Here is a 115,343-nt window from a genome sequence, read left to right on the forward strand (position 1 = left end):
GTGCGACAGGAGGGAACTTTAAATACGACACATAGGAACCTTAAGTGCGACAGGAGGGAACTTTAAATACGACACATGGGAACCTTAAATGTGACAGGATAGAATTTTAAATAATATACTTTAAAACTTTAAATGCGACAGGAGGGAACTCTAAGTACGACACATAGGAACTTTAAATGTGACAGGAGAAAAAGTTGATTAAATAATTGAAAATAGTCATGTTAGTATTTAATTTAGTTTAAATACGACATATGGGAAATATTAAAACGCATATTTTAAAAAATTGACGTAATTTATTTTTTGTATTAAATTATAATAGGAATGATATGAATTATTGGGTGGAGGATAATGATGAATATAAATGAAAAAAATATAGTTATGAAAAACAACATAATTATAAAAGCTAAGTATAACATCTCTACGCTAGAGAATAGAATATTTTTAATGCTTTTATATAAATTACAGAGAAACAATGATGATGTAATTAAATGTGAAATATCTCATGAAGAATTTAAAACTATAATAAAGAAAAAACAAACTAGCTCTGTTGACTCAATCTCTAATTTATTGGTTAACTTAAGAAAACAAAGTATTTACTTTAGAGATGAAGAGGGTTGGGGGGAATATGGATTTATAAATGGTTTTAAATATATAAAATCTAGAAAAACTTTTAAAATTGAAGCATCTAAAGAAATTCATAATTACATAAGAAACTATCTAGATACAGGGTATACACCTATAAACTTAGCTATATTTTTTGGATTAATAAACCCAAATGCTCAAAGGTTTTATGATTTATTAAGATTATGGAGTGGGACAAAATCAATTATAAATTATAAGGTGGACGAACTTAAAGAGCTTTTAATGATTGAAGGAAAGTATGATAGATACAATGACTTTAAAAGAAGAATTATAGTTCCAGCTATAAAAGAGCTTAACAATACAGGGTGCTTTGAAATAGATTTTAAAGAAAATAAAGTAGGTAGAAGAGTAGATTCTATTGATTTTATAGTTAAAGATTTGGATAAAAGAAAGTATTTTGCTAAAGATATGATCAATGATGATAATCAAGAGCAAATTTTATTAGATGAATGTTCTGCTGATGTTGAAGTTCTAGATATGAAAGATTTAAAAGATATAGAAAAGAATACTAATAAGGATGATTCAAAGGTCGTTGTAAGCAATACATATATCCCTGATGAAAGTTTATTTACAAAGGGAACTTTAAGAAGGGTTAAAATGGATTTTAAAGAGATTAACTTTAAAAATGAATATATGGAAAAGGCATTTGAGGATGCAGTTATGATAACTTTAGATAAAGATGATGTTGAAAAAATAAAAGCTGGATCTTATAAGTTTTTTAAAGGTACATTGGAAAATAAAATTACTGAATACAAGGTAGAAGAAGAAGGAGATATGATCCATCAGCAAGAAATGGATTTATTCTGGTAAAATGTAAAAACTAATAAATTTTAAATACGGCAGATGGGAACTTTTTAAATTTAATTTATAAGTTATATAGGTTTAAAAAGTTTTAAATAGTTAGAAGTAATAGATTATAAAATTTTACTTTAGTTATTATTAATTAAAACTTTAGTATTATGGAAACCGCATTGAGATTTAGTAATACAGCCAAAAAAATAAATAAATAAGTTAAATATAGAAAACAACATAAAAATAACTGTATAAAAACTAAGTTTTTATACAGTTATTTTTATGTTGTTTTCTAGCGGAATATCTTATATTAAAATGAACAATTTAATATAAGACTTCTGATATAATAAATTGTATAAATAAAAAACGGAGGAATGTAAAATGCATCTGCAAGATTAAGCCCCTATTAGTTAAAAATTATATAACTAGGGGGCAATTCAATGAAACGAAATTTAAAATTAATGTATTTAATAGCATTCCTACAGGGACTAGTATTTTATGGTCCTGTAAGTTTAATATATAGAACACAAAGAGGCTTATCGATAAGTGAATTTTTCTTTTTAGAATTTATATTACTATTTATAATAGTGCTGACAGAAATTCCATGGGGATATTTTGCAGATAAATATGGATATAAAAAGACACTAACAATATCCTATATAATATTCTTTTTAGCAAGATTTAGCTTATTATTTTGTAATACTTTTATGGGATTTTTATTTCAAACAATATTAACTGCTGTTGGAGTATCAGGTACCTCTGGATGTGATATAGCATTTCTATATAAATCATGCAATTCAGAAGAAAGTGAGAAGGTTTTTGGTAGATATAGAGCCTTTAATAGCCTAGCATTTTTTATTTCATCAATAACATCATTCTTTTTCATAAATATATCCATAGAATCAGCTATAGTTGCAACAGTTGTTGCATGTGGTTTAAGTATTATTACTATTTGTTTTACAAAAGATGTAGATATAGAGATTTCTAATAATAAAAATGAATCCATAATTAAATATAGTTTTAAAAATATAAAGAATGTAAAGCTAATGTTTATATTTGTTATATCTACAGCTATAATATCTGAAATATCCTATGGAATAAGTGTAAATTTAGGGCAATTACACTTTGAAAGTATAGGGGTGGATATAAGATTTCTGGGGTATATAACGGCACTTTCAGAACTTATAGCAATGTTATCTTTTAAAACCCATGTAATTAGCAAAAAATTTGGGCAAGTGAAAACTTTAAAAACAATGGTAAGTATGATGCTTTTATGTGTGTTAGTATTGGTATTTACCAAAAACATATTTATAAGTATTATTGCAGTATGCTCTTTAAGTGGATTAATATCAATGATTTCACCAATTGTATTAGATATTAAAAATAAATCTATAAGTAAGAATAGAGCTACTATTTTATCTGTTTACTCAATGATAGGCAGTTTATTCTCTGCTTTTATAAACATTGTTATAGGATTTTGTGCAGATATATATTTGAAATATGCATTTTTAGCGTGTTTTATAATAATGGCTATAGGAGTATTCGGAGTTAATTTATATATGAAGAAAGATAGAATCTATAAGAAAAACGTAGAGGATTTAGGATAGAGATAAAACTGAAAAGATGTAAGTAGGGAACTAGTAGAAATGAATTTTCTACTAGTTTTTTCTTTTTAATAAAAGATTAGATATCTATAATAAAGTTAAGTTTAATTTTTAGACATAAAATGCAAATTAAATTGATAGTAAAATTCAATTTGAAATACGACACATGGGAACCCTAAATACGACATGAGGGAACTTTTAAAAATTCTATGTAAGTAAAAAATTTAATATTAAATAAAGTTAAAAAAGCATTAAATGATATAATTAAGTATAGATATTATAAAGTGAATTCATATACAGGATTAAAAAAGAAGAACCTCTTAAAGTAAATACGTTTCTTCTTTTCCACGTAAAATATTTAATTTTATGCCTATTAAATATAGCAACTTTAAAGGTTTAATAGATGTATTTTTAGCTATTTAATAAAGGGGTACAGTATGAAAGAAATAGAATTTTTTAAACTTGGATTATATGAAGGTGAGATAGGAAGCGATGCTTTAGCTAGAAAAAAAGAGTTTGGACATATAATGACTCAAACAAGAAAAAGAGCTAAAGGAGATAGATGTTTACATTGCAATGAAAAGAAGTCTAGTTTCTGTAATTCACACTCAGTACCAGCATTTTGTTTGAGAAACATATCAACTAATGGATATTTATATTATTCAAATACATTAATAAATATACCGTTATTAGATGAGGAGAAAGGTGTTAAAAATGCAGGAACATTTCAAATAATATGTAAAGAGTGTGATAGTACAATTTTTCAAGAGTATGAAAATCCAGATAACTATGAAAATGAGGCAACGCCTAAAATGTTAGCACAGATAGCTATGAAAAACTTTCTAAGGCATATAGGAAATAGAACCAATGATCATGCATTATATGAAATAATAGGTGAAAAAAATCCTTTTGCATTAGATTTCATTCGAAATATGCACAGTATTCAGGATGTTGAAATAGATGAATACAAGCGAAATTATGATAAAGCAAAGAGATTAAGTAAATTAAATTGTAATGGAGAATACTATCAATTTTATCATCAGAAGTTAGACTATGTTGTCCCTCTGGCATTTCAAGGAAGTATAGCTCTTGTAACAGATTTGGATGGAGAAATTGTAAATGATATATATTTTAAAGAACGAAAATATAGCATACAAAACTTACATATCTGTATCTTTCCACTAAAGGATACGAGCATAGTTATGATGTTCATAGATTCAAGTGATGATAGGTATGAACATTTTTGTAGTAAATTCAATGAATTACCTAATGATGATAAGTTATCGTTAATCAATTATATAATTTTCTTATATTCGGAAGATGTATTTTTATCAAAGGAAATACCTGAAAATATATTAAAAGATAAAAAATTAGTTGAGGTTTCTCAGTTAAGTTCAATTGCATTTTTAAATTTCTCAAATTCAATTGACGATGTAAAAAAAATATATGATTTAAGTAAGTATAGAGAAATACCGAATTTATTAAGTGAAAGATATAAGTTAAGATAAAATAAATTATATTTGTAATACTTATGTTTAAACTAAGTTGTTAACTTGAATTGAGCATATTCTTAAGGGATAAATTAGTTAAATGTTAAAAATAACTATATAAAAACTAAGTTTTTATATAGTTATTTTATTGTTATAATAAAGTTAAAATATTAATTAAAAGCATTGACGTTGCTCTATTCCATTTGATTTAAAAACTTCATCTATTAAATTTATTTGTGAAGAACTAACTTTTATAAGCTGACTACGAAATGAATACTTGTATGATGAAGGTTTCTTTTTAAATTTCAATTCAATAGAATAAATAGCTTTATTTTTAGAATGTTCTTTAACCCATCTATATCCTAAAATTTTATTCCAAGGGATAAAAGATTCAAATGTAAGAATACCCTCAGGATATATAATATTATTTTGAGACTTAGGACTTGCAGTATAAAACACAACAATCATTATTATATCCATAGCTAAAATTGTTATTGTATTTAAATACTCAAATGGTATTCCGTTTTTAGGTAATAAATCAAAACTATTAAAATCAGGAATTAAATTTATTACAAATGAAAATATAAATAGCCATTTTATAGGTTTTAACATATTTTCATACCAAGTAGATGTTTTATATGATTGAATGTAAAAAACGGGATTACTTTTATTTAGTTTCTTACTTTTTGTATGAGTTTTAAGAAGTAGAACAACAATTGGAATATTAAAAATAAGAAAAACTAGATTCATAAAAATATCTGAAAACGTATAAAGATTATTTATATAACCATACATATTAACGGATGCAATTATAAGCATAAATGAAACGGTTAATGACGCTATAAATATTCTTTTATTATTAGAAATATTTTCTTTAAAATTATTGCTTAAAGAATAGGGATCTCCCATCTGCTTTAATGCTTTTGATGTTGCATCTTCGATATTCAGACCATCATGTGTATATTCATCAATATAACTATTAATATGATCCCTAAGTTCATCTTTTATATCTTGTGCACGTTCTTCAGTAGAAACAAATCTACAGACAGATTGCAAAAAATTATCTACATTGATTTTTTCTTCAGCCATGTTACCCTCCTAGTACAAAATCCATTGTTTTGCTAAATATTTTCCATTCATTTTCTCGTTTCTTTAATTCCTTAAGACCCTTAGTTGTAATCTTGTAGTATTTTCTACGTCTACCATTTTCTACATTCCAAAATGATTCTATAAATTTATTCTTTTCAAGGTCATGTAAAATAGGATATAGGGTACCCTCCTTAAATAGAAATACTCCTTGGGACTTATTTTCAATCTCTTTAATCATTCCATATCCATAAAGAGGCTCTTTTTTTAGAGCATTTAAGATTACTGTAACAGTACTGCCTTTTATAAGTTCTTTATTTATAACTAACACCTCGGATTCCTATGTATTATAAATAAAGGATACTACCATTTAATAGAAAAATCAAGGGGCATTTAAATTGGTATGTATGATTCTATTTAAATTCTTAATTGAAAACTATAAAAAATAACTACTATAGACTTAGTTAAGGGGTGTTGTTGCTTAAAAAATGTTATAATATAAAAAATTATAGTATTTATTCAGGAGGGGAAAATGGAGCTAAAAGAAATAATACATAGACAATATAATCAGAAATTGTATTACTGCAATGATGAAAAATTAGTACAAGAACAATTAAAATGCTTAGATTTACTATATGATTTTAATCAGACACGTCCATTAGAACAAGAAAAGAGAAGAGAACTATTAAAAGAAATGTTCGCTGAAATAGGTGAAGATTGCTATATAGAACCTCCACTTAGAGCAAATTGGGGTGGTAAAAATGTCCACTTTGGTAATGGGGTATATGCTAATTTCAATCTTACTTTAGTTGATGATGGAGACATATTTGTAGGGAACAATGTTATGTTTGCTCCTAATGTAGTTATCGCAAGTGCAACACATCCTATACATCCAGAGTTAAGAAGAAAACAAGCTCAATATAATTTACCTATACATATAGGAACTAATGTTTGGATTGGAGCAGGTGCAGTAGTGCTTCCAGGTGTAAAAATTGGAGATAATACAGTAATAGGTGCAGGTAGCGTAGTGACTAAGGATATTCCTTCAAATGTAGTGGCTATTGGTAATCCTTGCAGGGTTTTAAGAGAAATTAATGAAAATGATATGAAGTATTATTACAAAGATATGAAAATAGATATTGAGTAGTTTCTACAGGGGATTTATTAGTTAAGTATGTATTGGCTTAAATGTTGATGCATACTTTTTTATTGCATACTTAATAAAATAATAAATTAGATACCCTCGGAGTGATTGATAAATTACTATTATAGGAAGGCAATAAAAACTAACAAATAGCAATAAAGTTTAATAAATAGCAATAAAATGCATTTACAATTCAAAAAAAGTATAATATAATGTGCTTATAAACTAGATAAGAGAGGATTGATTTTAATGGAAGAAAAATTTTATACAATTGATCAAATTGCAGAAATATTAGGTATGCATCATAAAACTATAAGAAAATTTATAACAGAAGGCAAGCTTAGGGCAAACAAAGTTGGAAAGCAGTGGAGAATATCAGGTCATGATTTAAGCCTATTCATGGAAAATAACAATGTTAACGTTAGAAATAAAAACGAAGTAGAAAATGAAAAAATAGAATTTTCTACTGGTAGTGTAGGTGGCAACAACATAAGTAATCAGATAAACGTATCTACTGTTATAGATATAAATGAAATAGGCTCAGATGAATATAGAAGAATATCAAATATGCTTTTAGCGGCAATGAACAGCAAAGATTCCAAAATGAGTAATTCAACTATTAATATGAAACATTATCAGAATGAAAGAAATTTAAAAGTAATGTTGTGGGGAGATACTGAATTCACTAAAGAAATGTTGGATTATATATCTATACTTACGAAAAGCAATGATATTTAAATAAAAGATAGGTGACGAAATGAATTATAAAATAATAGAAAAATCAAATAAAAAATATATTGAAAGTAAACAGAAACTTACCAGTGAATCAGATGTTTTAGATATTATTGGAATTTGTATATCAAATGACATTAAATTACTAGTTCTCACAGAAGAAGTGTTTACTGAAAACTTTATAAATCTTAAGTTAGGGTTAGCAGGTATAGCTTTACAAAAATTTATGAATTATCATATAAAAGTTTCGGCTGTTATAGAAGATAAGAGCAAAATACAAGGAAGATTTAAAGAATTAATTATTGAGTTAAATAAAGCAAATGATTTTAGAGTATTTGACAATAGTATAGATGCTGAAAATTGGATATTAAATGATAAGGAGGTGTAATAATGAAAACAAGCGTTAGTAAAATAAACAATAGAAAAGGACAAGTGGCCTTCAGATCGGAAGAAGGAAAAAATGAAATTTTAAATTACTATGACTCATTAGTTAAAAAGTGTAATGATGAACATGAAGAACTTTATGTAGATACAAGTTATGGAAAAACATTTATTATGGCTAGAGGAGAAAAGAAATTACCACCACTTATATTGCTTCATGGTAGCGGAATGAACTCGGTTATGTGGATGAATGAAATGAAGGAGTATTCAAAAAATCACAGAGTATATGCGGTAGATATGCCTGGAGAACCAGGTAAAAGTAGCGAAAATCAGATATCACTGTATGGGGATGATTTTGCAAATTGGCTTAATGATGTTTTTGATGCACTATTAATAGATAAAGCAAGTATAGTTGGAATTTCATTGGGGGCATGGCTAGGGGCAAAGTTTTCGATCGAATATTTAGAAAAGGTAAATAAACTTGTTCTAATTTGTCCAGCAGGTATAGGGCCTCAGAAAAAGTCTTTTATTTTTAAATCTATATTTTACATGTTATTAGGAGAAAAAGGTATTGATAAACTGTATTATAAAATAAATGGGAATAAGCCGATACCGAAGGAAATGTTAATTTATCAAAAGCTAATTGCAAAACATTTTAACTTTAGAAAAGTAACTATTCCTATATTTTCAGATGATGAATTAAAAAAATTGACAATACCAGTTTCCTTATTTGTAGGAGGCAAAGATGTAATGTTACATTCTCAAAAAACAGCAAAGCGTTTGAAATCGTTATTAGCACATGCTGAAATAAACTTTTTTAATGAAGAAGGGCATTCTCTTGTTAATAAAGGAAATGAAATAAGAGATTTTTTATCCTAATAGTATTAGATAAAAATTAAATTTCAATTTTAAGATGTAAAGTACTAATCTTAATCAGATGAGTACTTTTTTATTTGTTTTTAATTATATAATACTTATTTAATAAAACAAAAGATTGACAATATATATGAGTTAATTTACACTAAAAGGTAACTAGTTACGCATTTGAGGTGATAATAAAATGGTGGAAAAAAAAGCATATATATTTGGAGCAATATTTTTTCTTTCTAACAGAATTCAAAATAAAGGAGACAAAGTTTTTAGTGAAATTACAACTAAGCAATGGTTTTTATTAATTTCAATAATAAGAAGTGGAGTGAAGAGTCCTACTCTTACAGAAGTTTCAAAAATAATTGGATATAGTAGACAAAATGTAAAAAAACTTTCTGTTAGTTTGGAAAAAGCTGGTCTTGTAGAGTTACAAAAAGACGTTAATGATAGCAGAGCTCTAAGAATATCGCTGACAGATAATTGCTATCAATATTTTATAAATAGACAAGAGAAAGAAGACGAATTTATAGAAAGGTTATATCATGGAATAACAGAAGATGAATTAGATAATATGTTGTTGGTTATGAAAAAGCTAGAAAAAAATATATTAAGTTTGGATTAGGGAGATAAATTAATATGAAAAAGGGGAGAAAAATAGTGATTGGAGTAATTTTTATTTTACTTGTAGTTATTATTATTTACTTAATGATTCCATATTCTCCGGTAAAAAAAGAATATAGCAGTATTGTCGGAGAACTTTCTGAGGCAAATAAAATGCCTAAGAGTATAATCACTGAGGACGATTTAAAAGTTCTTCCGGAAGTTATACAAAAGTATTTTATTAAAAATGGATACGTAGGAATTGAAAGTGCGAGTATAATTAAATTTGATTTTAAGGATGTAGAATTTTCTATGGGGGTTAATAAGCCTAATATAAAAATTGATTATACAGTATATGATTTTGTAAAAGAGCCTACGAGAGTAGCATTAATTGATTCAAAAATGTTTGGAATACCATTTCAAGGTATAGATATTTGCAAAGATGGAAAGGCAAAAATGAAAGGTACACTTGCAAAGAACATAACACTTTTTAATACTAAGTTTGATATTATTGACTCTTCATATTTATCAGAATGTATGATGCATCCAAGTCTTGCTCTTCAAGAAAATATTACGTATAAACAAATTGATGATTATAGTGTTGAGGCAACAATAAGAAAAAATGGAAGAAAAACTACAGGGATTTTTTACTTCAATGAAAACTATGAAATGACTCACTTTATAGATGAGAAGAGGCTATCTTCAGATACTAACACTTATGAAAAATGGTCTGCTGTTACAAGTGATTATAAGGTAGTTAATGGAGTAAATAGGCCGACTAAATTTCAAGCTGTTTGGAACTTTAGTGAAGGAGATTTAGTTTACTTTGACAGTAAAAATATGAAAATTAGATATGAGTAGTATAAGTATAAAATATAGATATTATGGGAATATAATCTAGAGCCGTATCACAATAATGTGATGCGGTTTTTCTTATTATAAGTATTATAATGTAATATGTGTAAGGTATATTAGAAAAAAATGGTAATTAATATAATGGAGAATTTGGAGGGCGACATGAAAAAAAGTATATTAATGATAACTCCTGAAAATAAGGAGATTAATAGATTTAGAAAAAGGCAGATAAATAACTTTATACAAATAACAATGCCGTATTTAGCAGGATTTATAGATGAAAGCAAATATGAAATTAAACTAATAGATGAGTATAATCAAAAGATACCTTTTGAAAAAGATTTTGATTTAGTTGTGATTACGGTTAATACTGCAAATGCACCTCATTGTTATAATATCTCAAAAAAGTTTAGAAATAAAGGGAGTAAGGTTGCTTTTGGAGGGCCTCATGCAACTTTATTACCATATGAGGCACAAGAACATTGTGATGTACTGATTATAGGGGAGGCCGAAGAAAGTTGGCCAGTATTTTTAGAAGAATTTTATAATGGAAACTATAAAAGGGAATATAAGTGTTTAAATACTCCATCGTTAGAAGGAATTCCAATACCAAGAAGAGACTTAATAAAAAGAAGGCGTTTTACCAAAGGTGCAGTTTTTGCAACAAGAGGATGTCCATATAGCTGCTCTTACTGTAATCTAAAACAAATATACAAAGATTCATTTAGAAAAAGGCCTGTAAATGAGGTAATAGACGATATTAAAAATATAAAAAGTAGGTTTTTCGTATTTTGGGATGATAATTTCTTTGGAGATATTGAATATGCAAAAGAATTATTAAAAGAACTTAGCAAGTTAAATAAAAAGTGGGCAGCACAGGTAACACTAGAAAGATGCAATAATGAGGAATTATTGAAGTTAGCTAAAAAAGCAGGATGTATTTACTTTTTTGTAGGATTAGAATCTTTTTCAAAAGAAACTTTAAATAGTGTAAATAAAGGATTGAACAATGTAGATAAATATAAAGATTTAATAGACTCTATTCATAAATATGGAATTTGCATACAAGCAGGAATTATATTTGGCTTTGATACTGATAAAACTGAAGTATTTAAAACAACTTTAGATATGTGTAATTTTTTAGGGATTGATGGTGTTACAGTTAGTATATTAACGCCACTTCCAAAGACTCCATTATATTATCAATTAAAAGAAGAGGATAGGTTATTAACTGAGGATTGGTCATATTACAATGGAAAGACAAAAGTAGCATTTAAACCTAAGAATATGAGCAAAGATGAATTGTTTGAAGGATATATGTGGTTTAGAAGAAACTTTTATTCTTTAAAATCAATAGCTATTAGATTAAGAAAATCAAAAGCTAATATTTTATACAACTTAATAGTTAACTTAGGATATAAGATTTCAATAAGAAAAACATCTTAATTAATAAAATTTGCGTAGGAGAACATAAATTATGAGCGAATTGAAAAAATACATAGTCAATAAATATGAAAACTTAAAACTATATAAGCCGTTTTGTAGACTCAATAAAAATGTGTTAGAATTAGATTTAAAAACTAAAATGGAAGAATCAATTTTTGAAGATAGTAAAGCCTTAGAAAGAGTATATATAAGAGCATTGCATATTTTTAAAGACCTATTTAATGATAATGATAATATATTATTTGTAATAAATAAGTATGATGAATATCAATGGGAGATTATACAAAATGAAGATGGTGAATATGAACGCAAAGATTTATACTGTGAACCTACATATACTCAATCAAATTTAAGAATAAATCCATATACACTCAATAAAATTGTATTAAAAAATCTAAACTGCATAGTTACAGATCTAGGAGAATCAAATGAAGTAGGAATTCAAAAAGTGCACAACTTTTATACTAGTTGTAAGGTTAAAGATATAAGATACAAGAAATTAATAAGGGAATTAATTGAGGAAGAAGTAGTGAATAGTTTAAAAGGAATGGCTGATTACTATATAGTACACAAGGAAAAAGGATACGTATACCATTTATGTAATGATGAGTGGGTGGACTTAGCATTTAAGAAGGATGATGATTTTGAGTTTTTTAAAGAGAAGTACAGTAAGTATATGTTTAAAATAGAAAATTAGTTTAGTTTGAATATTTAACTTTGAATCATATAATAATCAATGGTAAAAATAATATATAATTGATAAAGAAAATAAAAAAATACTAGTAAGCAATAAAATACAGATAGGGAGGACGCATGAAAAAAACATTGTATGAATATGAAGAAGTTATAAAAAAACTTCCTATAAAAGATAAATATGGAAAAGATGAATTATTGATAGATGATCTTCTTATAGAGAAAGAAGGGAATATAGAAATATATTATGCTCCACATAATGAATATTTAAACTCAAAAGCTAATGTATTTATTATTGGAATAACACCTGGGTTCCAGCAAATGAGTACGGCTATTTCAACTGCTAGAAAAGAGTTAGAACTAGGAACAGATATTGAAGAAATACAATATAAATGCAAAGTTGCTGGTAGGTTTAGTGGAGGACTTAGAAAAAATATAATTAGTATGTTAGATGATATAAGACTTAATGAGGCGCTAAAACTAAATAGCTGTTCATCCTTGTTTGAAGATAAGGATTATTTACTACATACTATATCACTTATACCTTACCCTGTATTTGTAAAAAAACAGAATTACTCAGGACATACACCTAAATTATTGAGAAGTGAGCTCCTAATGAAATATGTATATAATAATTTTATTAAAGAACTTAATAACATTGAAAATTTTAAAGATATATTGATAATACCTTTAGGAAGGGCAGTTGAAGAGGTATTGGATAAATTATTAGAAGAAGGAATTATTTGTGAAAAACAAATTCTTAAAGGATTTCCACATCCATCGGGAGCTAATGTAAATAGACTAGTTCAATTAGAAGAAAATAAGAGTAATTTAATAAGACAAATTAAAGAAAATACAGGTCTACAATTGTATAAAGAAAGGATCTATAGAGAATCTTAACATATTTTTAAGGTGTAGTTACGTTAAAAAAATACAACATTTATTGTATGACATGCCAAATAAATGTTGCCATATTAAACAATAAACTAATAGAATTTAGTTATGGAAATCGTTCCAAAAGAACTATTGAACCCATGGAGATCGTCTATAAGGGGAAAAGTTGGTATTTGTACGGATTTTGTAAATTTATACGATAAATAAAGGTCATAAGGGTGAATTAAATTTTAGGAGGGTTAATATGGATACAATAAAGGCTATAGAAGAACGAAGAAGTATAAGGAAGTTTCAAAATAAAATAGTACCAAAAGAAACAATAGAAAGATTGTTAGAATTAGCGACTAAAGCACCTTCAGGTAAAAATCGTCAACCATGGAGATTTGTCGTTCTTCAAAATAGTAAGAAAGATGAGTTAGTAGATATTATGAATAGTACATCAAATCTATATAAGAAGCAAAACAAGTCTATTGGAAGTTTAGATTTAAGTACCAATTCAATTAATGAAGCATCTGCAGTAGTTTTAGTATTTAATGCATTTTCTAACTTTGAAGGAGATTATAACCACAATAGATTACTTACTGATACTCAATCAATAGGTGCTGCTATACAAAACATGATTTTAGGTGCACAGAATTGTGGGCTAGGGACTCTTTGGATTTGTGATATTTTTTATTGTAGCAATGAAATATGTTCTTGGTTAAACCGTAAAGATGAACTTGTAGCAGCAGTAGCAATAGGGTATCCAAACCAATCACCATATTCAAGACCACGAAAGTTACTACAAGAAGTTACAGAATGGATGTATTAAGATTTATACAGCTATTTCGTATAAGATAAAATTATAGAAATTACACTCTGTAGATTAGTCTACAGACAATAGAATCGTACTAAGAGATTATGTTTATAAGGTTTTGATAATTAATGAATTAAAAATGGTCATTTTATTGATGTATAACATGACCATTTTTAAATTAGTAGATAAGCCTACTTTATTTTTTATTCCATATAAATTGTAATTTTGTAAGAAGATTTCCATTGTTACTTTTAATATTATGAATTGTAGTAATATTGCTATCCTCATTATAAATTACTTCAGATGAAATATGTAATGTATCTCCATCAGTTGTTTCCTTTTTAAATAGGACTTTAATATTAAATAATTTATATTCATTTAAAATAGATCTTGGTAAAGTATCTATTGCCATTTCCATATACTTTACATTATTAACATGTCCATTAGAATCTATATCACTATATCTAACTGGATAGTTTTTTATATAATCTTCTTTTTGAATTTTAGGAATATCATCTAAAATAGGTACTTCATCTAATTCTCCATTAAGTCCATATATTTCGCTTTGGGTAGATGATATCCTCATAGGACGTCTTTTTTCAAAATCTATTAATATAGCTGTTGAAAAAACTTCTCCTATAACTTTACCTTCAGAGTTTTTTATAGTATTTTGTCTATATCCATAGAATTTTTTTGAACCTAACACCTTCGTATCGACAGTTATTGTATCTCCAAATTTAGGGTATTCATATATAGTTATATCATACTTTAAAAGTACCCAAATATATTGATTATGGACAAATCCTTCTTTAGTTTCCCCTAAATAATCAGATTGGGATATAATTACATCCCAAAAGAAATCTACTAAAGATGAAAATTTACATTTATGTTCAGAATCAACATTAAAAATATTTATTTTGTATTCTTTTTTAAAAATATCATTCAATTATAGTTCCCCCTTTTACAAAGTTAATATGGACTTTATATTAAATATTGTATCATAATTTTAAAATTTCTATCTTATGTATAGGAAATATAAAGCTTACATTCTAAAGTTTTATAATTAGTATTACTTTTATTCTACATTTAATAGTTTTATGGCTAGTTGATGCGATATTATAAAATATTATATTATAATATTACTATAAGGATTGAGGAAATGAATATACTTAAAGATACGAAAAATATTAGAAAGAATGAAAGTGTAAGGAATAGTTGATGAAGCAAGAAAAATAGTTGGATATAAAATCAACAATAAATCATTATGTATAAATACGAGTTTTACAAGTTAAAAAAATGGAGGGGGATACATATGTCTCAAATGACTAAAAAATCATTTGCTTCATCGCTTAAAAAAATGCTATCACAAAAACCATTGGAAAAAATAAAAGTCATAGATATAACAGAAGATTGCGAAGTAAATAGGCAGACATTCTATTATCATTTCAAGGATATTTATGATTTACTAGAGTGGATTTATACAAATGAAGCAACACGAGCTTTAGACGGGAAAAAGACATATAATACTTGGCAACAGGGGTTTGCACAGATATTTGACTACATATTAGAGAATAAATCTTTTGTATTAAATACATTTAACTCTGTAAGTAGAGAATATCTAGAACGTTATTTATACAATGAAACACAATTACTTCTTATGGGAGTAGTAGAAGAAAAGGCAAAAGACATGTCGGTTAGGGAAAAAGATAAGGAATTTATTGCAGATTTTTATAAGTATGCATTTATAGGTCTTCTGATTGACTGGATTAAAAAGGGAATGAAAGAAAATCCTGTAGATATTATTAATAGATTGAATAAATTGGTTTGTGGTAACATTGAAGAGGCTTTAGAGCGATATAGGACAGATAAATAAGTAGTATAAAAGTAAATAGAAAATATGAACTAGACAAATATTATTATTTGTCTAGTTTTTTTACAAATTTATATTTATGCTTAAAATCTTTACATAAATCCAATTTTGTCTATATAAGAAAATATTAAATCGGAATATTATATAATAAAGCTTTTATAATAGCTAAGATTTAAAGTATAGGGGGACGATTTTATATGTATTATAGTAATGGGAATTATGAAGCATTTGCACGTCCACAAAAACCTGAAGGTGTAGATAGAAAATCAGCATATATAGTTGGAGCTGGTTTGGCATCTTTATCTGCTGCATGTTTTTTAGTTCGTGATGGACAAATGAAAGGTGAACATATTCATATCTTAGAAGAAATGGATATAGCAGGTGGTGCTTGTGATGGAATTAATGATCCTCAAAAGGGATTTATCATACGTGGTGGGCGTGAAATGGAAAATCATTTCGAATGCTTATGGGATTTATTTAGATCAATACCTTCAATAGAGACTGAAGGAGTTTCTGTATTAGATGAATATTATTGGTTAAATAAAAAAGATCCAAACTATTCTTTAATGAGGGCTACAGTTAACCGAGGAGAAGATGCTCATACAGATGGCAAGTTTGCATTAACAGATAAGGCATCTATGGAAATAATACGATTATTTATGTCAAAAGAAGAAGATTTATATGATAAAAAAATTGAAGATGTATTTACAGAAGAATTCTATGAATCAAACTTTTGGTTATATTGGAGAACTATGTTTGCTTTTGAAGAGTGGCATAGCGCCCTTGAGATGAAGCGTTATATTCAAAGATTTATTCATCATATTGGTGGGCTTCCCGATTTTTCAGCTTTAAAATTTACAAAATATAATCAATATGACTCATTAATTTTACCAATGGTTAAATATCTAGAGTCTAATGGAGTTCATTTTCAATATAATACAACTGTTACCAATGTGATTTTTGAAATAACAGAAGATCAAAAAGTAGCAAAACAAATTGTTTGTATTAAAGATGGAAAAGAAGAAACTATTGATTTAGTAGAAGAAGACTTAGTGTTTGTTACAAATGGTAGCTGTACAGAAAATGCAACTTTAGGTGATGACGATAATGCACCAGTTTTAAATACTACTGAAGGAGGTTGTTGGAGACTTTGGAGAAACATAGCAGTACAAGATCCTTCTTTTGGTAGACCTGATAAATTCTGTACCAATATAGATAAGACTAATTGGGAATCTGCTACTATAACTACTTTAGATAACAGAATACCTCCGTATATAGAAAAAGTATGTAAACGTAACCCATTTAGTGGAAAAGTTGTTTCAGGAGGTATCATTACAGTTAAAGATTCACCTTGGCTAATGAGTTATACTTTAAATAGACAGCCACATTTTAAAGATCAACCAGATGATCAACTTGTTGTATGGGTTTATGGATTATTTACAGATGTGGATGGAGATTTTATAAAAAAACCAATGAGAGAGTGCACAGGTTATGAGATTACTCAAGAATGGCTATATCATTTAGGAGTTCCAGTAGATCAAATTCCTGATATGGCAAAAAATTCTGCTCATTGTATCCCTTGTATGATGCCATATGTTACTTCATTCTTTATGCCAAGAACATCTGGAGATAGACCGAAAGTGGTACCAGAAAAATGTGTTAACTTTGCATTTATTGGTCAATTTGCAGATACTGTTCGTGATACTGTATTTACAACAGAGTATTCTGTAAGAACTGCTATGGAGGCTGTATATACATTACTTGATGTTGATCGTGGAGTTCCTGAGGTATTTGGTTCTTGTTATGATGTTAGAGTGTTACTTGATTCAACTTCTAAGATGATGGATGGAAAAAAACTAACAGATATTAAACTACCATTAACATCTAGAGCTAAATTAAAACCAGTCATGAAAGAAATTTCAGGAACTATAATTGAGGAATTATTACAAAGATATAATTTAATATAAGTTAACTCTAATTAGTAAAATTATAATGAGCCGTATCACAAGCAAGTGATACGGTTCTTTTATAAAATATTAAATCCAGTTGTATTACTCATTTATACAGTTTTCTTTTTTTAACCTATGGATTTTCATTAGATATTTTATGATTGTAAAAACTATAGAAGCCATCAACACAGGGTTTACTACAAGTGGAATAGAAATATTAAATATATATGGACCTTGTGATCCTATAGGTGAATTTAAACAATTATTAAAGAAACAAAAACTAAAAAATCCTATTATCAAAAGTGTAAAAATAAGATTTTTATAATGAGATATTTTTGATGGAATATCTGAAAATATTTCAAAATCTTTTCCGTCATTTTCTCTCTCAAAGTAAAACCAACCCCATTGAATAGCTACCGTATTAATATCTAAATTAGATATAAAATCTATATAATCTAAATTTTCATCAGAAGTAAAAGGCTTTCTTTTTTCCACCTGATAAATGTAAGCATCTTTTTCACACGGTTTAAAACGGTATGTGAACCAACTCTTACCAGTTAACCTATATCCTTGTTTTGCTAAGCTATTAAGCCATTTAGTTTCTTTTTCAATATCAAAGAATATCTTTGATTTATTCATAACAAATTACACCCCTTTTACTTAACTACTTGATTAGCAAGTTCTAAAACATCATTCAATCTTTTTAATTCCTTATTAACAATTTCTTTTCCTAATCCTGTAATTAGATAATTTTTCTTCTTCTTTTCTTCACTAACAAGTTGTATCCATTTTTTATCTACAAGTGTATTTATTGCTCCATACAACGTACCTGCGCCTAAGATTAAACGACTATTAGTTTTTTCTTCAACAAATTGCATTATTCCATAACCATGGTTAGGGTTATATAGTGCTAATAAAATATACAATGTTACCTCTGTTAGAGCCCCACCTTTAACATTATCCTTCAAAGTATCACCTCACTTTATTACGGTTAAAGATATATCAGTAACCGTAATAAAAGTATATCGTTAAACGTAATATATATCAATTGAATTTTAAATACAAATATCGACATTAAATAAGATTTTGATTTATAATTAGGGAAAGAGTAAGTGATATGCTTACTTTGAAAGATTATTTAAGTTAAATAAAAATAAAAACAATAAAATAACTGTATAAAAATTTAGTTTTTATACAGTTATTTTATTGTTTTTATAAAGTTTTCTTGTTGAGAAGTTATATTGAAATTTTAACTAACCATATTTAGAATATGTGGATTTTTACTCCTAATGAAATTACTAAGTAGTCTAAGTTAATATAGTTAGATTTGAATATTAATATTAGTTAAATTAACTTTAATTAGTATCTAGAGTTTTGTTCAGCTAATTCTGCATCTGATTTAGTTTGGTGTACTGTATCATGTGGATGCTGAGGAGGTGCATATATAGCATATAATTTAAGAGGTTTATTTCCTGTATTAATTATATTGTGCCATTTGCCAGCAGGTATCATGATAGCATAATCTTCATAAACCATTTTTTGAAAATCTAACTTATCTTTACTATCTCCCATTTTAACGAGTCCTTGCCCTTCTTCAATACGTATGAATTGATCACCAGTCTCATGGACTTCTAAGCCTATATCATCTCCAATATCTATGTTCATTAATGTAACTTGTAAATCAGTTCCAGTCCATAAAGCAGTACGGAAATTATTATTTTGATCAGTAGCATCTTCGATATTAATTACAAATGGATTAGGGCCATAATCCTTCAATTGAGGAAGCGGTCTTTGAAATCCTTGATTATACATTGATGAATTTCCCCAAAAACTATATGGATTCATATTTTGCATTTGAGGAAAGGCCCAGAAAGGATAGGGAAACATATTAAACATTTGCATATTAGGGAAATAGGGCCATGGATATTGATTTTGGTTATTATACATATATATCACTCCTTTTATAGATTTAATAACAATATATGAGGAGTGTTTGTGTAAGGTGATTTTACAAAGTTTAAGTAACAGGAGTTTAAATTTAAAATTGATATAATAAATGATATTATAGATAGTTCTAAAGTAGAAACAGGTCAGTATAAAATATATAAAAATATAATGACATTGTATATATTGTTGAAGAAGCCGCACTTAATATGAGTAAATTCATTGAAGAAAATGGTGCTACCAAAGCAAGTAGCAGCGGAATAGGGCTTACACTTGTTAAATATATTTCAGATCTTCACTGTGGATATGTTAGACTTGAAAGTGAACTCAATAAAGGGAGTAAATTTACAATAGGTCTTCCATGTAAATTAGACTATGGTATATCTAATGAAAATTTAAATTAAGATAAAAAAATGGCTCTAGGTATTAAATTCAATTACCTAGAGCTATTTTTTCAATAAAAAAGATTTATTTATTTTTAAATTAGAGAGAATAACATAACTGTACCTAATCCAAATGTTGTGAAGTCAAACACAACATGGACAATCCATGGAACAATAATACTATTTGACTTTAATGCTGCTAAATTGAAAAATATTCTAGCTAAGCCTTGAACAAAAAGAATATGAATAAGTGTATGCATTACATTGCCACTAAAGTAAGTAGAGTAGTGTAATAGTCCAAAGAATATAGAACTTAATATAATTCCAATTGTGTTAGCTAACTTTAAGTTATCAGTTTTTTTGTAAGTAAAATTTGAAACAACTAAAAGAACAAATATACTTATTACTTCTTCAAATAATAATACAAAAGGTAAAGATATAAGTGTTTGAACAATATGTTCAGATCCTGGATTACCGTGTAAATTAAGTTTGAAAACCGTTGTTAGTAAAACCCCAGAGACAAAGCTAGCTATTAAAGAAACTATATACCATACAGCTATATTCTTAAAAGGCTTTATAGGCTTTGAAAATACATCACTTAGTCCACTTTTTCCAAAAGCAATAACTAAACTAACAATAGATAATAAAGGAACTGATACAATTTTAAACACATATAGCCCCATAGTATCTGATTTAATTAAATCAATTTTAAATGTAACTAATAATAATAGCATTGATACTATAACTGGAAAAAGCTTAAGTTGATATTTTGTTATAATTTGATTCATAATGTACACCTCTTTTTTTATTTGTTTAATAAAACAATATTTTAGTTAAGAGAGTTAAAAGTTAATACATTCCATAAATTCTTATTTTTTATAATAATTAAAAAAGCAAAAAATAAACTGAATTGGATTTAACAGGTTAAATTATTTATATATTTGCGTATCCGGTGAGTTTATTCTAAGCTTTTTATCTTTCCAAAACCTTTCTAAAGTATTTCCTAATTATTATTTTTTTATGATATAAAAAAATCGCACCATTTAATGTGATGCGACCTCGATTTCTTCGACTCTATCAATATATAAATTATAAGAAAGTCCTATAATAACTAATATACCTCCAACAACTTGCCAAATAGATATTTTTCCTGATAGAATGAAATCTAAAATTATTCCAGTGAATAGCTGACCCACAAATAATAATAAAGTTAAATAAAATGATGAAACTTTAGATGATAAAAACACTTGTAAAGATACTACAGCCACACCAACAAGACCTCCAGTATAAGCAAGCCAATTAGCATCGTAAGAAGTAGATGCAAACAACTTAGAAGTCTCACCGCTTATAAGTAATATTAATATTGAACCAGCAAGACCAAATATATAATTAAATAGTGTGCTTTGGTAAACCCCTAATTTTTCAGATAAAACAAAGTTTACAGATCTTGAAATAACATTTGAAATTCCAGATAATATAGCTATTAGTGCATAAAACATAAATAATACCTCCTTATTACAATGTCATAATAAAAATACCTAAGATTATTATTCCTAATCCTATTATTTTTTTCTTTTCAAATTTATTGACTTCTAAGTCAAAGTATCCAAAGTGATCGATAACAATTGATGTGACTAGCTGGCCTAATAAAGCTAGTGAAACAGTAAGAGATACACCAAGATTTGTAAAACTAATATTAGTAAATAGTACAGTCAATATACCTATAAGTCCTCCTGAGAACATGTAAAAAGGTATTCCCTTAAGGTTTTTTATCTTAGACTTAGTCACCACAAGTAATATTATAATCCCAATAAGACCTACAAAGTGTATGATGACGCTAGAAATATAGTTTCCAGTTGCATTTCCAAGATCTCCGTTTAGAACAACCATTATAGATAAAACTACACCTGTTAAAATTGAAATTAAATAATTCATATATTTTACCTCCATGCTAGATTATTAAATAATATAACATAGAAAGAAAGTATTAATAATGACATATGTCATATATATAGATATAATCTTTATGTACATTTAGAAAAGAGGTGATTAGATGAAGAAAATAGATGACAAGTTTATTATAAAAACTTTCTATAATGAATTAAACATGGATGAATTATTTGAAAAAGAAATGAGTAATGATATGAAACTTCTTAAATTTGAAAGACATGAATACCTATGCAGAGAAGGTGAGGAATTAGAATACTTTCTCTTTTTAGTTGAGGGAAAGGCGAAAGTATTTAAGACATTACCAAACGGAAAATCATCTCTTCTTAGTTTTTATAATTCACTAGGAGTAATAGGGGATGTGGAGTTTATAAACAAAGAAGTAGTTTCAGGGACATTACAAGCATTAAGTACATGTTATTGCTTAGCTATACCTATGAATATAGCTAGAACTAAACTTATAAATGATTGCAAATTTTTAAGATTTTCCTGTTCACGTTTAGCAGAAAAATTAGCAGATATAAGTATGAGTAGTTCTATAAATTTACTTTATCCGCTTGAAAATAGATTGGCAAGTTATATAAATGAATTATTGGTAGAACATGATTCTAAAATCGAGTATGTAGATTTTGATGAAAGTTTAATAGATGTAGCAGAACACCTAGGAAGTAGTTATAGGCATTTGTTAAGGACTTTCAATTCACTGATTGAAAAGAATGTTTTAGATAAAGATAAATTAGGATATAAGGTTATAGATAAAAATAAACTATCAGATTTAGCAGGAGATTTATATAAGGATGTATATTTCAAGCCCACTCAAATTAAATAAAAGCAACAAAAAGAATCTTCTATTATTTTAGGAGATTTTTTATTTTGCTAAAAAATATTGACTAACTAAAAATAATGTGTAATAATGATTTTAAAATTAGTTACAAAAAGTAAGCAACTAACTAAAATAAATAAACAAACTTAAAATAAGTAATGAAACAACTATTTTTATTCAGATATATGAATAGCTTAAACAGTAAATATAAAATATATAAAAAAGGAGTGTTATAAAATGTTAAGGAAAATAGATAGTAATAATATGGGGAATAGTTATCTTGGATGGTTAAAGAGTAAATTTCATTTTTCATTTGCAGAATACTATAATCCAGATAATATGAATTTTGGAGCTTTAAGAGTTATAAATGATGATTTAATTCAACCCAATACTGGATTTGAAGTTCATCCTCATAGAGATATGGAAATAATATCATACGTTGTCAATGGTGAATTAACTCATGGAGATAGTATGGGCAACAAGAATACTATAAGCCGTGGACATGCTCAATACATGAGTGCAGGGACAGGTGTTTTCCATAGTGAACATAACTTTGGAGAGGATCAATTAAGACTTTTACAAATATGGATATTACCAGATAAAAAGGACTACACACCAAATTATGGAGATTATAAATTTAATTGGAATGACAGACATAATAAATGGCTTCATATTGCATCAAGTAAAAATGAAAGTGCGCCAATAAAAATAAACCAAGATACAAATATTTACGCGTTAGAACTTGAAAAAGGAAAAGAAATAGACTTTAAAGTTAATGAAGGAAGACAAGCTTACCTTGTTCAAATTGAAGGCAATTCATCAATTAATGAAATTGAATTAAATGAAAGTGATGGTATGGAAATAGTTGAAGAAGATATCTTAATTAAAGCAAAGGAAACTTCTCATATTTTAGTCTTAGAGATGAGAAAGCAAGATTAATGTTGTTTAAATTATATAAAAATAAATTAAATTTTATTTATAAATAATAATTAAAATGGAGGAAAATTAAAATGGATAAGAATCAATTAGTATGTGGGTGCATGAAAGTAACATTAGGAGATATTGAAAATGCTATAAAGAGTGGAGCGAAGTCTTTTGAAGAGGTACAGAATATAACTAATGTAAGCAGAGGTTGTGGAAGATGCGCTAATAGTGTTAAGGAACTTATTTCAAAACTTTTAGAAAAATAAATATATATTACTAAAGTGACAAAAGCTCTTATCGATGTATAGCATAGATAAGAGCCTTTCTATATTAACAAGGAATATATATGTAATTTATTAGGGTAAAGTATTATAGATTTTTAATTTAATATAATAATTTACTTACTTTTTTTTGCAAATATGCTAGAATGTATGCAGGTGGTGAATGGATATGGAAAAATATCATATGTGTCCAAAGTTTGAAAATGCTTTTGAATTATTAGGAAAGAGATGGACTGGCCTAATTATAAGAACATTGATGAGCGGACAAAAGCGATTTTCTGATATAGCAGATGTAATTCCAAATATGAGCGCTCGAATGCTAACAGAAAGACTTAAAGAATTAGAGAGTGAAGGAATTGTTGTTAGGAAAGTCTATCCAGAAATACCTGTACGCATAGAGTACGAGCTTACAGAAAAAGGACAGGAACTTAGAAGTGTTATGGATGAAATTCAAAAATGGGCGGAAAAATGGAATTAAAAAATAAATAAAAAGAATCTCTTAATTAATCTAAGAGATTCTTTTTATTTATTTTGGAAAATAGTTGATTAAGTATAATTAATATATATTTTACAAAAATAATGATTGACATTTTAAAATAAAAGGCATACTATAATGTAAAATAATATTAAAACTTCAGTGAAGGGAAGAGTAAATATTTACTAAGTATCTAAAGCGAGTGGAGGGCGGTGAAAGCTCCATGAGAAAAGGAATATCGAAAGACATCCCAGAGAAACTTATCTGAAATAAAGTAGGATGAGTCGGGTTACACCGTTATATGTAATAAGAGATGGCTTAGAGTTATTTAACTTTAGTCAAGTAGAATGGCACCGTGAATATAGCTTTCACTTCTATCATAGAAGTGAAAGCTTTTTTTATTATTATAGAATAGGGCCCATTCTATGGAACTATTTTGCTTGATAAAGTTATAATATAAGTCAAAAAGGGTGGTACCGCGAATCTTCGCCCCTTGGGATTAATATCTCAAGGGGCTTTTTTAATACTTTTAAATTACAAGGAGGATTAACAACATGAAAAGAATTTTGATAAATAAATTAAATAATTATATAGAAAATGAAGTTAAAATTGAAGGATGGATACATCGTATAAGGGCTTTAAAATCAATAACATTTGTAATATTAAGAGATAGAACTGGATTAGTTCAATGTGTTATTGATAATAAATTGATTAATTCAGAAGATATAAAATTAGAATCAGTTGTATCTGTAACTGGTAGGGTTAAAGAGAGTAATAATAAACTAAATAACTTTGAAATTGAAGTTAGAAAATTTGAGGTAATTAGCAAATGTAAAGATGAGCTACCAATTGAAATAAACAAAGGAGATTTAAATATAAATCTAGTTACCATGCTAAATAACAGGGTTTTAAGTTTAAGACATGAAAAAATTAATGCTATTTTTAAAGTGCAAAATGTGATTGTTAATGGGTTTAGAGAATACTTGATTGGTGAAGGTTTTACTGAAATATTCACACCAAAACTTGTTTCAGAAGGGGCAGAAGGTGGAACTGAAGTTTTTGAAGTTAAGTACTTTGAGAATAAAGCATATCTAGCTCAAAGCCCACAATTTTATAAACAGATGATGGTTGCAGCTGGATTTGAAAAAGTATTTGAAATTGGGCATGTTTATAGAGCAGAACAACATGATACAAACAGACATTTAAATGAATATGTAAGTATGGATTTAGAGTTTGGGTTTATTGAGAATGAAGAAGATATTATAAAATTAGAAGAAGAGTTATTAAAATTTATCATAAATAAATTAGAAAAAGAAACTAAAAAATATTTAAATTTACTAAATGTAGAACTTCCAAATATAAATGGAAGTATTCCAAGGATAAAATTTAGCAAGGCTATAGAGATTTTAAAAGAAGAATATAATAAAATAAATTTAGAAAATGATTTAGATCCAGAGGCAGAAAAATTGCTATGTGAATATGCTAAAGAAAAGTTAGGAAGTGATTTTATATTTGTAACTCACTATCCAAGGGTAAAAAGACCAATGTACACTATGCCATGTGGAGAAAATGAAACACATAGCTTTGACTTACTATTTAGAGGAATTGAGATTACTACAGGAGGCCAAAGAATTCATGATTATGATATGTTAATAAATAATATAAAATATAAAGATTTAAATCCTGAAAATTATTTAAGTTATACTGAGGTATTTAAATATGGAGTTCCTAAACATGGTGGATTAGCAATAGGGTTAGAACGAATCGTTAGTAAAATATTAGGACTTGAAAATGTAAGAGAAGCAACTCTTATAACAAGAGACAGACATAGGCTTATACCATAAATTAAGTTTATAAAGGCGCTATCTATAAATAAGATAACGCCTTTCATTAAATATTTTATATTAAATACGACATGAGGGAACTTTTTAATATTATTTAATTTGATACTAGGTAGTTCTTATTTTTAATAATAAATTTAATAAAGATTACTAGACCTATTAGCGTAACTAATCCACCAGATATTAAATAAAATGCAATCTCCAAGTTAGTAATATTACTTACCTTTATGTTTAATGTACCAGTAAAATAACTTATAGCTGTAAAAATACCTGCGAATAAGTTATTTAGTGAATGTACTGATATAGATACCACTAAATTATTATACTTTTTATATAGCACACAGCATGCAATACCAAAAGCTATGGCGCCTAATATCCCTAAAGTTTCGTGACCAATACCAAATATTAAAGAAGATACAATTGATGAAAAAACAAAACTAAATCTCATGTTTAGTCTTTTAAAAAGAACTCTTCTAAAAACTATTTCTTCTAAAATTGGAGCTAATATTACTAATACAATAAGAAGAAGTATCAAGTCCATAAAATTAGTTGGATTTCCCCAAGAATCATTTAAAAGTTCTAAAGCTTTATTTTGGTTAGCAATTGCTAAAATTCCAATATTTAAATTAGCTAGACCAAAAGATAAAAATATCTGAGTACATACCACTTTTAATATTTCTTTTGTATTAGAGACTTTTTTGAAGTTATAAAATCGTTCTTTTACTAAGTTTGAATTTACCTTTCCTGATATTAATGTTATGACTAGTATTGATAAAAACATAATGAAAGCAAATTGTATATTGCTTAATGCCATGCCAAAACTTGATAACGAATATAGTATTTCTCCCAAAGAGACTAAAAAGGTTGTTCCAAACCATATTAAAGCCATTTTCCAAATTTTAATTTCTTTCATTACTTCCCCCTTAAAACTTTTGCTATTTGATAATTACTTAATTACAAAAACTGGATATATTTAATTATACTATTATTTAATATGTAAGGTAGATTTTAAAAATAACTAATGTAACTTTATATAAATACGACATGAGGGAACTTTTTTGAATTTAAAATATCTTATATAGTAATTGAAAAGTTATTTAAAAATAAAGTTAAAGTGAAAAACTTAGTAACGATTTGTAGCATGGTTGTTATGGTTTTTGTTGGGATTTTACTAACTGGAATAGTAATGTATAACTAGAATTTTTACATACAAATTTAAAAATCGAAATATTAAAATATGTATATTTTGAGTAATAAAAAGAGCAATTTAAATATTGCTCTTTTTACTTATAAACTTATATAATTAAAAAACTATTTTTTTAATACAGGAACATAAATATCCATAACGGTATCTTTTCTAAAGTGGCATCTTTCATCATAAAACTCAAAATCTATCTTATCCTCATCAAATACATAATCACTTTTACTAAACCAATCTTCAAATATATATTTCCAAGTAGCTTTTATTGTTTTTGCAAAATCATTTTGAGATGAATCATTGCTTGTATCTACTGGTGGAGTTGTAAAAACGGCATATGTTGCTTCTGGAATTTCTATGGTAATCATATCTTCTGAAACAGATTCAAAGTCATTAACTATTACACCCATAAGGTATATAGCATCTCCATTTTTATCATTAGATGGGATGAACACACCAACTTCACCATGTTTATTTGGTTTTAGAATTTCATACATTTTGCTTTCTAAATTTTCTCCACTGTAATTACTCCAAAATGAAGCAATATCTTTAGTGAAATTGCCATTTGAAATGTTTGTTTGGATACCATACCCTGCAACTTTAAATGCAGGTTTACTTACAATAACAGGATTCATAATATAACCTCCAATTTTATATACTGATTCTTTGTTGAAATAATAGTCCTCCATACGTTTTATATACTGTGAAGGAGTAAATCCATATTCTTTTTTGAATGCTTTTGAAAATCCATTATGTGTATCAAATCCATATTCCAAAGCTACATCTATAATTCTATTTCCATCAAATAACTTTGTAGATGCCAATGATAATCTTCTTTTTTTAACATAGTCCATTAAAGTCATACCTTGGCAAATATTAAATATTCTACAAAAATGAAAAGTTGAATATCCACATTTATTTGCAATTAAATCTGGGGTTAGTTCGCTATTTATATTTTCTTCTATGAATTCAATACACTGTGACATAATATCACTATAGTTCAATGCTAGCACCTACCTTCATCACGTGATAATTTAAGTATAGTAACTAAACTAAGGGTATGTTGTTCCTAAATTGCTATGTTCTAAACTTTTTAATTTTATTATACAGTGCAAATAAGTATATAGCTGATGAATAATTAAATATATATAATTATTCAAATTTATAATTGGTAATATAATGAAATATATAATATAATCAAAGTTGTTAATTACTAAATAATGATAATTAGCCTCACTTAAAATAATATATAAGTGAGAACTGTAGGAGGAAAAATTTATTATGGATTATGGGTTATTAAATAGTGGGAGTTTAATGCTTGGATTAGTTGCATGTATACTTCCAATGGGTAATATCATAATGCAAAATAAGGTTGGAAATAGATATTGGGGGATTATATCTATAGCCAGTTTTAGTGCGTGTGGGATATCGTTATGTTTACAAATTTTTTATATTAACCATTTAGTAAATATAGAGGATTGGACAGCGATTATGGATACTTTAAGTATGGTGTCACTTGGATCTTTATTACTTCTTATAAGCACAATAATACTAAATATTATTGTGTTCAATATATACTTCAATAAAAAATATTAATCTTAATAAACACATGAATAATACACTCTTTAAATATTGAATAAGGCTGTAAAAAACAAAATATCATATATATGAATATACATTTTGATAGAAATATAAATAGAAAAGACTAAAAATTTTGAAATTAAAACCGATATGGAAAATAGAGCGTGAGTTGTTATGTAGCTATATAACAACTCACTTAACACAGTAGACTAAAAATAGAAATTAATATAAATTGACTAATAAGAAATGTGTAAATACACTTAAAATTAAATATAAATGAAATTCAGAAATAAAAACTTAATTTAAGATCTGTACTGTATGAAGTTAGTTGTATACAACAGGCGTTTAAGAAATGGGATGAAAAAATAAGTATGGATTGACTTTTAATAAGGAGGTTTTTATGAGTTTAGAAATAATTATTTGTGATGATGATTTTGTACATCGATCTATTTTAAGGGATTTTCTATGTAAGGTTTTAGAGGAAGAGTTTTTAGAGTACAATTTGTTAGAATTTTCATCAGGAGAAGAGTTATTAGAATCTTATCCTAAGAAAGCCGATATTTTGTTTTTAGATATCCAAATGAATGATTTATCAGGAATGGATACAGCTAGAAGAATTAGAGAGTTTGATAGCAATGTAGAAATAATTTTTACAACCGCTATAGCTCAGTATGTGTTTGAAGCATATGAGGTTAAGGCTTATAGATATTTGCTTAAGCCACTTGAATATGAAGAAATTAAAAGACAATTAAAGCTTTGTATATCGGAGTATTTAAACAGACATAGTATAGTATCTATAGAGTCTAGAAAAGAAACTATAGTTCTTCCGGTAGACGAAATTTTATATGCTGAGGTTCAAAGAAAAGAAGTTACTATATACACAAAGGACAAGACTTATACAATTGAAGTTAGTATGAAAAAAGTTGAAAGAAAACTTTTAAATTATAACTTTTTCAGATGCCATCACAGCTATTTAGTAAACTTAAAGAAGGTAAATGAGTTAAAAAATAATTCTATCATAATCAATGATATTGAAATTCCTGTAAGCAGAGGCAAATATAAAGAGTTTAAAGTTAGACTTACTAGTTTATTAGGGAGCTCGTTATGTTAAAGAGCCGTTTGTTTTGGGAAAGTGTTATCACAATTTCATCAATAATAGAATTATGGGGATGTAAAAAGATTTTTGATTATACAAGTGAAAAAAGAGTTAGTAAAATTAAAATCAACATAATTATGTTGTTTATTATAGCTTTTATGCTTTTTTTACTACATACAGATATATATCCAAATAGCAGAATAACAATATCTATAATATTAACTTTTGTTTTTTATATTACAACTTACGATATAGATTTTTACACAGGGATAGTAAATATATTGATGTATTGGATGGTTTTATTAGGAATAGATGCATTAAGCATGAGTATTATAATAGATACTAACTCTATTAAAGATATGAGCAGTCTTCTTTCAAATAATGTTTATAGGTTAGAATTTATTCTATTATGCAAAATTCTTTTGATTTTTTACATAGGCATATACAAGATAAGTAAAAGTGAAATTAAAATTAATAAAAAAGATATTTTATGCATAGTAATTCCTATCATTGGGAACATTACATCATTTTTCATTGTATTTAAATATTTATTTAAATTTTCTCAACAAGGTTTAATAAGTGAAATTCATATATTAAACTTTTCGATACTATTGTTTTTGTCAAACATTTCGATTATTTTAGTTATAAGAAAAATTAGAAGAGACAGTAAGTTATTGGCAGAATATAAAGTAATGAAAAAAAGTGTAGATATGCAGTATAAGTACTATATGAAAGTTAAAGATAACCAATTAAAAACAAGGCAGTTATACCATGATATGAAAAACCATATTATATGCATAAAAAAACTCAATGAAAATGGATATAGTTCAAATACTTATATAAGTAACTTAGAAAATCAGCTAAAAAGATATGATAACACATTTGATAGTGGAAACATGTTGCTTGATATAATTTTGAGTGATAAGAAAGAGCTTTGTGATAAAAATAATATAAATTTCAATTGTAATATAAACTTTAATAAGTGTAATTTTATGGAGTTAGAAGATATATGTAGTATTTTTTCAAATTTGTTAGATAACTCTATTGAAGCATGTGAAAAGATAAACGATTGTAATAAGTATATATCTTTGGAAGGTAAGATAATAGAAAATTTCTTTGTATTAAAAGTAGAAAATTCTAAGGCTAATAAGATAAATATTAAAGATAGAAAAGTTATTACGGATAAGAAAGATAGGTTTTTACATGGATTAGGAATAAAAAGTATTAAACAATCAGTAAAAAAATATAATGGAGAAGTTGTAATAGATTATACAGATGATAAGTTTATTTTGAATATTTTAATACCAATTGTACTGTATAATGACAAGTTATACTAAAATTAAGACTTTTAGATTTTTATGTGTTATAAAATAATTAAAGTATTTCAAGGGAGTCAATATGATAAAGCTTTTGTCAGATAAGATAGCATATTTTTTAGAGGATAGAAATTTTATAGAAAGTGAAGATAATGAGGTATGTTCTTTTGGACTTGAAGTATTAATTTCTTCACTAATAAATTCAATTTTAGTACTAACTCTAGGAATTATTCTAAACAAGTTTTTACAAACATTAGTCTTTGTAGGATGTTATTGCTACATTAGACAATATTCAGGTGGATATCATGCAAGCAGTCATACAAAGTGTATTTTGACATTTCTGTGTATGTACCTAGCGACTATTCTAATTGCCGATAGCATACACGACATACACTCAAAAGTGATGATAATAGCTATAAGCACAATTAATTGGACTAGTATATATTCATTATCACCTGCTGAGCATGCTAACAATCCTTTAAGTAATAATGAATTAATTAAAAATCAAAAAAAAGCAAGAATTAGAGTTACAGTATTCTTATTATTTACAATTATAGGTTCACAAGTCCAACAAGTATATGAGTATACAGTGTATAGTGCATTAGCATTATGTTGGATAAACTTTATGCTCATTTTACAAGTAATTAAAAATAAGGGGGACGCTAACTATGAAAAAACTGTTAGATAAAAGCATGAAATGTGTTGGAGATATGGCTATGTCTGTAGCAAATTTATCTGCTAACAAAACTTGCTTATGGTATAGTTACCAACCAAAAGTACCAAAAAAATTAAAAAGCCCTAAATAAGTTTCTTTATTTACCCTAAATAAGTTTCTTAATTAAATAAAAGAACTAACTCGATTTTTATTAATAAAAGCCAAGTTAGTTCTTTTTTACGCATGAAACAATTGAAATAAAGAAATAACTTTTAAATATATTTGATTGATTTGAGTTGGATTTTACTCAAGGGATAATACGTTTTTTAGATATCATGTATTCACATTTTTATGAATTTTGAAGCAAGTTATACTATATGCTTGCAAGTTATGTATATTTATTGATGATTAAAATTTACAGTGATATTTTATAACTGTGAAAGGGAAAACAACTTATAAGACATTTACAATAAAGCAAAATTTATTAAATTGTTTTTTATAAATCTCTTTTATCAAACTTATAAAAATTTAAATTTTTAGACTTAGGCTTTATTTTTAAAATTAAATTACCTGAGTTAAAGATTTAAACTTAAAAGTTAAATTAAAGGGAGGAACGTTATGGTCAATAAATATTTATATTGGAGTAAGGATTTAGAAATAAGAAAATATGAGACTGGTAGATCATTATTAGCGATAAAAAATAATTATAAAAATGAAAGATTAACTAGAGATGATATTCAGACTTATAAACTAAATAACAATACTGTAGAGATAATAGGGTTAATCGATGGAACAAAGACATATGAAGAAATTATATATTTACTATCAACAAAGCATAATGAAAGCAGCAAAAAAACTAGAGAGAAACTATCTATGTTTTTAAATAAGATAACAAATTTGTATGGAATTAAAATCAATGAACAAGAATCTACACAAAAAATTAATATGAATATAATAGAAAAATACATATATCCACATGTTGCATCAGTTGAGATAACAAATAAATGCAATGTAAAGTGTATGCATTGTTTTGGAAATTTTAGTTGTATAGAGACAAGTTGTATAACACTGGAACATATAAAAGGAGTGTTACATGATTTAAAAAATATAGGTGTTAAAAAAATAGAGTTTACAGGTGGAGAATCTACAGTTTATACAAACATTAAAGAAGTATTATTACATGCAATTAAGTTAGACTTTGATAATATATCACTTTTGGTAAATGGAGTAGGGATATCAGATGAAGTTGTAGATATAATCATTAAGAACAGTTCGAAAATATATACAAAAGTTGATTTACATAGTTTAAATAATGATTATTTTACATGGTTTTCTAAAATTCCAAATATTTTAGATACAGTAAAAAGTAATATAATAAAGCTTGCTAAGAGTAACGTAAAAATGAAGGTAGAAACAATAGTTACAAGAAAAAATATCCATGAAATTGAAGATATTGCAGAGTGGGTACACAATTTAGGGGTTAGAGATTATGAAATCAGACCTGCAACTTTTATGGGAAGGGCAGAAAATGCTGATAGTGAACTATATTTAAATATGCAGGATTTTAAGTATGTAAATGATATATTGGGAAAAATAAACAAAAAGTATAAAAGTAATGTATCCTTTACAGAAGGAAGAAGGTTTAGAAGCAAAGGCTTTGGATTTTTAACTCCTCATTTAGGCATTTCTTATAATGGGGATATAAACATTTGTACAATGGATAAAATAGAGTATTTTAATAGCAGGATAGGAAATATATTTGAAAAGAGTATAAAAGAAATTTACCATGAAAAATCTGAATATATAAAGGACTTCTTAAATTTAGGAGACCCTATATTTAAATCAATAGAGCGCAAAGATTGTGAACATAGAAGTTTTTATAGTAATTAAAAGTGTGACAGAGAATTAAATTTTTAAAGGTGAATAAAATGGAAAATATTTTAACAGTTGAAGGACTTAAAAAAGATTTTGGAGATTTTGCTTTAGACGATATAAGTTTTACACTAGAGGAAAATTGTTTTACGGCATTTATCGGAGTTAAAGGATCTGGAAAAACAACAATGATTAAGACTATTTTAGGACAAATACTTAAGGATTGTGGAACAATAAGTTTTTTTGAAAAAGATATAACCATGAATGAAAATGAAATTAAGAATATGATAGGAATTGTATTAGATGAAGGATATTTTTATAATAATCTATCTTTAAAAGAAATGAAAAATATAATTTCTTCTGCATATGAAAATTGGGATGAGGAAGTTTTTAATAATTATGTAAAAAGATTTAATTTAAAATTAAATCAAAGGATAGAGGTTCTTTCAAAAAGTATGAGGATGAAATATTCAATTGCAATAGCACTTTCTCATAAAGCAAAATTTTTAATAATTGATGAACCCACCAGTGGTATTGAAACATCATTAAGAAATGAATTGATAAACATCCTAGTAGAGTTCATGAAAAAGGGCGGTAAAGGTGTATTTTACGCCACTCATACAACGTTAGATTTAGAAAAAGTATCTGATAAATTAATTTTAATAGATAAGGGACAAATTGTTTTTAATGAAAGGAAAGATACATTGATAAGTTCGCACAAAATTATTAAAGGAAAACAAAATATACTAAATGAAGATGTAAAGAAATCATTTATAAGTTTAAATTATTATGGAGAGTACTTTGAAGGTATTGTACATGATATATCAATTTTTAATGATAAAAAGTATGATATAACAATTATACAGCCAACTATAGAGGATATAATATCAGCTTACATAGAAGGGAGAGACTATGAATGTTTAACCTTCTAAAAAAAGACTTTATAATGATTAAAAACTTTTGGCCATTTTTCATAATGTTTTCAATTTTAGGGCCGATTTTTATTAACTATCAGACAAGATGGTTTGATAGTAGTTTTATAAGTTTCATTATTACTATATTATTTTTGGAGTTTATATTATATGGGTCGGTATCTAGACTAGAAGAAAAAAATAAAGGCTGTATATTACTAACAATAATGCCATACTCTCGTTCAGATATAGTTAAGTCTAAATATTTATTCATAGGATCGATATTTATCATAACGTATGCATTATATATATTAGCAGCCTTAATAATACCTATAGAAATGAATTTTTTAAGTATAAAATCTATATTAACATCGTTCTTAGTTATATCAATCTTCTTTGGAGTTTATATTCCGATACAGTATAACTATGGAACAGAAAAAACAAAGTACATATCATCTTGTTTTGTTTTAGTTTCACCACTTTCACTTCCAGCAACCGTAAAATGGATTCAAAGTAAAAACATACATTTAAATATAATCAATAGGTTTCCTAATATGGTGAAATATATAATTTTGATCCTATTGTCTTTATCTATTTTAGCAATATCTATAAAAGTATCTATAAATATATATTCTAAAAAAGATTTAGTATAGATATTTACATAGTATTACTAGTGTATTCCTTGCTATTATCCACTTGTATAATTGAATAAACCTATCTTAATAAATGAAAAATATCTTAACCAATTGGGGCAAGGTTGAGCTTGATGTAACAAATATTTGTATAAATCACTTGGAAAATTAATAGTAATATATTTTTAAATATAAATTTGTATGATAGTTAGTATTTTATAGTTAATTAAGCTATGATAAAATTTAATTGTAATCATTAAAAATTTCTTATCATAATATAAAAATTGAAGGGAGTTGGTCATTATGACATACAATGCATTAGAACTAAGTTATTTAAAAAATAGGGGGATAGAAAACTAGTAGTTCCCCCATAAATCAATGGAGGAAATTTATGAACGAAGAATTAAAATTGAAAATAATTGATGAAAGCAATTTTGTTGAGTGTTTTAATTTAAAGCTTGGAAAAAATCAAGATAAGTTTGTATCACATCCTATTCGTAGTTTAGCGCAAGCATATGTATATTATAATCAATGCACCCCTTTTGGAATTTATAAAGAGAATGTTATGATAGGATATGTCATGGTTATTTATGATTATGATGAAGAGATGTACAATATTTGGCATATGATGATTGATGAAAAATACCAAAATAATGGATATGGAACTAAAGCTTTGGAGTTATGTTTAGAATATATAAGATCAAAGCCATTTGGAGGATCAAATGATGTTGTATTAACTTGTAACATAGAAAATGATCATGGAATTCACATTTATAATAAATTAGGGTTTAAGGAAATAGGTAATTGTGAAGATGATGAGATAATGATGAAATTAGTAATTTAAGTTTAAATATATTTAACTAAACAATTAAAAGGGAGGTACATTGTTATCTCCCTTTTTTAGTATAAAGAATATTATATGGTGGAATTTACTAAAATTAGAGATATAGTATGCTAGGGGAGGTAGGATATGGTTATAGAGGCTAAAATAGAAAATATTAAAGAGATTGTAGATTTTTCATTGGAGCTTGCATGTTGTAAAGATAGGTGAGGCTTTAAATATAGGATTTAAGCAAATAGATACATATCGATCTTATAAGCTAAGTTTATAAAAGAAATTTGGGATGAGAAGAATCTATGTTTAATAATGATAAAAAATATTTAAAATTATAGTTATTTTATAAACAAAACTTATAAAAAACTAAGTTATAATTATATTTTATTTATAAAATAACAACATTAAATTAAAGTTATAACAAATATATTAATTTTATTTAATATTGTTTGAATTTGAAAGATAGTAATATAAAAGCTTACAGGAAGTAATAATATTGTAAGTATGATTCTTAAAATATTATTACTTAATAAAACTTATTAGTGAGGCTACTATAAATATACGGGATATAAAAGGGAGAATGTAAAATGAAAGTAGTTTTTATAAGACATGGTGAATCTGACTATTTACCTTGTGAAGAAAGAGGATTTATTGGACATGGTAGAGATTTAGCTCCATTATCAAGTTTAGGAATACAGCAGGCAGAAAGAATTTCTAAAAATACAGACTTCTGTGATTGTGAAGTTATAATATCTTCTCCGTATACAAGAGCATTGCAAACTGCAGCTATTATTTCTAGAAATACAGGCATAAAAATAGAAGTAGATGTTGATTTACACGAATGGTGCCCTGATAAAACATATCAATATAAGACATTAGAACAATTAGATGAGCTACATAAAGATTTTGTTAGATTTAAAGGGGAATATTCAAATGGAGATAAAAGGAATTGGGAAACAATCAATGAAATTATAGATAGAGTTATACCCGTATTAGATAAGTACTTTGAACGTGGATTTAATAAAATTATAATTGTTGCACATGGGGGAATTATTAGAAGGTTTATAGGAGAATCAAATATAAAATATTGCATCCCATATGAGGTAGATTATAATAAGGAGTATCAATGTATAGGGTGGATTAATTAATATTAAAACTAATAAATAACTAAGTTATAATATAGTTTGTATTAAAAAGAAAATATGTTTAGTTTTAGTTAAAACATAAGTTTGAATTGAAAAAGTAGTGAAATCAAAGCTTACAGATAGTAATAATATTGTAAGTAAATTGATTACAATGAATAATATGAAGAAAAGTTTTAAACTTAGAGTTACTTTATTATAAATATATACTCTTAATGATAATTAAAAACAGGTAAGGTATAGTATATTTAAATAAACTTATAAGTTATATAGAATTAATAAACTGGGGGAGTAAGAAAAACTAATATGATAAAAATTAGAAAATACGGATATATTTTTATGATGTTTATGTTTATAATAATAGGTTTTTCTATAAATTTTTTATTTAAACAAATGGATTCAGCATTAAAACCTATAGAATTTAAAGATAAGGAAATTAAAATAACTCATAAGACATATAAAATAAACAATATAATGGATGTAGAACTATTAGATAAAGTAGTTTTATCTGGAGGATCAGGGAGTAATACTCCAAATACAAATAATGGAGTTTATAAGGTTAATGGAGATAAGTTTGAGTCTGAAGTATATATACATAAAAATGTAAGTCCATTTATAAGAATCAAAACTAAAGATTCAGTAATTGTGTTTAATGAAAATAAAGCAGATGAGACTGTAAATACTTATAATAGACTGGTTTATTTAATAAAAAATAGTAATTAGATATACACTAGCAATTACAATTAATAATATAAAAGGTTCATAAAATTAAATAACAACATGCAACTTACATAGTTTATGAGGAAATAATTAAAAGAGGTGTTACTTTTATCTTTAGATAAATAGTAATACCTCTTTTGCATGTTAAAAAATATAAGCAAAGACTAAAAATATAATAATAAATATTAAAAATAATACAAATTTTATAATTTTTCTGCAATTTATACCATATAACAACAACATATACTTAAATATTGAATTCAATAAGATTTTGGAATAAAGTAACCTTATACAAGGAATTAGATTGATTTAAGTTTTAACAGATACACAGATTAAAATTTCATATTTCCTTAAATTTGAGCCAAATAAAGACATATTTTAAGTGAAAATGAATTTTAATAAATTAATCAAATGAAAAAGGAGGGGAATATTAATGAAGTTTATAAAAAAACCAGCAAGAAAATTTGAAGAAGGATTCTGTTTTGGATGGGAATGTAGTCAAGAATGTTTTGGGAACTGTCCAAGCAACTGTATGGGTACTTACGGTACTTGTACAACTAACAATAATGGATGCATAGTTAACAATGGAAATTAAATTTAAAATGAATTTTAATAATTAATCAAATGAAAAAGGAGGGAGAATATTAATGAAATTTATAAAAAAACCAGCAAGAAAATTTGAAGAAGGATTCTGTTTTGGCATGGAATGTAAAGATCAATGCTTTGGAAATTGTCCAAGTAACTGTATGGGTACTTACGGTACTTGTACAACTAATAATAATGGATGCATAGTTAACAATGGAAACTAAATCTATATTTCTGGCATCTTATTAAAGGGATAGATAAATGATTTACACTGAATGGTTAAATTTATAACAAATTCTTAAAGTGGAAAAGAAAAAAGCAATTAATTAGATTATATTGCATGAAGTTTATACTTTTATGTTAAATTTCTTTTCCACTTTTTCAACTATAAATGTTAAATAATTAGATAGTTATAATCCAGACTCCTGTAAATACTTTTAAGCAATTTAAAAAATTTGCGGTAGAATTTATAACTAAATTTCAAAAGGGGATACAAATGAAATTTATAAAAAAACCAGTAAAAAAATTTGAAGAGGCATATTGCTATACTAGCTGTACATCATATTGTGGAACAAACTCTGGATGTGTTGACTACAGAGATGGAAACTATATGTTTTATTAAATGAAAATAGGAGGATTAGAAAATGAAATTTATAAAAAAACCAGCAAGAAGATTTGAAGAAGGATATTGTTTTTTAAGTTGTAGTCAAGACTGTGGTTCTTTATGTGGAATGAACTGTGGTACTTATTCAGGCTGTGGAACAAACTCTGGATGTATAAGTTATCACCCAGCATAGGGAGCAAATAAATTTTGCTAATAAAAATAGGTGGAGTAAAAATATGAAATTTATAAGAAAACCAGCAAAAAAGTTTGAAGAAGGATATTGTTTTTTAAGTTGTGATATTGACTGTAATAATTATTGTTCATTTAGGTGCGATGTATACAGTTGCAATATATTTATGTATTAATTTTAGTTTAATTAAAAAGAAGGGGAATACAAATGAAATTTATAAAAAAACCAGCAAGAAAATTCGAAGAAGGATATTGTTTTTTAAGTTGTAATCAAGATTGTGGTTCTTTATGTGGAATGAACTGTGGTACTTATTCAGGCTGTGGAACAAACTCTGGATGTATAAGTTACCATACATCATAGTGAATTATAAATTTTACTAAGTGAAATTAGGAGGAACAAAATATGAAATTTATAAAAAAACCATCAAAAAGATTTGAAAAAGGATACTGCTATTTTAGCTGTATGGGATACTGTGAATCTAATAGTAGCTGCATGCCATATAATTGTGAGTCTCTATCATGTACAGGTTTTTTTTAGAGAAAGGAGAAGGCTAAATGAAATATATAGTTAAACCAACAGGTTATAGACACGGATTTTGTCTGTGTACAGAAGATTGTGCCTTCACTATGTGCATATATTACTGTTCTTCTAACACTAGTCCAGAATGTCCATCAATGTGTCAGCTAGACATATGTTATTACTATTAAAAGTAAGTAGATATACTATAAGAATTAAATATGAAATTAAAAAATCGAATAATGTTATTCATTACAGAGTAATATGAATTTTAGGTAAAGGGAGCGTATGAAATGAGATATATTATTAAATCAATAAACTTTAGAGATGGATTTTGTTTTGACATTGGAAGCATATGCACAAAATATACATGTACTAATGTTTGCAGTAGCAATTGTGGGATGGTTTGTAACACTAATTGCGACAGCTTTAACAACTAATAATTTAATTAGCATTTTATGATTAAAATTTAGGTTTAAAGCACGAAGGCATTTAATAAAAAAGTATAAATACAATATTGGGGAGATGAAAGGATCAACTATGAAAAAATCTAAATACAACAAAATAATAGAATTAGAAAATGGAAAAACAATAGCATTTAATAGCTTAACTTGCGCATTAGCAGAAGTAGATGAAGAATTTCTAAATGTATTAGAAAACATAGAAAATATAGATACAGATAAAATCAGTGGAAACATGAAAGAGTTAGTTGGGAATATGTCAGATGGAAACTTTATAATTCAAAATGAAATAGATGAATTAAAACTAATAAAGTATAGAAATTATAGTGGAAAATTCTCAAAAGGTGGTCTAGGATTAGTAATTGCTCCAACATTAGCGTGTAACTTCGCTTGTCCTTATTGCTATGAAACTCCAAAACCAGGAATGATTAGTAAGGAAGTTCAAGATTCTTTAATAAAATTGGTAGAAGAAAATGCTAAACGTAAAAAAAATATTAGTATTACTTGGTATGGAGGAGAGCCTCTATTAGCTAAAGACATAATAGCGGATTTTTCTAAGCAAGTTATAGAGATAACTGAAAGAGAAGGAGTTCATTACTCATCATTTATTGTAACAAATGGATACTTAATCGATGATGAGACTGTTCAAATGTTTAAAGATTACAGAATTAATGGAGCTCAAATTACAATAGACGGTCCTCCTAGTATTCATAACCAAAGAAGAATACTAAAAAATTCAAAGGATGAGACATTTAATAAAATAGTAGACAATGTAAAAAAACTTATAGATGGCGGAATTACAAATGTAGCTATAAGAATAAATATTGATAAAACAAATATAGATCATATTGAGGAGCTTTTACAAATTTTAGAGAAAAAAGGCTTAAAAGGTGCAAATATTAGTTTAGGTCATGTTAGTGCATATACAGATGCTTGTAGCTCTATAGCAAGTAATTGCTTAAGCATAAAAGAATATGCAGAAGAAGATAGTAAATATCAAAAGGTACTTTTTGAAAGAGGATACAAAGTAGCAGGGGTATATCCATATTATCCAAGTATAAAAGCAAATTACTGCTGTGCTGATAATACAGGCGCTTATGTAATTGATCCAGAAGGATATATGTATAAATGTTGGAATGATATAGGAAATATAGATAGAGCAGTTGGAAATGTTGCTAAACTCAATGAAAAAACAGAAGAGAAGATGCATGCAATGAATATGGATTATATTATGTGGTCTCCTTTTGAAAATGAAAAATGTATAGAATGTGAAATATTACCGATATGTATGGGTGGATGTCCATATAATGGATTAATAAATAATGATCCAAAGTGTGAAAAATGGAAATTTAGTCTTGAGCAAACAATAATTTCTACATATGAACAAAATGGAGAAATGGTATGTGAAAAAGGATGTTGTAGCTGTGGATAGAATTAACTTTTACGCTAGAGATTTAAGAGTATTAAAAGGGATTAGAGATTATTCAGATTTTTATAATAGAGTAAATAAAATAAGAAAAATATTCGATTTTGATAAAAAAATTGTAATAGATGTATTTGATGATTTACAAGAGTTAGAAAATTTGATTGAAACAAAGGTACCTAAATGGGTAATAGGGACAAGTTTTAATAATGTTATTTTAATCTTAGACTATGACAACTGGAAGACATCAAATAATGAGACTGTTGAAAACTTAATACTACATGAATTTATTCATGTAGTATTAAGTTTAAAATCAAAAACAAATTTACCTGCTTGGTTAAATGAAGGACTAGCTGTATACTTTTCAGATCAATATCATTCTTTTAAAAATCAAAATTTTGATAACAATATCAACATTAATTTTTATGAAGTTGATTATAGTCATGGAAATATATACTTTATATCTATTTGTGTACTTATTAAATTAATTGATAAGTATGGTATAGAAAAAGTTATTCATGAGGCTTTAAATACTAAGGACTTTGAAAAAAATGTAATTTTTAATAATGAAAACTTACTAAAAGTTATTAATAGTAAGTAAGTATAATTTTACAAATACTTTAGGGAGAAGATATGAAAAAATTTATAAAAGACTTATGGAAAATAGCAAAAATATATAAGTGGTATGAGCTTAAAGGGCTAGTATATACTATTTTATATACAATTGCCGTATTTGAGGTCCCATTGATTTTTAAAGATTTAGTGGATAACGTAATTCCGAGTGATTCTTTAAAGAATTTAATTGTAGGTATTCTGATGTTCTTTTGTGTTTGTATATCCCAACCGATATTTGGATATTTAAAAAATATAGTATTTATGAGCGTTAGTGAAAAAATGACTATATTATTTAGAGAGAAAATGTTCAATAAAATTATAAATGCTCCTATAGATTTTTTTGATAATAGCAATAATGGAGCTATTGTTTCTAGGATAAGTAATGATGGGAAAAGTATTAGTGAGTTTATTGCTAATTTTTTTATTGTTATTTTGAAAAATATAATTTTAATAGCTATGGTAATAATTCAAATGTTATTTTTATGTAAGGAAGTAACACTAATAGTTATTTTTTTATATTCGGTTTATTTCTTCTTTAATTGGAAAATATCAAAGAAATTTACTCCTATGTCGAGAGAAATTCAAAAGAGTTATGATCAAATATGCATAAAAATTAATAGAAGTGTTGGCTCTATAAACACTATAAAAGCTTTTAATAGAGAAGATCAAGTAAAAAAAGAATTTAAAGAAATAATAGAACAAAACTATTTAAATAATATTAAGTTTAAAAAATTAAATATGCTAATGGGAAGCATTAGTAATGCAATAATGATAACATCATTATCTATTATATATGGTATGGGAAGTTTTTTTGCTATGAATGGAACAATTACTATAGGAACAGTAATTGCACTAGGTACATACTTCCAAATTTTAGTACAACCAGTGTATGAGATATTAAATAGCAATATAGACATACGAAGTATAATTCCTATATTTGATAGAATTAATGAATATATTGACTTAGAAACTGAAAAATCTAGTGATGGAAATAGCGACATTGTATCTATTGAAGAAATAGAAATGAAAAATGTTAGCTTTAAATATAAAAATGGAAGTCATGCTTTAAACAATATTAATTTAAAGCTACCATCAAAAGGAATATTTGCAATTGTAGGAGATTCTGGAGCAGGAAAAAGTTCTTTAATAAAATTATTAAGTGCATTTTATAATTCATATGATGGAGAAATAAGCATAAATAAAAAAGAACTAAAATCGTATGGGGTAAGTGATATCAGAAGCGTTATAAGTTTAGTTTCTCAAGATATAGAATTACTTAACAAATCTATTAAAGATAATATAAAAATGGGAAGAGACATAGAAGAAATACAAATAAAAGAAGTTATTGAAAAACTTAATTTAGAAGAAACAATAAATAAATTAGAGTTAAGATATGAGACTATAATAAATGAAAGAATTAATTTATCAGGTGGAGAAAAGCAAAGGATATCTATTGCTAGAGCTTTAGTTGAGGATTCTTTAGTCTATATTTTTGATGAGCCTACAGCCGCACTTGATACTATTAATGAAAAAAGAGTGAAAGATATCTTAGAAGAATTGTCAAAGAAAAGACTTGTGATAATAGTAACTCACAATCTAAGTTTATTGAATAAAGCAGATTGTATCTATACCATGAAAAACGGAGAAATAGTAGAAAAAGGAAGTTATGAAACTTTGATAAAAGGAGATACATATTTTTCTAAACTTATTAATGAACTTTCTAAAAAATAATATTGTACTTTTAATATAAAGGGAGAAAATAATGAAAAAAACTTTTATAAAAGGCGGAATAGGATTTTCTAAAGAAAATGAGAATGAATATAGTGAAGAAGCAGTTTTAGAATACAGTTTTAAAATTGAAGGATGTAAGTTAGTTGTAAAGAATAATTGTAGTTTATTAAAAATAAAAAAACATAGTTCCTCTCAGGTTATAATAACTATGAATAAAAAACTTAGTGGAACAAATGAAAAAGAATTAAAGGACACATTAGATAGTATTTACTGTGAAGTTCAAGATGGAGATATATATTTAAATCCATTATTCAAAAGTAAGGAAAGTATAACTGCTACAAATATTGAAAGTATAATTATGATTCCTGAAAATATTAATTTTCTTGATGTCAGAAGTAAAATTGGAGATATTATATTAGACGATGATTATGATAGATTAGATGTGGATATAAATATTGGGGATTTAGTTTTTACTGGAGAGATAAAACAGTGCTATATAAATTCTAAAATAGGAGACATTAGATTAAATCTGAAAAATATCAAAGATGGGTATGAGTATCATATTAATAAAGATATTGGGGACATAAAAGTTACTATTCCAAAAGGAAGTAAAATTAATATTGATGGAATTGATGAAAAAGATATAAATGGAAAATTTGATATTCAAATTGATAATAACGGAGCTGTATTTGAGATAAAGAAAAAAGTATCAAATGTAACTATAGAGAGTTAAAACAATAGAACAAAGAGACTATAATTCAATGTTTAAATTGTAAAATATCAAATTAAAACTATGTTGAAACTTAGTTATTCATTAATTAAAACTAAAATTATATAATGTTAAAACATAGATATTATTTTGAAGTTATATAGTTTAAAATACAATACAGTTAAATCAAGGCTTACAGATAGTAATAATATTGTAAGTAAATTGATTACAATAAATAATGTCAAAGGAGTTTATAAAATTATGAACTCCTTTTTTATTGGAATTAAAAATTTTATATACAGAAACTAGTTTTTTAATAATTTGTTTTTTGTAAGTGGGACGAAATATTAAAAAATTAAAAACTATATAAATATATCAATTACTAAACAAATGACTTTATAAAAGGTTGAACCTGTGCATGATGTTTAGTTATTAATATGAAGGGTAATAATTGAGGTGCAAGTAAAAATTAGGTCAAAATAAAAATAAAGAACTTTATCATGCGATAATTTTTATGGATAGGTATTTTTACAAAGAAATAAACTTTCATAAGTAATTCATAAAAGTATGATATAATTTCAAAATACTTTTAAATGGAGGTGATCAATATGGCATTATTAGAGCTAAAGAATATTTATAAAAAGTATAAGTTAGCAGGAAATGAAGAGTTTACCGCTTTGAAAAATATCAATGTATCTTTTGATAAAGGTGAACTAGTTTCAATCATTGGGGAATCGGGAAGTGGGAAGTCTACATTGATGAATTTAATCGGAGGATTAGATTCAAATTTCGAAGGAGAACTCTTATATAAAGGAAGAAACATAGGTACCTTCAAAGAATCGGAGTTAGTAAATTATCACAAAGAAAACATAGGATTTGTTTTTCAGAGTTTTAATTTAATTCCACATTTAAACTTATTAGATAATGTAGCAATGGCTATGACTTTATCTAATGTAGATTCAGAAACTAGAAAGAAAAGGGCGTTAGAAGTATTAACTGATATGGGGCTAAAAGATCATGTTTATAAAAAGCCTAACCAAATATCAGGAGGACAAAAACAGCGTGTTGCTATAGCAAGGGCATTAGTAAATGATCCAGATATTATTATTGCAGATGAACCTACTGGAGCTCTTGATGCAGAGACTACAAATCAAGTATTAGATATAATTACAGAAATAGCACAACGTGGTAAGTTGGTAATTATGGTAACTCACTCTGAAAAAGTGGCTGCATACTCTAGCCGTGTTGTAAAAATTGATAATGGTGAGATTGTAGGAGATGAGGAAGGAAGAATACTTAATCATATAGAAGAAAGACAAGTTATCGAAAAGAATAAGAAAAATAAAAACTTAGGGCTTTTCTCTGCAATGAGATTATCTTTATTAAATATGAAAGAGAAATTTTCTCGTAACTTATTAGTTGCTCTAGGGTCTAGTATAGGGATTATGAGTGTAATTTTAATGATGTCTATTGGAAATGGAGTCACAGGATATGTTACAGATAAAATGAATAGTTTTGTGAATCCTGAAGTAATACAGGTAAATAAGCCTGCTGAGAATAAAACTAAATCAACAGAAAGTATGTCTATAAAAGAACAACAAGAGGCTCAGTCAGAGCAAATGATGAATGGATTAAGATCTACACCTATTACAGAGAATGATATTAACAAATTAGAGAAAATTAATCATGTAGATTCTGTAGAGAAAGGTTATAATCTAACTGCAATGGGATCAAACTATATAACTTATGACGGTAAAAAGGCAATGATTATGGACTTTATGTCAACTTCATCAAACTTAGTTGAATCTAACCTATCAAAAGGAAAGATGCCTAAAGATGGAGAAATCTTAATTTCAGACATGACTGCTAGCGAGTTAGGTGATGATATAGTAGGAAAAACAGTAGATGTTAAACTATTAGTGGATGAAAAGATAATAACAGAAAGCTTTAAGGTAAGTGGTGTATATGAAGGAACAGGAAATATGGCATATATGCCTTTTAATTCTGTAAGTTCATGGTTTAGCAAAGAAGGAATTAATTTAGAGCCAAACACAGTTTACCTACATGCAGATGACAAATCTAATACAGACTCAATTAAAAATACAGTGAAAGATTTAGGATATACAGGATCAATGCAAGAGTCTATGATTGAAATGTTTACAGATATGATAGATATGTTATCTTACGTATTAACCGGAGTAGCTGGAATATCATTAGTTGTTTCAGCCATTATGATTCTTGTTGTACTAAATATAAGTGTTGTTGAGAGAACTAAAGAGATCGGAGTATTAAAGGCTTTAGGAGCAAGATTAAAAGATATACGCCGTATATTTGTAACAGAAGCATTTTTACTTGGCATATTTGGTGGCTTAATAGGTATTGGAGCAAGTTATGGGATAGGTGCAATAGCAAACCATTTTACTAGAACTACATTTGATTTTAATGTTGTAAGAATTACTCCTACATATGCACTAGCGGGTATATTAATTAGTGTAGTGATAAGTATGCTAGCTAGTTTCTTACCAGCTAATAAAGCGGCAAGATTAGATCCAGTTGAATCTTTACGAAGAGATTAATGTATATTGAATGAATTAAAATTAATCAAATGAAATAAATTAATAGGTCTAGATATATTACTTAAAACTTAGCGGCTCTTAAACTTTTAAATGCAAACTAAGAATTAACTTAGTTTTAATATAGTTTTAAGTTTTATTTTTATATATTAAATTAAAGTTTTATAATACAATTAATATTGATTTTATATAGTTATATATAGAATTGAGTAAAATCAAAGCTTACAGCTAGTAATTATTTAGTAATGAAATAGTAAGTATATTGCTTACAAAATAATAATAAATAATATAGAAAGGTTTTTATTTTCATATATTTTATTAATTAATTCAATGTTAACCTCAAAATATCCAATGTTAGTGCATATCTATTGATTAAAAAACTTTTAAATGTATTAATGGTAATATATTCATTTTTAATAGATGATAAAGTTTTAAATTAAAAGGAGAAATATTTATGGAAAGAATTTCAAGGACCTTGGGCCTATTATTTGGATTATTAATAGTTGTTAGTATTAGTACAGGTATTGGAATGTTATTTGTTAATATTTTATTTGAAAATAGTGATCAATATGAGGATATAGCTTTAAGTTTAGGAGGATTTATTACATTAGCAGTTATATATAGGTTTTGCGGTGAAGGCAAAAATATTTCACAGAAATATAAGTTAAAAAAAATTAAACTTAAAGATATATTGTACATTATATTACTGGGGATTGCACTTAGCATTGTTTTATCGACATTAATAGATTTCTTAGTTGAATTATTTCCAAGTTATGAGGAAGTAAGTAATAGATTAATACCACAAACAAGTTCAATTTTGAATATAATGTGCATAGTAGTTCTGATTCCTATATATGAAGAAATAATATTTAGAGGGATTATATTCAATCACTTAAAAGAAAATTATAAAATAGGTACAGCTATAGTTGTACAAGCATTATTATTTGGAATAGCACATGGAAATATAGTTCAAAGTATATATACATTTATATTAGGTATAGTATCCGTTCTAATGTACATATATTTTAACTCTATATATTCAAGTATAATCATACATATGATCTTTAATTTATTTGGAGGAGTGATAGATCTAAAGCTATACAATCTAAATGAATTTATGTACTATATACTGGCTACAATTTGCTTTGTATTTTTAATAACTGCATCTTATAAAATGGTTTTAGATTACAGAAGAAATCACAGAAAGTGGAGTTTATTTGGAGTAAAATAATAGTTAGTGTAAACTTAATAAAAACATAGTTATAATTTAGTTAATATTAAAATAAAACTAATAAAAATAAATTATTTATATAATATAAAACTATTTTTTTATTTTTATATTTAATTAGTTAACTATAAAGGTAAGTAAAATCAAAGCTTACAGTTAGTAATTAACTAGTAATAAATTTGTAAGCTTGGTGATTACAATTAATAAATTTAAAGGAACTCTTTTAGAGTTCTTTTTTTGTTATTAAGTTATTTATATACAAAGACTTATAAATTCAGCTATAATAAATTAAATACTATTAAAATTTGGGGGATTTTAAGTTGGGGAATGGGGGTTTGATATGAGAAAAATTTTTTTAACATTACTAATTATGATTATGCCAGTTACAATAATTGGATGTGAAGGTAAAAATCAAAATAGCATGGTTACTATATCTAAAATAGAAGACAATTTAGAAGATACGGGTGTTAAATATATTTTAGATGGTTTAAAAAAGGGTGAATATGATATTCATATATATTCAGAAGAATATTACAATGGAAAACTAAATAAAAAAGAGTTAATGATGGAAAGTCCGGTATCTATAAATAATAAAAATAAAAGTATTCCAATTGATATAAACAACAAAGATAAACAATTAAGTGTTAAAGTAGGAGGTTCACTTATAGAATTACCTTTAGACTTTTTTAGTAACTTAGAAAATGGAATGGCACTGTCTATTTTAGATGAGAAAAGAGAAATACAGTTAAATAAAGAATTAAAAGTAGCTGCATATAGTATTGGTAATAAAGATCATTCAACTCATAGCATTAACTTAGATGAGAACTATCAAGCAAGTAGAAATGAGAAAGACTTAATTATATACATAAAAGTAAATTCTATATAAATATATACAATAGGGGTAGAGAGAAAAAATGAGTATAAAGAGAAAAATATCAATAATTATTATGGTGATATTAGTGATAATGGCTATAGTACTAGAAAATCAAGTAGTAAGTAGTATATCATTAGTTGGATTTACAACTTTAATTTTATCAATGAAAGTAAGTGATAATATTTTAAGGAGAAAGCTTATAAAGAGAATAGACAAAGAAAAAATAGAATGTATCAAAGTAAAAGAAAATAATAAATTGGTTATTGTACTTATGGGAGTTTTACTATTTAATATGTATAGTATGATTAAATCAAGGTATGCAGGTTTTAACCATGGAAATAATTATACTATTACAAATCTTTTATCATATACAAATAGTTTTGAGTTGAATGAAAAGGTGATTCTTTTAATGATTTCTGTAATTAGTATATTTTTTATTATTAATATAATACAAGTAATATTAAATCCATGTATAGTATCTAGAGATAAAGTGATTTTCTACGATGGAACAGTATTTGATATTAATAAAATAGAAGAAATAGAATATAAGGACTCATTTATACAAAACAATAAAAAGGTAATTAAAATTTCAAAAGGATTTATTGATAGAAAAATAGTAACGGATACAGAAACCTTTAAAAAAGTTAAAGTTTTATTAGAGTGTAAAAACTGATAAGGTTGAGTAAACTTATAGTAACCAATAGAAATCGTACTTATGGCGGTTTCTTTTTTATTTAATAGATAAACTTAATAAGTCGGGTATTAATACTAATTGGATTCTGTATATATCTTACAAATTTAATTGCATAGAAATTTAAAAAATATTTCAAAATAGGACTATATATGTCCTGTTTAAGATTTAAAATACTTTTAAACAAATAGTTAGATTTATTATAAAAAATAAAAGATTAATGAATAAATGATGAGGTGTTAATATGAATGATTTTTTAAAACAAGCACAAATGATTAAAGAAGATTTATTAAGTTACAGAAGAACAATTCATAAAAATCCGGAGGTTGGAGATAAACTACCAAAAACTAAAGCTTTCGTAATGGATAAATTAAGAGAATTTGGATATGAACCAAAAGAAATTTGTGAAAGTGGAATAGTTGCTACTATTGAAGGAAATAAGTCTTCAAAAACATTCTTACTTAGAGCTGATATGGATGCTTTACCTATGGAAGAAATTACTGATTATGATTTTAAGTCAACAAATGGATGTATGCACTCATGTGGGCATGATATGCATACTGCAATGCTTCTAGGTGCAGCAAAACTACTTAAACAAAATCAAGATAAAATTGAAGGTACAGTTAAATTAGTATTTCAACCTGATGAAGAAGGATTTACGGGTGCTAAAAAGATGATAAAAGTAGGCGTACTTGAGAATCCTAAGGTTGATGCAGCTATGGCTATGCATGTACATTCAGGAACACCTTCTAATGTTGTTCTATATGGTTTAGGAACTAGCATAGCTGGATGCAATAGATTTAGAATAGTAGTAAAGGGAACTGGATGTCATGGAGCTCTACCAGAAACAGGAGTAGATCCAATAAATATAGCGGCACATATATACTTATCTTTACAAGAGATAATTAGTAGAGAAGTACCTTCAACTAAACCAGCTGTACTGACAATTGGAAAATTTGCAGGAGGAGATGCTCCTAATATAATACCTGAAGAAGTTATTATGGAAGGTACAATAAGAAGTTTAGATAAAGAATTAGGGCAATTTATATTTGATAGGATGAATGAAATAGTAAAATCAACAGCAAATATGTTTAGAGGAGAGGCTGAGCTAATAGAATTATCTTCAGTTCCACCATTAGCAAACGATACTGATTTAGCAAATGAACTAGGATCTTATGTAAAAGATTTAGTTGGTGAAAAAGGTGTTGTTTCATTTGAAGGTGGCGGTATGGGTTCTGAAGATTTTGCATCTTATTCATATGAAGTTCCAAGTGTGTATTTTATGTTAGGAGCAGGAACAAAGCAAGAGAATCCATTATACGGATTGCCAATGCACAATAATAAAGTTGTATTCAATGAGGATATAATGGTTACAGGAGCTGCTATGCATGCCTACTGTGCAATTGAATGGTTAAAAAATAATTAGATTAAATATAGATGAGTTAAAGGAGATTGATATGAGATTGCTGGAAATACTATTCTATTTATTAAAGATAAATTCTAAAACCACTGTAAAAGAATTATCTGACATGTTTAATGTTTCGACGAAAACAATACAAAGAGATTTAGATAAATTATCAGCTCTTGGGATTCCTATAATTTCATATAGGGGTAAAAGTGGAGGTATAGAGATAGATAAACATTATATTATAGCTAAATATGTATTAATTGATAGTGATTACAAAGATTTAATATTATCATTATATATTTCTGAAAATATAGTAGATAATTTAAAAAAATCAGATCTTATAGATAAGTTTAGACTTGTTGATTCACATAGATGCACTGAAATATTAGACAAGTTAGAGGAAAGATTAATAATAGATTTAGATGAGGATAAAGTAATTACTGATAGCAGTACATGCAAAGTAATAGACAAATGTTTAGATAAAAAATCTTTTGTAAGATTAGAGATTGAAGGCAATTTCATAGAAATATTTCCAATATCGTATGTTTTAAAAAAATCAGGGTTACATTTATATTATTATGATGAGTTTGAGTATAATTTGATATCAATAGACTATATATGTAATGCTTGGGAATGTGAAAGATACTGTGATAGTCCCATAATAAAATATGATGATAATAAAGAGAATATAAAGTATTATTGTAGTGAGAACAATAAAAGTAGTAAAATTTAAGTCAATTAGTATAGGATTAGATTGAAGACTAATTAATGTTAATTTGGGGGATAAAAAATGGTGAAAATCGCATTAGAAAATGGGTATTTAATTAAGACTTTAACCAATGTTAATCATAGCGAGATAAAGCAGTTGTATGATTTATGCTCTGATTATCATATAATGGCCAGTGGGAGAAGTGCGACTGAGGAAGATGTAGATGATATCTTTAAGTACAGTGAAAAAAAGACTTTAGAGGATTCTTTAACATTAGGAGTATACGATAATAGTGAAGTTCTAATTGGGATAGTAGATATATTTAAGGACTACCCAGAAATTGGAACTTGGATGATAGGGCTACTTTTACTTTCGCCAAGAGAGAGAAATAAAAAATTAGGTAGAGATGTTCATGAAGAAATAAAGAGATATGCATTAAGTGAAGGTGCTATAAAATTGAGAATAGGAGTACTAGAAGATAATATTAATGGACGAAGATTCTGGGATTCGCTAGAATACCAGTATGTAAAAACAACAACCATGGATATTGAAAATAAAAATCATAATGTAGATATATTAAGTTTATTAATTACGGAGCAATAATATTATTGCTCTTTTTTTATGTTAAAAACATATATTTTAGAAATGAATTAAACATAAATAATCTTATACAATTAAACTAGATTTTAAAATAAGGGGGATTATATTGATTAAATTTTGCAATTCTAAAGATTTAGATATAGATAAAGTAAAGGACTTTTATTGTAACTATGCAACCTGGAAAGTGCCAAGTAAATATGAGGATTGGGAAAAAATAATAAAAAAATCTTCAAGTATTATAACTTGCTGGGATAATAATAGTTTGATAGGAATGGCTAGATCTTTAAGTGACGAAGTAAGATGGGCTACAATAATAGATGTATTGGTTCATCCTGAGCATAGAGGTAAAGGTATAGGGAGTAAGATAATTGAAAGTTTATTAGAACAACCAGAGATGCATGTAAGGACCATATATTTGGCAACACCTGATAAAGAAGATTTTTATAATAAGTTGGGGTTTAAAACAGTTAATGAACATTGTTGTTATATGATTAAAGTCCAAAAGGATACTGAAGATAATTTTGAACTACCTGTTAACTAGAAATACTTAAATGTAGAACTATTAGTTATTAAAAAATAGTTTGAATTATAATATAACTATGTTTTAACTAAGAAAATTCGTAAAATAAATTTAGTTAAAACATAGTAAAAATAAAGCTTACAATTAGTAACTAATTAGAAAACAACCTGTAAGAATTGTGCTTACAAGAAATATACAAAACAGGATAAAAGAGGGGGCAAATAATGTTAATAGAAAAATCGTTTGGAGAAAAAATACAGGATATAAATTATATAGATAGGATAGGCGCATATGGAGTAATATTAAATGAAGAGAATAAAGTTGCAGTTGTAAAAACTAAAAAAGGATACTTCTTATTGGGAGGCAGAGTTGAGAATGAGGAAACTCATGAAGAGTGTATTAAGAGGGAATGCTCAGAAGAAGTTGGAATGGATGTAGTTGTAAAAAATTTCATTTGCAAAGGTGGAAAGTATGATTATATTGATAGCATAGGATACTTTTATGGAATAGGCTATTTTTACTTTGCTGAATTTATAGATATAGCATCAAAGCCTAAAGAAAAAGGTCATGAATTGTTATGGGTCGATATACAAGATTGTTGCAAATATATACACTTAGAACATCAACAGTGGTCAGTTCATCAAGCGATTAATATACTAAATGATAAATGTTGAAATTAAATGTAAAGATAAGATAAAATTGTTATACCATCCACGAAAGGAGAATAAAAAATGATATACATAAGTGCTTTTGAATTTGTTAATGAAGACACTGAATATAAATTTATATTAGACGAAAAAAGAACTTGTTATGATTCTTTTTATCCATTTAAAATATTATCTAAAAATCAATTTGAGAGAATTGACTTTGAACCAATTACTATATTATACGGGGGTAATGGATCTGGAAAGTCAACAGCATTAAATATAATTGCAGAAAAAGTAAACCTAGATAGAGATTCTATTTACAATAAAACTAATTTTTTTACGGACTATGTAGATATGTGCTACATGGAAATTTCAAATGAAATATCTGAAAATAGTAAGATTATAACTAGTGATGATGTATTTGATTATATGTTAAACATCAGAAATATAAATGAACGTATTGATGAAAAGAGATCTGAGTTATTTGAAGAATATATAGATACTAAATTTTCAAGTTTTAGGATGACATCTTTAGATGATTATGATGAAATGAAAAGAATAAGTAGGGCTAAGAAAAAAACTCAATCTAAATTTATAAGAGATAACTTAAGAGACAACATTAGAGAATATTCAAACGGAGAAAGTGCTTTTAAATATTTTCTAGAAAAGATAGGAGAGAATGGGCTGTATATACTGGATGAGCCTGAAAATAGTCTTTCCCCGCAAAGACAAATAGAATTGTCTAAATTTATAGAAGATGCATCAAGATTTTTTGGATGTCAATTTATAATATCAACGCACTCTCCATTTATGCTATCTATGAAAAGTGCTAAAATATATGACCTTGATGAGGATCCAGTAAGAGTTAAAAAATGGACAGAATTAGAAAATGTACGTAACTATTATGATTTTTTTAAAGAACATGAAAAAGAATTTTAGTATGTAAGTTACAAAAATATTAGGACTATACTCTAACTTAGAAGGGATATATGTACTATAATAATTAATATGCATTATTAAGTTAATGTATAAATAGCATAAATAGGAGGCAAGTTGTAAATGACAGTAAATTCTATAGAAACAGAAATACTAGAAGTTAAAGATTTGAACTCGGATTACGAAAGTGTTAAAAAAGGAGCAGAATACCTAAAAAAAGGTGAAGTTGTTGCAATTCCTACAGAAACGGTTTATGGATTAGCGGCAGATGCTTTTAATGAAAATGCAATTAAAAAGGTATTTCAAGTAAAAGGTAGACCACAAGATAACCCCTTGTTAGTACATATATATAAATTAGAACAAGTTTATGATATATGCAAACATATACCACAAGAAGCGAAAAAGGTATTTGATGCTTTTTGGCCAGGTTCAGTAACATTAATTTTCAATAAAAAAGAGTGTATTTCAGATATAGTTACGGCAGGTATGGATACTGTGGCAGTTAGGTTTCCTAAAAGCGAAATAGCTAGAGCTGTAATTAAAGAAAGCGGAACTTTATTAGTTGCTCCATCTGCAAATTTATCAGGCAAGCCCTCAACTACAAGTGCAAAACATTGTATTAACGATTTAAGTGGAAAAATTCCTTGTATTTTAGATGGAGGGTCATGTTCAATTGGTTTAGAATCAACAATCATAGACATGTCAACTCCAGATCCTGTACTTTTAAGACCGGGAGCTATAAGTGTAGATGAGATATGTGATGTAATTCCTAACCTTATATATAAAAAGGATCTATTAAGTGTTGAAGACAGTGAAGTACCAAAAGCTCCAGGAATGAAGTATAGACATTATGCACCAGATGTACCTGTAACATTGGTTGAAGGAGAGTATGTAAATACTTCTAAGTGGATTAAAGAAAATGCAAATAAGAATAATGCTATACTTTGCTTTGAAGAGTTTTTAGATGAATTCAGCAACTATAATTACATATATAGTTTAGGAAGTTTTAATACATTAAATACTGCAGCACAAAAAATATTTGACTTACTTAGAGAATGTGATAAGTTGGATATTGACCATATTTACATACAAGCGCCTATTAATAATGGATTAGGAAATTCTATAATCAATAGATTAGAAAAAGCTAGTGCAGGAAACATTATTCATATATAAATAACAAGATATGTGTTTATAATTGTAGAAAAAGTTTATATAAATTTAATTGATAAAAAAATAACTATTTATTTAGATTAATATTTATTATAATATGAATTTTTTTAGTCTTTAGAAGTGAATCTTGGGAAATTTCAAATGAATTGATTTAAAATTAAGTTAAAAACTAGTTTTAACTAAGTTAATTTATAAAATTAATAAATATAAAAATTAGTTTTTTTAATGAAAATATATAGTTAAATTCGGAAATGCAGTAAAATTAAGGTATATAGCTAAACCTGCCTATTAATAAATTTGTAAGCATTTTTCTTACAATAAATAATATTTTAGATAATGAAATCTAATATACTTTAACAAGAATCAAAACTATAATTAAATTAAAATACTTTATAAGTAGGGGAATGATGATGTATAAAAAATTACTAATAGGTTTTTTTATATTGTTACTGATATTGATTTTAGCTTACACACAAATTAATAAAGAGAGTAGTGATAACAAAGTTGAAGTTAGAGGGTTAACGTTAAAAGTTTCTTTGGTTACAGTAGCTTATGACGTTTATATGGCAAACTTTAAAAATGTTGATGAATTTAATGAAGATCTATACAAAAATTGTGGAGAGTATGGGGTAGATTATTATAAATGGTTAAAAGAAACATATTCAACTATGGATACTGAGATGAAACGCAGATTAATTAGAATATATGATAATTATGGTGATTGGAAATACGTATCAGAAACAATATCTTTGGATGATAATGCTAGCGTTGAAGAAGTCGTAGAAAAAATTAATAATCAATCTAAGTTAGAATTAAGTCAAATGAGAAAGGAAGATATAGATATATTCTATAATTATTTTTATAAAGAGTACTTAAAGGAATTTATAGAAAGTAATAATTCCAAAATAGAATTAAACAGAAAAAAAGTTAACAGATACCTTAAAAAGGAAAATATAGATATATTTAAGTTTATGGAAGATGAAAGTGGAATAAAATTTAAAAAGCATTATACTGCATTATTTTATTATGATTTGAGACCAATAGGAGCGATGGGATTTGAAAATGGAAATTATAAGATATCTACTATTCAACCATCAAGAGACAAAGAGAATTTATTTGGAGCACCATTTCATGAATATTCACATGAGCTATTTAGAAACTTTACTAGAAGTAAGGAGTTTATAAAAATTTCGAATGAATTAAAGAAAGATAAAACTTTATTAGATAGCTATAATAGTTTTGGTAAAGATGCTTATGATTGGGTAGGATGGTGTGAAGAAAACTTAGTTGAGGGTTTTGCAAAATACCTAGAGCATAAGTGTTATAACCGTAAAAAAACGAATACGACTTATGTATATGATGTGAAATTTTATAATTATTTAATAGATAATAAATTTAATCCAAAAGATACTGATTTAAAAGATGTTAGTATAAAATTTTATGAAGATACTTTAAGTAATAATTCATATTAACAATTTATATTAATTTTGTTATTAATCAAATATTATATAGTTTAAATTTAAATTTAAAAAAGTGAAATTATAGATAAAACTTAGTTATAAGTTAGTTTTAACGATGTTATAATTAAGAATTTATATAAATAAGCTTATAATTAAGTGAAAATAAGGGTTACAGATAGTAATAAATATGTAAGCGACATGCTTACAATTAATAATAAAAAAGAGGACTCTTAAAAATGAGCTCTCTTTTTTATTACATTTATATTGTAGTTATTATTCTAGATTTGAAAAATCTTTCTTGAAACTCAACTAATGAGTAAATTTGATCCTTATTATATTTGTTCAAATCTTTACAAACAACAAGTTTATCTTCAATATCATTTTCTTTTTTTATTAAGGCTACAACATATCTGGTAAATGACTCCAAAGGTTCAAACTCACCAATAACATATGCATCAATTTCTTCACAATCACCAGAGAATGTATTAGGTAATTTCTCCATAGAAATCTCCTTATTAATAAATATATTTAACTTTAATTATCCTTTAAATCTAGTTTTAAGGGATAATTAAAGTGATAATGTAATCATTACCTAATCTTATTATATTCATTTTATATTTCAATTTTACTTTATATTTTATTTATATTAAAATAAAAACATAAATAAAATAACCCAAATAGTTGAGTTAAATTTTGTATACTTTAAAGATTCATATTTACTATGGGTATTTTATTTACCCCCCAAAACCAAAACTAAATATTTTGCGATAACAGAAAAAAAGACTTCTAAGTTAATACTTAAAGTCTTATTTTTCTGTTCATAGATTTATAATAACATTACAATTTAAAATTTTTATAAAAACCAATGTAAGACTCTAATATATAGTTTAAAAATTCTTGTTGATTTATACCTTTACTAGATAATTCACTAGCTATAGATTCAAACTCACTAAGGATAGTTTCGTCAATTCTTAAACTTTTAACTTTATAATTTCTTTTTTCTTGCTTAAATTTATAAATATCGTTTACTATGTCTTCTAAACTAGATACTTCATTGTTAGGAGATTTATTTTTATTGCTCTCTATAAATTCTTTTAGTATATCTATATTTTTAAGTAAGTAACTAAGGTTGTCTGAGTCAGATGAATTTAAAATAAGTCCATTATGATTAGCAGTGCTAGTTGATATAGTTTGGTTTAAACTATTAAGATCATTGTTTGAAAAGTTAGGTTTGTTAATTTCTGATATCATTTTATTTTCGTATGTAAGCGGATTGCTTACTGTAAGCTTACTGTAAGATCGTCCGGTATCAATTTTATTATTTAAGACGTACTGGTTAATTTCTTTATTAAAGATATACCCTTGCTTTAGAGCTCTTCCAGCAACTGTACTTCTTGCTATTCCAATGCTTTTGCATAATATAGTTAGTGATATTCCCTCGGTCAGGTTTGTATTCAAATAATCTATCTGCTTGTCTATACCCAATTTATTAAATTCGTCCTTAGTCAAAATAATTCCCCCCTAATAAAAAATACATAAATCTTACAATGAGCTTACAAGCATATTTTCAGAGATTACTTGTTGTAAGTACTTAAAAATATGCCTGTAAGATATATGTAATATAACTATAATATAATTGTAAGCGATATATAAGAATAAAGCTTACAAAAGTTTATAAAAATGTTCGACAATAAAAAACATATCTAACTGCTTTTTGAATTAACCTTATTCCACATATAACGGCTGATTATAGGTGGAACTTGGAGGCTAATTCTATTTTTTTCTATTTTACCATCATACTTATATACTCCTGTGTAAATAGGATTTGAAAGAATGTAAGCTATCCTTTGTTTTGTAAAATTATATTTACGACCAATTCTTTCGTATGAAACCCCTTTACTTCTAAGCTTGAATATATCTTTTACTATTATTGCTTCATCCTCTTTAATCAGTAACATATCATTCTCAACTAATTTGTATCCAAGAGGTATTCTACCGCCGGGGAATAGATTTTTCTTTCCTTTAGCAACTCTACCAGAATGAGTTCTTTCTGAAATTAGTTTTCGCTCAAATTCAGAGAAACTACCAATCATTTGTAGAAATAACAATCCTTGAGCTGTATTAGTGTTAAATTGTTCTGTGAGTGATATAAATCCTATTCCTATTTCTTGAAGGTAGTCAACCATGATCATTAAGTTTTTAAGACTTCTATGAATTCTATCTGCTTTGTAGACTATAATTGTATCTACTACATTTTCTTTATTTGACACAAATTCAATCATTTTATTATAGGACGGTCTGTCTGAGTCTTTTGCCGACCAACCTTCATCAACATAAGTGTTTACTAATTCTATATTATTTAATTTACAATAAAGTTCTATCTTTTCACGTTGCATTTCTATAGATGTGTTGTCAATTTGTGATGCTGTAGATATCCTAAGATATCCTACTACTTTTTTCATAGTTTAACGATTAATTTCCTAAAATTATTGATTTTTATCCGACCTCTTAAATTCGATTCTAAGGCCTTTGAAAAATGTTTTCGATGTTTTATATCGTATAAATTTTGACGGTTTCTATATAAATAATCGCTATTAAAAGATGTTCTTTTTAAAGATAGATAATTTCTAAAATCAAATAATTTGAAAATGCATCTGTTTTTATATTCTAGTAAAAATAATTCATTCCTTACAAGCATAATATCTTCTGTTTTATTTGAATAACATAATAATATAGGATTCATAATATTATATAAGGAGTTTTTAGTATCCTTAGAGTTAAATATCATATCTATTAAGTTTTTACTCATTTTAATAAATCTCCTCCTTATTTATGATAATAATTTAAATTAAGGGCATAAAATTGCAGTCAAAAAAATTGAGATTTATTTGACTTTTATTTCTAATAATATCGTAAAAATCGTTGAAATACAACGTATAGATAATAATTTATACATATATTTTTGAAAATAACTATAATTATATCTTCCAATTTATATCGCAAATTTAAAAAATATTAAAATTTAACTATAGAATACTTCAAATTAGCCTATTTTTACTAAATAGCAGTAAAATAAAAAATAACTATGTGAAAACTATGTTTTCATATAGTTATTTTTTATTTTATACAGATGGTATATCATACAAATGAGTAAATTTAAAAAGGTGATATAATAAATTGAAATTAATATAAATAAAAACTTACTTATTTAAGTCTATAGAAATTTTGTTGCAGAAGTTGTGCTCATTGTGGTTAGAAGAGAAATCATTTTTATTATTTTTGAAATTAAGGTTGTTAGTATCCTCCATATAAGTGTAGTTTTTTTTATAATCATTATCGCAAAATTTGTCATAATGTTTGTAACTATAATCTGTATAGTGACTACAGTTATTAAAATTAGCACAAATTATATAAAGTAATGATAAACTTATATTTCTTTCATCACAAGAATTGATGCATATGTTTTCTAAACCTATAAAAAAATTACATAGAGAAATATTACAATCGGCATAACATATATCTTCTAATAAAATAAAATCACAAAAATCAATGTCCCAGTGAGCAGAATGAAGAGACTGTTCTTTATTTTTAGCTGTATATATTGCCTTCACTTTGCTTACCCCATTAATTAAAACTTTACGTCCTAATATAGTATTTAAAATTTTAAAGTCCTTAATGCACAAAGTAATTTTAATATCATTAATTGACTCCATTTCTGGTTTTTGACAAGGAATACTAAGGCTTAGTTGTTGAATATTCTGTTTACAGTTTTTATTAGAGCAGCAATCGGGATAATTTTCTAGTGGAGTTATACCTGTTAAAGTTATATTATCAAGCAAATTTTATACCTCCTTTCTATAATAAATTAATAGAACCATTTTAACTTATTATTAATTTCTCTTAAAATCACCATATGCACGCAAATAGAAATTTCTTAAAAATATTTTTATAGTCAAAGAAATAAAGTTTTGAATATTACTTTAAGAACTTACAATATAGAAGATTCTTTACTGTATATAAGAACAAATTTACTCTTATTATAATGGATATGATATTTTGTATGTTAAGTTACATAAAGTCTTTAAAATATTAAATATATGATATTTAATCTATATATAAATAATAACTATTAACACTTATATATATAAATTTTTAATTATGTCTAAATTTGATATTAGTCTAATATATTTCAGGATAATTTATATTGTCTAGTTACTTATTCTTTATATTATTACAAAAATTCAAAAACTGTGTAACTAATTTATTTTTAAAAAATATTATGTATGAAGAGGTAAGTTCTCTTAATTTATAAAAAGAAGGAGAAAAATGCAATATGAATTCTAATATGTTAAATTGTAATTGTGACTTAATAGATATATCCGGTCTTTGCAATCCTATGGACGTTACGAATGTTATAAGTCAGTACCCTTACTGGATACAAATGAATATTCCTGAAACTCTTACTATCCCAGAGCAAAAACCAGATGTAGAGCAAATTAACTCTGTCAACATATCTGTAGATATAATAAGAAAAGAGGTTATTAAAGTTCCTGTATCTCAAGTTGGAGCAAATGGCGAATATATACCTAATTTAGAAGGAAAAGTTTCTACAGGCAGAAAATTAATAATAGAAGGTCAATTATGTCAAAAAATTGTATATACAGCTAATGAACCAGAGCAATCTGTGCATTCAGCTCATTTTTATGTGCCATTTTCATCTTATATAGTCGTTCCTAGTGAAATAAAATTTAACAATGGAACTGTTACCTTAGATTCATTAGATGTAGACTTTCAAGTTAATGCATGTATAGAAGATGTAGCTATTAAGATGATAGACTTTAGACATATTCTAAAACAAGTAACGTTATTATTATATGCAGTTCCAAATCAGACAGTATAAAAAATCATTGAGGAGTGAAATTTATGTTAAGCCGTGATTATACAGGAAATACAAATTATAAATTTTACAACAAATGTTGTACAGAAAATGAGAATATAAATATGGTTGGACAATATCCAGCTAATAAATTTAATAAGGTATTATCCTGTTTTGCAGATACAGATAAATGGACTGAATTCTATTTACCTGAAATAATAGATATTCCAGATCAGAAACCAGACATAGAAGGTATCGTAGAAGTACATTCATGTATCGAGATTATATCTCAAAGAGTGATAAAGACTCCTGTTGTAACTGGATATACAGGACCTAATGGAGTATTTGTTCCAGGAGAGGATATACCTAACTCAGAATGTACTAACCTAACAGGAAGAAAATTAATAGTAGAAGGTTTATTAAAACAAAAAATAATATACACTGCTGCTGTAGATGAACAATCTCTTCATTCAGCTCATTTCACAGTACCGTTCTCTACTTTCATAATAGTAGAAAAAGATACTCCATTATCTCAAAAGTTCAGAATACTTCCATTTATCGAAGACGTATTTGCATGTATGTTATCTGAAAGAAGTGTATTCAAGAATACAACTATATTTTTAAAAGCATCAAAAGTGTGCTAATAAATAAGGAGGATTAAACAATGACTTGTAATAGATGCATTAGCGGTGGTTGTGAATTCAATGTAAAAACCGTAGGAACATGTGATGTTTCAAGAATAGTTATAAATGGAAGTGATAGAACTAATTTAAATTGGACAGAAATATCAGCACCAGAGATTTTGACAATCCCAGAATTAAAACCTGATATAGAAGCATTAGACCAAGTATACGCAAATATAGTTTTAAATAATACTAAACTTATAGAGACACCTTTTGCTTATAAAAAATATGTTTTATTTAGTTTCTATACATTAGTAAATGGATTACCTGCTATAATTCCAGGGCTAGTTTCTACTCTTACTGCTGCAGTAACAGCCCTTGTAACTCCAGCACTAGATACTACATTAACGGATGCGTTAGATGTACTAGAGGCAGCTCTACTTCCTCTTAGTGGAATAACTGGGGTTCCAGCCTTAATCACATTAGTCCAAGGATATCAAACTGCAGTAACTGGTCTAGTTAACAATATAAATACAGCAATAGCTGCAGTTAGTACTGCTGCAGATAATTTATTAATTGCTATAGCAACTGTTCCATTTTCACCTGAATTAATATGTGCAGCAATCCAAGCTCTTTTAGATACTTTAGCAGCTTTAACTACATTAGTTAACTCTATTATTGGAATATTAACAGGTATGCTAAACTCTCTTACTGCAGCTGCAGCGGCTATAGGAAATCCACTAGTAACTGCTGCGGTTACTACAGCTACAGGAATTTTAACTACTTTAATTAATACTACTTTACCTCCATTAATTACAGCTGTCACAAATGCCATAAATGCTATAATAACAGCTCTAGCTCCAGTTGACTGTAGCCAATCATGTGCATTTGAATTGATACCTAATACAGAAGGCACTTGCTTAAGTGGCAGAAAATTGATAGTAGAAGGCGTATTAAAACAAAAAATTGTTTATACAGCAGAAGTAGATGCTCAGTCTGTACATTCAGCTCATTTTGAAGTTCCATTTATAGCATTTATAATACCATATGCTAAATTCGAAGGATTAGTATATAGACAAGGAATAGAAGTTTATGACCCTGAAACTGGTGGATCTAAACTTATTAACGGGTATATATGTGGTATTGGACAGGATATAACAGTAGATTTATGTGAAGAATTTGTTATTGAAAAATGTATAGAAGACATATATGTTTACGCACTAGATGTAAGAAGAATATTTAAAAATGTAACTATATTCTTAAAAGCTAAACCAATTGCTTCATGTAATTAGATCTAATAACTTTTAAAAATATTTAATTAAAATAATATTATTAATTTTTTATTTGTAGGATCGAAATTATTATTAAATTTAAGTATAAAATAAAACTATAAAATAACTTAGTTATTTTATAGTTTTATTTTTATTTTAATATGATTTAAAAATAGTTTGATTTGTGATATTATATAAATATAACGTATAAAAAACTTGGAGGAAAACTAATGCAAACTAAGTTAATAACTTATTTTAATATAAAAGGCGGTATTTACAAGACTTCTATGTCTATAATAACTGCATATGAATTAGCAAAAGATAAAAATACAAAGATACTATTATGGGATTTAGATTTACAAGAAAACTTAACTCAATATGTATATAAAGTTAACCATGAAGACAAAACAACTATAGATATAGTTGATGGATTAGGTGCTGAAGAGGTTATTGTTAAGTGTCCAAATCCAAATTATCCTAATATAGACATAATACCTTCTGATATAGGATTAGCTATGCTGGATGAAAAAATAAGCTTACAACCAGCTAGAGAAAAAGTTCTTGCAAGATGGTATATGCAAAATATTGATGTACTTGAAAAATATGATTACATAATTTGTGACTTATCACCTAGTTATAATTTAACAGCTAAAAATATACTTTACTTAGCAGACTCTATAATAGTTCCTATAATGGATAAAAATATATCTTCTTTAAGAGGAGCTGCATTATTTAAAGAATTATGGACTAGAGATAAGTACTATTTAGAAAAAGAAGATAATGATATAAAAGCTACTGTATTAGTTGGATATGAAAAGCAAAGAACACAAGTGTCTGATTTGTTTGATCAGTACCTTCAAAAGTTTGAAGAATTAAAAGACATGATGTTAGAGTCATTTATAAGAAGAAATACTTTCGTTGAAAAAGCATTATTAAGTAAATTAAGTATAAGCGATTATTTAAAGAAAAATGGACAAACTCATTTCAGTAAAGAAGAAGTTGAAAATATGATAAAAGAATTAAAAGAAAAGGATGTGCTTTAGATGCCTAAGATAGATATGAATTTATTAAATGAAGAAGTTCCTACGACTAGAAAATCAACTATTGTCAATGAAACTAATGAAACAAAATCTTCATTATCTATATATGATATAGTTAAAAAGGAAAAGAAGAAGTCTAAAGAGCAAGTTGGAGTTACTTTAGATAAAGATATAGTAGACAAGTTAAAAACAGTAGTTATAGACTCAAATATAACTATGTCTAAGTTATTTGAAAATCTACTTACTCCATTACTTGAAGACGTTGAAATAAGTAAAAAGAATGTAGATATATACAATAATAAGAACAAGTTAAAAGGTAGAAGAAAATCAGAATAGATTAATAAAGAATATTAAAACGATAAAATAGCTAAGTTAATACAAAGTTAATTAAATTAATCAGTTTATTTTTAGATGTATTCTTCATAAAAAAAGCCTTAAGATTTAAATATGTATAAATAAAATGAACACTAAAGTTTGTTAAAAAAGTAATACCAATGATTATTAATACAATCATTGGTATTACTTTTTTATAATACCTATTTAAGGAATATCTATTTCTATTTTTTCATCTTCAAAAAACTTAGTCTCTGTATTAGGGATAAAAAGACCAGGAGTTATTATGATTTTCTTTTCTGTACCTTTAAGTTCAAAATGGTAATACATATCGTTTTTGCTACAACTTCCACTATTACCACCTAATAAGCTATTGCCACTTTCATCCTCTATATAGAAATCTGTAAAGTTTTGTAAACGCGCTACCTCAGACTTATTTCCTTCTAATTGTGTTTTAATATTAACGGAAATAGGAGATACCTTTATTTGATCAATTTTCAATTTAACTTTGTCGTTTATATTTATATACTTATTAACATTAACAACCTTTAAATCATTAGATATATTAGAAGTATTTATAGTCGTATTAAATTCCCAGTTCCCAAAAGTTTTAAAAACAAGACTTCCTTTTTCAGTTTTAGACTCACCTAAATCAAAATCTTTAAATTGAATTTTTAAGTTGTAATCCTTATTTTTTTCTAACTTATCAAGCAAATCAATGTCTGTATCATCAATTCCATCTCCATCAGTATCTTGGCTATTTAAATTAATAGTATATAAAAATTCTTTTTTATTTTCATTTTTAACATCTCTTGGACTTATTCCTCCACCTTGTCCAGGAAAAGAGATATCTCCTATGGTTATTATAGGTATATCAGGCATGAAATCTTTTTTATCAACTCCATATTTTTTAAAATCAAAATTAGTATAATCCATACTTAAACTTATAATTAATTGTCCATCATCTAACATTACGTCTCCTAAATTAAGAACTAATCCGTTATCTGTTATTGATTGATTTCCTTCAAATTTATACTTATCAAACTCACTATAGTCCCTCCCTAAGAAAGATTCAATACGACTTGCTAAAAGATTTATATATGCCCATGTAGTCTCATTTGTTAGAGCTACTGTTCCAAGTATAAGAACTGCTGAGACACTTGCAGCAAGTAGCTTTTTAGTTTTTTGTTTTCTTGATTTTAACTTAGATTTCATTATATTTTTCATTTTAGTATTATCAGTTTTTACTTCATCATATTTATCAAATTGAATTTTTTCGTTGTTTAATACTTTATAGTTATCTATCAATTTATTTTCCTCCCTCATTTAATAAAGATTTTCTTATTTTTCCCTTTCCCCTAGATAACTTACTATGCACACTTGAAATAGCTAATTTTTTGTCATTTGCTATATCTATTACACTTTCATCATTTAGGTAATATCGTCTAAATATTTCTTTATCTTCTTCGGACAAGAATTTTAATGTTTCATTTAATTCCTCTTGAATTTCAATTTTTAGTAAATTTTTATCTATATAATAGTTTTGTTCATCTAAATCTGATATCTCTATTTTATTTAAATACTTTCTTTTATAATCAATTGCTTTATATTTAGCTATTGCACATATCCAATTTTTAAAAGTATTTTTATCTTGGTCAAAGCCTTCTATATTATCCCAAATAGCTAGCAAAGTATCACTAACACACTCTTCTTCATAATTAGTAAGAGATCCTAGATGGTATCTAATTACAGAAGTAATAAGACCATTATACTGATCTATTAAAATTTCCATTCCTTTTTGATTTTTCTTTTTTATATATTTAATTATTAACTTGTCTTTCAAGTTGTTTCCTCCTCACTATAAAAGCTTTTACAGTATTTAATTCGTAAACTAATACAAAAAACTTGCATATTTAAAGATTTTTTTATTAATCTTTCTTGTTAATAAGGTAATTAACAAGGGATGGGTACGGATTGTAATGAAATTTTTGTTGTTAACTTCTTTATAGATATATGATTAATTATGTCGTTAATCAGCTAAATAACAACACATAATAGAAAATATAGTCACAGTAAAAAGTCTCTAGATTAAACCAAATAGTTAAATCTAGAGACTTTAATTACATTATTTATTTTTAAGCTCAACTGGTATTACTTTAAATCAATATCAAAGTCCGACCCAACTTTCTTCCAATTATTATTAGAAGAATCTGATGCATATAAAGAAAGGTTTAATTTACTCGAATCTTTTTTTATACTTTTATGGGAATTATCAAGTTTAAAATTACTATAGTCACAATAAAACTCAACTTTATTTCCAAGATTATCACTTCCAGCAAGTTTCATAAGATATTCTGTTCCATCGGTAGGTAAACTAAATTCAATTTTTGTACCTAAGCTATTACTAATATATTTACTTAGCTTAATTGTTTTTCCATCTTCTAATTTAAACTTTTTATTTAGGTTTACAGCCAATGTATTCTTAACTAAAGCATCAGCACTAGTATTAAAGTTAAAACTCCAGTCACCCTTTATTGTCTCAGAACCTGTATCGTTTAGCATTTGTATACCTGGATATTCAACTCTAACATTAACCTCGCCACTTAATTCTTTATCTAAAAAGTAAGTAGTGACTTTATTCATAGTGGAGTCATTAAGCATTTCAGAGTTACCATTAGAATCTGAGTTTATACGAGTTCCATTTATAAATACTGACTCTAACATCTCGGGATATCCATTAAATCCACCATTATCAGATTTTACAGTAGAAGATATCGTTAGCTCGTTTTTGTCTAGAATAACTTTATTTAGAGTTATTGTATAACCATTATTTGTTATAGGCTTGCTTATCGCTGTTTTATACTCATTTAAATCAGAATCTAATCCAAAGTGACTCGCTATACTACCAAATGTCTCTTTCACTTGAGATGAACCCTCATCATTAAAAATCAATAATCCTCCGATAAGAACTAAAGATAGTGAAGATGTAATTACAATAATTTTAACTCTTTTTTTTCTTTTATTCACAAATTCTCCCCCTAATTTATATATACAATTACATAGATACTACAAATGTTTTAAAAGTTTAACTTTTTACTCTATTCAAGATTAACTAGTGTTTTAAGTTATTATAGTTTTGTTTATCTGTATCATCAAAAAACTTATTATTATCCACTATTTGGTTAATCAATTCTATATTTAAACTTTTAGCAATGCAATTCTTTTCCCCTGATTTTTCTGAAACTATATTATGTAGTTTTATAATATTCTCATCAATTAATCCATAGTTAATTTTATCTATCAAGTATCCTATGTCTGAATACGTATCTATATCCCCTTTCATATAAATCTCATTTTCACATAGAGTAACGCCTAAATTCCTAGCATATTTAGTTGGAGCAATTACTTTAACATCTTTTCTATTAGTTTTAACAAAAGAATGTGTGAGTTCATGAATATATTCATAAACTTCTAGATTGTTATTTTTACTTGTTATATATTTTGCATTTTTTAAGACTGGTATGCTATTTTCATGTTCTTTAGAAAACAAAATAGTCACTATACTAAATAGTAGTATAACTATTATAAATACCACTCCTATCCCATAATAAGGTAATGGATTTTTCATAGATACTCCTTTTTTAATAATATATCAATCTGATAATTTACCACCTTTACTTAGTATAATTTATACTATATCATATTTACATTTTGTGATTTCATTATATTTCTCCCTTTTTTCTTAAAAGATGATTCCTTTATTTTCCATATTAATTTTATCATATAATTGACTAGTTAAATATGTATTATGTTAATTTGAAAAGCACACTTATTTTTTGTTTCGACTAGATTTGTCATTTTAATTCGAATTCTGACTAAAAATTAAGACAAATAATTACAAGGATATAAATGTTATTTAGTCACGCAAATACTTATGGTAGTATTTTACAATAGGTAAACAATAAATATCTATGGGAAGTTATTGTTAAATAACTTTTATAAAATTAATACTAACTTAAAAATATAAAATAAGTTGAATTTTTAGTTTTTGGAGGGGTTAAAATGTATAACGATATTAGAGTTACAAAACAAGAAGTAAGAGACTTCTTATTAATTAATTTTGGATTGATTACTTTTCTAGCTATATTTGTATTTATTAGCTTTTCTAAACCAAATAGTGATGATTTTTTATATAACTTTGCTATAACATTTATGTATATTCCAGCTTTTTCAGTAATGGTGGTGCTTAAAAAGAGTTCTTATTATGAATTTGGTGATGTTGTAAACAAGTTCTTTAATTTCTTTATAATAGCGACAATATTAAGGGTTATTTTTTCTATACTAGAGCCTTTTTTTATAAAGAATGTTATTATCTCTTCTTTAATAGATCCAATTGTATCTTTGTATATTTTATATAGTGTATTTGTAAATTCTTCTGACTTTGAAATTTTCAATTTATCACTAAATAAAAACTTTAAAAAGGTATTGTTCTGCATAGGCATATATCTAGTTATATTTACAGTTGGATGTAGTCCTGACCTTATACATATGAACTTTAGTGTAGCGAATTTTATTGATGCATTGCTACAAATTTCAGTTGGTATTGTCATGAATATAATATTGGGTATTAGCTTGTTTTTTGGAGAAGAGTTTGGGTGGAGATACTTCCTACAACCTAGACTTCAAAGGATATACGGGAAAAGATTAGGAGTGATAATACTAGGATCTATATGGGGTATTTGGCACTTACCTCTTTGTATGACTCTTTACAGTCCTCAAACTCCGGTTTACTGTATTATAAGTCATGTATTATTCTGCACAACACTTGGAGTATTTTTAGGTTATGCTTATATGAAAACAGAAAATCTGTGGACACCAATGTTAATTCATTTAATTGGAAACTTAATTGCACTTTCAAATGGTGGTGGTCTAGATACAATAATTACATTAAACGATCTTTTAATAGCTATTTTATTTGAGTCTGTATTATATTTACCATTTTTATTTGCAAAAGTATATAGACTTATCAAGGATGACATCGGTGTATCTATTGATAATTAGAATAAAAAAAGGGATGTATCTATTTGATACATCCCTTTTTTATGACCTTAAAATAATAAAACTAATGAATAAATTTTTCTTATTCAACACTATTATTACTTTATAAGCTAATTTTAATAATTTTCTGCTCTAACTTCAAAGAATCCTTGAGAGTACATACATACAGGACAAATATCGGGAGCTTTTTTACCCATTACTAAGTGTCCACAATTTATACATTCCCACATAGTTTCTTCTGATTTTTCAAAGACAGCTTTCATTTCTATATTATTTAAAAGTTTACGATATCTATCTTCATGAGATTTTTCTATTTTACCAACTTCTATAAATTTTTCAGCTAAGTCAAAGAAACCTTCTTTTTCTGCATCTCTAGCAAATCTAGCATACATGTCTGTCCACTCATAATTCTCACCTTCAGCAGCATGAAGTAAGTTTTGGTCAGTATCTCCTAAATACCCTAGCTCTTTAAACCATAACTTAGAATGTTCTCTTTCGTTTCCAGCTGTTTTCAAGAAAATTTGATTGATTTGTTCATAACCTTCATTTTTAGCAACATCTGCAAAGAATGTATATTTATTTCTCGCTATTGATTCTCCTGCTAATGCTTCCATTAAATTCTTTTCTGTTTTTGTACCTTTATATTTATTAGTTGTTTCGCTTGATTTTTCTGCTTGATCTTCTAGTTTAACAAATACTGATGCTGGATTTTTACACACAGGGCATATAAACCCTTCTGGTAATTCTCCTTCATGTATATAACCACAAACTGAACAACGATATTTAACTGATGTACTCATTTCTTTACCTCCTAAGTCTTCACTTCTATTAAAATAAATTGTATGTAACATTTCCTCTGCAAGCTTACTTAAAGGCTTGCCATAAAATTCTTTATAAAGAGCTTTTATTTCTTCATTTTCATGGCTCAATCTAACTTCCATACTCGAATCTCTTTTATAAAGTCCGCTTATACGTTTTTTTCTAAGTTCATCACCTTTAAATTGAGTGTCTTTAGGCTGTCCGCCGCCCCCTATACATCCTCCAGGGCAAGTCATAACCTCAATAAAGTGATATTGTTTTTTTCCGTTTTTCATTCTCTTAATGAATTTAGATGCATTTTTAGTTCCATAAATAACAGCTATATTTATTTCCAGATCTCCTATTTTTAAAGTTGCTTCCCGAACTCCATCCATACCTCTTATTGTTTCTAAGTTATAAAATAGATTTGGTGGATTTTCATTGGTGATATATTTGTATGCCGTTCTAAGCGCAGCCTCCATAACACCACCTGTGTTCGCAAATATAACACCTGCTCCAGATGATTCTCCCATTAACTCATCATAAGGACTATCCTCTAAAGAATTAAATTCAATATTGTTCTCTTTAGCCCAAGTAGCTAACTCTCGTGTAGTTATAACATAATCCATGTCACGCATTTCTTCTAAATTATGAAATCTTCCAGATGCATTCATTTCATCTCTTTTGATTTCAAATTTTTTAGCAGTACATGGAGTTAAAGCTACATTTACAATCTTTGCTGGATCAATTCCCATCTTTTTTGCAAAGTATGTTTTTATTGTAGGGCCTTGCATTCCAATAGGACTTTTCGAAGTTGAAATATTATCCAGTATATCTGGGTGAAATGTTTCTGCATATTTTACCCATGAAGGACAGCAACTTGTAAACTGAGGTAATGGCTTATTATTAGTCTTTATACGCTCTATCAGCTCACTTGCTTCTTCAACTATTGTCAAATCAGCTGCAAAGTTAGTATCAAGAACATAATTTGCACCAAGTTTTCTAAGTAGCGATACCATTTTCCCTTCAACAAAGCTACCATCAACCATATTAAATTCTTCGCCAAGAGAAACCCTAACCGCTGGTGATGTTGTAAATATTACTATTTTATCTTTATTTTGTACTTCAGACTCAACCTTTTTATAGTCAAGAACCTCTGTAATACTTGATGTAGGACATACATTTGCACATTGACCACAGTTAATACAAACAGCTATATCATTTGTATTTTTTAATGAATAATGTCCATTAACACCTATATAATCTGTACAGATATCTTTACACATCCCACACTTGATACACTTCTCTTCATCTCTACAAATAGATGGATTATCCTTTTCAATCGCTACCCTAATGTTAGTAGATAAATGTTTGCTCATTTAGCACTCCTTTCATTTCAAATTAGTACATGTAAAAAATTGGGATTTATATGTACTTTGAACTTATACCCTACGAACTTTTAAATAAACTATATGAAAATAAGTTTAAATAATCCAAATGTATGAATTAATATTAAAATTTAGATTGTTCGGTAATGTTGGAAATAATCATAAAATTAGTACACTAATTTCAAAACTATATAAAATTATAACATTTAATAATTTAGCTTTTATTTAATCATAAATTGCTAATAATATGTTATATAATAATGAGTATTTTTAATAATTTGAGAGGTGAATAATATACATATGATTATTTTTATAAATATACTTTTAGTATTTTTTCTTGTCTTTTTAAATGGATTTTTTGTTGCTACAGAATTTGCTATGGTAAAAGTTAGAAAATCTAGGATAGAAACGTTAATAATTCAAGGTAATAAGCGTGCGAAACGTACTTTAATAGTTGTTAAAGATTTAAATTCATACTTATCTGCCTGCCAGCTTGGAATAACTTTAGCATCGTTGGGGCTAGGATGGGTAGGAGAGCCGGCTATTTTACGTTTATTAATGCCAATATTTAACCTATTTAATTTGCCTTCAAGTCTAGAACATTCAATTGCATTTATTATTGCATTTTCAATTATAACTGGGTGTCATATTGTATTTGGAGAATTGGTTCCTAAATCCCTAGCAATTATAAGTCCCGAAAAAATAGCATTAAGTACAGCTTTTCCACTTATATTTTTTTACAAGTTAACATATCCTGTTATGTGGATATTCAATCATAGTACAAACTGGATATTAAAGGTATTTGGGTTTTCTCAAGTTGATGAGCATGAATCAGTTCATACTGATGAGGAAATAAAACTATTAGTTGAAGAAAGTTATAATCATGGATTAGTTGATAAAACTGAATTAACTCTTGTAGATAATATCTTCGATTTTTCTGATAAAACAGTAAAAGAAATAATGGTACCACGTACTGACATTACAAATATTTTCATAGAAGATGCATTTGATGATATTATAGATTTCACATTAAAAGAACAGCTTACTAGATATCCTGTATGTAAAGAAAATAAGGATAATGTTATTGGATTTATTCATATTAAGGATTTATATAAACAAAAGATTGAAGGTAGTAATCAAGAAATAAAAAATATTATTCGTGAGATTAAGCTTGTCCCAGAATCAATGCTCATAAGTGATCTTCTTAAAATATTTAAAAAAGATAAAGTACAAGTTGCTTTAGTTATTGATGAGTATGGAGGAACTTCTGGTTTAGTAACAATAGAAGATATTTTAGAAGAAATTGTTGGGGAAATTCAAGATGAGTTTGATGAGGAAGAAGATTCTATTATTAAGTGTGAAGATAATAGTTATATAGTAGATGGAAAGGTTCTAATTGAAGATATAATTGAGTTTTTATATATAGATATTGAAGATGAACATATTGATACTATTGGAGGTTGGGCATATACTCAGCTAGATTCTTACCCTAAAGTTAATGATAAATTTACTTATAAAAACTATGAATTCACTCTATTAAAATGCAATAGAAAAAGAATAAACAAATTATTGATTAAAAATTTATCTGATAAATAATTAAGTACCCTTTAGCTATTAATGAACGTAGTTAAGGGGTACTTAATTATTTTGCAACTTTTTAATTTAATTAGAATATTAATATTATATATAAATATTGATAAAAGTTAATTCATAGATTATAATGTACTTTAAATAAAAAATTACTAAATGCTATTTAATAAATTTCTATTTTAAACTTTATTTACAAAATAGGATTATTAGCAATATCTTCAGAAATATATTAATTAGTTTTTTAAAATGTTTCTGATAGTTTTTTATTTATTATTTTAAGGAGGAAGAAATGAATAATTTAGATTCAGACCCCGGGGCCTTTATGCCTCAAATAATTTTAATAGTATTACTTACTGCTATTAACGCGTTTTTCGCATCAGCAGAAATGGCTATAGTTTCTGTAAATAAATCAAAAATAAAACAATTAAGTGCAAGCGGAAACAAGAAAGCTCAATTGCTTGAAAGGCTTATGGAAGACCCAAGCAATTTCTTATCAACTATTCAAATTGGAATAACTTTAGCTGGATTTTTCTCAAGTGCATCTGCTGCTACAGGAATATCTACGCACCTTTCAAAGATATTAGCTCCACTTAATATACCTTATTCTAATGAATTATGTATGTTTTTAGTAACAATAATACTTTCATATTTTACATTAGTATTTGGAGAATTAGTACCTAAAAGAATTGCTTTGAAAAAAGCGGAGAAGATATCTTTATTTTCAGTAAAATCAATTTACATTATATCTAAAATTGCAAAACCATTTATAAAACTTTTATCATTTTCAACTAGTCTGGTTTTAAAAATAACAAGAAATAATGATATGGATATTGAAGAAAGAGTTTCTGAAGAAGAAATTAGAACTTTAATATCACAATCTCAAGAAGATGGATGTATTGAAAATGAAGAAAAACAGATGATATATAGCATATTTGAATTTAATGATAAGACTGCTAAGGAAATTATGACATCTAGACATGATATGTTTGCGGTAGACATAGACGATGATTTAGATGAAATACTAGAAGGAGTAATAGCATCAGGATACTCTAGAATACCTGTATATGAAGATAATAAGGATAATATCCTCGGGATATTATATGTAAAAGACTTATTAGTAAGAGCTAAGAAAGTTGGATTTAAAAATATAAATTTAAAAACAATGCTTCATGACCCATATTTTGTTTCAAAGTCTATTAGAACAAATGAATTATTTAAACTTCTAAAGGATAAAAAGGTCCACTTAGCGTTATTAATTGATGAATATGGTGGAATAGAAGGTCTAGTAACTATGGAAGATTTAATTGAAGAAATTATGGGAGATATTGAGGATGAATACGATAAAACTAAATCTACTATAACACAAATTGATGATAGTAATTTTATTGTAAAAGGATATTTGACAATAAGTGAATTTAACAATAAATTTGATATAGATATAGAACAAGGTGACTATGATACTTTAAATGGATATATACTTACATTGTTAGGTGATTTCCCAGAAGAAGGTCGAGAAATTGAATTAGACAATTTTACATTTTTAATTGAGAATGTAAATAAAAGAAGAATTGAAGATATAAGAGTAAGTATAAAAAACAGATGTGCGCAAATATCATAATGAGTTTTTATACACTTGAAATTTAAACAAAAATGAGTAAATCCCTATATTTAAGGGTTTACTCATTTTTTTATATTATACAGCACTTAAACTAAAGTTATTAGTTAATAAGTGTTTTGCAAATTCATCTAGTTTGCTTATTGTTTGTTTTATATCATTTTCTGTTGTTTCATGATTAATAGAACACATTCTTAAAACAACTTTACCATTTAAAACTGTTGTAAATATTCCTGCATAGTTTTCTTGAAGTGCTAAATGTGAAATATTATTATTAAGTTCATCTATATCTTGTTCAGACATTCCAGATGGAGCATATCTAAAATTGATAATTGCTAATTTAGGATCAGATATTATTTCCCAATTCTCAAATCCTAATAATGCTTTCTTAATATATTCTGCAAGATGAATACCATATTCAATTCTTCTGCTCATTTCACTAGTTCCTAGAGTTTGTAATGTAAACCAAAGTTTAAGACCCCTAGTTGGTCTTGTTAATTCAATACCTATGTTTCCATAGTTTATTTCATCGTCATTTACATCTAAATCTCTTAAATACTCTGGATTTTCACTAAAACTTCTTGCTAAATCATTTTTATCTTTTACAAGAACCATTGCGCAACTATATGTTTGGAATAACCATTTATGTGCATCCCAACTTAAACTATCAGAATTTTCTATTCCTTTTAATAAATGATTGTAGTTTTCAGATAATAATATCGATGCTCCATAAGCTCCATCGACATGCATCCATAAATCATATTTTGAACATATATCAGATATTTCTGGTATTGGATCAATACTTCCAGTATTTGTAGTCCCTGCACTAGCTATAACAACAAAAGGATGTAGTCCATTTGTTATATCATTTCTTATTGCTTTTTCTAGTTCATCTGTCTTCATTCTATAATTTGAATCTGAAGGTATTTTTCTGATATTCTTAGGTGATATTCCAGATATTTTAAGTGCCTTTTTAATTGAACTATGAGTTTGATCAGATACATAAGCAGTTCCCAAATGTAATTTATCAAATGAAAGTTTGTTATCTCTTGCAGCTACCATTGCTGTAAGATTTGCCATAGATCCTCCTGAAACAAATAGTCCGCTCGATTGTTCTGTGTTGTATCCAGCTTTTTCAGATATCCACTTAATTAATGTTTTTTCAATAAAACTAGCAGCTGATGTTGTCATCCAGCATCCAGCATGCAAGTTATAAGCACTGGACATTACATCTCCAATCCAAGAGTTCAAATCTGCTGGACCAGGTATAAACCCAAAAAATCTTGGATGGTTTACTCTTGCTCCATACTCATAAACCTCTTTCATCATTTCTTCCATAACTTCTTGTACCTGTCTCCCCTGACTAGGTATATTTATGTTTCTAAGTTTCTTTATTTGATTAGAATCAGCTACTTTTACCACTTCATTAGATTCTAACGATTCAACTCCTTTAAAATATTGATCAATAAAATAATTTAAAGAATCTTTAAGTTCTAAATTGTTCATATTACTCTACCCCATTTCTACCCAATTAGCCTTATCTTTTTTAAGCCACGTTCATGATAGCACCAAAATATACATTAATCAAATTGCAATTTCTGTATTATAATTAATTTTCCCACTGACAAATAGTAAAATTTAAACTTATATGCACATAAATTGGAATAAATCGATTAAAATTAAATTCATTAATTGCATAAACAGTTCAAAAGATTAAGAAAATAATAAAAAAATGGTTAGAAAATAAAGTAACTATATGTTTATTTCGATAAATAAGTTAATTTACTTTAGATTATTTATACTTACATATATGCGCTAGAAGGATATATAATTTGAAATAAGTACATTTTTTAAGGGAGGGTTATATGAGTAGAATAGAAAAGGAAAAAAAGACGGTACAGTTAATGATAAATATATATTGTAAAAAGAATCATAAATGTACAAATGAATTGTGTGAAGAATGTAATGAAATTTTAAACTATGCTCATAAAAGGTTAGATGCATGCAAGTTTGGTGATGAAAAAGGTTTTTGCAATAAATGTCCTGTACACTGTTATAAAAAGGACATGAAAGTTAAAATTAAAGAGGTTATGAAGTTCTCAGGGCCAAGACTTATCGTATATAGTCCTCTGCAATTTATAAAGCATATATTTGAATAGCTTACTTAATTTAAATATAAATTTAAAAGTGTAACATATGTTACAGTGCATTTGATATATTTTAGGTATAATTTTTATTGTTCTAATCATAAAAATACAAGAACAAATAAAAACTTAATTTATAATCTATATAATTTTAAATAATTTTAATATATAAATATATAGATGTTAGTAAGGGGACGCCTATGGATAAAATTAAAAGAAACCGTGAATTTTTTAAAGCTAACTTCGAAGTATTAAAGCAAATAAAAACCGATAAACAAAAAGGTATTTTACCCTTACCTTTTCAAAAAGAATATGATAAAAATTCTGAATTGATAGATTTACCGTCTATAAATAAAAGTATTTTAGTCAAATCTAATGTATTAGACTGCATACAAGATAGAAGAAGTATTCGTAAATATAGTAATGAAAAAATAACTTTAGATGAGCTTTCATATCTACTTTGGGCTACTCAAGGCATACAGAGTGTAAAAAATAATTTCAGCGCATTAAGAACAGTACCTTCTGCCGGATGTACTCATCCTTTTGAGACATATTTAATAATCAGTAATGTTAATGATTTAAATCCTGGAATTTATAGATACTTACCATTAGAACATAAGCTCTTATTTGTAAAAAACTTAAATAATATAACTGACGAAATAAATAATGCTACTCCAAATCAACCTTTTGTACAAGACTTTGTATCTAAAAGTGCTGTTGTTTTCGCTTGGAGTTGCATTCCATATAGAAGTGAGCATAGATTCCATATAACTGCGCATAAAAAAATACTTATAGATATTGGTCATGTTTGTCAAAATCTTTATATAGCATCAGAATCTCTTAATTGTGGTACTTGTGCTATTGGAATTTATGATCAACACATCATTGATGATATGCTAGATTTGGATGGAGAATATGAGTTTATAATTTATATGGCTTGTTTAGGTAAAAAGTTTTAGTATTTTCAAAATTTAATTAACATCGTTCACAATAATCTAATTATATATAAAAAGGTCACTCTTATTGCCATTTGAGTGATCTTTTTTAATAAAACAAACAAATACAATGGTTAATCTATTTTCGATGTAGTAAAATAAATTGTAAAGATTAAAACTAACTAAAAATTAAGTATATAAGGATTTGTAAAATATGATGAAAATAAATAGCATATCAATATTTGATAATATAAAACCAGAAAGTAAAGAACAGTTAGAGAAGATAATGACAAGTTTTCATGCACAAAGAAAAGAAACTTTATTCCTAGAAAAAGAATTTATTGATAATTTGTATTTTATAGAAAAAGGAAAAGTATCTATATACAAAATAAATGAAAATGGTGAGAGAAAAGTAATATTCATATTTAAAAACGGTGATGTAATAAATGATCTTTCATTAGATCAAGAAAAAAACACTATTTTCGCTTGTGAAATATTTGAAAGATCCACTATATTGAAGTGCCCTGCGTCTGAATTCATAAAAATAATGGAAAATGACTTTAATTTAATGAAAAATATATTGGTTCATACTCAAAATATTAATAGAAGGCTATACAGGCAACTAAAAAACTCTTCTTCTCTAAATATAGATAAAAAACTTGCAGCAAAACTATATAGAATGGGAAAAGAGTTTGGAGTAGAACAGGGAGAATGGACACTTATTAAAGCAAACATAAGTATTACATATATAGCAGAAATGCTGGGGTGTAAAAGGGAAAGTTTATCAAGAACAATGAAACAATTGCAAGACTATGGATTGGTCAAAATTGTAAATAAAAATATTTATATAAAAAAAGAAGGTTTGTCTAAATACTTTAAAGGCAATTAATAGAGAATGCATATAACAATGTAATTAATGTTATGTGTATTTTTTTTGTAAATTCGATAAAAAGATATCAATATTGTTATATATATCACAGACATTCAAAAAATCGTATGCTACTATATCTTTAATAAAATATAGGAGGAGAGATTATGAAGATAAAATTGAATAGAGCAAACTTCGATAAAGGTCTTAAGTTATTGAAATCGGAATATAAAGTTTTTGCGCCTGTAACGACCCCTTTTAAAGGAGTTTACTCTGATACAGATTTAACTAAATATGAGGAAATAAGTAGTATAGATGATATAGAGTTTAATAAAAAATCTAACTTTTCACCAAAAGAAATTATACTACCTATAACTCAAACATTATTTTATTTTACAGAAAAGGAATATAAAACTAGTGATATAGATGATAAAAAATTGATTATATTTTTAAGAGCTTGTGATATAAATGGAGTAAAAAGGTTAGATGAGATTTACCTTAATAACGGTATTGAAAAAGATTATTTTTATGAAAGATTAAGAGAAAAAGTAAAGTTTGTTCTAATTGGATGTAAAGAAAGTTTTAGAAATTGTTTTTGTGTAAGTATGGGCTCCAACAAAACTGATAATTACTCAATGGCATTAAATATAGATAATGATGAAATTTACTTGGATATAAAAGATGAAGATTTAAATATATTTAGTGGTGAAGATACTGAGTTTGAAGTTAATTACGTTAAGGAAAACCTTATCTACTTAGAATTGCCTAAGAATATAAATCCGATAGAACTAGCAAAGCATGAAATGTGGAATGAATATGATTCTAGATGTATAGGATGTGGACGATGCAATTTTGTCTGTCCAACTTGTACTTGCTTTACTATGCAAGATATATACTACAAAGAAAATGAAAATGTAGGAGAAAGAAGAAGGTTCTGGGCGTCTTGTCAGGTAGATGGATACACAAATATGGCAGGTGGTCATTCTTTTAGAAAAAAACAAGGTGAAAGAATGAGATTTAAAGTGATGCATAAGATATACGACTTTGATAAAAGATTTGGATACCAAATGTGCGTAGGATGTGGAAGATGCGATGATGCCTGTCCACAATATATATCTTTTTCACAATGCGTAGAAAAAATAAAAGGCATAGCAGATATCAATGAGGAGGTAAAGTAGATGAATCCATACATACCAGTTAATTCAAAGATTATAGATATAATTAAACATACAGATATAGAATGGACATTTAGAGTTTCTAGTAAAACCGAAGGAGTCTTACCAGGAAAGTTTTATGAAATTTCAATTCCTAAATTCGGAGAAAGTCCAATATCAGTATCAGGATACGGAAAAGATTATATAGATTTTACTATAAGAAATGTAGGTAAGGTAACTAGTGAATTATTTAATTATACAGTTGGAGATAGATTTTTTATAAGAGGACCTTATGGGAATGGATTTGATGTAAGTTTATACGAGGGAAGAGAAATTGTTATTGTAGCAGGAGGAAGTGGTCTAGCTCCTGTAAGAGGTATCGTAGAGCATTTTTATAACAATCCTGATAGATGTATACGCTTTAAGTTAATAGTTGGATTTAAAAGCCCTCAAGATATATTATTCAAAGATGATTTAAATAAATGGAGCGAAAAACTAGACATATTGGTAACAGTAGATAATGCTGATAGTGATTATGATGGAAATATAGGATTAGTTACAAAGTATATCCCAGAGTTGAAAATAGATGATATAAATAACATGTCTGCAGTAGTTGTTGGACCCCCTATGATGATGAAATTTACAGTAGCAGAGTTTTTAAAAAGAAATCTATCTGAGCACAACATATGGGTATCTTACGAAAGAAAAATGTGCTGTGGTGTAGGTAAATGTGGACACTGTAAAATGGATGATACTTATATTTGTATAGATGGACCTGTATTTGATTATTCTTATGCAAAGAATTTAATAGATTAGGAGGTATAACTATGATAAGAGATTTAAATACTAAGAAAGTAATGAAAAATGCTTTTAGAATAACTAAAACTAAATATGAAACTTCTCTTAGAGTGAGAATACCAGGTGGAAGTGTAGATCCAGAAAGTTTGATGATAATTTCTAAGATAGCTACAGAGTATGGAAATGGCGAAATACATATTACCACTAGACAAGGTTTTGAAATACTGGGTATAAAGATGGAAGATATGGAAGAAGTAAACAAACTTATACAACCAGTAATTGAAAAAATGGATATAAACCAGGCAGAAAAAGAAGAAGGATATCCAGCTGCAGGCACTAGAAATATATCTGCATGTATAGGAAACAAAGTCTGTCCAAAGGCTCAATATCACACAACAAACTTTGCAAAGAGAATAGAAAAAGCTATCTATCCAAATGATTTACACTTTAAGGTAGCGCTAACTGGCTGTCCAAATGACTGTATAAAGGCGAGAACCCATGACTTTGGAATAATAGGCATGACACGTCCTTTATATGAAAAAGAGAGATGTATATCATGTGGAGCTTGTGTTAAAAAATGTGAAAAACTATCCACTAAAGCTTTACGAATGGAAAACTATAAAATCGTAAGAGATCACGATAAATGCATAGGATGTGGAGAGTGTACTTTAAACTGTCCTACTTCAGCATGGACTAGAGATGAAAAGAAATACTACAGACTAGCAATCATGGGTAGAACAGGTAAAAAAAACCCAAGACTAGCAGAAGATTTCTTATTGTGGGCAGATGAAGAATCTATAATAAAAATAATACTTAATACTTATAAATATGTAGATCAATATATAGCTAAAGATGCTCCAGGAGGAAAAGAACATATAGGATATATAGTTGATAGAACAGGATTTATGGAATTTAAAAAGTGGGCATTAGAAGGTGTAAATTTAGATGATATAGCAAAAGTAAATGAAAATATTTACTGGAGTGGAATCAAATATTAACTTAAACTAGGGGGTAATTATGCATAACGAAACACTTGAAAAATTAACAGTCGCTGCTAAGAACAAAGTTAATTTATTAAATAGCAGTAGATTAAAATACATTGTATCATCAGCTTTTGCAGGCCTTTATGTTGGTATAGGAATATTATTAATTTTTACAATAGGTGGACTTTTAACATCAGCTAATTCTCCTATGACAAAACTTATGATGGGTGTATCATTCGCTATAGCATTAAGTTTAGTTGTAATGACTGGTAGTGAACTATTTACAGGTAACAACATGGTAATGACAGCTGGTACGTTAAACAAAGGCACTAGTACTAAAGACTTACTCAGAGTATGGGCTTATAGTTTTGTAGGCAATTTGCTTGGATCGCTTTTGGTTGCTGGATTATTTGTAGGTACAGGACTTGTTAATAAAGGAGCTGTAATGGAGTTTTTCACTACAACATCCTTAGCTAAAGCATCACTTCCATTTATGGACCTTTTCTTTAGAGGAGTACTTTGTAACATACTAGTATGCGTGGCTGTAATGTGCTCATTTAGAACAAATGATGATACTGCAAAGTTAATAATAATATTTATGTGTTTATTTGCTTTCATAACTAGTGGGTTTGAACATAGTGTAGCTAATATGACTATATTTGGAGTAGCATTGTTTTCAAGCGCTATCAAAGGAGCTACTCTTATGGGCGCAATATATAATTTGTTTATAGTTACATTAGGAAACATAGCAGGTGGAGCACTAGTAATGGGTGCTGGTGCATATATATTGGGTAAAAAAGATTAATCAATCAATAGGTTTTAGTAAGGTATATTGGGTTAAAATAAAATTAGTAAGATATAATCAAAAAGAGTATCTATTGAAATTGTTCACTTTCAATAGATACTCTTTTTATTTTAAGTATGTTGTTATATAGCTAATTAACAACATATTCATCTATATAAAATCTTATTGTTGATTTGCAACTTCTAACTCATCACTTAATAATGCAGCTCCTACTGCTAGTACAAATGGAGCTATTATTAAACTTCCTAATAGTATTGTCATGTATAACTCCTCCTTTTCTTATCTTTATTTGATAAGTTTATTATACATGTACAACTTTAAAATAGCCTGACATAAAGCTTAACTAAGTTTTACATTTTTGATAGGCTTTATTACATATATACAAAGTTTGAGGATAGTTATATTTTAGTACCTAATTTATAGATTTCAGTCCATTTCTAAATTAAAAGTTGTGATTTATGATATTCTATAATAAATTAATTTTAAATTTTAAGCTCAGGAGGGTTTATATATGTTAAATTATTCAAAAAATCAAATTAGCATAAATACGTATATATGGAAAACTTTAAAAGTTTTTAACTTTTTTGATAGTCCAAAGTTTATATTGATATTAGCAAGTATATCTAAAGTTTTTAGAAATATTATCTGGGCGTTATTAGGGTTCGTAGAACCTCCTATTAGCCATAAATACAACATATAAAATTATTAATCACAAAAAATATGAACGCAATAAATACATCAATTTCTTTAATCAATATATTTATTGCGTTCTGTAGCTATATGTGTATGATAAATGATGACAAACCCCTTATGGAGAGGAGTATTAATTAAATCGTATCTAGCTTATAAAGATATCCCTGCTAGATACAAATATATTATAACACCTATCGCTAACATGTTTTAATTTGAATATTTAATAGCACTTATTAAATATCTAAATATGCAACAGTAATATTTATAGATAAGTTAACAGAAGTCATATATTAACATAAAAATAAACAATTAATTTGATTTTTTATCAAATTAATTGTATTATTAAAACCTAAATAAAATTTTAGATTTTTAATAAAATACCGATGAAAAATGCCTCCAAACTATAAATTTAGTTATGGAGGTATTTTTTACGCTTAAAGAAAATATGTTTAACTAATATTTATGGATAACATCTAGAGCATCATAATTTCGATGCTTTAGTGAAGTAAAAAATAACATTTTGAGCAACGGACGAAGTCGTTGTCGACATGAGCGAAGCGAATTTTATATATTGATTGTAATTATTTTCCATTTAAACTGTGCTATACTTTTATCATAAAATTTTTAAACTTGGGGGATTAAAATGTGTAGTGATATTAAGGTTATAAAAAAAGAAGTAAGGGACTTCTTGATAATTAACTTTAGCTTAATTACTTTTATATCTATTTTCATATTTATTCGCGCTGCAAAACCAAACAGCATTTCATTTTTATCAAGCTTTGCAGGATTATTTATGTACATTCCCGCATTTTCAGCAATTATAGTTTTAAATAGAAGTTCTTATTATGCTTTTCCCTCGTCAATATATAGATTTTTTAATATCTTTTCTATTGCCACAATTACAAAGATAATTTTATGTATAATTGAATCTTTGTTTATAAACAACCTAAGGATATCTTTTTTAGTAGATGTTCTAGTATCTTGTTATCTTATAACTAGCATTTTTATGAATTCATCTGATTTCGAAATTTTAAATTTATGCTTTAATAAAAACTTTAAAAAAGTTGTATTTGTAATATTGATTTCTTTAGCAATAACTACAATTAGCAATTTATCACAATTAAAATATATGCAAATTAGTCCTATAAATATTTTAGATTCAATTATGAGAGTTTTATTTATAGTAGGTTTAAATGTAGTCTTTGGTTGTAATCTATTCTTTGGAGAGGAGTTTGGCTGGCGATACTTCTTACAACCTCGCTTACAAAATCTTTACGGAAAAAGATTAGGAGTTATTTTATTAGGTCCAATATGGGGGATTTGGCATTTACCCCTTTGTGTAACTTTGTATAGCCCTGAAAGTCCAATATACTGTATTATTACTCATATAATTGCCTGTACTACCCTTGGAGTATTTTTAGGATATACTTACATGAAAACCGAGAACCTCTGGGCTCCTATGCTAGTACATTTGTTAAATAACTCGATTGCACCTATAATTGGTAATTCATACGGCAAAGTTTATACACTAAACACTCTTTTTTATGAGATTTTACTGTATTCAATAGTATTCTTGCCATTTTTACTTACAAAAGAATATCGATCTAATCAAAAATTATATATTGATAATTAACATATATATTGAATTTTATAAAATAACACCCAACTCTAAAATTTAGACTTGGGTGTTATTTTAGCTCTATTATAATTAATACCTATAACTGTTCTTTCTTTAGTTTTAGGTATTCTATTCTTTCTAACTTGTGTTTAGTATCTTTTAAAACTGTTTTTTCTACTAAAGGATCTTTTTTCAGATACTCATAAACTGCTTTAACAATAACTGTATTTAGATTATCTCCATCTCGTTCTGCCTTTAAATCAAGCTCTTTTTTTAAATCCATACTTACCGTTACCATAGTTCTTGTATTCGCTTTACTTACTGCCATTTTTACCTCCTAAAATCAATTTTGAAATATAGTGTAAATTTAAATACGTCTTTTAATTTATTTTTAAATAGTGTTATCACTTTAATAAGTAAATTTTATCATATGTTTATTATATCAATCAATTTAAATATTAATATATATAGCTAAATTTAGTTATTTACATAATTATATTTAATACTTAAAAATCTAAAACTTACTATTTAATACAAAAGTGCAATCACTTTTTTTATAAAATAGGTTGAAAATAGAACATATGTTCTATATAATATTGCTATAGAATCTAATTTTGGGGGGGTTCAATGAAACAGCTTTCTACTGATGAAAAACTAATTGTATTAGGGTATATAGAGGAGATGTTAGATATATTTAATACTGTTTTAATTGAAGAATTTGAAGATGGGGAAGAACCAAATATTATTTGTAATGGTAGCAAATTTTTAAAAAGAGATTTTGAATCTCTAAAAATAAAAATTCAAAATTTATAGCATTGAAAAACAGATATTTTATGAAAGGTAGTGATTTATATTGATCAGTGAAATTATCAATATTGTTGGGAAAGAAGGTTCTTGGGCTTTACTTTCATTTGGATTGATACTTTACATACTAAAAGCTCAAGAAAAAAGGGATATCTTACAAGAACAAAGAGAAGAAAAATATCAAGAGATAATAGAAACTATGACATGTAAATTAGATATGCTGACTCGTCTTTCAGATGACATAACTGATATTAAGAGTAAGTTAGAAAACACAGTACACTAGTTGTTTACATATAAAAAAGGATTGCTATTATAATTTAATATAATAGCAATCCTTTTTCACTCAATATTTGATATATTCCCATAAACCCTTGAGCAACAACTAAATTTCTATAGTTACCTTTTTTCAAATCAAATTTTCTTCCCATCTGTTCCACTGTATATCCCTCTGATTCCATATACTCTGTAAAATCATTGTAAGATTTACTTATATATTTGAATACAAATTTAAGAAAATCTTAAGATTTATAATCCCAAAATAATGTTAGTATTTATATTAGTTAAAAAATTTAATTTTGAAGGGAGAAGTTTTAAAGTTATGTATATGATTTACCCACTTCTTTGTGTGATAACACCTTGTTTTATATATCAAATAATTACTATAAAATCTAGAAAAATTAAAGATAAAGTAAACTTAATACCACATTTAATAAAAGTTTATATCTTCTTACTTTATGTTTCTTTAGCAATTCTCGTAGCTGGAATAGGAAGTATATGGGATATAGGTCAATTTGGAAATATAATCCGAATAGAAGAAATAAACTTAGTTCCATTTAGTTCATCAGGGGCTACTACATATATCTTAAATATTATAATGTTTATGCCTCTAGGTTTTTTACTTCCTTTTATTTGGAGTAAGTTTAGGAATCTTAGTAAAGTGTTTTGTGTTGGACTATGTTTTTCGTTAGCAATTGAATTTTGTCAACTATTTAATCATAGGGTTTCAGATATTGATGATTTAATGATGAACTCATTGGGAGCTGTTTTTGGATATTTAATATGGTTATGTGTAACTAAATTATTTAAGTACATAATTAAGTTACCTATATTTGTGTCTATATCTAACACAGATAATCAAAATAAATTTAGCTTATATATAAGTAAAAATTCTATATCTAAAAATGAAGCCGTTATGTACCTTTCATTAGCTATTTTAGGAGAATTCCTATTTTATAACTGGTCTTTTTTATACATATAATATTAGAAATTTATTTATTTTAGATATTGTCTTTTAATTGTAATCAGAAATCCTAATTAAGTATTATCTATTGTTTATTTGGTAAGCATAAGGGTATTTATTATTTAAATTGAAACTAGTAATAATCACATTTATTTATATATGATACAACTTAATTAGGAGGATAAAAGATGAAATATTTTATGGTTGAAGGAATACTAAAAAATCCAAATAAAATTGATGATACTATTATGAAAGAGCATATGGATTACACTCAAAAAGCAATGGACAAAGGATTGATCTTAATGTCTGGACTTAAATCAGATATGAGTGGAGGTCTATTTGTTATGAAATCAGAGTCTATTGAAAGATTGAATGAGTATTTATCAAATGAACCTTTTAAAACTTATGATATACAAGATTATAAAATAGTAGAATTTGATGCTCATTATTTCAATCAATCACCTAGTGAATGGTTTAAATAACTTAAACATATTAAATTCATAAGGGGTGAATGGAATGCAAAAGGAAAAATTTATAATATTAAGCTCACTTGTACCAATTTTAATGCTACTAAATATAATGGTTTTTAAAGGCATTTTAATAGCCAATATATTAATATCTTTAACTTTAGCACTCATTTCTGGAAAACTAGTATCTGAGGTTATAAAGTTAAGAAATAAGAAAATCTAGATTATATAATACTATGGTATAATTTAGATGATTAATTTTTAATATTTAGTTTTTGGAAGGTAAAATATATACTATGAAAATAGCAAATATAACAAATGGAGAGGTTTTTAATAAATACTTTGAAAGAACATTTTGTACAAAAGGAATTCCTTTTAATGAAGCAATTATGGTAGGAAATTCTACATCAAATGTATTTTCTAATGAATTTTGTATAAATCGCGCATCTCAACTTAATGTTTCTATAGAAGAATACTATAAAAAGTTAAATGCTTTTTTTAAGTTTATAAAAGAATTAGAACAATATGAAGAAATCATTTTATGGTTTGGATCAGATACATTCTGCCAATTGAATTTATTAACGATTCTTTGTTTTCTAGAAACTCGAAAGTATAAAGGCAATGTATTTACAGTTATAATTGACGATGAAAGTTTTAATATAATTCGAGAAAAAACACCTATTACTCTTGTAAGTTATCCAGAACTATATAAAAAAATCTTATTGAATAAAGAATACGTGAAATGCAATGATTCCATTATGGATAAAGCTATATCATTGTATTTTGATTATTTATCAGATAAAGGAAAACTTGCTATGATTATAAAAAATAATAATACATTATCTGAAAATCAACTAATTGAAAAGCTATTACTTGAAGGTACAGATTACGGTATTAGTGATTTACAGGCCTATCATTTAATAAAAAAGTACTTACTGAAATAGTAAGTACTTTTTTATTAAAACTTAAATAACTCTACATATTTTTCTCTATTGAAATGTTATATGATAAATTTTATATTAAAATTTTTAATGATTAATTATATAAGTTTTCCTCGTACATATCCATTTTAATTCTAATTAAGTAGCTTGTTAACAATATATAGCACTACTTGAATACGTTTATATAAATAATAATCGAAAATAATTTTAAATTTTTTGTAGAAGGAAATCGGAAAACTTTATCAAATACTTATATTGCAGGAATTCTTGCATTCATATATTTCTCAACCCATTCAATTGTCCTGCTTATTTGATTTCAAGAACTTTCAAATATACAATTCTAAAAAATTCACACAAACGTTTGTTGTTATAATAACAACAAACGTGAATACAATTATACCAAAGGAGATGTTTAAGATGAAAAGCAATAACTTAGATCCATTAAATTCTAAACCTAACTTTAAGGGAATTTTGGGTGTTGCTTCAGTTTGGTTTGCCGCTCATGTAGGTGGGGGCTTTGCTACAGGTAATCAGACAATGAATTTCTTTGTTGAAGATGGATGGTACACATTCTGGATACCAATCCTAATTATCGGTATTATAGCTTTAGTTTATAGAGAAACAATGATTATGGCTAAAAATCATCAAGCTTATGACTACAGAACAATAGCTAAAAAACTTTATGAACCGTATGATAAGGTATTACCTATCGTATTTGAAATTTGTTATTTAATAATAGTTTTACTTGCTACAGGAGGTTCTATTGCCGGAGCAGCTGCATTATTTGCTGAATTTGGACTTAGCTACAACCTAGGGGTAGTGGTAACCGGACTAGTATTATTTATACTAACAATATTTGGTGCTAACCTAATTAGAAGTGCTTCTTCATTTATGACTATCATAATAGTCGTTTGTCTTACTCTAATATGTTATATAGGAATATCTGCAAACGCTGATAATTTTACTCAATTAGCAACAACTGGATATGCAACTTCATCAGTTTGGGAGGCCTTATGGTCAGGTCTACAATATGCTGGATTCCAGGCTATAGTATGGTCAATAGTTGTAAGTGTCTGTCAACCTCTTAAAACAGATAAGGAAATCAATTTAACAACTATAATAGGATTTGTATTAAACAGTGTAATGATCGTACTGAGTTGTATGATGTTATTTGCATGGCTTCCAGGAACTTCTGGAGAAACTCTTCCTATTCTTTATATTTGTAAGCAAATAGGTAAAGGATGGCTTATAGTATTGTACTCAATTGTACTTTTACTTGCATTCATATCTACTGGTATAGGATGTGTATTCGGTGCAATTGCAAGATTTGAAAATATTATTAAAGTTCCAGCAAACATAACAGTTAGAAGAGGAGTTCTTTCTCTATGCTGTATGATTCTATCTATGGCTATATCTCTTTTCGGTCTTACAAACATAGTTAAGATTGGATACGGATATACTGGTATAATTGGTATTTTCGTTGTAATAATACCAGTACTTACTGTTGGTCATATTAAAAATAAAAAATTCAAATTAAATCAACAATCTCAAAATTCACAAGAAAATGTAATTGTAGAAGAGTAGAGTTAATTATAAATTATTTTGCAAGTTCATAGCTAATTGCTAAAAATAAATAAAAGGACTTAGAATCTTAATAACCTAGATTCTAAGTCCTTTTCTATTTTAAAATATAGAAAGTATTTTTACATGGTTTTCTTCTATAAGATTTTTAAGGCATTTATTATCTATATTCATTTTTTCTAGAATTTCTTCACTAGTATAAACATCTGGTAAAAAGCATTCATTTTTTAATATATGCTTTTGATTATTTATAAAAGTTTTACCCATTCTAGTAGTTTGATTTTATATTTATTAAGTGCTTTCAAATATCGTCTATACTGCCAAATAATTCTCTAATTCAATTTAAAATTTTAAAAGTTCGAAAGCGCTTTCTGTTTATAAATATACTATCATCAAATTCTGCATATTAAAAATTGCAATTCTCAATACATATAATTAAATTTCTTAATAGTTAGTTAGATTTTTATCAATGTGTATTTTACGGAATAGTATTTGAATGGTTGATAATATAATTATCTAAGGGGTGGAAATATGAGTTTAAGTTGCTTAGATTTTTTAACTTATCCAATCATATATATTTTATCAATGCCAATTTTAGTTTTATTTCATGAGTTAGGTCATGCAATTTCCGCATTAATACTTACCGATGATATTGTAAGTATTTACATAGGAACATCTAGTTTAAATAAGAAATTTAGGTTTGCTAGGTTAACTATTTATTTTAATGGTTATTCATCCTTAATGGATATATCATATGGTTGTGTAAATTGGAATCCAATGTATAATAATTTAAAATCAGTTTTAATGAATGCCGCTGGACCCCTTGTATCTTTGTTAATTGCTTTTCGATTTTTTATAATTTTAGATAATTATCATCTATCATACTTTTTAATAAAGATTTATAATGGAATATTTATTTTTAGTTTTAGCCAATTTTTATTTACAATTTTTCCAATTAAATACACTTATAGACCCTATGTCGGGTTTTCAAGTGATGGGTATAAAATCTTACAACACTTGAAAATATTGAATTAGAGTATTTGATTTTAATTGATCTAATTACAAAAACAGGAAAATACTATGTTTTTGTCGTTAATTTTAAATTTGTGTAACATTTTGTTTCCTTTACTTGTCCATAGATTTAAAATAAAATATATAATTATATATTTTATTGAGGTGGTAAAATGAGTGCAAAACAATTAATCTTATTAGTTTTCGCTATTTTGTTAAGTATTTATAATGTGTATACCCTTTATCAAAAGGATAGATAATTTAATGTACATTTGCTTAAGTTTTAAATTTATAGTCTGACTATCTAAAAAAGAGTATATATATCTAAATTGATTTATTAATTTAGATATATATACTCTTTTTTAATGCTCTTATTAATATTACTTAATTAAACTTGTAAAGTTCACAAATTTTAGGAATCAATAATAAAATTAATGAATATGTTAATATGTATAACTAAGGTTTATTTATATTTGACTTAGTTATACATTATATTTAATCCAGTACTTTTACTCTCATTTGTGCTGGATTATTTTTTATGCTATTTATAGCTCTCCATAATCTATATATTCTTGACTACATACATACTTAAGCATACAAACTCTTTCTAAATTTCGGTTTGCACACTCTAGTGTTTGATTTAAACATATAGATGCCCTATAGTGCTTTCTGGCTAATCCTAAATTACCTTGTAATTCATAGTAAATTCCAAATAAATTATGTGGTTCAGCGGCATTAAAATTTTCCATAATAGCTGAAAGTATATATTCCTTTGCATTGCTAAAATCATTACTTTGTAAACTATTTATCGCATTTCTTATGTTTGATTTAAATGAGTCTATCCTAGTTTCTTTGGATAACATATTAGTATCCCCCCTTTATATTTTATTTAATAATATTTTATTAAAATCCATATAAATTTGTTGTTAAGATATATACTTTTGTATAAAAACAATATTAAGATTTCTTAATATATTTAATACTCTATTTCTTATTTAAAATTGCTATAATCATTTTATATACTATTATAAAATCAGGGGAGGCGTTAGAGTGTTTTATAGTTCTTTATCTATGGCAGGAATATTTTTTGTAATATCATTTATATTTTTTATTTTTAAAGATAAAGCATGTATTTTAATTGGTGGATATAATTTAATTTCTAAGGATAAAAGAAAAGGTTATGATGAGGTAAGTCTAAGCAAAGATTTTAGAAATACGTTTTTTAACTATGGCCTAATATTTTTAATAGGCGGTATTTGTTGCTTGATTATATCTAATTTATGCTTTTGGATAGCATTTTTAGTTTGGTTAATTTACTTTTGCAAGAATGTTAGTTTTAGCAATAAGGTATTTGATAAATACAAAATTTAATATAAAAATACATAGTAATTCATATTTAATTTGACTTAATTTTTCCCCTATGTTAAAATGCCATATCACTTTAATAGCTAATCTAGGAGGAAATATGGAAATTTTAAAATCTATAAAAAAAATACCAGGAGGACTACTTATAGTTCCAATGATTATAACATCTATAATTAATACATTTTATCCTATAATATTCACTGTTGGAGGAATAACCCCCTCAATTCTAACTACGAAAGGAACTATGACACTAATAATTATATTGTTATTCATATCAGGTACACAGTTTAAAATATCCCAGGTAAAGCCTATGTTAAAAATAGGAGGAACTCTAATTCTTTTCAAACTATTCTTGGTGTATTTAATTAGTATATTTTTTGTAAATGTATTTGGAATGCAAAGCATACTTGGTATATCAATACTATCTATAACATCAGTGTTTATAAGCAACAATCCAGGATTATATCTAGCACTCAACGATTCTTTTGGAGATGAGATTGATGCCTCTGTATTTGGATTACTAAATTTAATAATTGTTCCATCTATACCTGTTATGATACTTAGTTCAGTTAATGGTCACAGCATAGACTTTATATCTTTATTTAGAACTATATCACCATTTATTTTAGGAGTTATATTTGGTAATCTAGATAAAAATATTAGGTTTACCTACCAGTCAGCTACAAATTTACTACTTCCTTTCTTGGGCATAAGCTTTGGTGGGAGTATAAATATTTTAAATGCTATAAATTCAGGACTTGCAGGAGTTATATTAACACTATCATTCTATATATTAATTACACTTCCAATGTTTATTTTTGAAAAAAAGATATTAAAAAGAACTGGATTTATCTCTATAGCGTCTGCATCTGTTGCAGGTACCTCTTTAGCTGCACCTGTATTGGCAGCACAAATAAACACCTCTTATGAATCTTTCGTATCAACTTCAATATCTCAAATTGCATTAGTAATGATTATAACTACAATTATCACTCCTGTATTAACAAAAAAACTAATTTCTAAAAAAGCATTATAGTCTAAAGTTTTAAATATATATAACTTTGATATATCTTTTAAATACACTGAAAAGACATTAAAAATTTAAAATTCAAATTAATTTTAATGTCTTTTTATTTTTTAATATACTTTTAGACTTACCTTACTTTCATCGAATAAATAACTCTAACTTTGTTTTTGTCCTTATCATCACTTGATAGTTCTTTAAATTTAAATCCTAATTTTTCTGCTAGCTTTATAGATGCTATATTTTGAGGATATATATGGGCTTCGATTGTTTGAACAGGTGTACTTTCACTTACATGGTTAATTAATAATGGAGCGGCTTCACTCATGATTCCTTTGTTCCAGTGAGCTTTCTTTAACATATAGCCAATTTGGACTTTATTTTCATTTTCATCAAAATGGTGTAGAGCAAGATCTCCTAAATACTCATTAGTACTTTTTTCAATTACTCCCCATCTTATAAACCACTTTTTTTCAAATCCCTTATCTATAACATCAATAAGCTTTATAATATCTTCTATATAACTAATTTTTTGACCTGAGTTAAACTTCATAACATCCTCATCTGAGTACATTTCCAAGATATCTCTTGAATCTGAATATGATATCTTTCTCAAAAGGTATTTATCAGACTCTATTTCTTTAAATTCATTAAATAAACTATACATATACCATCACCCCAACCTTTTATAAAATAATATTAGTATACTTTACTACCCTATATTTCTATAAATAATCAAAATAACTTCTCATACTCTCTAATTTAGATTTTTATATTTAGCTTAATTTATAACTTCGCTATCTTAATCCTATATTCATTTATTTCACTCCAATTTAATTATTTAAAATGTCTTATTCCATATATAAAAATTATTATTATATGTAACTCTACTATTAAAATCTGCAACAAAACACAAATCTGTAGATAATTAAACTTTTTGATAGTATATTTAAATCAAGAAAGGAGTTAATAATGAAAATTAATATTTTGATAGATAAGATTTTAGGCAGAGATGAAGTAGAAATTAAGGTTTGTCCTGAAAATGTAAACCTTGGACATGATTTAGAAAACTACATAAGACAAATTTCAAAACTAACAGTTATAAATACTAAAAATGATAGCAAAATCAAAGTAAATATAAATGATATATTAAAATTTCAATCAGAAGGAAATATGTGTTGTGTAAAAATGAAATCTAAAGAACTTTATTTGATAAATAAACGTCTAAAAGAAATAGAAGGTCTTAATTATAAAGGTTTTGTAAAAATCAACAATCAAACAATCATTAATCTAAATGAAGTTAAAGAGTTTTCATCTGCCACAAATGCAAGATTAGAAGTAATACTTAGTGATGGCTCATTTCACTTTGTAAATAGACATTATGTAAAAATAATAAAGGAGAGATTATTATGATTAAACAGTTTAAATCATCTTTTTTTCAAATATTTTCACTAACATTTATATGGGTCTTATTATTAATTTCTATATTTTTAGGAGATGTATCATTATCAGTTAAATATACTTGGAACTTAGTTTGTATATGTGCTATTTCTGCAATTATATTTGGAGTAATGTATCCTGCTTTATGGAATTTCTCATCACTTAAAGCTTTTAATAAAATTGCTATATCATCTGTTATAAATACACTTGGAGGAATTATAGCTGTATGGTTATTTTCACAGGATATGTTTATCTTTATAAAACCATGGATATTAGCGATCTTTATACTTACGATAATAGGTCATATTATTGGTTTTTATTTTTACTCAAAGTGGGATAATACAAAAACATCTAAAGAACTAAATAATCTATTAAAAAAATAATTATAACTTTAAAAATTCTACATCCTTTGGCTTATAAACACTATTAATTAAAAGGGGAATTCTATATTATGAACGATTTGATTTTACATGTTCCATCGTTTGAAGAACTTAAGTACAGACAACTAATTTTGTCTCAGGAAGATACCATGTCTTACAATAAAGGTTATAACCTTGGAATTGAAAACTATAATAACGAAACAGGTTGCATTGATTTTTCTAAAAAGTATTGGAGTGAATGGTATTCTAAGTGGGTGTCTGAAAGAGTAGCTAGATACTACGCGTATATAGTAAATAGTAAAACTGACGAGTTTGTAGGTGATGTATGCTTTTACTATGATGCTCAAAATGATTTACACCTTATAGGTATAGTTATCGAAAGCAAGCATAGATCCAAAGGATATTGTTCAAAAGGATTATTAAAGCTTGCAGAAATAGCCTTCAATGACTTTAATGTGAAAGTTTTAAGAAATGTGATTCCTTTAGATAGAAAAAGTGCCATAAGCGGACATAAAAGTGCTGGGTTTAGAGAAATTAGTATTGCTAATAATTTAATTACGCTAGATTTAGTAAAATCAGAACATTTATCTAAGTAATGTATAATAAAAATAGTTAAGGTGTATTTAGTTACAAATACACCTTAACTATTTTTTAATATTTATATAACTTTTTAAAATTTAATGAGGTTACAATATAGAACAAAATTTTAAGGTTTATCTATAGTATTCTTTATATTCTTAAATTTATGTATGAATAAATTTTAATTTTGAGGTAAATATACTTTTATATAATTAGACTTAGTTTTTATATAACTCTCTTTGCCCATAAGTAAGTCCCATTCCAATAACTTGTGTTTATATTGCTTTTCTTTACAACATCTCCTGGTTTAGGTGCATGTATCATTTCTCCATTGCCAACATATACTCCAACATGGCTCACTCCGCCGCTTCCATCAGTACTCGAGAATATTAAATCGCCTGGCTGTAAATTAGATTTACTTACAGTCGTTCCAAAGTTAGATTGTTGACTAGATGTTCTAGGTAAGTTAATACTTCCAGCATTTTTAAATATATAAGTCATAAGACCTGAACAGTCAAATGAGTTAGGTCCTTCAGCTCCCCATACATATGGTTTTCCTAACTGAGCATAAGCTAAATTAACTATTGCTGATTGTTTACTAGAATTACTTACTGGAGGATTTTGTGATTCTTCAGGCTTACTATTTTCTGCTCCAGTATTTATATCTTGTTCAGGTTTATCAGTATTTGCTGATGGATTTTGAATTACATCAGTTTCATTATTTTCATTGTTTTGTTCAATATTACCATTCTCTTGTGGTTTACTAATTTGTTGAGTAGTGTTTCCATTTACACTTGAGCTTGTGATTCCTTTTACTACTTCCTCTTTTATTTTTATAACCGGCTTTTCGTCTGTTATGTACTTATTATATATATATCCTTCTTTACCATCGTATTTAACCTTTATCCATTCTCCATTGTCTTCTAAAAATTCTACCTTTGTATCCTCATCTAAAACTTTAAATACTTTAGAATTTAAGTTTTTATCTTCTCTAAAATTTACATTGTCAGCACTTATATATAATGATTTATTATTTACATCTACATAATTTGAATTTATCCATCCTGACTTTTCATTCTTAAGTTCAACTTTATACCAATCATTTTCTTGCCCTAATATTTCAAATTCAGTACCTTTTGGAACTGCATATAATTTATTTGCATCTTTTACTTTAGGGGTATTTCTTATATTAAGCCCTCTTTTAGCATTAACTTTAGCAGTTTTATATATTATCTTTTTATACTCATCTTCACTTTTTGTACTTTCTTTATCATCATTTGCAAAAGCGCTCATACTTGATGATACTATCATAATAGCAGTCATAGGTATTAAAAATTTTCTCTTTAACATAATTACTCTTCCTCCATTTATTTGTAACTTTTTTGTAACTTGTTAAAGAATACTACATAATTATGAATAAATTATGAATAAATTCGCAAAAGTTTTTCTAAATCACAGTGTATTTTTTAGTAAAAAATAGGTAAATCCTTTATAAAGAATTTACCTATTTCAAAAATTAAATCTATTATTAAAGAGGAGAATCTCTCATGGATTTATAATAGTTTAAAATTATGAACAAATTATGAATTTAGTATTAAATATGCTTTAAATCTTTTGATTGTTGATTATTGGCAACGCAATTATAAACTCACTTCCTTCATTTTGTTTACTTTTAACCTCAATTTTTCCTTTGTGTAGATCAACTATTGATTTAACGATAGTAAGTCCAACTCCGATGCCTCCAGTATCTTTACTTCTAGACTCATCAACCCTATAAAATCTTTCAAATATATGATTTAAACTTTCTTTTGGAATCCCCACTCCCTCGTCTTTAAAGTGTATTTTAATATTTTCTTTTTCTTTGTATGCATATATATATATTTCCACCAGCATTTGTATATCTTATTGCATTTGAAAGCAAATTTACTATGACCTGAGATATTTTATCTTTATCTAAATATGTATTTACATTTTCTAAGTTAAATACTATATTTATATTTTTTTCTAAAGCACAACCTTGATTATTATAAACTATATTTTTTATAAGTTTCTCTATATTAATCTTAGTTAAGTTAAGCTTGCTTTTTTCACTATCAAACTTTGCTAAGTTTTTTAATTGATTAACCAAGTTGGTAAGCCTTATTACCTCTTCATTTACACTATTTAACCTCTCTGTATTTGGTTCCCATATTCCAGCTATCATTGCTTCCAAGTGAGTTTGTACATTTGTCAGTGGAGTTCTAAGCTCATGAGATATATCTGTAGTTAGTCTTTTCCTTAGATTTTCTTGCTCTTCTAATTTTGACGCTAAATTATTTATAGAGACTATAAGATTATCAATTTCATATATATTACTTTGATAGTCAATCTTATTATAATAACCTCCATCTCCCATTAAGTTTGTCATATTTGACACAACCTCTATTGGTTTAGATATATTATTAGCAATTAGTATTGTTATTAATATCATTAAAATACCTATAAAAGTAATTACTTGATTTATTTCTTTTAAAAAATCAACCTCATTATCCATATAATAAAGCAATCCATATGTTCCAATTTTTATTGATCCAATAACTTGATTATTTGAATTCTTTAAACTTAAAGATTGCTAGGTATACTTTCCATGTCAGTTGGCCATTGTGTGATTCATGTTGTTTTCTATACTTCCCATGATTTTGTTAAATCTATCTTGACTATATGTTGTGGCTCCCCAAATTAAATTTCCATTTGTATCATATAAATCTAAAAATATTCCTTTATTTATAGCATTTTCTCCTATTTTTTCTATACTGTATAAGTTCCATCTACCATCCATATATTCTGATTCTATTGAATTTATTAAATTAGAAACCTCATTTTCATTATTTTTAATTATATACTCTTCAAATTTTTTCTCAAAAACACTATTTATAGATACTGCTATAACTATTACTACTACAATTATTAACGATACTAAATATAGAATTAGTTTTTTATTAAGTTTTAGTTTTCTTAATTTATAATCCAAATTTGTAACCTACTCCATATACAGTTTGAATAATTTTAGCCTTTTTTGTATCTAATTCTATTTTTTGTCTAAGGTTCTTTATGTGAGCATCTATAATTCTATCAACTTTTTCATAGTGCTCATCTATCGCTAATTCTAATAATTGTTCTCTACTAAATATCCTATTTGGATTTTTAGCAAATAGTAAAAGTATCTTATATTCAGTATTAGTTAATACAACTTTTTCACCTCGTACTTTAACATCATGAGATGACATGTTTATTTCAAGTTCATCCGAGAATTTTAGTACATCCTTCTTTTCTATATCTAGTTTTCTAAAAACCGCTTTTACTCTTAAAACTAACTCTTTGACGTTAAAAGGCTTGCAAACATAATCATCACAACCTATGTTGAACCCTTCTATACGATCTTCATCTTCAGTTTTTGCAGTCAACATTATTATATGAACCATAGAAGTTTCTCTTATTTTTTTACAAATACTCTCTCCATTTATATCTGGCAACATTCTATCTAAAATTATTAAATCAAAGTTGTTGCTAGTTAAATATTTAAGAGCTTGCTCTCCATTATTTGCTGCTATACAATTGTAGCCCTCTTTATCTAAATACGCTTTAACAACTTGCGTTATCTTCTTTTCATCATCTACTATCAATATATTAAACATTTGTAAGTCTCCCTTTTTCTATCTGCTATATAAATTAATTACAATATACCATAAAATTTATGAAAAGTTTATGGATTAATTTTGCTAGTATATATTTTAATTTTTAATTAATAATGATTATATGAACTCTAATTATTGAAAATTTTTTACAGAGAAAAAGCTAATCTCTCTTGGAAATTAGCTTTTTCTTTGTAAAAAATTAATCTATATTCCCATTTTCATAGTTGCTATATGGGCAACAATTTCTATAATTAGAGTTTGAATTTCTATATTGACTATCATCTGTTTTTTCAAGCTTATTTGATTCTTGATTTAACACTTTAAACTCTGAATCTCCTTGAGTTATGTTATTTTGCTCCGTATATGATACTACTGGATTTACATTATTACTATATTCTTTTTCACTTGCGAATGATGTTGCTCCCATCGTACCTGCTCCTATTACTAATCCTAATGCTAATGCCCCTATTAATGATTTTTTCATATAAGCACTTCCTTTTCATATTTATTTTCACATTAATAATAATAAAAAAATGTGAATAAATTATGAATAAATAGTTATAAGATAAATATATAAGCATTACTATTATTAGTTAAATCAATTTTTTTTGATTTCATAGTTTACAAATCATTTTTTTTAGCATATCATATGATTATAAGTGAATATGTTAATATGAAAAGGAGTTATTATGGAACTTATACAACTATTAAAAGCTTTAAGCGATGAAACTAGATTAAGAATACTTAATATTTTAAGAGACGGACCTTTATGCGTTTGTGAAATAGAAGCAATACTTGAAATCTCACAATCTAATGCATCCAGACATTTAAGTAAGCTTACTAATGCTAATTTAGTTAACTATTATAAAGAAGCAAAGTTTATTTACTATAAATTAGATCATGAGACTTTAAAGCAATACAGTTTTATTCAAAATATCTTAGACAACGAATTAGATAAAGATAAAAAGCTAAAATATGATTATGAAATTTTAAAAGCATATAAAAATGCTAATTTAAGTTGTGATACTGTTTCACAGGTTAAAGATGTAATCTTAGAGATAACAAAGTAAAATTTAGGAGGAAATATATATGAAAATAGCATTAATATCGGATATACATAGCAACATATATGCCCTAGATTCAGTATTAGCTGATATCGAAACTAAAGATGTAGATATGATAGTATGCACAGGTGATTTAGTAGGTTATGGAACAAGACCAAATGAAGTTATTCAAACTTTAAAGAAAAATAAGATACTTACTATAATGGGGAATTATGATGATGCTATAGGAAATTTAAAAATAGTTTGTGGATGTGATTATCCAGATCCTAAAGATGCAGAAAAAGCAGGACTTTCAATGCATTTTACAGGTCAAACTACAACCAATGAAAACAAAGAGTATCTAAGAAATTTACCAAAAGAATTGATTTTTACATTTGATAATAAAACTATAAGATTTGTTCATGGAAGTACTAGACTTATAAATGAATATTTAAAGGAAAATTCAAAAGAAGCAGATGAGGTTATGAGTGAGTTAGTGGAAAATATATTAGTTTGTGGTCACACTCATATTCCATATGCCAAGTATTATGGTGAAAAATTACTTATTAATGCTGGAAGTGTTGGTAAGCCTAAAACAGGTAAGCCTAATGCAAACTATGTAATTATAGATATAAAAAATGAAGATGAAATAGCTAAAACTCCATCAAGTGTTGAAGTAGAAATTATAGAAGTTGAGTATGATTTTGAAAGAATTGCAAATGAAATAGAAGAAAGTGAAATACTTCCAAATGACTTTGCAAGACTTCTAAGAGAAGGAAGTTCTAAATAATAAAATTTTAATTATTAAACTTTAAAAAGGGGTGATTTTAATATGAAAGATATTACTAATGGTGAGATCAAAAATATAGTTAGAGATAGTTATAAAAAAATCGTAACAAATGAATCTAATCTAAGTTGTTGTGGGGAAGATATATCTAAAAGTATAGGTTATTCTAATGAGGATATGGATACAGTTCCAAAAGATTCTAACTTAGGCTTAGGGTGTGGAAATCCCCACTTAATTGCAGATATAAAAGAAGGTGAAACTGTCCTTGACTTAGGTAGTGGAGCCGGATTTGACTGTTTTTTAGCATCTAAAAAAGTTGGAAATAATGGACTTGTTATAGGTGTTGATATGACTCCAGAGATGTTAAGTCAAGCAAGAAGCAATGCATTAACTAACAATTATAAAAACGTCGACTTTAGATTAGGTGAAATTGAAAATTTACCTGTAGCAAATGATTTAGTTGATGTTATAATATCAAACTGTGTTATAAATCTATCTCCTAACAAACAAAGGGTATATGATGAGGCTTATCGTGTTCTTAAAAGCGGAGGTAGATTATCTATATCAGATATAGTCCTTATGAAAGATTTAACTCAAGAAATGAAACAAGATGAAAAACTATATTGTGGCTGAGTCACAGGAGCCTCTTCAGTTGAAGAGTTAGAATTTTACTTAGAAAATTCAGAATTTAAAAATATAAAAATAGATGTCAAACCTGTTTCTAAAGAATATGAAGAGAAGTGGGGTCATAACTTAAACGTAGGTGAATACATTATGTCTGCTTCAGTTACAGCTATTAAATAGAAACAATCACTAAAAAAGTATATCCTTTGGGATATACTTTTTTAGTGATATGTTAATAGTCTAATTCAATTCTAAAACTAATTCATTCTCAGTATAAAATTTACATTTTGAATTTAAGCATTCTTTATTTAAACTATTGAAATTGCATTTTAAATTTAAAGTTTTATCTAGATCCACATTTAAATGCTCTTTAGTAAAATCTATTGCTGTTTCTATAGCTGTAAAAGAATCTCTTTTACAACATCTTGGGCCTCCATACTTGCTTATATTTTCAAGCGCATTTGATGTCATTAGGTTGCAAAGTCCCCATTCCTCTTTATTCATAGGTCCTGACTCTTGTATTAAACTAGTATAAATTCCACAACCTACTCCAGCTCCACATGCTCCGTAAAATCCACAGAATCCCCCTAATACATTCTTAGCTCTTTTTTGACACTCATCTAATAAACTTTCTAACTTTGATTTTTCATTAGTTTTGTTTAAAAATGCAGTGCTTAATACTGCTGGAACTAAATAATGATGCTCTGGCCCATGCATCTTAATTGCTGGATGCTTCATTAAATTTACTGCCATTTCTAATGGATTTATACTATCACTATTTAAACAGTAGTTAGTTATAGCCGTAAGTGCATCACTACTATGACATGAATCACATACATAGTGTCCATTTTTACATACTATAGCTGATTCGTAAGTTTTTTTACAGAAATAACATACTCTTTCCTTACTCTCATTTTCATAAAGTACTTCTTCATTACAAATCAAACAATTAAACTTATTCATTTTTTATTCACCCCTTAATGTATAAAACTATATCCTAGTATTCCCAATTATAATTATACATTTTAGAAATTTGTAGTAATAGTACTTTTATAAAAAAATTTATTAGAAATCTTTTTAATATAACGTTTTTCTAAATACTGAGATTAAAGGTATTAAATATTTTGGATATTAAAAACTTTGAATTTAAACATATTGATAGTAAATAGTAATTACAAGTTTATTGTTTTAACTGAAATTAATTAATAAATTTAAACAATAATAGGACTGTTAATTTAGAAATGTATTAAGATACCGTATGTGAATTCTCAAATCCTATGTTAGATGTTAATTTCGATACTCAACATCTAAATAATAATATTGAAAGGGTTAATTTATATATATTTTTCTATAAGTAGAGTTATCTTTTTTTCAATATAACATACTAATTTATATCCAATAAATAAAACTCCAACTAAAAAAAATGTATTTAATGTTTGTAAAATTAATTCGTTTGTAAAATTAATCATTAAGTTCACCACCTAATAGATTATATATTGTATAATCTAAAAATTTTTATAAAAAAAAGACACTTTTTTGTGTCTTTTTAATTAACATGAATATATATATTATAATATAGTTATGTTTTCTGCTTGAAGACCTCTAGCACCTTTAACTATATTAAAGCTTACTTTTTGACCTTCTTCTAATGATTTAAACCCATCAGTTTGTATAGCTGAGAAATGAGCGAATACATCTTCTCCTCCATCTACTGTTATGAAACCAAATCCTTTTTCATTGTTAAACCATTTTACTATTCCATTTTCCATTGAAATGTACTCCTATTAACCATATCAAGACCTAATCTTGATTTACTTTTGTATCTCTACAAATACTATTGTAACATATATAATTAATAATAGATAGTCTTTTCTGTCAATTATAATTAAGTTCATTTATTATCAACTCTGTTTTATAGTAAAGTGCTCTAACTCTTCAATAGTAATTGGCTTAGAATAGAAAAATCCTTGAATATATATTTTTTCATAATCTATATTCTTTATAATCTCTAATTGCTCATCATTTTCTACACCTTCACATACAATCGATTTATCTAAAACTTTACATATTTCACTCACAAACTCAATAATTTTTCTTTTTAATAACGTTGTTTTAATATCATTAATAAAATATTTATCTAGTTTAATTATTTTAGCATCTATCTCATTTAATAAATCTAGATTAGAATACTCTACTCCAAAATCATCAATTGCTATAAAAAATCCATGTTCTTTTAAAGTTAATATAGTTTTTTGTATTTTAGATATATCTTTTGATTTGAACTTTTCTACAACTTCTAGACAAATTAAATCTCTAACAAAATTTGGTCTTTCACTAATTGCTATAAGTTCTTCTATAAACTTTTTATCTTCAATTTCTATAAATGATACATTAACAGAAATATACAATTTATTATTTTCATAAAAGCTATATGTTTTTATTTTCTCATGGTCTGCTAAAACTTTCTTTATTATCCATATAGATATATCAAATACCATATTACTTTTTTCTATGTCTTCTAAAAAGTAATTTGGTGTTAAAATTCCTTCTTCAGTTTTCATTCTTAAAAGTGACTCTAACCCTACAATGTTATTAGTTTTAGGATTTATTATTGGTTGATAATACATTACATACTTATCATTTCTTAAATTTTCATTTATTACTTTTCGCTTACGTATTATTCTTGTTTTTCTAAAGATGATGTAATATATAAATATTAATATAAATAAAATTAATACTAAAATGATTTTATTTTTAAAAATATTCTTTGAAAAGTCCTCATTATAAATTAAAATTCCATATTTACTTTCTGATAAAACTTCATCAATTTGATTTATAAGTGATTCATTACCTTTAGACCCAGCTATATATACTGGCTCGCAAGAAAACTCTAAAATTCTATTAAAATTTTGACTTTCTAGATTCTTATTTATAGGAGCTACTATAAAATCTACTTTAGACTCTTTTAAATCATCTTGTGCTTCTTCATATGAGTTTTCATTTATAAATTCCGGTTGTATATTTTTTTTACTTAGCAAATTTGAAACATATTTATTATTTTGCTCATTTTTTATATATCCAAATTTTAGACCATTAAGTCCATTTAAATCATTACAGTTTTTATTCTCATTTACATATATAGCATAATTTTCATCTGCTATATAATGATCTGTAAATACATAATCATGTTCTCTATCAGGAGTTTTGCTTAAACCAAACAATAAATCAATTTTCCCATTTTTTAAACAATCTAACCCTTCTTGGGTTTTACAGTTAACATAAGTATATTTAAATCCTAATTTATTAGAAATAAGTTTTAATAAATCATTATAATACCCACTAGGCTTTGACCCTTTATCAAAGAAATAATAAGATCCATATTCATAAAGACCTACCTTAACTTCCTTTTTATTTTCATTAATATTTATATTTGAAAATAAAAAAAAGATAACACTAATTACAATTGTAATTTGGATTATATGAATTAAATATTTTTTTAATTTTTTCATATGTAATTCCCCTTAATATATAACAATTTAGTTATTATATAATTTTTCTTAGCTTTAATAAAGTACCTAAGTTTATAATATTGGTATAACTCATATGTACACCCTACTCTTATACTTTATACCATTTTCCTATACGACTTACACTTTAAATAAAATTAAAACTTTGATTATAATCACATTTTTATTTTAAGGATTCAAATATAATGTACCTATAAAATAAATACATTAAAAGGAGAGTATGATATGAGTGAATTAATAAAGAACATTGTAAAAGGACAAAGCATAGATTTTGATAGTTTAGTAAGTTGCAAAGATGGTCAAATAGAAACAGTTACTATGGCTCAGAAAAAAGGTGTAGGCATAACTGTTCTAGCATTTGGAAAAGGTGAGGGAGTTGGTCCTCATGCAGCAAAAGGTGATGCTTTAATTTATATACATGAAGGGGTCGCAACTGTAAAAATAGGAGATAACTCAATGGAAGCCAATAAGGGTCAATTTGTTGTAATGCCAGCAAATATACCTCATCAAGTAACAGCAAAAGAAGATATGAAAATGCTTTTAGTTGTAGTTAAGGAGGATTAGCATATGAAATACTTAAGAAATATTGAACCTTTTAAAAAAATAGCACTAAATGAAATGATAAGTCACACGGGAAACAAAATTGCTAGCAAAGCTTTAATAGATAACGATAATACAGAAATAAGATTCTTCTCATTTGCAAAAGGTGAAAGCATAGATAAAGAATATTATGAAATGGAAACTTTATTTGTAATGATAGAAGGTAGTTGTAAAATTTTATACAATGAAGATGAAGAGGTAGTATTAAATGAAGGAGACATAGTTGCAATGGAGTCAGATATAAATTACGGAGTACAGGCTCTAAGTGATGTGAAATTATTTAATATTTTAGTAAAATCATAGATATATAAAAAAGCTATAGTTATACAACTATAGCTTTTTTTATTAGTAAATAAATTCTTTCAACTGATTTAAATTTTTTATTATTATAGTTTTATTTCCTTTTAATTTTATCGCTCCTATATCTTCAAACATAGGAAGTTTTCTACTTATAGTTTCCCTTGTAATCCCGCAGTAATTTCCCATACCTTCTCTACTTATAGGCATCCTAACTATAATTCCTTCATTAGATTTAACTCCGTATTTTTCACTAAAATCTAAAAGCATGTTTGCTATCCTTGAATGAACATCATTTGTAGCTAAATTTAGTGCTATATTCTCCGTCTCTACTAATCTTTTACTAAGTTGGTTTATTATTTTAAAAGCTATATTTGGGTTTTTGCTTAAAACTTCTTCAAAGTTATCTTTAGACATTATACATATGTTAGTTTTTTCTAAGATAGTTGCTGTAAAATTGCTAATAGCTCTATTATCAAACAGATTAGATTCTCCAAAAAATTCACCTTCATTTAAAATATGTACTATTTGTTCTTTACCTTCGTTAGTAAGCTTTGAGAGCTTTACAGATCCACTACTTAAAATAAATAACTTAGACGATTCTTCGCCTTCTGTACAAAGTATATCTCCCTTATTAAAGGTAAGATGAGCCATATTAGTAGCTATTTTATTCATCTCATTTTTTTCTAAGGAAGAAAAGATTGGAACTTCTCTTGCATATAATTTACTTTTACAACTTTCACATGTGAATTTCTTCAAGAAATCATCTCCTTTATAGGATGTTTAATCCAAAATATCTTAATTGTCAATAATATTATATAATACCCAATATTTATAGAAAATAAATCTAGTATGTCATTTATAAAATAAAGTTTGTTATATGTTATGATTTACTTATATATACATTATAAAAACGTTGGGAATTAGCCATGTAAAATAATTTTGACATTGTAAAACATACTATGTAAAGGTATTTTGATAGACGAATTTAATTAAATATGACAACATTTTGATAGAAGGAGAAACATTATGGAGATTGGAAATAAATTAAAAAAATCAAGACTAGAGTCTAAGTTAACTCAAGAAAAAGTAGCAGAAGAAATACAAGTTTCTAGGCAAACTATATCAAATTGGGAAAATGAAAAATCTTATCCCGATATTATAAGTGTAATTAAACTAAGTGATTTATATAATATTAGTCTAGATGAATTACTAAAAGGAGATTCTGAGATGATAAAACATTTGGAGGAAAGCACAAATATCGTTAGTAGCAATAAAAAACTTTTAATAGCCTTTGGACTAAATATAATGTATTTTATTTTATTCATATTTTTCAATAGCGCAATTTCAAACAACAATTATCTAATCATAGGTGCGTCATCAATTGGAATTTTAAGTATAACATCATTATTTTACCAAATAATCAAGAAATTTTAAGGAGAATTTATATGAGCTGGTATTTAATTGTATTAGTTTTTATTTCAATTTTAGGAGCATCAACTCTAGCTTATCAGGTTTTTAAAATGACAGAACTTGATGCAAAAAGTAGAGGTTTTAAGCATCCAAAAGCTTGGGGATTTTTTGCACTAGGCGGAAATAATAGTAGTGGTTTATTGCTATATTTGATAGGAAGAAAAAAGTATTTATCTACTATGAATGATGTAGATAAACAAATAATCGAATCCAGAAAAAAGAAAGCTGGAATTTCTTTGATCTTCTTTGCATTATCAACAATAGCTCTATTCGCAGTTTTTGTTTTAGAATTTTAGAGGTAGTATGTTATTAAAATAGATTTATATTGGTAATATTGCACCGTTTAAATCATTTAGAACAAAAAAACACAAGTGTAAAAAATTTAATTCAAAAAGTTAATGCATATAATTTGTTAAATTATATATGCATTAACTTTTTCATAAACTTTAAAAACTAATTTTTTATCTAAATTTACTAGCTGAGATTAAAAGAAACATAGGTCTCTTAAGTTCATTAATCAGATAAGGATTTTCATCAACCATATCATTTAAAGCTAACAACTCTGAAATCTCATTTATGATAAATCCATTTTTTATAAGTGTATTTATATAAGTTTCTACTGTTCTATGATATTTAACAACATCTTCACCTAAAAAATTAGTATGTCTAATACTTTCATCTAAATAGTTATCAATTGGCCAATGGGTTATCTCATTATCAGCAGTGTATTCAAAGTCTTGTTTCTCATTACTGGTAAATATAGGGTGTTCCACTGAAAATATAAAATCTCCATTTTTCTCTAAAATATTATAGGCCTTCTTACATATGATCTCAAAGTCTTTTACATAATGAAGTGCTAATGAACTAATTACCAAATCAAATGATTTGTCTTTAACATCTAAATCTTCCATAGCAATACATTTATATTCAATATTATTCTGATGAGTAGTCTCTTTAGCCCTATTTATCATATTTTTTGAAATATCAATTCCTAATACATATTTTGCTCCATTTTCACTAGCATATCTACAATGCCAACCAAATCCACAACCAATATCAAGAACATTTTTATCATTGAATTTTGGTAACATTTCTTTTAGTATTGGCCATTCACCTGCAGATTCTAATCCATCTTTAGACCTTGGCATTTCACTATATTTATTAAAAAATTTTAAATCATCATATTTATTTTCTTTCATAAAATCACCTCTTTAAGTTGCTTATTTTTTATATAATAATAAAAGTTTATCATATTTATTATCCTCCTAGAATTTTAAAAACAATTAAGAATTATTTATGATCAATTAAAAGTAGAGCACTTATTAAATCTAAGTGCTCTACTTTTAATAATTGTATTCTCTAATTATTCGTCTTATACTGCTTTCTGATAAGAAGTATATCTTAGCAAGTTCTTTAATAGAACACCCTTCTTTATACTTAACAGCTATTTCTAAATTTCTATTTCTTAAATCCAATTTAGTTCCACTTAACTCTCCCCAAGACTTTTTATTTTTAGATTTTCTTGGAATATATAAGTACTCTCCATCTACATAGTTTTGAATTAACTCTAATATCTCTTCTGGAAGTACATTTTGTGCTTTTTTATATTTCATAATCCATGCTCCTATTGCTTTACTTATAGCAAATGAACAAAGACTGCACACATTTTATATTTTTTAGTAAAGCCCCTAACAATTCGTGTATGAATTACAGTCTTTGCTCGGAGCTTGATGCGGAAACTCGTACTAATACATATTTCATAATTTAACACATCCTTAATTCTTTATATTTATTATAAAACTAAGATTAAATCTCTTAGTATTTGAACACTTTATTCCCATTTTTCATAACGTACCATCTGCTCTAAGGATCTACGAGGACGCTGTTTTGGAGTCTCATCAGCATATCCAATTGTTAAAATACATACTACAAATTTATCATTAGGTATATTAAGAATAGGTCTAACATCATCTTGTTTAAACCACGCAGTCCAACAAGTTCCAAGTCCTAAATACTCTGATTGTAAAACCATATGTTCAATAGCAATAGATGTATCTCTAATAATTTGCTTTAACTCAAACTGAGGTGATAGTTCATCTAAATAAATTCCAGTTGTATCTTCTATTCTACTTTCAATATCTGCAACACATACAATCATAACAGGAGCACTCATCATCCAATCTTGATTGTGATTAACTTTTGCTAGCTTTTGCTTTGTATCTTCAGCTTTAACTATAATGAAATTCCATGGTTGTGTGTTAGAACCTGAAGGTGCTAGCATAGCACTTTCTAATATTTTTTGTATTTTACTTTCTTCAACTCCCAATAATTTATATCTACGTATACTTCTACGATTTTTTATTTCTTTCATGTCCATTAACCACCTCTCTTTTGTAAATATTTATTAGCTACTAAATATTATAATTTAAATATAACACATTTACTTTTATGTTATCTTAATATTATTAAAAAACAACAGTATATAATTTCTAATATATCTAACAATAGATTTCAAAAATTTTTATTGACTTTTTTTATTTATTAGACTATTATCTTTATAAATTATTTTTTAGGAGGATTATTATGAATACACTTATTAGATTAAATTTAATACATCACCATCTCTAGAGACTTGGTCTGTTTAAGCAGATACAAGTCTGTTCGCGTAGGCTTGTATCTCTAGGAATGATAAATTAAGTGTATTTATAATTTATTAAGCCATGTGGGATATATGCCTACATGGCTTTTTTAATATTAAAAATAATTTATTCAAATAGGAGCGATATTATATGAAAAACAACTATATAAAACCAAGTATTTTACCAGGATTCATGGAATTATTACCTAATGATCAAGCAATTTTTAACGACATATTAAATAAAATAACAAATATATATGAAAATAATGGGTGTTTAGCAATTGATACGCCTATAATAGAAAAATCAAGTTTATTGCTTGCTAAAAGTGGTGGTGAAACAGAAAAGCAAGTATATAGATTTGAAAAAGGAAAAAATGATTTATCTTTACGATTTGATTTAACAGTGCCTTTTGCAAGATATGTAGCACAACACTATAACGATCTAGTATTTCCTTTCAAAAAATATCAGCTAGGTAAAGTATATAGAGGCGAAAGAAATCAAAGGGGTAGATACAGAGAATTTTATCAGTTAGATGTAGATGTCATTGGAAAAGATAAGCTAAGTGTCTACAATGATGCATGGGTAATTAGTTTAGCATCTAAAGCCTTTAAGTCTATTGGTTTAAACGATTATAAGTTTAAAATTAGTAATAGAAAAATATTAAAAGGAGTATTAGCTCAATTACAAATAGACGATGTTCAAGAGGTTATAACGCTAATAGATAAATACGATAAGATAGGTAAAGATAATTTTAATGATAGTTTACGTGACATTGTTGGAGATGAGAAAAGTAGTTACTTAACTAACTTACTAAACTTTAAAGAATCAAACGAAATTCTATTAGATAAGTTGATGAATTTAAACATTCAAAATGAGTTTTTCTCTGAAGGATTAGATGAATTAAAAAAAGTTGTATCTACATTGAAAATTTTAGGTGTAAAAGATAATGAATTTGAAGTTGATTTAAAGATAATCAGAGGATTGGATTATTATACAGGAAGTGTGTTTGAAACGTTCCTTATAGGTAATGAACAGTTTGGATCTATTTGCTCTGGTGGTAGATATGATAATTTAGCCGAAAATTATACAAATAATATATTACCTGGAGTTGGTATATCTATTGGATTAACAAGATTATTCTTTGTTTTAAAAGAAATTGGATTCATAGATAGATATAATATAAAATCTAATTCTGATTATTTAATAATACCAATAGGTGATACACTTGAATATAGTGGAAAGGTTATGTCAGACTTAAATGAAAAAGGATACAACGTAAGTATTTATTTTGAAGATGACAGTTTAAAGAAAAAATTAAGTTACGCAAATAAGTTAAATATAAATAATGTAATATTTATTGGAGAAAGTGAAGTTGATAATAATGAGATAAAAATAAAAAATATGATATCTGGAGAAGAAAAAGTTATAAATTATAAAGATCTTTAAATCCTGCTTATCTATTTTAAAAATTAAGTTTAAAAGATGTTGAATTGTGATATAATATAAATATAAAAAAGGAATTGAAGTCTATTCGCAGTAGAGTGATATTCCAAATTAATTTATTTGAAATGCTTGAATTTGATTTTTATATCAAGTTCTATACCACTCTTAGTTGGGCGACTAGAGTGGTTTTTTAATTTGTCATATATGTAATTAGTCAAAAGACCAATACATATAGTGCTTATAGCACTAACAATTATCTTTAGTTCCATACTTCTCACCTCCTTCCTATTAAGAAGTAGGCTAGAAAGTTTAATGGAACACCACTCTATAGATTTCAATTCCTGATTTTTATTATACCATAAAATGTTAGAGTATTTTTTCTAAATTCATACAATAACTAATAATATCTATTGAACATACTATTCAGAATAACTTGCTACACCCATAAATCAAATTTTAATTTTTTCTATACTTTTCTTATTTTTATATAATATATAAATATTGGCATAAATATTATGATTAAAAAAATTGGTAAAAACCAATTCCCTAACGGTTTACAATTTGCTGACATAAGAGTAATGTATAAAAATGAAATATTAATTCCTATCTTAGTAAAATTCATCAAATCTCTCGTTAAGTCATAAACCTTAACATAATTTTCCTCAGTTATTTTTACTGGAATATTTAATGCGTATGGACAAAGTAATACTCCGCTCATAGATATATTTACTATAATTGTAACTATAGGTAATACTATTAAACTACTTTTGCTTCCTAATGAGTCACTTTGACCTGCTGAGTTATAGTGAATCGGCACATTTTCACCTATATTATTCCAGTTAATGATTAAATATGCTATCATAAAAATTAATAATGATAAGTTTATAATTTCTATTATTTTTTGCTTAGTATCAAATTTAAATTTATAGTTATTTATAAGTATCCCTCCTCCCTTAAGGTTTCCCTAACTACTAAAAAAACTTTTAGTTATATATTTAAAATTATAAATCTCACTCCAAAATAAATCTATATTAATCCAATTTTAATTTATCTATCTACTGTTCTTATATAATTGTTTTTAAGCTAATTAACAATGTTATTTTTAATTTACGTAAGCAGTTAATTTATTATTAATTCTTAAAAATGAGTAAATAAAGACTTTATTCTAGGTTTATTTATCAACCAATAGGGTAAAAAATATAAATATATTTAAACTAGTTTATACGATACAAAGGAAGTGTAAAAAATGTGTACAGCGCTAACATTAAAAACAAAAGACGGGCAACATTTATTTGGAAGAAATATGGATATAGAATACAACTTTAATCAAGCTGTTCATCTTGTTCCTAGAAATTTTGTATATAAAAATGTAGCAACTAATGAAACTAGATCTACAAAATATGCAGTTATGGGTATGGCAACTATAATAGATAATCATCCGTTATTTGCTGAAGCAATGAATGCAAAAGGATTAGCTTGCGCAGGTTTAAATTTTCCTGGATTTGCATATTATTCAGATAATTTAATAGATGGAAAAAATAATTTACCTCCATATGATTTAATACTATGGATATTATCAAATTTCGAGACTATAGAAGATTTAAAACCTGAACTAGAAAATATAAACCTAGTAAATAGACAGTTAAATTCATATACACCATTACCAACACTTCATTGGATTGTTTCTGATAAAAGCGGCAATTGCTTGGTTATTGAAAATACAAAAGAAAAGTTAAGCATTTAT

At 26.5% G+C, this 115,343-nt stretch carries 139 protein-coding genes and 1 other annotated feature (1 of these 140 running past the window's edge); of the genes, 97 read left to right on the forward strand and 42 right to left on the reverse strand.

The window, feature by feature from the left end:
• Nucleotides 1-351 precede the first annotated feature (351 nt).
• The 3 genes from GFJ41_RS11380 to GFJ41_RS11390 all read left to right on the forward strand — a co-directional run bounded on the left by GFJ41_RS11380 (nt 352) and on the right by GFJ41_RS11390 (nt 4,546).
• Entirely contained in the window at nt 352-1,452 is a 1,101-nt protein-coding gene (locus tag GFJ41_RS11380) for a replication initiation protein (RefSeq protein ID WP_021428748.1), read from the forward strand.
• A 422-nt stretch (nt 1,453-1,874) separates the two neighbouring features.
• Nucleotides 1,875-3,041 (forward strand): MFS transporter, encoded by a 1,167-nt coding sequence (locus GFJ41_RS11385; RefSeq protein ID WP_170075361.1) that lies wholly within the window; start codon nt 1,875-1,877, stop codon nt 3,039-3,041.
• 434 nt (nt 3,042-3,475) lie between these two features.
• Nucleotides 3,476-4,546, forward strand: coding sequence for a hypothetical protein (locus tag GFJ41_RS11390; protein WP_170075362.1), 1,071 nt, complete (start codon nt 3,476-3,478; stop codon nt 4,544-4,546).
• Nucleotides 4,547-4,702: 156 nt separating this feature from the next.
• Here GFJ41_RS11390 and GFJ41_RS11395 read toward each other — a convergent pair whose 3' ends face one another.
• Both GFJ41_RS11395 and GFJ41_RS11400 read right to left on the reverse strand, forming a co-directional pair.
• Entirely contained in the window at nt 4,703-5,617 is a 915-nt protein-coding gene (locus GFJ41_RS11395) for a permease prefix domain 1-containing protein (protein WP_170075363.1), read from the reverse strand.
• Between the two features lies 1 nt (nt 5,618).
• Entirely contained in the window at nt 5,619-5,945 is a 327-nt protein-coding gene (locus GFJ41_RS11400) for a PadR family transcriptional regulator (protein ID WP_332841144.1), read from the reverse strand.
• A 201-nt stretch (nt 5,946-6,146) separates the two neighbouring features.
• Here GFJ41_RS11400 and GFJ41_RS11405 point away from each other — a divergent pair, with 201 nt between their 5' ends.
• The 11 genes from GFJ41_RS11405 (at nt 6,147) to GFJ41_RS11455 (ending at nt 14,040) form a co-directional block, all read left to right on the forward strand.
• Complete coding sequence (locus GFJ41_RS11405) at nt 6,147-6,761, forward strand: sugar O-acetyltransferase (RefSeq protein ID WP_170075364.1); 615 nt, start codon at nt 6,147-6,149, stop codon at nt 6,759-6,761.
• A gap of 246 nt (nt 6,762-7,007) precedes the next feature.
• A complete protein-coding gene (locus GFJ41_RS11410) occupies nt 7,008-7,496 on the forward strand; it encodes a helix-turn-helix domain-containing protein (RefSeq protein ID WP_170075365.1) in 489 nt (162 codons plus the stop codon).
• Between the two features lie 19 nt (nt 7,497-7,515).
• Nucleotides 7,516-7,878, forward strand: a complete 363-nt coding sequence (locus GFJ41_RS11415) for a DUF4180 domain-containing protein (protein WP_170075366.1) — start codon at nt 7,516-7,518, stop codon at nt 7,876-7,878.
• Between the two features lie 2 nt (nt 7,879-7,880).
• Nucleotides 7,881-8,750: an alpha/beta fold hydrolase gene (locus GFJ41_RS11420; protein WP_170075367.1), complete on the forward strand. Its 870-nt coding sequence runs from the start codon at nt 7,881-7,883 to the stop codon at nt 8,748-8,750.
• A 181-nt stretch (nt 8,751-8,931) separates the two neighbouring features.
• Entirely contained in the window at nt 8,932-9,363 is a 432-nt protein-coding gene (locus tag GFJ41_RS11425; RefSeq protein ID WP_170075368.1) for a MarR family winged helix-turn-helix transcriptional regulator, read from the forward strand.
• Between the two features lie 14 nt (nt 9,364-9,377).
• Nucleotides 9,378-10,202, forward strand: a complete 825-nt coding sequence (locus GFJ41_RS11430) for a DUF6544 family protein (protein ID WP_170075369.1) — start codon at nt 9,378-9,380, stop codon at nt 10,200-10,202.
• A 156-nt stretch (nt 10,203-10,358) separates the two neighbouring features.
• The gene (locus GFJ41_RS11435; protein WP_170075370.1) at nt 10,359-11,642 is read left to right on the forward strand and encodes a B12-binding domain-containing radical SAM protein; all 1,284 of its coding nucleotides are present in this window, start codon (nt 10,359-10,361) and stop codon (nt 11,640-11,642) included.
• A 31-nt stretch (nt 11,643-11,673) separates the two neighbouring features.
• Nucleotides 11,674-12,339, forward strand: a complete 666-nt coding sequence (locus GFJ41_RS11440; protein ID WP_170075371.1) for a DUF3885 domain-containing protein — start codon at nt 11,674-11,676, stop codon at nt 12,337-12,339.
• Between the two features lie 116 nt (nt 12,340-12,455).
• On the forward strand, nt 12,456-13,235 hold the full coding sequence (locus tag GFJ41_RS11445; RefSeq protein WP_170075372.1) for a hypothetical protein: 780 nt from the start codon (nt 12,456-12,458) through the stop codon (nt 13,233-13,235).
• Between the two features lie 47 nt (nt 13,236-13,282).
• Nucleotides 13,283-13,432, forward strand: coding sequence for a WYL domain-containing protein (locus tag GFJ41_RS19825; RefSeq protein WP_081949297.1), 150 nt, complete (start codon nt 13,283-13,285; stop codon nt 13,430-13,432).
• A 41-nt stretch (nt 13,433-13,473) separates the two neighbouring features.
• Complete coding sequence (locus tag GFJ41_RS11455; RefSeq protein ID WP_035117976.1) at nt 13,474-14,040, forward strand: nitroreductase family protein; 567 nt, start codon at nt 13,474-13,476, stop codon at nt 14,038-14,040.
• Nucleotides 14,041-14,221: 181 nt separating this feature from the next.
• Here GFJ41_RS11455 and GFJ41_RS11460 read toward each other — a convergent pair whose 3' ends face one another.
• Nucleotides 14,222-14,971 carry an acyl-[acyl-carrier-protein] thioesterase gene (locus GFJ41_RS11460; protein WP_035117973.1) on the reverse strand — a complete coding sequence of 250 codons (750 nt, stop codon included), beginning with the start codon at nt 14,969-14,971 and terminating at the stop codon, nt 14,222-14,224.
• 366 nt (nt 14,972-15,337) lie between these two features.
• Between GFJ41_RS11460 and GFJ41_RS11465 the strand changes: the two genes are divergently transcribed.
• On the forward strand, nt 15,338-15,898 hold the full coding sequence (locus GFJ41_RS11465; RefSeq protein ID WP_035117972.1) for a TetR-like C-terminal domain-containing protein: 561 nt from the start codon (nt 15,338-15,340) through the stop codon (nt 15,896-15,898).
• A gap of 194 nt (nt 15,899-16,092) precedes the next feature.
• The gene (locus GFJ41_RS11470; protein WP_035117970.1) at nt 16,093-17,862 is read left to right on the forward strand and encodes an oleate hydratase; all 1,770 of its coding nucleotides are present in this window, start codon (nt 16,093-16,095) and stop codon (nt 17,860-17,862) included.
• An 84-nt stretch (nt 17,863-17,946) separates the two neighbouring features.
• Here GFJ41_RS11470 and GFJ41_RS11475 read toward each other — a convergent pair whose 3' ends face one another.
• The 3 genes from GFJ41_RS11475 to GFJ41_RS11485 all read right to left on the reverse strand — a co-directional run bounded on the left by GFJ41_RS11475 (nt 17,947) and on the right by GFJ41_RS11485 (nt 19,791).
• Nucleotides 17,947-18,483, reverse strand: a complete 537-nt coding sequence (locus GFJ41_RS11475; protein WP_035117968.1) for a DUF2812 domain-containing protein — start codon at nt 18,481-18,483, stop codon at nt 17,947-17,949.
• 17 nt (nt 18,484-18,500) lie between these two features.
• Nucleotides 18,501-18,812, reverse strand: a complete 312-nt coding sequence (locus GFJ41_RS11480; RefSeq protein ID WP_035117966.1) for a PadR family transcriptional regulator — start codon at nt 18,810-18,812, stop codon at nt 18,501-18,503.
• A gap of 391 nt (nt 18,813-19,203) precedes the next feature.
• Nucleotides 19,204-19,791, reverse strand: coding sequence for a cupin domain-containing protein (locus GFJ41_RS11485; protein ID WP_170075373.1), 588 nt, complete (start codon nt 19,789-19,791; stop codon nt 19,204-19,206).
• Between the two features lie 206 nt (nt 19,792-19,997).
• On the opposite strand from GFJ41_RS11485, the gene GFJ41_RS18725 reads away from it, so the two are divergent.
• Complete coding sequence (locus GFJ41_RS18725; protein WP_035117965.1) at nt 19,998-20,192, forward strand: ATP-binding protein; 195 nt, start codon at nt 19,998-20,000, stop codon at nt 20,190-20,192.
• A gap of 74 nt (nt 20,193-20,266) precedes the next feature.
• Here the strand turns inward: GFJ41_RS18725 and GFJ41_RS11495 are convergent, their stop codons facing one another.
• The 3 genes from GFJ41_RS11495 to GFJ41_RS11505 form a co-directional block, all read right to left on the reverse strand.
• Nucleotides 20,267-20,959 carry a CPBP family glutamic-type intramembrane protease gene (locus tag GFJ41_RS11495; protein ID WP_052169284.1) on the reverse strand — a complete coding sequence of 231 codons (693 nt, stop codon included), beginning with the start codon at nt 20,957-20,959 and terminating at the stop codon, nt 20,267-20,269.
• A gap of 255 nt (nt 20,960-21,214) precedes the next feature.
• Complete coding sequence (locus GFJ41_RS11500) at nt 21,215-21,670, reverse strand: DMT family transporter (protein ID WP_168932509.1); 456 nt, start codon at nt 21,668-21,670, stop codon at nt 21,215-21,217.
• A gap of 16 nt (nt 21,671-21,686) precedes the next feature.
• Entirely contained in the window at nt 21,687-22,106 is a 420-nt protein-coding gene (locus GFJ41_RS11505; RefSeq protein WP_168932508.1) for a DMT family transporter, read from the reverse strand.
• A gap of 118 nt (nt 22,107-22,224) precedes the next feature.
• Between GFJ41_RS11505 and GFJ41_RS11510 the strand changes: the two genes are divergently transcribed.
• The 5 genes from GFJ41_RS11510 to aspS all read left to right on the forward strand — a co-directional run bounded on the left by GFJ41_RS11510 (nt 22,225) and on the right by aspS (nt 26,465).
• The gene (locus GFJ41_RS11510) at nt 22,225-22,947 is read left to right on the forward strand and encodes a cyclic nucleotide-binding domain-containing protein (RefSeq protein WP_035117959.1); all 723 of its coding nucleotides are present in this window, start codon (nt 22,225-22,227) and stop codon (nt 22,945-22,947) included.
• 231 nt (nt 22,948-23,178) lie between these two features.
• Nucleotides 23,179-23,880 (forward strand): pirin family protein, encoded by a 702-nt coding sequence (locus GFJ41_RS11515; protein WP_035117957.1) that lies wholly within the window; start codon nt 23,179-23,181, stop codon nt 23,878-23,880.
• Between the two features lie 71 nt (nt 23,881-23,951).
• A complete protein-coding gene (locus GFJ41_RS11520; protein ID WP_035117955.1) occupies nt 23,952-24,131 on the forward strand; it encodes a (2Fe-2S)-binding protein in 180 nt (59 codons plus the stop codon).
• 199 nt (nt 24,132-24,330) lie between these two features.
• Nucleotides 24,331-24,624 carry a winged helix-turn-helix transcriptional regulator gene (locus GFJ41_RS11525; protein ID WP_332841145.1) on the forward strand — a complete coding sequence of 98 codons (294 nt, stop codon included), beginning with the start codon at nt 24,331-24,333 and terminating at the stop codon, nt 24,622-24,624.
• Nucleotides 24,625-24,774: 150 nt separating this feature from the next.
• Nucleotides 24,775-25,000 (forward strand) — a binding site (T-box leader).
• A gap of 175 nt (nt 25,001-25,175) precedes the next feature.
• Nucleotides 25,176-26,465, forward strand: a complete 1,290-nt coding sequence (aspS, locus tag GFJ41_RS11530) for an aspartate--tRNA(Asn) ligase (RefSeq protein WP_170075374.1) — start codon at nt 25,176-25,178, stop codon at nt 26,463-26,465.
• A gap of 94 nt (nt 26,466-26,559) precedes the next feature.
• Here aspS and GFJ41_RS11535 read toward each other — a convergent pair whose 3' ends face one another.
• Nucleotides 26,560-27,375 (reverse strand): CPBP family intramembrane glutamic endopeptidase, encoded by an 816-nt coding sequence (locus GFJ41_RS11535; protein ID WP_035117952.1) that lies wholly within the window; start codon nt 27,373-27,375, stop codon nt 26,560-26,562.
• Between the two features lie 398 nt (nt 27,376-27,773).
• Complete coding sequence (locus GFJ41_RS11540) at nt 27,774-28,646, reverse strand: AraC family transcriptional regulator (RefSeq protein ID WP_332841146.1); 873 nt, start codon at nt 28,644-28,646, stop codon at nt 27,774-27,776.
• Nucleotides 28,647-28,941: 295 nt separating this feature from the next.
• Here GFJ41_RS11540 and GFJ41_RS11545 point away from each other — a divergent pair, with 295 nt between their 5' ends.
• The 36 genes from GFJ41_RS11545 to GFJ41_RS11710 all read left to right on the forward strand — a co-directional run bounded on the left by GFJ41_RS11545 (nt 28,942) and on the right by GFJ41_RS11710 (nt 58,082).
• A complete protein-coding gene (locus tag GFJ41_RS11545) occupies nt 28,942-29,256 on the forward strand; it encodes a hypothetical protein (protein ID WP_035117948.1) in 315 nt (104 codons plus the stop codon).
• Nucleotides 29,257-29,641: 385 nt separating this feature from the next.
• Nucleotides 29,642-30,352 (forward strand): LytR/AlgR family response regulator transcription factor, encoded by a 711-nt coding sequence (locus GFJ41_RS11550; RefSeq protein WP_170075376.1) that lies wholly within the window; start codon nt 29,642-29,644, stop codon nt 30,350-30,352.
• The gene (locus GFJ41_RS11555) at nt 30,346-31,674 is read left to right on the forward strand and encodes an ATP-binding protein (protein WP_035117944.1); all 1,329 of its coding nucleotides are present in this window, start codon (nt 30,346-30,348) and stop codon (nt 31,672-31,674) included. The genes GFJ41_RS11550 and GFJ41_RS11555 overlap by 7 nt, the downstream gene beginning before the upstream one ends.
• Before the next feature lie 61 nt (nt 31,675-31,735).
• The gene (locus GFJ41_RS11560) at nt 31,736-32,341 is read left to right on the forward strand and encodes an accessory gene regulator ArgB-like protein (RefSeq protein ID WP_035117942.1); all 606 of its coding nucleotides are present in this window, start codon (nt 31,736-31,738) and stop codon (nt 32,339-32,341) included.
• Nucleotides 32,322-32,459: a cyclic lactone autoinducer peptide gene (locus tag GFJ41_RS11565; protein WP_081949296.1), complete on the forward strand. Its 138-nt coding sequence runs from the start codon at nt 32,322-32,324 to the stop codon at nt 32,457-32,459. The genes GFJ41_RS11560 and GFJ41_RS11565 overlap by 20 nt, the downstream gene beginning before the upstream one ends.
• Before the next feature lie 467 nt (nt 32,460-32,926).
• A complete protein-coding gene (locus tag GFJ41_RS11570) occupies nt 32,927-34,198 on the forward strand; it encodes a radical SAM protein (protein ID WP_052169283.1) in 1,272 nt (423 codons plus the stop codon).
• Nucleotides 34,199-34,236: 38 nt separating this feature from the next.
• Complete coding sequence (locus GFJ41_RS11575; protein WP_170075377.1) at nt 34,237-35,112, forward strand: ABC transporter ATP-binding protein; 876 nt, start codon at nt 34,237-34,239, stop codon at nt 35,110-35,112.
• Nucleotides 35,097-35,744 carry an ABC-2 transporter permease gene (locus GFJ41_RS11580; RefSeq protein ID WP_035117939.1) on the forward strand — a complete coding sequence of 216 codons (648 nt, stop codon included), beginning with the start codon at nt 35,097-35,099 and terminating at the stop codon, nt 35,742-35,744. Before GFJ41_RS11575 ends, GFJ41_RS11580 begins: the two co-directional genes overlap by 16 nt.
• A 370-nt stretch (nt 35,745-36,114) precedes the next feature.
• Nucleotides 36,115-36,567 (forward strand): GNAT family N-acetyltransferase, encoded by a 453-nt coding sequence (locus GFJ41_RS11585; protein WP_170075378.1) that lies wholly within the window; start codon nt 36,115-36,117, stop codon nt 36,565-36,567.
• A 578-nt stretch (nt 36,568-37,145) separates the two neighbouring features.
• Nucleotides 37,146-37,706, forward strand: coding sequence for a histidine phosphatase family protein (locus GFJ41_RS11590; protein ID WP_170075379.1), 561 nt, complete (start codon nt 37,146-37,148; stop codon nt 37,704-37,706).
• A 300-nt stretch (nt 37,707-38,006) separates the two neighbouring features.
• Complete coding sequence (locus GFJ41_RS11595; RefSeq protein ID WP_170075380.1) at nt 38,007-38,423, forward strand: hypothetical protein; 417 nt, start codon at nt 38,007-38,009, stop codon at nt 38,421-38,423.
• Nucleotides 38,424-38,853: 430 nt separating this feature from the next.
• On the forward strand, nt 38,854-39,015 hold the full coding sequence (locus GFJ41_RS11600; RefSeq protein WP_021428894.1) for a Clo7bot family Cys-rich peptide: 162 nt from the start codon (nt 38,854-38,856) through the stop codon (nt 39,013-39,015).
• 52 nt (nt 39,016-39,067) lie between these two features.
• Complete coding sequence (locus GFJ41_RS11605) at nt 39,068-39,229, forward strand: Clo7bot family Cys-rich peptide (protein ID WP_021428754.1); 162 nt, start codon at nt 39,068-39,070, stop codon at nt 39,227-39,229.
• Nucleotides 39,230-39,501: 272 nt separating this feature from the next.
• Nucleotides 39,502-39,627 (forward strand): Clo7bot family Cys-rich peptide, encoded by a 126-nt coding sequence (locus GFJ41_RS11610; protein ID WP_082367592.1) that lies wholly within the window; start codon nt 39,502-39,504, stop codon nt 39,625-39,627.
• Nucleotides 39,628-39,649: 22 nt separating this feature from the next.
• Nucleotides 39,650-39,802 (forward strand): Clo7bot family Cys-rich peptide, encoded by a 153-nt coding sequence (locus tag GFJ41_RS11615; RefSeq protein WP_021428669.1) that lies wholly within the window; start codon nt 39,650-39,652, stop codon nt 39,800-39,802.
• A 43-nt stretch (nt 39,803-39,845) separates the two neighbouring features.
• Nucleotides 39,846-39,974, forward strand: a complete 129-nt coding sequence (locus GFJ41_RS11620; RefSeq protein WP_081949294.1) for a Clo7bot family Cys-rich peptide — start codon at nt 39,846-39,848, stop codon at nt 39,972-39,974.
• Between the two features lie 32 nt (nt 39,975-40,006).
• Nucleotides 40,007-40,159, forward strand: a complete 153-nt coding sequence (locus GFJ41_RS11625) for a Clo7bot family Cys-rich peptide (RefSeq protein ID WP_021431926.1) — start codon at nt 40,007-40,009, stop codon at nt 40,157-40,159.
• Between the two features lie 42 nt (nt 40,160-40,201).
• Complete coding sequence (locus GFJ41_RS18870) at nt 40,202-40,336, forward strand: hypothetical protein (protein ID WP_263349174.1); 135 nt, start codon at nt 40,202-40,204, stop codon at nt 40,334-40,336.
• Nucleotides 40,337-40,353: 17 nt separating this feature from the next.
• Complete coding sequence (locus GFJ41_RS11630) at nt 40,354-40,506, forward strand: hypothetical protein (protein WP_156317215.1); 153 nt, start codon at nt 40,354-40,356, stop codon at nt 40,504-40,506.
• A 102-nt stretch (nt 40,507-40,608) separates the two neighbouring features.
• A complete protein-coding gene (locus GFJ41_RS18465; protein WP_114543294.1) occupies nt 40,609-40,755 on the forward strand; it encodes a Clo7bot family Cys-rich peptide in 147 nt (48 codons plus the stop codon).
• A gap of 100 nt (nt 40,756-40,855) precedes the next feature.
• Entirely contained in the window at nt 40,856-42,208 is a 1,353-nt protein-coding gene (gene ctpM, locus GFJ41_RS11635) for a radical SAM/SPASM domain Clo7bot peptide maturase (protein ID WP_170075381.1), read from the forward strand.
• Nucleotides 42,180-42,800, forward strand: coding sequence for a gluzincin family metallopeptidase (locus GFJ41_RS11640; protein WP_226890255.1), 621 nt, complete (start codon nt 42,180-42,182; stop codon nt 42,798-42,800). Before ctpM ends, GFJ41_RS11640 begins: the two co-directional genes overlap by 29 nt.
• Before the next feature lie 32 nt (nt 42,801-42,832).
• The gene (locus GFJ41_RS11645; RefSeq protein WP_170075382.1) at nt 42,833-44,545 is read left to right on the forward strand and encodes an ABC transporter ATP-binding protein; all 1,713 of its coding nucleotides are present in this window, start codon (nt 42,833-42,835) and stop codon (nt 44,543-44,545) included.
• Nucleotides 44,546-44,576: 31 nt separating this feature from the next.
• Entirely contained in the window at nt 44,577-45,278 is a 702-nt protein-coding gene (locus GFJ41_RS11650; protein WP_170075383.1) for a DUF4097 family beta strand repeat-containing protein, read from the forward strand.
• Nucleotides 45,279-45,862: 584 nt separating this feature from the next.
• Nucleotides 45,863-47,830, forward strand: coding sequence for an ABC transporter ATP-binding protein/permease (locus GFJ41_RS11655; protein WP_170075384.1), 1,968 nt, complete (start codon nt 45,863-45,865; stop codon nt 47,828-47,830).
• A 451-nt stretch (nt 47,831-48,281) separates the two neighbouring features.
• Complete coding sequence (locus GFJ41_RS11660) at nt 48,282-49,058, forward strand: CPBP family intramembrane glutamic endopeptidase (RefSeq protein WP_170075385.1); 777 nt, start codon at nt 48,282-48,284, stop codon at nt 49,056-49,058.
• A gap of 337 nt (nt 49,059-49,395) precedes the next feature.
• Complete coding sequence (locus tag GFJ41_RS11665; RefSeq protein WP_170075386.1) at nt 49,396-49,941, forward strand: hypothetical protein; 546 nt, start codon at nt 49,396-49,398, stop codon at nt 49,939-49,941.
• A gap of 28 nt (nt 49,942-49,969) precedes the next feature.
• A complete protein-coding gene (locus GFJ41_RS11670) occupies nt 49,970-50,602 on the forward strand; it encodes a hypothetical protein (RefSeq protein ID WP_206001550.1) in 633 nt (210 codons plus the stop codon).
• A gap of 262 nt (nt 50,603-50,864) precedes the next feature.
• On the forward strand, nt 50,865-52,046 hold the full coding sequence (locus GFJ41_RS11675; RefSeq protein ID WP_170075388.1) for a M20 metallopeptidase family protein: 1,182 nt from the start codon (nt 50,865-50,867) through the stop codon (nt 52,044-52,046).
• Between the two features lie 31 nt (nt 52,047-52,077).
• Entirely contained in the window at nt 52,078-52,761 is a 684-nt protein-coding gene (locus GFJ41_RS11680) for a helix-turn-helix transcriptional regulator (RefSeq protein ID WP_170075389.1), read from the forward strand.
• A 57-nt stretch (nt 52,762-52,818) separates the two neighbouring features.
• Complete coding sequence (locus GFJ41_RS11685; protein ID WP_170075390.1) at nt 52,819-53,340, forward strand: GNAT family N-acetyltransferase; 522 nt, start codon at nt 52,819-52,821, stop codon at nt 53,338-53,340.
• Nucleotides 53,341-53,443: 103 nt separating this feature from the next.
• Entirely contained in the window at nt 53,444-53,878 is a 435-nt protein-coding gene (locus tag GFJ41_RS11690; protein ID WP_170075391.1) for a GNAT family N-acetyltransferase, read from the forward strand.
• Nucleotides 53,879-54,081: 203 nt separating this feature from the next.
• Nucleotides 54,082-54,531, forward strand: a complete 450-nt coding sequence (locus tag GFJ41_RS11695; protein WP_170075392.1) for an NUDIX domain-containing protein — start codon at nt 54,082-54,084, stop codon at nt 54,529-54,531.
• Between the two features lie 57 nt (nt 54,532-54,588).
• Nucleotides 54,589-55,443: an AAA family ATPase gene (locus GFJ41_RS11700; RefSeq protein WP_170075393.1), complete on the forward strand. Its 855-nt coding sequence runs from the start codon at nt 54,589-54,591 to the stop codon at nt 55,441-55,443.
• A gap of 120 nt (nt 55,444-55,563) precedes the next feature.
• The gene (locus tag GFJ41_RS11705; RefSeq protein WP_170075394.1) at nt 55,564-56,613 is read left to right on the forward strand and encodes an L-threonylcarbamoyladenylate synthase; all 1,050 of its coding nucleotides are present in this window, start codon (nt 55,564-55,566) and stop codon (nt 56,611-56,613) included.
• A 407-nt stretch (nt 56,614-57,020) separates the two neighbouring features.
• Complete coding sequence (locus tag GFJ41_RS11710; RefSeq protein WP_170075395.1) at nt 57,021-58,082, forward strand: hypothetical protein; 1,062 nt, start codon at nt 57,021-57,023, stop codon at nt 58,080-58,082.
• A gap of 247 nt (nt 58,083-58,329) precedes the next feature.
• Here the strand turns inward: GFJ41_RS11710 and GFJ41_RS11715 are convergent, their stop codons facing one another.
• The 5 genes from GFJ41_RS11715 to GFJ41_RS11735 form a co-directional block, all read right to left on the reverse strand.
• Complete coding sequence (locus GFJ41_RS11715; protein WP_226890256.1) at nt 58,330-58,572, reverse strand: inorganic pyrophosphatase; 243 nt, start codon at nt 58,570-58,572, stop codon at nt 58,330-58,332.
• A 335-nt stretch (nt 58,573-58,907) separates the two neighbouring features.
• Nucleotides 58,908-59,579 (reverse strand): hypothetical protein, encoded by a 672-nt coding sequence (locus GFJ41_RS11720; protein ID WP_170075396.1) that lies wholly within the window; start codon nt 59,577-59,579, stop codon nt 58,908-58,910.
• A 194-nt stretch (nt 59,580-59,773) separates the two neighbouring features.
• Nucleotides 59,774-60,532 carry a recombinase family protein gene (locus GFJ41_RS11725; protein WP_170075397.1) on the reverse strand — a complete coding sequence of 253 codons (759 nt, stop codon included), beginning with the start codon at nt 60,530-60,532 and terminating at the stop codon, nt 59,774-59,776.
• The gene (locus GFJ41_RS11730; protein WP_170075398.1) at nt 60,529-60,879 is read right to left on the reverse strand and encodes a hypothetical protein; all 351 of its coding nucleotides are present in this window, start codon (nt 60,877-60,879) and stop codon (nt 60,529-60,531) included. The genes GFJ41_RS11725 and GFJ41_RS11730 overlap by 4 nt, the downstream gene beginning before the upstream one ends.
• A 391-nt stretch (nt 60,880-61,270) precedes the next feature.
• Nucleotides 61,271-61,909, reverse strand: coding sequence for a DUF3794 domain-containing protein (locus GFJ41_RS11735; protein ID WP_170075399.1), 639 nt, complete (start codon nt 61,907-61,909; stop codon nt 61,271-61,273).
• 494 nt (nt 61,910-62,403) lie between these two features.
• Here GFJ41_RS11735 and GFJ41_RS11740 point away from each other — a divergent pair, with 494 nt between their 5' ends.
• The 5 genes from GFJ41_RS11740 to GFJ41_RS11760 all read left to right on the forward strand — a co-directional run bounded on the left by GFJ41_RS11740 (nt 62,404) and on the right by GFJ41_RS11760 (nt 66,216).
• Nucleotides 62,404-62,970 carry a DUF3794 domain-containing protein gene (locus GFJ41_RS11740; protein ID WP_052169275.1) on the forward strand — a complete coding sequence of 189 codons (567 nt, stop codon included), beginning with the start codon at nt 62,404-62,406 and terminating at the stop codon, nt 62,968-62,970.
• A gap of 23 nt (nt 62,971-62,993) precedes the next feature.
• Nucleotides 62,994-63,590 (forward strand): DUF3794 domain-containing protein, encoded by a 597-nt coding sequence (locus GFJ41_RS11745; RefSeq protein ID WP_035117916.1) that lies wholly within the window; start codon nt 62,994-62,996, stop codon nt 63,588-63,590.
• A gap of 20 nt (nt 63,591-63,610) precedes the next feature.
• Nucleotides 63,611-64,861, forward strand: coding sequence for an SPOCS domain-containing protein (locus GFJ41_RS18470; protein WP_053832464.1), 1,251 nt, complete (start codon nt 63,611-63,613; stop codon nt 64,859-64,861).
• A 209-nt stretch (nt 64,862-65,070) separates the two neighbouring features.
• Nucleotides 65,071-65,883: a ParA family protein gene (locus GFJ41_RS11755; protein ID WP_021431902.1), complete on the forward strand. Its 813-nt coding sequence runs from the start codon at nt 65,071-65,073 to the stop codon at nt 65,881-65,883.
• Complete coding sequence (locus GFJ41_RS11760; protein WP_035117912.1) at nt 65,884-66,216, forward strand: hypothetical protein; 333 nt, start codon at nt 65,884-65,886, stop codon at nt 66,214-66,216.
• 204 nt (nt 66,217-66,420) lie between these two features.
• Here the strand turns inward: GFJ41_RS11760 and GFJ41_RS11765 are convergent, their stop codons facing one another.
• The 4 genes from GFJ41_RS11765 to GFJ41_RS11780 all read right to left on the reverse strand — a co-directional run bounded on the left by GFJ41_RS11765 (nt 66,421) and on the right by GFJ41_RS11780 (nt 69,841).
• Nucleotides 66,421-67,521: a DUF4179 domain-containing protein gene (locus GFJ41_RS11765; protein WP_170075400.1), complete on the reverse strand. Its 1,101-nt coding sequence runs from the start codon at nt 67,519-67,521 to the stop codon at nt 66,421-66,423.
• A 1-nt stretch (nt 67,522) separates the two neighbouring features.
• Entirely contained in the window at nt 67,523-68,056 is a 534-nt protein-coding gene (locus GFJ41_RS11770; RefSeq protein WP_170075401.1) for a sigma-70 family RNA polymerase sigma factor, read from the reverse strand.
• 308 nt (nt 68,057-68,364) lie between these two features.
• Nucleotides 68,365-69,240 carry a DUF4179 domain-containing protein gene (locus GFJ41_RS11775; RefSeq protein WP_170075402.1) on the reverse strand — a complete coding sequence of 292 codons (876 nt, stop codon included), beginning with the start codon at nt 69,238-69,240 and terminating at the stop codon, nt 68,365-68,367.
• Nucleotides 69,241-69,325: 85 nt separating this feature from the next.
• Nucleotides 69,326-69,841, reverse strand: coding sequence for a hypothetical protein (locus GFJ41_RS11780; protein WP_170075403.1), 516 nt, complete (start codon nt 69,839-69,841; stop codon nt 69,326-69,328).
• Nucleotides 69,842-70,275: 434 nt separating this feature from the next.
• On the opposite strand from GFJ41_RS11780, the gene GFJ41_RS11785 reads away from it, so the two are divergent.
• Nucleotides 70,276-71,274, forward strand: coding sequence for a CPBP family intramembrane glutamic endopeptidase (locus GFJ41_RS11785; protein WP_170075404.1), 999 nt, complete (start codon nt 70,276-70,278; stop codon nt 71,272-71,274).
• A gap of 113 nt (nt 71,275-71,387) precedes the next feature.
• Here the strand turns inward: GFJ41_RS11785 and rbr are convergent, their stop codons facing one another.
• Nucleotides 71,388-73,448, reverse strand: coding sequence for a rubrerythrin (rbr, locus tag GFJ41_RS11790; RefSeq protein ID WP_170075405.1), 2,061 nt, complete (start codon nt 73,446-73,448; stop codon nt 71,388-71,390).
• Between the two features lie 309 nt (nt 73,449-73,757).
• On the opposite strand from rbr, the gene GFJ41_RS11795 reads away from it, so the two are divergent.
• Complete coding sequence (locus tag GFJ41_RS11795) at nt 73,758-75,053, forward strand: hemolysin family protein (RefSeq protein WP_170075406.1); 1,296 nt, start codon at nt 73,758-73,760, stop codon at nt 75,051-75,053.
• A gap of 283 nt (nt 75,054-75,336) precedes the next feature.
• Nucleotides 75,337-76,665, forward strand: a complete 1,329-nt coding sequence (locus tag GFJ41_RS11800) for a hemolysin family protein (RefSeq protein WP_035117906.1) — start codon at nt 75,337-75,339, stop codon at nt 76,663-76,665.
• A 75-nt stretch (nt 76,666-76,740) separates the two neighbouring features.
• On the opposite strand, the gene GFJ41_RS11805 is transcribed toward GFJ41_RS11800, so the two are convergent.
• Complete coding sequence (locus tag GFJ41_RS11805; RefSeq protein ID WP_170075407.1) at nt 76,741-78,168, reverse strand: pyridoxal phosphate-dependent decarboxylase family protein; 1,428 nt, start codon at nt 78,166-78,168, stop codon at nt 76,741-76,743.
• A gap of 359 nt (nt 78,169-78,527) precedes the next feature.
• Here GFJ41_RS11805 and GFJ41_RS11810 point away from each other — a divergent pair, with 359 nt between their 5' ends.
• From GFJ41_RS11810 to GFJ41_RS11850, 9 genes are all read left to right on the forward strand, one after another.
• On the forward strand, nt 78,528-78,821 hold the full coding sequence (locus tag GFJ41_RS11810; RefSeq protein ID WP_035117904.1) for a nitrous oxide-stimulated promoter family protein: 294 nt from the start codon (nt 78,528-78,530) through the stop codon (nt 78,819-78,821).
• A 185-nt stretch (nt 78,822-79,006) separates the two neighbouring features.
• The gene (locus GFJ41_RS11815) at nt 79,007-79,765 is read left to right on the forward strand and encodes a SagB/ThcOx family dehydrogenase (RefSeq protein WP_170075408.1); all 759 of its coding nucleotides are present in this window, start codon (nt 79,007-79,009) and stop codon (nt 79,763-79,765) included.
• 190 nt (nt 79,766-79,955) lie between these two features.
• Nucleotides 79,956-80,630, forward strand: a complete 675-nt coding sequence (locus GFJ41_RS11820; protein ID WP_035117902.1) for a Crp/Fnr family transcriptional regulator — start codon at nt 79,956-79,958, stop codon at nt 80,628-80,630.
• Nucleotides 80,631-80,776: 146 nt separating this feature from the next.
• On the forward strand, nt 80,777-81,787 hold the full coding sequence (asrA, locus tag GFJ41_RS11825; RefSeq protein WP_170075409.1) for an anaerobic sulfite reductase subunit AsrA: 1,011 nt from the start codon (nt 80,777-80,779) through the stop codon (nt 81,785-81,787).
• A complete protein-coding gene (gene asrB / locus GFJ41_RS11830; RefSeq protein WP_170075410.1) occupies nt 81,788-82,579 on the forward strand; it encodes an anaerobic sulfite reductase subunit AsrB in 792 nt (263 codons plus the stop codon). It abuts the gene before it with no gap.
• An 11-nt stretch (nt 82,580-82,590) separates the two neighbouring features.
• Complete coding sequence (gene asrC / locus GFJ41_RS11835; protein WP_170075411.1) at nt 82,591-83,559, forward strand: sulfite reductase subunit C; 969 nt, start codon at nt 82,591-82,593, stop codon at nt 83,557-83,559.
• A gap of 19 nt (nt 83,560-83,578) precedes the next feature.
• Nucleotides 83,579-84,349, forward strand: coding sequence for a formate/nitrite transporter family protein (locus GFJ41_RS11840; protein WP_170075412.1), 771 nt, complete (start codon nt 83,579-83,581; stop codon nt 84,347-84,349).
• Nucleotides 84,350-84,860: 511 nt separating this feature from the next.
• Nucleotides 84,861-85,049, forward strand: a complete 189-nt coding sequence (locus GFJ41_RS11845) for a hypothetical protein (RefSeq protein ID WP_170075413.1) — start codon at nt 84,861-84,863, stop codon at nt 85,047-85,049.
• A gap of 636 nt (nt 85,050-85,685) precedes the next feature.
• Nucleotides 85,686-86,675 carry a CPBP family intramembrane glutamic endopeptidase gene (locus GFJ41_RS11850; protein WP_035117896.1) on the forward strand — a complete coding sequence of 330 codons (990 nt, stop codon included), beginning with the start codon at nt 85,686-85,688 and terminating at the stop codon, nt 86,673-86,675.
• An 82-nt stretch (nt 86,676-86,757) separates the two neighbouring features.
• On the opposite strand, the gene GFJ41_RS11855 is transcribed toward GFJ41_RS11850, so the two are convergent.
• Nucleotides 86,758-86,988: a hypothetical protein gene (locus GFJ41_RS11855; RefSeq protein ID WP_021431878.1), complete on the reverse strand. Its 231-nt coding sequence runs from the start codon at nt 86,986-86,988 to the stop codon at nt 86,758-86,760.
• A gap of 299 nt (nt 86,989-87,287) precedes the next feature.
• Between GFJ41_RS11855 and GFJ41_RS11860 the strand changes: the two genes are divergently transcribed.
• The 7 genes from GFJ41_RS11860 to GFJ41_RS11890 all read left to right on the forward strand — a co-directional run bounded on the left by GFJ41_RS11860 (nt 87,288) and on the right by GFJ41_RS11890 (nt 91,696).
• Entirely contained in the window at nt 87,288-87,473 is a 186-nt protein-coding gene (locus GFJ41_RS11860; protein WP_035117895.1) for a hypothetical protein, read from the forward strand.
• A gap of 40 nt (nt 87,474-87,513) precedes the next feature.
• Complete coding sequence (locus tag GFJ41_RS11865) at nt 87,514-87,747, forward strand: BhlA/UviB family holin-like peptide (protein WP_021428764.1); 234 nt, start codon at nt 87,514-87,516, stop codon at nt 87,745-87,747.
• A 315-nt stretch (nt 87,748-88,062) separates the two neighbouring features.
• Entirely contained in the window at nt 88,063-88,722 is a 660-nt protein-coding gene (locus GFJ41_RS11870; RefSeq protein ID WP_226890257.1) for a VanZ family protein, read from the forward strand.
• Between the two features lie 170 nt (nt 88,723-88,892).
• On the forward strand, nt 88,893-89,186 hold the full coding sequence (locus GFJ41_RS11875; RefSeq protein WP_035117892.1) for a YciI family protein: 294 nt from the start codon (nt 88,893-88,895) through the stop codon (nt 89,184-89,186).
• Between the two features lie 34 nt (nt 89,187-89,220).
• The gene (locus tag GFJ41_RS11880; protein WP_170075415.1) at nt 89,221-89,394 is read left to right on the forward strand and encodes a hypothetical protein; all 174 of its coding nucleotides are present in this window, start codon (nt 89,221-89,223) and stop codon (nt 89,392-89,394) included.
• 73 nt (nt 89,395-89,467) lie between these two features.
• Nucleotides 89,468-90,115, forward strand: coding sequence for a hypothetical protein (locus GFJ41_RS11885; protein ID WP_170075416.1), 648 nt, complete (start codon nt 89,468-89,470; stop codon nt 90,113-90,115).
• A gap of 414 nt (nt 90,116-90,529) precedes the next feature.
• Nucleotides 90,530-91,696 (forward strand): YkvI family membrane protein, encoded by a 1,167-nt coding sequence (locus GFJ41_RS11890; protein ID WP_035118003.1) that lies wholly within the window; start codon nt 90,530-90,532, stop codon nt 91,694-91,696.
• A gap of 99 nt (nt 91,697-91,795) precedes the next feature.
• Here the strand turns inward: GFJ41_RS11890 and GFJ41_RS11895 are convergent, their stop codons facing one another.
• Nucleotides 91,796-91,960 (reverse strand): hypothetical protein, encoded by a 165-nt coding sequence (locus GFJ41_RS11895; protein ID WP_170075417.1) that lies wholly within the window; start codon nt 91,958-91,960, stop codon nt 91,796-91,798.
• Nucleotides 91,961-92,224: 264 nt separating this feature from the next.
• On the opposite strand from GFJ41_RS11895, the gene GFJ41_RS11900 reads away from it, so the two are divergent.
• Nucleotides 92,225-92,728 (forward strand): site-2 protease family protein, encoded by a 504-nt coding sequence (locus GFJ41_RS11900; RefSeq protein WP_170075418.1) that lies wholly within the window; start codon nt 92,225-92,227, stop codon nt 92,726-92,728.
• A 521-nt stretch (nt 92,729-93,249) separates the two neighbouring features.
• Here the strand turns inward: GFJ41_RS11900 and GFJ41_RS11905 are convergent.
• Nucleotides 93,250-93,567, reverse strand: coding sequence for a hypothetical protein (locus GFJ41_RS11905; RefSeq protein ID WP_142730950.1), 318 nt, complete (start codon nt 93,565-93,567; stop codon nt 93,250-93,252).
• A gap of 187 nt (nt 93,568-93,754) precedes the next feature.
• Between GFJ41_RS11905 and GFJ41_RS11910 the strand changes: the two genes are divergently transcribed.
• Together GFJ41_RS11910 and GFJ41_RS11915 are read left to right on the forward strand one after the other, a co-directional pair.
• Nucleotides 93,755-94,075: a DUF3784 domain-containing protein gene (locus tag GFJ41_RS11910; RefSeq protein WP_263348436.1), complete on the forward strand. Its 321-nt coding sequence runs from the start codon at nt 93,755-93,757 to the stop codon at nt 94,073-94,075.
• A gap of 94 nt (nt 94,076-94,169) precedes the next feature.
• Nucleotides 94,170-95,105 carry a 2-keto-3-deoxygluconate permease gene (locus tag GFJ41_RS11915; protein WP_170075419.1) on the forward strand — a complete coding sequence of 312 codons (936 nt, stop codon included), beginning with the start codon at nt 94,170-94,172 and terminating at the stop codon, nt 95,103-95,105.
• A gap of 118 nt (nt 95,106-95,223) precedes the next feature.
• On the opposite strand, the gene GFJ41_RS11920 is transcribed toward GFJ41_RS11915, so the two are convergent.
• On the reverse strand, nt 95,224-95,760 hold the full coding sequence (locus GFJ41_RS11920) for a GNAT family N-acetyltransferase (protein WP_170075420.1): 537 nt from the start codon (nt 95,758-95,760) through the stop codon (nt 95,224-95,226).
• A 305-nt stretch (nt 95,761-96,065) separates the two neighbouring features.
• Here GFJ41_RS11920 and GFJ41_RS11925 point away from each other — a divergent pair, with 305 nt between their 5' ends.
• The 3 genes from GFJ41_RS11925 to GFJ41_RS11935 all read left to right on the forward strand — a co-directional run bounded on the left by GFJ41_RS11925 (nt 96,066) and on the right by GFJ41_RS11935 (nt 97,509).
• A complete protein-coding gene (locus GFJ41_RS11925; protein WP_170075421.1) occupies nt 96,066-96,506 on the forward strand; it encodes a LytTR family DNA-binding domain-containing protein in 441 nt (146 codons plus the stop codon).
• Nucleotides 96,503-96,916, forward strand: coding sequence for a hypothetical protein (locus GFJ41_RS11930; protein ID WP_170075422.1), 414 nt, complete (start codon nt 96,503-96,505; stop codon nt 96,914-96,916). Before GFJ41_RS11925 ends, GFJ41_RS11930 begins: the two co-directional genes overlap by 4 nt.
• A 68-nt stretch (nt 96,917-96,984) precedes the next feature.
• Nucleotides 96,985-97,509, forward strand: coding sequence for a GNAT family N-acetyltransferase (locus GFJ41_RS11935; RefSeq protein ID WP_170075423.1), 525 nt, complete (start codon nt 96,985-96,987; stop codon nt 97,507-97,509).
• Between the two features lie 208 nt (nt 97,510-97,717).
• On the opposite strand, the gene GFJ41_RS11940 is transcribed toward GFJ41_RS11935, so the two are convergent.
• From GFJ41_RS11940 to GFJ41_RS11965, 6 genes are all read right to left on the reverse strand, one after another.
• The gene (locus GFJ41_RS11940; protein ID WP_170075424.1) at nt 97,718-98,842 is read right to left on the reverse strand and encodes a C40 family peptidase; all 1,125 of its coding nucleotides are present in this window, start codon (nt 98,840-98,842) and stop codon (nt 97,718-97,720) included.
• Nucleotides 98,843-99,097: 255 nt separating this feature from the next.
• Nucleotides 99,098-99,385 (reverse strand): sensor histidine kinase, encoded by a 288-nt coding sequence (locus tag GFJ41_RS11945; RefSeq protein ID WP_226890258.1) that lies wholly within the window; start codon nt 99,383-99,385, stop codon nt 99,098-99,100.
• Nucleotides 99,336-100,025 (reverse strand): sensor histidine kinase, encoded by a 690-nt coding sequence (locus tag GFJ41_RS11950; protein ID WP_170075426.1) that lies wholly within the window; start codon nt 100,023-100,025, stop codon nt 99,336-99,338. The genes GFJ41_RS11945 and GFJ41_RS11950 overlap by 50 nt, the downstream gene beginning before the upstream one ends.
• Nucleotides 100,026-100,121: 96 nt before the next feature.
• Nucleotides 100,122-100,502: a hypothetical protein gene (locus GFJ41_RS11955; RefSeq protein WP_170075427.1), complete on the reverse strand. Its 381-nt coding sequence runs from the start codon at nt 100,500-100,502 to the stop codon at nt 100,122-100,124.
• Entirely contained in the window at nt 100,492-101,166 is a 675-nt protein-coding gene (locus GFJ41_RS11960) for a response regulator transcription factor (RefSeq protein ID WP_170075428.1), read from the reverse strand. The genes GFJ41_RS11955 and GFJ41_RS11960 overlap by 11 nt, the downstream gene beginning before the upstream one ends.
• 199 nt (nt 101,167-101,365) lie before the next feature.
• Nucleotides 101,366-101,650 (reverse strand): hypothetical protein, encoded by a 285-nt coding sequence (locus tag GFJ41_RS11965; protein ID WP_170075429.1) that lies wholly within the window; start codon nt 101,648-101,650, stop codon nt 101,366-101,368.
• A 205-nt stretch (nt 101,651-101,855) separates the two neighbouring features.
• Here GFJ41_RS11965 and GFJ41_RS11970 point away from each other — a divergent pair, with 205 nt between their 5' ends.
• From GFJ41_RS11970 to arsM, 3 genes are read left to right on the forward strand one after another with little or no spacing between them, the layout of a single operon-like run.
• Nucleotides 101,856-102,236 (forward strand): ArsR/SmtB family transcription factor, encoded by a 381-nt coding sequence (locus GFJ41_RS11970; protein ID WP_170075430.1) that lies wholly within the window; start codon nt 101,856-101,858, stop codon nt 102,234-102,236.
• A 19-nt stretch (nt 102,237-102,255) separates the two neighbouring features.
• Nucleotides 102,256-102,999, forward strand: a complete 744-nt coding sequence (locus GFJ41_RS11975) for a metallophosphoesterase family protein (protein ID WP_170075431.1) — start codon at nt 102,256-102,258, stop codon at nt 102,997-102,999.
• Nucleotides 103,000-103,041: 42 nt separating this feature from the next.
• Nucleotides 103,042-103,629, forward strand: a complete 588-nt coding sequence (arsM, locus tag GFJ41_RS11980; RefSeq protein WP_500048749.1) for an arsenite methyltransferase — start codon at nt 103,042-103,044, stop codon at nt 103,627-103,629.
• Between the two features lie 231 nt (nt 103,630-103,860).
• On the opposite strand, the gene GFJ41_RS11985 is transcribed toward arsM, so the two are convergent.
• The 4 genes from GFJ41_RS11985 to GFJ41_RS11995 form a co-directional block, all read right to left on the reverse strand.
• Nucleotides 103,861-104,583, reverse strand: a complete 723-nt coding sequence (locus GFJ41_RS11985; protein WP_170075433.1) for a DUF5714 domain-containing protein — start codon at nt 104,581-104,583, stop codon at nt 103,861-103,863.
• A 371-nt stretch (nt 104,584-104,954) separates the two neighbouring features.
• Nucleotides 104,955-105,089 carry a hypothetical protein gene (locus tag GFJ41_RS18875; RefSeq protein ID WP_021428880.1) on the reverse strand — a complete coding sequence of 45 codons (135 nt, stop codon included), beginning with the start codon at nt 105,087-105,089 and terminating at the stop codon, nt 104,955-104,957.
• Nucleotides 105,090-105,188: 99 nt separating this feature from the next.
• A complete protein-coding gene (locus tag GFJ41_RS11990) occupies nt 105,189-105,389 on the reverse strand; it encodes a cold-shock protein (RefSeq protein WP_021428710.1) in 201 nt (66 codons plus the stop codon).
• 132 nt (nt 105,390-105,521) lie between these two features.
• Nucleotides 105,522-107,129 (reverse strand): EAL domain-containing protein, encoded by a 1,608-nt coding sequence (locus tag GFJ41_RS11995; protein ID WP_170075434.1) that lies wholly within the window; start codon nt 107,127-107,129, stop codon nt 105,522-105,524.
• Nucleotides 107,130-107,372: 243 nt separating this feature from the next.
• Here GFJ41_RS11995 and GFJ41_RS12000 point away from each other — a divergent pair, with 243 nt between their 5' ends.
• Nucleotides 107,373-107,711, forward strand: coding sequence for a cupin domain-containing protein (locus GFJ41_RS12000; RefSeq protein WP_035118912.1), 339 nt, complete (start codon nt 107,373-107,375; stop codon nt 107,709-107,711).
• 3 nt (nt 107,712-107,714) lie between these two features.
• Complete coding sequence (locus GFJ41_RS12005) at nt 107,715-108,050, forward strand: cupin domain-containing protein (protein WP_035118913.1); 336 nt, start codon at nt 107,715-107,717, stop codon at nt 108,048-108,050.
• Between the two features lie 42 nt (nt 108,051-108,092).
• On the opposite strand, the gene GFJ41_RS12010 is transcribed toward GFJ41_RS12005, so the two are convergent.
• On the reverse strand, nt 108,093-108,803 hold the full coding sequence (locus tag GFJ41_RS12010) for a Crp/Fnr family transcriptional regulator (RefSeq protein WP_170075435.1): 711 nt from the start codon (nt 108,801-108,803) through the stop codon (nt 108,093-108,095).
• Between the two features lie 270 nt (nt 108,804-109,073).
• On the opposite strand from GFJ41_RS12010, the gene GFJ41_RS12015 reads away from it, so the two are divergent.
• Both GFJ41_RS12015 and GFJ41_RS12020 read left to right on the forward strand, forming a co-directional pair.
• Entirely contained in the window at nt 109,074-109,481 is a 408-nt protein-coding gene (locus GFJ41_RS12015) for a helix-turn-helix domain-containing protein (protein ID WP_170075436.1), read from the forward strand.
• 11 nt (nt 109,482-109,492) lie between these two features.
• Nucleotides 109,493-109,813, forward strand: coding sequence for a hypothetical protein (locus tag GFJ41_RS12020; RefSeq protein WP_170075437.1), 321 nt, complete (start codon nt 109,493-109,495; stop codon nt 109,811-109,813).
• Nucleotides 109,814-109,978: 165 nt separating this feature from the next.
• Here the strand turns inward: GFJ41_RS12020 and GFJ41_RS12025 are convergent, their stop codons facing one another.
• The 3 genes from GFJ41_RS12025 to GFJ41_RS12035 form a co-directional block, all read right to left on the reverse strand.
• Nucleotides 109,979-110,716 carry a class I SAM-dependent methyltransferase gene (locus GFJ41_RS12025; protein ID WP_035118918.1) on the reverse strand — a complete coding sequence of 246 codons (738 nt, stop codon included), beginning with the start codon at nt 110,714-110,716 and terminating at the stop codon, nt 109,979-109,981.
• A gap of 144 nt (nt 110,717-110,860) precedes the next feature.
• Complete coding sequence (locus GFJ41_RS12030) at nt 110,861-111,130, reverse strand: CD3324 family protein (RefSeq protein WP_035118919.1); 270 nt, start codon at nt 111,128-111,130, stop codon at nt 110,861-110,863.
• 218 nt (nt 111,131-111,348) lie between these two features.
• Nucleotides 111,349-111,888: a nitroreductase family protein gene (locus GFJ41_RS12035; protein WP_170075438.1), complete on the reverse strand. Its 540-nt coding sequence runs from the start codon at nt 111,886-111,888 to the stop codon at nt 111,349-111,351.
• A 418-nt stretch (nt 111,889-112,306) separates the two neighbouring features.
• On the opposite strand from GFJ41_RS12035, the gene hisS reads away from it, so the two are divergent.
• Nucleotides 112,307-113,602: a histidine--tRNA ligase gene (gene hisS / locus GFJ41_RS12040; RefSeq protein WP_170075439.1), complete on the forward strand. Its 1,296-nt coding sequence runs from the start codon at nt 112,307-112,309 to the stop codon at nt 113,600-113,602.
• Nucleotides 113,603-113,715: 113 nt separating this feature from the next.
• Here the strand turns inward: hisS and GFJ41_RS12045 are convergent, their stop codons facing one another.
• Nucleotides 113,716-113,868, reverse strand: coding sequence for a hypothetical protein (locus GFJ41_RS12045; protein WP_156317219.1), 153 nt, complete (start codon nt 113,866-113,868; stop codon nt 113,716-113,718).
• Between the two features lie 197 nt (nt 113,869-114,065).
• Nucleotides 114,066-114,461, reverse strand: a complete 396-nt coding sequence (locus GFJ41_RS12050; RefSeq protein ID WP_081949317.1) for a DUF1648 domain-containing protein — start codon at nt 114,459-114,461, stop codon at nt 114,066-114,068.
• Nucleotides 114,462-114,845: 384 nt separating this feature from the next.
• On the opposite strand from GFJ41_RS12050, the gene bsh reads away from it, so the two are divergent.
• A protein-coding gene (gene bsh / locus GFJ41_RS12055) for a choloylglycine hydrolase (protein ID WP_170075440.1) crosses the window boundary here: on the forward strand, nt 114,846-115,343 show its 5' portion. It continues 492 nt past the right edge of the window; 498 of the gene's 990 nt are visible here — the first part of the coding sequence; the start codon lies at nt 114,846-114,848; the stop codon falls past the right edge of the window.

The organism is Paraclostridium dentum, assembly GCF_012922555.1.
Lineage (GTDB): Bacteria > Bacillota > Clostridia > Peptostreptococcales > Peptostreptococcaceae > Paraclostridium > Paraclostridium dentum.

Excerpts from the sequence above, each read along its gene's own strand:
- GFJ41_RS11850 (WP_035117896.1), top strand. The coding sequence starts at position 85,686 with ATGTGTAGTGATATTAAGGTTATAAAAAAAGAAGTAAGGGACTTCTTG.
- GFJ41_RS11455 (WP_035117976.1), top strand. The coding sequence starts at position 13,474 with ATGGATACAATAAAGGCTATAGAAGAACGAAGAAGTATAAGGAAGTTT.
- GFJ41_RS11915 (WP_170075419.1), top strand. The coding sequence starts at position 94,170 with ATGGAAATTTTAAAATCTATAAAAAAAATACCAGGAGGACTACTTATA.
- GFJ41_RS11760 (WP_035117912.1), top strand. The coding sequence starts at position 65,884 with ATGCCTAAGATAGATATGAATTTATTAAATGAAGAAGTTCCTACGACT.
- GFJ41_RS11600 (WP_021428894.1), top strand. The coding sequence starts at position 38,854 with ATGAAGTTTATAAAAAAACCAGCAAGAAAATTTGAAGAAGGATTCTGT.
- GFJ41_RS11545 (WP_035117948.1), top strand. The coding sequence starts at position 28,942 with ATGGATTATGGGTTATTAAATAGTGGGAGTTTAATGCTTGGATTAGTT.
- GFJ41_RS11695 (WP_170075392.1), top strand. The coding sequence starts at position 54,082 with ATGTTAATAGAAAAATCGTTTGGAGAAAAAATACAGGATATAAATTAT.
- GFJ41_RS11920 (WP_170075420.1), bottom strand. The coding sequence starts at position 95,760 with ATGTATAGTTTATTTAATGAATTTAAAGAAATAGAGTCTGATAAATAC.
- GFJ41_RS11725 (WP_170075397.1), bottom strand. The coding sequence starts at position 60,532 with ATGAAAAAAGTAGTAGGATATCTTAGGATATCTACAGCATCACAAATT.
- GFJ41_RS11925 (WP_170075421.1), top strand. The coding sequence starts at position 96,066 with ATGAAAATTAATATTTTGATAGATAAGATTTTAGGCAGAGATGAAGTA.
- GFJ41_RS11380 (WP_021428748.1), top strand. The coding sequence starts at position 352 with ATGAATATAAATGAAAAAAATATAGTTATGAAAAACAACATAATTATA.
- GFJ41_RS11500 (WP_168932509.1), bottom strand. The coding sequence starts at position 21,670 with ATGTTTTATGCACTAATAGCTATATTATCTGGAATTTCAAATGTTATT.
- GFJ41_RS11780 (WP_170075403.1), bottom strand. The coding sequence starts at position 69,841 with ATGAAAAATCCATTACCTTATTATGGGATAGGAGTGGTATTTATAATA.
- GFJ41_RS12050 (WP_081949317.1), bottom strand. The coding sequence starts at position 114,461 with ATGATAGCATATTTAATCATTAACTGGAATAATATAGGTGAAAATGTG.
- GFJ41_RS18870 (WP_263349174.1), top strand. The coding sequence starts at position 40,202 with ATGAAATTTATAAAAAAACCATCAAAAAGATTTGAAAAAGGATACTGC.
- GFJ41_RS11555 (WP_035117944.1), top strand. The coding sequence starts at position 30,346 with ATGTTAAAGAGCCGTTTGTTTTGGGAAAGTGTTATCACAATTTCATCA.
- GFJ41_RS11755 (WP_021431902.1), top strand. The coding sequence starts at position 65,071 with ATGCAAACTAAGTTAATAACTTATTTTAATATAAAAGGCGGTATTTAC.
- GFJ41_RS11905 (WP_142730950.1), bottom strand. The coding sequence starts at position 93,567 with ATGTTATCCAAAGAAACTAGGATAGACTCATTTAAATCAAACATAAGA.
- arsM (WP_500048749.1), top strand. The coding sequence starts at position 103,042 with ATGAAAGATATTACTAATGGTGAGATCAAAAATATAGTTAGAGATAGT.
- GFJ41_RS11985 (WP_170075433.1), bottom strand. The coding sequence starts at position 104,583 with ATGAATAAGTTTAATTGTTTGATTTGTAATGAAGAAGTACTTTATGAA.
- GFJ41_RS11415 (WP_170075366.1), top strand. The coding sequence starts at position 7,516 with ATGAATTATAAAATAATAGAAAAATCAAATAAAAAATATATTGAAAGT.
- GFJ41_RS11875 (WP_035117892.1), top strand. The coding sequence starts at position 88,893 with ATGAAATATTTTATGGTTGAAGGAATACTAAAAAATCCAAATAAAATT.
- GFJ41_RS11965 (WP_170075429.1), bottom strand. The coding sequence starts at position 101,650 with ATGAAAAAATCATTAATAGGGGCATTAGCATTAGGATTAGTAATAGGA.
- GFJ41_RS11890 (WP_035118003.1), top strand. The coding sequence starts at position 90,530 with ATGAAAAGCAATAACTTAGATCCATTAAATTCTAAACCTAACTTTAAG.
- GFJ41_RS11510 (WP_035117959.1), top strand. The coding sequence starts at position 22,225 with ATGAAGAAAATAGATGACAAGTTTATTATAAAAACTTTCTATAATGAA.
- GFJ41_RS18465 (WP_114543294.1), top strand. The coding sequence starts at position 40,609 with ATGAGATATATTATTAAATCAATAAACTTTAGAGATGGATTTTGTTTT.
- GFJ41_RS11730 (WP_170075398.1), bottom strand. The coding sequence starts at position 60,879 with ATGAGTAAAAACTTAATAGATATGATATTTAACTCTAAGGATACTAAA.
- GFJ41_RS11575 (WP_170075377.1), top strand. The coding sequence starts at position 34,237 with ATGGAAAATATTTTAACAGTTGAAGGACTTAAAAAAGATTTTGGAGAT.
- GFJ41_RS11930 (WP_170075422.1), top strand. The coding sequence starts at position 96,503 with ATGATTAAACAGTTTAAATCATCTTTTTTTCAAATATTTTCACTAACA.
- GFJ41_RS11585 (WP_170075378.1), top strand. The coding sequence starts at position 36,115 with ATGAACGAAGAATTAAAATTGAAAATAATTGATGAAAGCAATTTTGTT.
- GFJ41_RS11610 (WP_082367592.1), top strand. The coding sequence starts at position 39,502 with ATGAAATTTATAAAAAAACCAGTAAAAAAATTTGAAGAGGCATATTGC.
- GFJ41_RS11745 (WP_035117916.1), top strand. The coding sequence starts at position 62,994 with ATGTTAAGCCGTGATTATACAGGAAATACAAATTATAAATTTTACAAC.
- GFJ41_RS11860 (WP_035117895.1), top strand. The coding sequence starts at position 87,288 with ATGAAACAGCTTTCTACTGATGAAAAACTAATTGTATTAGGGTATATA.
- GFJ41_RS18725 (WP_035117965.1), top strand. The coding sequence starts at position 19,998 with ATGAGTAAATTCATTGAAGAAAATGGTGCTACCAAAGCAAGTAGCAGC.
- GFJ41_RS11570 (WP_052169283.1), top strand. The coding sequence starts at position 32,927 with ATGGTCAATAAATATTTATATTGGAGTAAGGATTTAGAAATAAGAAAA.
- GFJ41_RS11740 (WP_052169275.1), top strand. The coding sequence starts at position 62,404 with ATGAATTCTAATATGTTAAATTGTAATTGTGACTTAATAGATATATCC.
- GFJ41_RS11540 (WP_332841146.1), bottom strand. The coding sequence starts at position 28,646 with ATGTCACAGTGTATTGAATTCATAGAAGAAAATATAAATAGCGAACTA.
- GFJ41_RS18470 (WP_053832464.1), top strand. The coding sequence starts at position 63,611 with ATGACTTGTAATAGATGCATTAGCGGTGGTTGTGAATTCAATGTAAAA.
- GFJ41_RS11430 (WP_170075369.1), top strand. The coding sequence starts at position 9,378 with ATGAAAAAGGGGAGAAAAATAGTGATTGGAGTAATTTTTATTTTACTT.
- rbr (WP_170075405.1), bottom strand. The coding sequence starts at position 73,448 with ATGAGCAAACATTTATCTACTAACATTAGGGTAGCGATTGAAAAGGAT.
- GFJ41_RS11820 (WP_035117902.1), top strand. The coding sequence starts at position 79,956 with ATGATGAAAATAAATAGCATATCAATATTTGATAATATAAAACCAGAA.
- GFJ41_RS11970 (WP_170075430.1), top strand. The coding sequence starts at position 101,856 with ATGGAACTTATACAACTATTAAAAGCTTTAAGCGATGAAACTAGATTA.
- GFJ41_RS12030 (WP_035118919.1), bottom strand. The coding sequence starts at position 111,130 with ATGAAATATAAAAAAGCACAAAATGTACTTCCAGAAGAGATATTAGAG.
- GFJ41_RS12000 (WP_035118912.1), top strand. The coding sequence starts at position 107,373 with ATGAGTGAATTAATAAAGAACATTGTAAAAGGACAAAGCATAGATTTT.
- GFJ41_RS12015 (WP_170075436.1), top strand. The coding sequence starts at position 109,074 with ATGGAGATTGGAAATAAATTAAAAAAATCAAGACTAGAGTCTAAGTTA.
- GFJ41_RS11420 (WP_170075367.1), top strand. The coding sequence starts at position 7,881 with ATGAAAACAAGCGTTAGTAAAATAAACAATAGAAAAGGACAAGTGGCC.
- GFJ41_RS11935 (WP_170075423.1), top strand. The coding sequence starts at position 96,985 with ATGAACGATTTGATTTTACATGTTCCATCGTTTGAAGAACTTAAGTAC.
- GFJ41_RS11880 (WP_170075415.1), top strand. The coding sequence starts at position 89,221 with ATGCAAAAGGAAAAATTTATAATATTAAGCTCACTTGTACCAATTTTA.
- GFJ41_RS11425 (WP_170075368.1), top strand. The coding sequence starts at position 8,932 with ATGGTGGAAAAAAAAGCATATATATTTGGAGCAATATTTTTTCTTTCT.
- GFJ41_RS11590 (WP_170075379.1), top strand. The coding sequence starts at position 37,146 with ATGAAAGTAGTTTTTATAAGACATGGTGAATCTGACTATTTACCTTGT.
- GFJ41_RS11465 (WP_035117972.1), top strand. The coding sequence starts at position 15,338 with ATGTCTCAAATGACTAAAAAATCATTTGCTTCATCGCTTAAAAAAATG.
- GFJ41_RS11960 (WP_170075428.1), bottom strand. The coding sequence starts at position 101,166 with ATGTTTAATATATTGATAGTAGATGATGAAAAGAAGATAACGCAAGTT.
- GFJ41_RS11535 (WP_035117952.1), bottom strand. The coding sequence starts at position 27,375 with ATGAAAGAAATTAAAATTTGGAAAATGGCTTTAATATGGTTTGGAACA.
- GFJ41_RS11855 (WP_021431878.1), bottom strand. The coding sequence starts at position 86,988 with ATGGCAGTAAGTAAAGCGAATACAAGAACTATGGTAACGGTAAGTATG.
- GFJ41_RS11895 (WP_170075417.1), bottom strand. The coding sequence starts at position 91,960 with ATGGGTAAAACTTTTATAAATAATCAAAAGCATATATTAAAAAATGAA.
- GFJ41_RS11605 (WP_021428754.1), top strand. The coding sequence starts at position 39,068 with ATGAAATTTATAAAAAAACCAGCAAGAAAATTTGAAGAAGGATTCTGT.
- GFJ41_RS11595 (WP_170075380.1), top strand. The coding sequence starts at position 38,007 with ATGATAAAAATTAGAAAATACGGATATATTTTTATGATGTTTATGTTT.
- aspS (WP_170075374.1), top strand. The coding sequence starts at position 25,176 with ATGAAAAGAATTTTGATAAATAAATTAAATAATTATATAGAAAATGAA.
- GFJ41_RS11785 (WP_170075404.1), top strand. The coding sequence starts at position 70,276 with ATGTATAACGATATTAGAGTTACAAAACAAGAAGTAAGAGACTTCTTA.
- GFJ41_RS11475 (WP_035117968.1), bottom strand. The coding sequence starts at position 18,483 with ATGAATAAATCAAAGATATTCTTTGATATTGAAAAAGAAACTAAATGG.
- GFJ41_RS11435 (WP_170075370.1), top strand. The coding sequence starts at position 10,359 with ATGAAAAAAAGTATATTAATGATAACTCCTGAAAATAAGGAGATTAAT.
- GFJ41_RS11815 (WP_170075408.1), top strand. The coding sequence starts at position 79,007 with ATGGATAAAATTAAAAGAAACCGTGAATTTTTTAAAGCTAACTTCGAA.
- GFJ41_RS12045 (WP_156317219.1), bottom strand. The coding sequence starts at position 113,868 with ATGGAACTAAAGATAATTGTTAGTGCTATAAGCACTATATGTATTGGT.
- GFJ41_RS11650 (WP_170075383.1), top strand. The coding sequence starts at position 44,577 with ATGAAAAAAACTTTTATAAAAGGCGGAATAGGATTTTCTAAAGAAAAT.
- GFJ41_RS11550 (WP_170075376.1), top strand. The coding sequence starts at position 29,642 with ATGAGTTTAGAAATAATTATTTGTGATGATGATTTTGTACATCGATCT.
- GFJ41_RS11470 (WP_035117970.1), top strand. The coding sequence starts at position 16,093 with ATGTATTATAGTAATGGGAATTATGAAGCATTTGCACGTCCACAAAAA.
- GFJ41_RS11685 (WP_170075390.1), top strand. The coding sequence starts at position 52,819 with ATGGTGAAAATCGCATTAGAAAATGGGTATTTAATTAAGACTTTAACC.
- GFJ41_RS11655 (WP_170075384.1), top strand. The coding sequence starts at position 45,863 with ATGGCATTATTAGAGCTAAAGAATATTTATAAAAAGTATAAGTTAGCA.
- GFJ41_RS11645 (WP_170075382.1), top strand. The coding sequence starts at position 42,833 with ATGAAAAAATTTATAAAAGACTTATGGAAAATAGCAAAAATATATAAG.
- GFJ41_RS11710 (WP_170075395.1), top strand. The coding sequence starts at position 57,021 with ATGTATAAAAAATTACTAATAGGTTTTTTTATATTGTTACTGATATTG.
- GFJ41_RS11385 (WP_170075361.1), top strand. The coding sequence starts at position 1,875 with ATGAAACGAAATTTAAAATTAATGTATTTAATAGCATTCCTACAGGGA.
- GFJ41_RS11495 (WP_052169284.1), bottom strand. The coding sequence starts at position 20,959 with ATGAATCAAATTATAACAAAATATCAACTTAAGCTTTTTCCAGTTATA.
- GFJ41_RS11625 (WP_021431926.1), top strand. The coding sequence starts at position 40,007 with ATGAAATTTATAAAAAAACCAGCAAGAAAATTCGAAGAAGGATATTGT.
- GFJ41_RS11630 (WP_156317215.1), top strand. The coding sequence starts at position 40,354 with ATGAAATATATAGTTAAACCAACAGGTTATAGACACGGATTTTGTCTG.
- GFJ41_RS11945 (WP_226890258.1), bottom strand. The coding sequence starts at position 99,385 with ATGCTGGTGGAAATATATATATATGCATACAAAGAAAAAGAAAATATT.
- GFJ41_RS12005 (WP_035118913.1), top strand. The coding sequence starts at position 107,715 with ATGAAATACTTAAGAAATATTGAACCTTTTAAAAAAATAGCACTAAAT.
- GFJ41_RS11665 (WP_170075386.1), top strand. The coding sequence starts at position 49,396 with ATGAGAAAAATTTTTTTAACATTACTAATTATGATTATGCCAGTTACA.
- GFJ41_RS11445 (WP_170075372.1), top strand. The coding sequence starts at position 12,456 with ATGAAAAAAACATTGTATGAATATGAAGAAGTTATAAAAAAACTTCCT.
- GFJ41_RS11715 (WP_226890256.1), bottom strand. The coding sequence starts at position 58,572 with ATGGAGAAATTACCTAATACATTCTCTGGTGATTGTGAAGAAATTGAT.
- GFJ41_RS11485 (WP_170075373.1), bottom strand. The coding sequence starts at position 19,791 with ATGTATAATAACCAAAATCAATATCCATGGCCCTATTTCCCTAATATG.
- GFJ41_RS11845 (WP_170075413.1), top strand. The coding sequence starts at position 84,861 with ATGTTAAATTATTCAAAAAATCAAATTAGCATAAATACGTATATATGG.
- GFJ41_RS11975 (WP_170075431.1), top strand. The coding sequence starts at position 102,256 with ATGAAAATAGCATTAATATCGGATATACATAGCAACATATATGCCCTA.
- GFJ41_RS11405 (WP_170075364.1), top strand. The coding sequence starts at position 6,147 with ATGGAGCTAAAAGAAATAATACATAGACAATATAATCAGAAATTGTAT.
- GFJ41_RS11565 (WP_081949296.1), top strand. The coding sequence starts at position 32,322 with ATGAAAAAACTGTTAGATAAAAGCATGAAATGTGTTGGAGATATGGCT.
- GFJ41_RS11615 (WP_021428669.1), top strand. The coding sequence starts at position 39,650 with ATGAAATTTATAAAAAAACCAGCAAGAAGATTTGAAGAAGGATATTGT.
- GFJ41_RS11900 (WP_170075418.1), top strand. The coding sequence starts at position 92,225 with ATGAGTTTAAGTTGCTTAGATTTTTTAACTTATCCAATCATATATATT.
- GFJ41_RS11560 (WP_035117942.1), top strand. The coding sequence starts at position 31,736 with ATGATAAAGCTTTTGTCAGATAAGATAGCATATTTTTTAGAGGATAGA.
- GFJ41_RS11505 (WP_168932508.1), bottom strand. The coding sequence starts at position 22,106 with ATGAATTATTTAATTTCAATTTTAACAGGTGTAGTTTTATCTATAATG.
- GFJ41_RS11395 (WP_170075363.1), bottom strand. The coding sequence starts at position 5,617 with ATGGCTGAAGAAAAAATCAATGTAGATAATTTTTTGCAATCTGTCTGT.
- GFJ41_RS11795 (WP_170075406.1), top strand. The coding sequence starts at position 73,758 with ATGATTATTTTTATAAATATACTTTTAGTATTTTTTCTTGTCTTTTTA.
- GFJ41_RS11660 (WP_170075385.1), top strand. The coding sequence starts at position 48,282 with ATGGAAAGAATTTCAAGGACCTTGGGCCTATTATTTGGATTATTAATA.
- GFJ41_RS11680 (WP_170075389.1), top strand. The coding sequence starts at position 52,078 with ATGAGATTGCTGGAAATACTATTCTATTTATTAAAGATAAATTCTAAA.
- hisS (WP_170075439.1), top strand. The coding sequence starts at position 112,307 with ATGAAAAACAACTATATAAAACCAAGTATTTTACCAGGATTCATGGAA.
- GFJ41_RS11840 (WP_170075412.1), top strand. The coding sequence starts at position 83,579 with ATGCATAACGAAACACTTGAAAAATTAACAGTCGCTGCTAAGAACAAA.
- GFJ41_RS11670 (WP_206001550.1), top strand. The coding sequence starts at position 49,970 with ATGAGTATAAAGAGAAAAATATCAATAATTATTATGGTGATATTAGTG.
- ctpM (WP_170075381.1), top strand. The coding sequence starts at position 40,856 with ATGAAAAAATCTAAATACAACAAAATAATAGAATTAGAAAATGGAAAA.
- GFJ41_RS12025 (WP_035118918.1), bottom strand. The coding sequence starts at position 110,716 with ATGAAAGAAAATAAATATGATGATTTAAAATTTTTTAATAAATATAGT.
- GFJ41_RS11810 (WP_035117904.1), top strand. The coding sequence starts at position 78,528 with ATGAGTAGAATAGAAAAGGAAAAAAAGACGGTACAGTTAATGATAAAT.
- GFJ41_RS11620 (WP_081949294.1), top strand. The coding sequence starts at position 39,846 with ATGAAATTTATAAGAAAACCAGCAAAAAAGTTTGAAGAAGGATATTGT.
- GFJ41_RS11440 (WP_170075371.1), top strand. The coding sequence starts at position 11,674 with ATGAGCGAATTGAAAAAATACATAGTCAATAAATATGAAAACTTAAAA.
- GFJ41_RS11950 (WP_170075426.1), bottom strand. The coding sequence starts at position 100,025 with ATGGATAATGAGGTTGATTTTTTAAAAGAAATAAATCAAGTAATTACT.
- GFJ41_RS11390 (WP_170075362.1), top strand. The coding sequence starts at position 3,476 with ATGAAAGAAATAGAATTTTTTAAACTTGGATTATATGAAGGTGAGATA.
- GFJ41_RS11700 (WP_170075393.1), top strand. The coding sequence starts at position 54,589 with ATGATATACATAAGTGCTTTTGAATTTGTTAATGAAGACACTGAATAT.
- GFJ41_RS11800 (WP_035117906.1), top strand. The coding sequence starts at position 75,337 with ATGAATAATTTAGATTCAGACCCCGGGGCCTTTATGCCTCAAATAATT.
- GFJ41_RS11885 (WP_170075416.1), top strand. The coding sequence starts at position 89,468 with ATGAAAATAGCAAATATAACAAATGGAGAGGTTTTTAATAAATACTTT.
- GFJ41_RS12035 (WP_170075438.1), bottom strand. The coding sequence starts at position 111,888 with ATGAAAGAAATAAAAAATCGTAGAAGTATACGTAGATATAAATTATTG.
- GFJ41_RS11995 (WP_170075434.1), bottom strand. The coding sequence starts at position 107,129 with ATGAAAAAATTAAAAAAATATTTAATTCATATAATCCAAATTACAATT.
- GFJ41_RS11515 (WP_035117957.1), top strand. The coding sequence starts at position 23,179 with ATGTTAAGGAAAATAGATAGTAATAATATGGGGAATAGTTATCTTGGA.
- GFJ41_RS11525 (WP_332841145.1), top strand. The coding sequence starts at position 24,331 with ATGTGTCCAAAGTTTGAAAATGCTTTTGAATTATTAGGAAAGAGATGG.
- GFJ41_RS11990 (WP_021428710.1), bottom strand. The coding sequence starts at position 105,389 with ATGGAAAATGGAATAGTAAAATGGTTTAACAATGAAAAAGGATTTGGT.
- GFJ41_RS11940 (WP_170075424.1), bottom strand. The coding sequence starts at position 98,842 with ATGTTAAAGAGAAAATTTTTAATACCTATGACTGCTATTATGATAGTA.
- asrB (WP_170075410.1), top strand. The coding sequence starts at position 81,788 with ATGAATCCATACATACCAGTTAATTCAAAGATTATAGATATAATTAAA.
- GFJ41_RS11675 (WP_170075388.1), top strand. The coding sequence starts at position 50,865 with ATGAATGATTTTTTAAAACAAGCACAAATGATTAAAGAAGATTTATTA.
- GFJ41_RS19825 (WP_081949297.1), top strand. The coding sequence starts at position 13,283 with ATGACATGCCAAATAAATGTTGCCATATTAAACAATAAACTAATAGAA.
- GFJ41_RS11520 (WP_035117955.1), top strand. The coding sequence starts at position 23,952 with ATGGATAAGAATCAATTAGTATGTGGGTGCATGAAAGTAACATTAGGA.
- GFJ41_RS11410 (WP_170075365.1), top strand. The coding sequence starts at position 7,008 with ATGGAAGAAAAATTTTATACAATTGATCAAATTGCAGAAATATTAGGT.
- GFJ41_RS12020 (WP_170075437.1), top strand. The coding sequence starts at position 109,493 with ATGAGCTGGTATTTAATTGTATTAGTTTTTATTTCAATTTTAGGAGCA.
- asrA (WP_170075409.1), top strand. The coding sequence starts at position 80,777 with ATGAAGATAAAATTGAATAGAGCAAACTTCGATAAAGGTCTTAAGTTA.
- asrC (WP_170075411.1), top strand. The coding sequence starts at position 82,591 with ATGATAAGAGATTTAAATACTAAGAAAGTAATGAAAAATGCTTTTAGA.
- GFJ41_RS11580 (WP_035117939.1), top strand. The coding sequence starts at position 35,097 with ATGTTTAACCTTCTAAAAAAAGACTTTATAATGATTAAAAACTTTTGG.
- GFJ41_RS11870 (WP_226890257.1), top strand. The coding sequence starts at position 88,063 with ATGTATATGATTTACCCACTTCTTTGTGTGATAACACCTTGTTTTATA.
- GFJ41_RS11705 (WP_170075394.1), top strand. The coding sequence starts at position 55,564 with ATGACAGTAAATTCTATAGAAACAGAAATACTAGAAGTTAAAGATTTG.
- GFJ41_RS11805 (WP_170075407.1), bottom strand. The coding sequence starts at position 78,168 with ATGAACAATTTAGAACTTAAAGATTCTTTAAATTATTTTATTGATCAA.
- GFJ41_RS18875 (WP_021428880.1), bottom strand. The coding sequence starts at position 105,089 with ATGATTAATTTTACAAACGAATTAATTTTACAAACATTAAATACATTT.